This window comes from Brachybacterium sp. ACRRE (genome assembly GCF_022346485.1).
GTDB classification, from domain to species: Bacteria; Actinomycetota; Actinomycetes; order Actinomycetales; family Dermabacteraceae; genus Brachybacterium; species Brachybacterium halotolerans.
Genome location: NZ_JAKRMO010000008.1, coordinates 1 through 93,968, shown reverse-complemented (window position 1 = coordinate 93,968; position 93,968 = coordinate 1). Strand labels below are relative to the sequence as shown.

83 protein-coding genes, 3 tRNA genes, 1 other RNA gene and 1 pseudogene are annotated in these 93,968 nt (G+C 72.3%); 49 read left to right on the top strand and 39 right to left on the bottom strand.

Annotated elements, in window-relative coordinates:
- Positions 1-195: 195 nt before the first annotated feature.
- Positions 196-807: a thymidine kinase gene (locus MHY49_RS04095; protein WP_239202801.1), complete on the bottom strand. Its 612-nt coding sequence runs from the start codon at positions 805-807 to the stop codon at positions 196-198.
- Between the two features lie 79 nt (positions 808-886).
- Positions 887-2,134 (bottom strand): enhanced intracellular survival protein Eis, encoded by a 1,248-nt coding sequence (gene eis, locus MHY49_RS04090; RefSeq protein WP_239202800.1) that lies wholly within the window; start codon positions 2,132-2,134, stop codon positions 887-889.
- Between the two features lie 197 nt (positions 2,135-2,331).
- Here eis and MHY49_RS04085 point away from each other — a divergent pair, with 197 nt between their 5' ends.
- The 8 genes from MHY49_RS04085 to holA all read left to right on the top strand — a co-directional run bounded on the left by MHY49_RS04085 (position 2,332) and on the right by holA (position 13,713).
- Positions 2,332-3,396, top strand: a complete 1,065-nt coding sequence (locus tag MHY49_RS04085) for a sugar phosphate isomerase/epimerase family protein (protein WP_370645972.1) — start codon at positions 2,332-2,334, stop codon at positions 3,394-3,396.
- A 177-nt stretch (positions 3,397-3,573) separates the two neighbouring features.
- Complete coding sequence (locus tag MHY49_RS04080) at positions 3,574-4,602, top strand: 3-oxoacyl-ACP synthase III (protein ID WP_200500821.1); 1,029 nt, start codon at positions 3,574-3,576, stop codon at positions 4,600-4,602.
- Entirely contained in the window at positions 4,599-7,289 is a 2,691-nt protein-coding gene (locus tag MHY49_RS04075; protein WP_239202799.1) for an alpha/beta fold hydrolase, read from the top strand. The genes MHY49_RS04080 and MHY49_RS04075 overlap by 4 nt, the downstream gene beginning before the upstream one ends.
- Positions 7,286-8,284 carry an NAD-dependent epimerase/dehydratase family protein gene (locus MHY49_RS04070; RefSeq protein WP_370645971.1) on the top strand — a complete coding sequence of 333 codons (999 nt, stop codon included), beginning with the start codon at positions 7,286-7,288 and terminating at the stop codon, positions 8,282-8,284. The genes MHY49_RS04075 and MHY49_RS04070 overlap by 4 nt, the downstream gene beginning before the upstream one ends.
- 10 nt (positions 8,285-8,294) lie before the next feature.
- The gene (locus tag MHY49_RS04065) at positions 8,295-8,996 is read left to right on the top strand and encodes a vitamin K epoxide reductase family protein (protein WP_239202798.1); all 702 of its coding nucleotides are present in this window, start codon (positions 8,295-8,297) and stop codon (positions 8,994-8,996) included.
- 180 nt (positions 8,997-9,176) lie between these two features.
- Entirely contained in the window at positions 9,177-10,244 is a 1,068-nt protein-coding gene (locus MHY49_RS04060; protein WP_239202796.1) for a ComEA family DNA-binding protein, read from the top strand.
- Positions 10,245-10,246: 2 nt separating this feature from the next.
- A complete protein-coding gene (locus MHY49_RS04055; RefSeq protein ID WP_239202794.1) occupies positions 10,247-12,619 on the top strand; it encodes a ComEC/Rec2 family competence protein in 2,373 nt (790 codons plus the stop codon).
- A 107-nt stretch (positions 12,620-12,726) separates the two neighbouring features.
- Positions 12,727-13,713 (top strand): DNA polymerase III subunit delta, encoded by a 987-nt coding sequence (gene holA, locus MHY49_RS04050; protein ID WP_239202792.1) that lies wholly within the window; start codon positions 12,727-12,729, stop codon positions 13,711-13,713.
- A 63-nt stretch (positions 13,714-13,776) separates the two neighbouring features.
- Here holA and rpsT read toward each other — a convergent pair whose 3' ends face one another.
- Both rpsT and MHY49_RS04040 read right to left on the bottom strand, forming a co-directional pair.
- Entirely contained in the window at positions 13,777-14,043 is a 267-nt protein-coding gene (rpsT, locus tag MHY49_RS04045) for a 30S ribosomal protein S20 (protein WP_239202790.1), read from the bottom strand.
- Positions 14,044-14,338: 295 nt separating this feature from the next.
- Positions 14,339-14,992: a type II toxin-antitoxin system PemK/MazF family toxin gene (locus tag MHY49_RS04040; RefSeq protein WP_239202788.1), complete on the bottom strand. Its 654-nt coding sequence runs from the start codon at positions 14,990-14,992 to the stop codon at positions 14,339-14,341.
- Between the two features lie 240 nt (positions 14,993-15,232).
- On the opposite strand from MHY49_RS04040, the gene lepA reads away from it, so the two are divergent.
- From lepA to MHY49_RS04020, 4 genes are all read left to right on the top strand, one after another.
- Entirely contained in the window at positions 15,233-17,119 is a 1,887-nt protein-coding gene (gene lepA / locus MHY49_RS04035) for a translation elongation factor 4 (RefSeq protein ID WP_239202786.1), read from the top strand.
- A complete protein-coding gene (locus MHY49_RS04030) occupies positions 17,119-19,146 on the top strand; it encodes a hypothetical protein (RefSeq protein ID WP_239202784.1) in 2,028 nt (675 codons plus the stop codon). The genes lepA and MHY49_RS04030 overlap by 1 nt, the downstream gene beginning before the upstream one ends.
- A complete protein-coding gene (gene hemW, locus MHY49_RS04025) occupies positions 19,143-20,339 on the top strand; it encodes a radical SAM family heme chaperone HemW (RefSeq protein ID WP_239202782.1) in 1,197 nt (398 codons plus the stop codon). Before MHY49_RS04030 ends, hemW begins: the two co-directional genes overlap by 4 nt.
- A gap of 86 nt (positions 20,340-20,425) precedes the next feature.
- Positions 20,426-20,809: an iron chaperone gene (locus MHY49_RS04020; protein ID WP_239202773.1), complete on the top strand. Its 384-nt coding sequence runs from the start codon at positions 20,426-20,428 to the stop codon at positions 20,807-20,809.
- 110 nt (positions 20,810-20,919) lie between these two features.
- Here MHY49_RS04020 and MHY49_RS04015 read toward each other — a convergent pair whose 3' ends face one another.
- Positions 20,920-22,074, bottom strand: a complete 1,155-nt coding sequence (locus tag MHY49_RS04015) for a DUF4870 domain-containing protein (protein WP_239202771.1) — start codon at positions 22,072-22,074, stop codon at positions 20,920-20,922.
- A 149-nt stretch (positions 22,075-22,223) separates the two neighbouring features.
- A complete protein-coding gene (locus tag MHY49_RS04010; RefSeq protein ID WP_239202769.1) occupies positions 22,224-23,114 on the bottom strand; it encodes a DUF3097 domain-containing protein in 891 nt (296 codons plus the stop codon).
- An 82-nt stretch (positions 23,115-23,196) separates the two neighbouring features.
- Here MHY49_RS04010 and hrcA point away from each other — a divergent pair, with 82 nt between their 5' ends.
- The 3 genes from hrcA (at position 23,197) to MHY49_RS03995 (ending at position 26,259) form a co-directional block, all read left to right on the top strand.
- Positions 23,197-24,225: a heat-inducible transcriptional repressor HrcA gene (hrcA, locus tag MHY49_RS04005; RefSeq protein ID WP_239202767.1), complete on the top strand. Its 1,029-nt coding sequence runs from the start codon at positions 23,197-23,199 to the stop codon at positions 24,223-24,225.
- A gap of 76 nt (positions 24,226-24,301) precedes the next feature.
- A complete protein-coding gene (gene dnaJ, locus MHY49_RS04000) occupies positions 24,302-25,432 on the top strand; it encodes a molecular chaperone DnaJ (RefSeq protein WP_239202765.1) in 1,131 nt (376 codons plus the stop codon).
- A gap of 26 nt (positions 25,433-25,458) precedes the next feature.
- A complete protein-coding gene (locus MHY49_RS03995; RefSeq protein ID WP_239202763.1) occupies positions 25,459-26,259 on the top strand; it encodes a 16S rRNA (uracil(1498)-N(3))-methyltransferase in 801 nt (266 codons plus the stop codon).
- 122 nt (positions 26,260-26,381) lie between these two features.
- On the opposite strand, the gene MHY49_RS03990 is transcribed toward MHY49_RS03995, so the two are convergent.
- A complete protein-coding gene (locus tag MHY49_RS03990; protein WP_239202757.1) occupies positions 26,382-26,924 on the bottom strand; it encodes an NADPH-dependent FMN reductase in 543 nt (180 codons plus the stop codon).
- 148 nt (positions 26,925-27,072) lie between these two features.
- On the opposite strand from MHY49_RS03990, the gene MHY49_RS03985 reads away from it, so the two are divergent.
- The 7 genes from MHY49_RS03985 (at position 27,073) to MHY49_RS03955 (ending at position 34,189) form a co-directional block, all read left to right on the top strand.
- Positions 27,073-27,465, top strand: coding sequence for a histidine triad nucleotide-binding protein (locus MHY49_RS03985; protein WP_239202812.1), 393 nt, complete (start codon positions 27,073-27,075; stop codon positions 27,463-27,465).
- Positions 27,462-28,577, top strand: a complete 1,116-nt coding sequence (locus MHY49_RS03980) for a PhoH family protein (RefSeq protein WP_228358366.1) — start codon at positions 27,462-27,464, stop codon at positions 28,575-28,577. Before MHY49_RS03985 ends, MHY49_RS03980 begins: the two co-directional genes overlap by 4 nt.
- The gene (gene ybeY / locus MHY49_RS03975) at positions 28,574-29,041 is read left to right on the top strand and encodes an rRNA maturation RNase YbeY (protein ID WP_228358367.1); all 468 of its coding nucleotides are present in this window, start codon (positions 28,574-28,576) and stop codon (positions 29,039-29,041) included. Before MHY49_RS03980 ends, ybeY begins: the two co-directional genes overlap by 4 nt.
- Positions 29,038-30,411: a hemolysin family protein gene (locus tag MHY49_RS03970; RefSeq protein ID WP_239202755.1), complete on the top strand. Its 1,374-nt coding sequence runs from the start codon at positions 29,038-29,040 to the stop codon at positions 30,409-30,411. Before ybeY ends, MHY49_RS03970 begins: the two co-directional genes overlap by 4 nt.
- On the top strand, positions 30,404-31,423 hold the full coding sequence (gene era, locus MHY49_RS03965; RefSeq protein WP_239202752.1) for a GTPase Era: 1,020 nt from the start codon (positions 30,404-30,406) through the stop codon (positions 31,421-31,423). Before MHY49_RS03970 ends, era begins: the two co-directional genes overlap by 8 nt.
- A gap of 347 nt (positions 31,424-31,770) precedes the next feature.
- The gene (gene leuA / locus MHY49_RS03960) at positions 31,771-33,480 is read left to right on the top strand and encodes a 2-isopropylmalate synthase (RefSeq protein ID WP_239202810.1); all 1,710 of its coding nucleotides are present in this window, start codon (positions 31,771-31,773) and stop codon (positions 33,478-33,480) included.
- A 295-nt stretch (positions 33,481-33,775) separates the two neighbouring features.
- Positions 33,776-34,189 carry a DUF1801 domain-containing protein gene (locus tag MHY49_RS03955; protein WP_239202751.1) on the top strand — a complete coding sequence of 138 codons (414 nt, stop codon included), beginning with the start codon at positions 33,776-33,778 and terminating at the stop codon, positions 34,187-34,189.
- A gap of 27 nt (positions 34,190-34,216) precedes the next feature.
- On the opposite strand, the gene MHY49_RS03950 is transcribed toward MHY49_RS03955, so the two are convergent.
- Positions 34,217-35,350, bottom strand: a complete 1,134-nt coding sequence (locus tag MHY49_RS03950) for a DMT family transporter (RefSeq protein WP_370645967.1) — start codon at positions 35,348-35,350, stop codon at positions 34,217-34,219.
- A gap of 111 nt (positions 35,351-35,461) precedes the next feature.
- Here MHY49_RS03950 and MHY49_RS03945 point away from each other — a divergent pair, with 111 nt between their 5' ends.
- The 4 genes from MHY49_RS03945 to MHY49_RS03930 all read left to right on the top strand — a co-directional run bounded on the left by MHY49_RS03945 (position 35,462) and on the right by MHY49_RS03930 (position 39,113).
- The gene (locus tag MHY49_RS03945) at positions 35,462-36,382 is read left to right on the top strand and encodes a LysR family transcriptional regulator (RefSeq protein ID WP_239202749.1); all 921 of its coding nucleotides are present in this window, start codon (positions 35,462-35,464) and stop codon (positions 36,380-36,382) included.
- 117 nt (positions 36,383-36,499) lie between these two features.
- Complete coding sequence (locus MHY49_RS03940; protein ID WP_239202747.1) at positions 36,500-37,285, top strand: methyltransferase domain-containing protein; 786 nt, start codon at positions 36,500-36,502, stop codon at positions 37,283-37,285.
- Positions 37,286-37,427: 142 nt separating this feature from the next.
- Positions 37,428-38,159, top strand: a complete 732-nt coding sequence (gene recO, locus MHY49_RS03935; protein WP_239202745.1) for a DNA repair protein RecO — start codon at positions 37,428-37,430, stop codon at positions 38,157-38,159.
- Between the two features lie 84 nt (positions 38,160-38,243).
- Entirely contained in the window at positions 38,244-39,113 is an 870-nt protein-coding gene (locus MHY49_RS03930; protein ID WP_239202806.1) for an isoprenyl transferase, read from the top strand.
- A gap of 112 nt (positions 39,114-39,225) precedes the next feature.
- Here MHY49_RS03930 and MHY49_RS03925 read toward each other — a convergent pair.
- The 5 genes and pseudogenes from MHY49_RS03925 to MHY49_RS03905 form a co-directional block, all read right to left on the bottom strand.
- A pseudogene (locus tag MHY49_RS03925) lies at positions 39,226-39,555 on the bottom strand (DedA family protein); the annotation flags it as partial.
- 4 nt (positions 39,556-39,559) lie between these two features.
- Positions 39,560-39,976: a Fur family transcriptional regulator gene (locus MHY49_RS03920; RefSeq protein WP_239202743.1), complete on the bottom strand. Its 417-nt coding sequence runs from the start codon at positions 39,974-39,976 to the stop codon at positions 39,560-39,562.
- 20 nt (positions 39,977-39,996) lie between these two features.
- The gene (locus tag MHY49_RS03915) at positions 39,997-40,908 is read right to left on the bottom strand and encodes a metal ABC transporter permease (protein WP_239202741.1); all 912 of its coding nucleotides are present in this window, start codon (positions 40,906-40,908) and stop codon (positions 39,997-39,999) included.
- Positions 40,905-41,660, bottom strand: a complete 756-nt coding sequence (locus MHY49_RS03910; protein WP_239202739.1) for a metal ABC transporter ATP-binding protein — start codon at positions 41,658-41,660, stop codon at positions 40,905-40,907. Before MHY49_RS03910 ends, MHY49_RS03915 begins: the two co-directional genes overlap by 4 nt.
- Entirely contained in the window at positions 41,657-42,715 is a 1,059-nt protein-coding gene (locus tag MHY49_RS03905; RefSeq protein ID WP_239202737.1) for a metal ABC transporter substrate-binding protein, read from the bottom strand. The genes MHY49_RS03910 and MHY49_RS03905 overlap by 4 nt, the downstream gene beginning before the upstream one ends.
- 309 nt (positions 42,716-43,024) lie before the next feature.
- On the opposite strand from MHY49_RS03905, the gene MHY49_RS03900 reads away from it, so the two are divergent.
- Complete coding sequence (locus MHY49_RS03900; RefSeq protein ID WP_239202735.1) at positions 43,025-44,416, top strand: glycine--tRNA ligase; 1,392 nt, start codon at positions 43,025-43,027, stop codon at positions 44,414-44,416.
- Here MHY49_RS03900 and MHY49_RS03895 read toward each other — a convergent pair.
- A complete protein-coding gene (locus tag MHY49_RS03895) occupies positions 44,370-45,152 on the bottom strand; it encodes a potassium channel family protein (RefSeq protein WP_239202733.1) in 783 nt (260 codons plus the stop codon). The two genes, MHY49_RS03900 and MHY49_RS03895, sit on opposite strands and share 47 nt — an antisense overlap.
- 5 nt (positions 45,153-45,157) lie before the next feature.
- Positions 45,158-46,237 carry an LLM class flavin-dependent oxidoreductase gene (locus tag MHY49_RS03890; RefSeq protein ID WP_239202731.1) on the bottom strand — a complete coding sequence of 360 codons (1,080 nt, stop codon included), beginning with the start codon at positions 46,235-46,237 and terminating at the stop codon, positions 45,158-45,160.
- Positions 46,238-46,433: 196 nt separating this feature from the next.
- On the opposite strand from MHY49_RS03890, the gene dusB reads away from it, so the two are divergent.
- The 3 genes from dusB to dnaG are packed head-to-tail and all read left to right on the top strand — an operon-like array spanning position 46,434 to position 51,079.
- A complete protein-coding gene (gene dusB / locus MHY49_RS03885; RefSeq protein WP_239202730.1) occupies positions 46,434-47,651 on the top strand; it encodes a tRNA dihydrouridine synthase DusB in 1,218 nt (405 codons plus the stop codon).
- 8 nt (positions 47,652-47,659) lie between these two features.
- Complete coding sequence (locus tag MHY49_RS03880; RefSeq protein ID WP_239202729.1) at positions 47,660-49,003, top strand: deoxyguanosinetriphosphate triphosphohydrolase; 1,344 nt, start codon at positions 47,660-47,662, stop codon at positions 49,001-49,003.
- 57 nt (positions 49,004-49,060) lie between these two features.
- A complete protein-coding gene (gene dnaG, locus MHY49_RS03875; RefSeq protein WP_239202728.1) occupies positions 49,061-51,079 on the top strand; it encodes a DNA primase in 2,019 nt (672 codons plus the stop codon).
- Between the two features lie 22 nt (positions 51,080-51,101).
- On the opposite strand, the gene MHY49_RS03870 is transcribed toward dnaG, so the two are convergent.
- Entirely contained in the window at positions 51,102-52,529 is a 1,428-nt protein-coding gene (locus MHY49_RS03870) for a M48 family metallopeptidase (protein ID WP_239202727.1), read from the bottom strand.
- Positions 52,530-52,743: 214 nt separating this feature from the next.
- Positions 52,744-52,817, bottom strand: a tRNA-Ile gene (locus tag MHY49_RS03865).
- Between the two features lie 138 nt (positions 52,818-52,955).
- Here MHY49_RS03865 and MHY49_RS03860 point away from each other — a divergent pair.
- The gene (locus MHY49_RS03860; protein WP_200500772.1) at positions 52,956-54,164 is read left to right on the top strand and encodes a NupC/NupG family nucleoside CNT transporter; all 1,209 of its coding nucleotides are present in this window, start codon (positions 52,956-52,958) and stop codon (positions 54,162-54,164) included.
- 31 nt (positions 54,165-54,195) lie between these two features.
- On the opposite strand, the gene MHY49_RS03855 is transcribed toward MHY49_RS03860, so the two are convergent.
- Positions 54,196-55,425: a M20 family metallopeptidase gene (locus MHY49_RS03855; RefSeq protein ID WP_370645965.1), complete on the bottom strand. Its 1,230-nt coding sequence runs from the start codon at positions 55,423-55,425 to the stop codon at positions 54,196-54,198.
- A 160-nt stretch (positions 55,426-55,585) separates the two neighbouring features.
- Between MHY49_RS03855 and MHY49_RS03850 the strand changes: the two genes are divergently transcribed.
- The 4 genes from MHY49_RS03850 (at position 55,586) to MHY49_RS03835 (ending at position 57,344) form a co-directional block, all read left to right on the top strand.
- Positions 55,586-55,661 (top strand) — tRNA-Asn (locus MHY49_RS03850).
- A 112-nt stretch (positions 55,662-55,773) separates the two neighbouring features.
- Complete coding sequence (locus tag MHY49_RS03845; RefSeq protein WP_239202725.1) at positions 55,774-56,265, top strand: OsmC family protein; 492 nt, start codon at positions 55,774-55,776, stop codon at positions 56,263-56,265.
- On the top strand, positions 56,262-56,765 hold the full coding sequence (gene def, locus MHY49_RS03840; protein WP_239202723.1) for a peptide deformylase: 504 nt from the start codon (positions 56,262-56,264) through the stop codon (positions 56,763-56,765). The genes MHY49_RS03845 and def overlap by 4 nt, the downstream gene beginning before the upstream one ends.
- A gap of 87 nt (positions 56,766-56,852) precedes the next feature.
- A complete protein-coding gene (locus tag MHY49_RS03835) occupies positions 56,853-57,344 on the top strand; it encodes a DUF3145 domain-containing protein (protein WP_200500769.1) in 492 nt (163 codons plus the stop codon).
- 134 nt (positions 57,345-57,478) lie between these two features.
- Here the strand turns inward: MHY49_RS03835 and MHY49_RS03830 are convergent, their stop codons facing one another.
- From MHY49_RS03830 to aceE, 6 genes are all read right to left on the bottom strand, one after another.
- A complete protein-coding gene (locus tag MHY49_RS03830; RefSeq protein WP_239202721.1) occupies positions 57,479-58,720 on the bottom strand; it encodes a beta-ketoacyl synthase in 1,242 nt (413 codons plus the stop codon).
- Between the two features lie 72 nt (positions 58,721-58,792).
- A complete protein-coding gene (locus MHY49_RS03825; RefSeq protein ID WP_152352887.1) occupies positions 58,793-59,041 on the bottom strand; it encodes an acyl carrier protein in 249 nt (82 codons plus the stop codon).
- Positions 59,042-59,171: 130 nt separating this feature from the next.
- A complete protein-coding gene (locus MHY49_RS03820) occupies positions 59,172-60,173 on the bottom strand; it encodes a beta-ketoacyl-ACP synthase III (RefSeq protein WP_239202719.1) in 1,002 nt (333 codons plus the stop codon).
- 1 nt (position 60,174) lies between these two features.
- Entirely contained in the window at positions 60,175-61,167 is a 993-nt protein-coding gene (locus tag MHY49_RS03815) for an ACP S-malonyltransferase (protein ID WP_239202717.1), read from the bottom strand.
- Positions 61,168-61,258: 91 nt separating this feature from the next.
- Entirely contained in the window at positions 61,259-61,738 is a 480-nt protein-coding gene (locus tag MHY49_RS03810) for a GntR family transcriptional regulator (protein WP_200500765.1), read from the bottom strand.
- A gap of 17 nt (positions 61,739-61,755) precedes the next feature.
- Positions 61,756-64,503, bottom strand: a complete 2,748-nt coding sequence (gene aceE, locus MHY49_RS03805; RefSeq protein WP_239202715.1) for a pyruvate dehydrogenase (acetyl-transferring), homodimeric type — start codon at positions 64,501-64,503, stop codon at positions 61,756-61,758.
- 364 nt (positions 64,504-64,867) lie between these two features.
- Between aceE and MHY49_RS03800 the strand changes: the two genes are divergently transcribed.
- Together MHY49_RS03800 and MHY49_RS03795 are read left to right on the top strand one after the other, a co-directional pair.
- Positions 64,868-65,287 (top strand): DUF3052 domain-containing protein, encoded by a 420-nt coding sequence (locus tag MHY49_RS03800; RefSeq protein ID WP_239202713.1) that lies wholly within the window; start codon positions 64,868-64,870, stop codon positions 65,285-65,287.
- A gap of 93 nt (positions 65,288-65,380) precedes the next feature.
- A tRNA-Val gene (locus MHY49_RS03795) sits at positions 65,381-65,454 on the top strand.
- A 75-nt stretch (positions 65,455-65,529) separates the two neighbouring features.
- Here MHY49_RS03795 and MHY49_RS03790 read toward each other — a convergent pair.
- From MHY49_RS03790 to MHY49_RS03780, 3 genes are all read right to left on the bottom strand, one after another.
- On the bottom strand, positions 65,530-65,739 hold the full coding sequence (locus MHY49_RS03790) for a hypothetical protein (RefSeq protein ID WP_228358390.1): 210 nt from the start codon (positions 65,737-65,739) through the stop codon (positions 65,530-65,532).
- Positions 65,740-66,083: 344 nt separating this feature from the next.
- Entirely contained in the window at positions 66,084-66,959 is an 876-nt protein-coding gene (locus tag MHY49_RS03785) for a putative protein N(5)-glutamine methyltransferase (RefSeq protein ID WP_239202705.1), read from the bottom strand.
- 7 nt (positions 66,960-66,966) lie between these two features.
- The gene (locus tag MHY49_RS03780) at positions 66,967-67,197 is read right to left on the bottom strand and encodes a hypothetical protein (protein WP_239202703.1); all 231 of its coding nucleotides are present in this window, start codon (positions 67,195-67,197) and stop codon (positions 66,967-66,969) included.
- A gap of 136 nt (positions 67,198-67,333) precedes the next feature.
- Here MHY49_RS03780 and MHY49_RS03775 point away from each other — a divergent pair, with 136 nt between their 5' ends.
- Genes MHY49_RS03775 through MHY49_RS03760 form a run of 4 tightly spaced genes read left to right on the top strand, consistent with a single transcriptional unit; the run spans position 67,334 to position 70,602 of the window.
- Positions 67,334-68,620 (top strand): aminotransferase class V-fold PLP-dependent enzyme, encoded by a 1,287-nt coding sequence (locus MHY49_RS03775; protein ID WP_239202701.1) that lies wholly within the window; start codon positions 67,334-67,336, stop codon positions 68,618-68,620.
- Positions 68,621-68,631: 11 nt separating this feature from the next.
- Complete coding sequence (gene sufU, locus MHY49_RS03770) at positions 68,632-69,099, top strand: Fe-S cluster assembly sulfur transfer protein SufU (protein ID WP_239202699.1); 468 nt, start codon at positions 68,632-68,634, stop codon at positions 69,097-69,099.
- Complete coding sequence (locus MHY49_RS03765; protein WP_239202698.1) at positions 69,096-70,022, top strand: Nif3-like dinuclear metal center hexameric protein; 927 nt, start codon at positions 69,096-69,098, stop codon at positions 70,020-70,022. Before sufU ends, MHY49_RS03765 begins: the two co-directional genes overlap by 4 nt.
- 4 nt (positions 70,023-70,026) lie before the next feature.
- Positions 70,027-70,602 (top strand): AAA family ATPase, encoded by a 576-nt coding sequence (locus MHY49_RS03760; protein ID WP_239202697.1) that lies wholly within the window; start codon positions 70,027-70,029, stop codon positions 70,600-70,602.
- A gap of 75 nt (positions 70,603-70,677) precedes the next feature.
- On the opposite strand, the gene yaaA is transcribed toward MHY49_RS03760, so the two are convergent.
- Positions 70,678-71,451 (bottom strand): peroxide stress protein YaaA, encoded by a 774-nt coding sequence (gene yaaA / locus MHY49_RS03755; protein ID WP_239202696.1) that lies wholly within the window; start codon positions 71,449-71,451, stop codon positions 70,678-70,680.
- 121 nt (positions 71,452-71,572) lie between these two features.
- Here yaaA and rnpB point away from each other — a divergent pair.
- Positions 71,573-71,950: RNase P RNA component class A (gene rnpB / locus MHY49_RS03750), an RNA gene on the top strand.
- A gap of 56 nt (positions 71,951-72,006) precedes the next feature.
- Here rnpB and ppgK read toward each other — a convergent pair.
- The gene (gene ppgK / locus MHY49_RS03745) at positions 72,007-72,795 is read right to left on the bottom strand and encodes a polyphosphate--glucose phosphotransferase (protein ID WP_239202694.1); all 789 of its coding nucleotides are present in this window, start codon (positions 72,793-72,795) and stop codon (positions 72,007-72,009) included.
- A gap of 173 nt (positions 72,796-72,968) precedes the next feature.
- The gene (gene map, locus MHY49_RS03740; protein ID WP_239202691.1) at positions 72,969-73,856 is read right to left on the bottom strand and encodes a type I methionyl aminopeptidase; all 888 of its coding nucleotides are present in this window, start codon (positions 73,854-73,856) and stop codon (positions 72,969-72,971) included.
- 36 nt (positions 73,857-73,892) lie between these two features.
- Between map and MHY49_RS03735 the strand changes: the two genes are divergently transcribed.
- The gene (locus tag MHY49_RS03735; protein ID WP_200500753.1) at positions 73,893-74,075 is read left to right on the top strand and encodes an SPOR domain-containing protein; all 183 of its coding nucleotides are present in this window, start codon (positions 73,893-73,895) and stop codon (positions 74,073-74,075) included.
- A gap of 33 nt (positions 74,076-74,108) precedes the next feature.
- On the opposite strand, the gene panB is transcribed toward MHY49_RS03735, so the two are convergent.
- Complete coding sequence (gene panB / locus MHY49_RS03730; RefSeq protein WP_239202802.1) at positions 74,109-74,927, bottom strand: 3-methyl-2-oxobutanoate hydroxymethyltransferase; 819 nt, start codon at positions 74,925-74,927, stop codon at positions 74,109-74,111.
- 264 nt (positions 74,928-75,191) lie between these two features.
- On the opposite strand from panB, the gene MHY49_RS03725 reads away from it, so the two are divergent.
- The 4 genes from MHY49_RS03725 to MHY49_RS03710 all read left to right on the top strand — a co-directional run bounded on the left by MHY49_RS03725 (position 75,192) and on the right by MHY49_RS03710 (position 81,536).
- Positions 75,192-75,845, top strand: coding sequence for a hypothetical protein (locus MHY49_RS03725; RefSeq protein ID WP_239202690.1), 654 nt, complete (start codon positions 75,192-75,194; stop codon positions 75,843-75,845).
- A gap of 87 nt (positions 75,846-75,932) precedes the next feature.
- Positions 75,933-77,270 (top strand): glutamine synthetase family protein, encoded by a 1,338-nt coding sequence (locus tag MHY49_RS03720; RefSeq protein ID WP_200500751.1) that lies wholly within the window; start codon positions 75,933-75,935, stop codon positions 77,268-77,270.
- On the top strand, positions 77,267-80,404 hold the full coding sequence (locus MHY49_RS03715; protein WP_239202689.1) for a bifunctional [glutamine synthetase] adenylyltransferase/[glutamine synthetase]-adenylyl-L-tyrosine phosphorylase: 3,138 nt from the start codon (positions 77,267-77,269) through the stop codon (positions 80,402-80,404). Before MHY49_RS03720 ends, MHY49_RS03715 begins: the two co-directional genes overlap by 4 nt.
- A 205-nt stretch (positions 80,405-80,609) precedes the next feature.
- Positions 80,610-81,536 (top strand): PD-(D/E)XK nuclease family protein, encoded by a 927-nt coding sequence (locus MHY49_RS03710; protein ID WP_239202687.1) that lies wholly within the window; start codon positions 80,610-80,612, stop codon positions 81,534-81,536.
- Positions 81,537-81,582: 46 nt separating this feature from the next.
- On the opposite strand, the gene MHY49_RS03705 is transcribed toward MHY49_RS03710, so the two are convergent.
- The 3 genes from MHY49_RS03705 to glnA all read right to left on the bottom strand — a co-directional run bounded on the left by MHY49_RS03705 (position 81,583) and on the right by glnA (position 85,065).
- A complete protein-coding gene (locus tag MHY49_RS03705; protein ID WP_152352905.1) occupies positions 81,583-82,206 on the bottom strand; it encodes a response regulator transcription factor in 624 nt (207 codons plus the stop codon).
- Complete coding sequence (locus MHY49_RS03700; protein ID WP_239202685.1) at positions 82,203-83,474, bottom strand: sensor histidine kinase; 1,272 nt, start codon at positions 83,472-83,474, stop codon at positions 82,203-82,205. Before MHY49_RS03700 ends, MHY49_RS03705 begins: the two co-directional genes overlap by 4 nt.
- A 160-nt stretch (positions 83,475-83,634) precedes the next feature.
- A complete protein-coding gene (glnA, locus tag MHY49_RS03695; RefSeq protein WP_152352907.1) occupies positions 83,635-85,065 on the bottom strand; it encodes a type I glutamate--ammonia ligase in 1,431 nt (476 codons plus the stop codon).
- Positions 85,066-85,393: 328 nt separating this feature from the next.
- On the opposite strand from glnA, the gene MHY49_RS03690 reads away from it, so the two are divergent.
- Positions 85,394-85,828, top strand: a complete 435-nt coding sequence (locus tag MHY49_RS03690) for an RDD family protein (RefSeq protein ID WP_239202683.1) — start codon at positions 85,394-85,396, stop codon at positions 85,826-85,828.
- Positions 85,829-86,239: 411 nt separating this feature from the next.
- On the opposite strand, the gene MHY49_RS03685 is transcribed toward MHY49_RS03690, so the two are convergent.
- The 3 genes from MHY49_RS03685 to lipB all read right to left on the bottom strand — a co-directional run bounded on the left by MHY49_RS03685 (position 86,240) and on the right by lipB (position 88,777).
- Positions 86,240-86,974: a DUF4191 domain-containing protein gene (locus MHY49_RS03685; protein WP_239202681.1), complete on the bottom strand. Its 735-nt coding sequence runs from the start codon at positions 86,972-86,974 to the stop codon at positions 86,240-86,242.
- 20 nt (positions 86,975-86,994) lie between these two features.
- Positions 86,995-88,017, bottom strand: coding sequence for a lipoyl synthase (lipA, locus tag MHY49_RS03680; RefSeq protein WP_200500743.1), 1,023 nt, complete (start codon positions 88,015-88,017; stop codon positions 86,995-86,997).
- Between the two features lie 61 nt (positions 88,018-88,078).
- Positions 88,079-88,777, bottom strand: coding sequence for a lipoyl(octanoyl) transferase LipB (gene lipB / locus MHY49_RS03675; protein ID WP_239202679.1), 699 nt, complete (start codon positions 88,775-88,777; stop codon positions 88,079-88,081).
- Positions 88,778-88,925: 148 nt separating this feature from the next.
- Here lipB and MHY49_RS03670 point away from each other — a divergent pair, with 148 nt between their 5' ends.
- Positions 88,926-90,407 carry a hypothetical protein gene (locus MHY49_RS03670; RefSeq protein WP_239202677.1) on the top strand — a complete coding sequence of 494 codons (1,482 nt, stop codon included), beginning with the start codon at positions 88,926-88,928 and terminating at the stop codon, positions 90,405-90,407.
- A gap of 126 nt (positions 90,408-90,533) precedes the next feature.
- On the opposite strand, the gene sucB is transcribed toward MHY49_RS03670, so the two are convergent.
- A complete protein-coding gene (sucB, locus tag MHY49_RS03665) occupies positions 90,534-92,366 on the bottom strand; it encodes a 2-oxoglutarate dehydrogenase, E2 component, dihydrolipoamide succinyltransferase (protein ID WP_239202675.1) in 1,833 nt (610 codons plus the stop codon).
- 23 nt (positions 92,367-92,389) lie between these two features.
- Positions 92,390-93,793: a dihydrolipoyl dehydrogenase gene (gene lpdA, locus MHY49_RS03660; protein ID WP_200500739.1), complete on the bottom strand. Its 1,404-nt coding sequence runs from the start codon at positions 93,791-93,793 to the stop codon at positions 92,390-92,392.
- Between the last annotated feature and the right edge of the window lie 175 nt (positions 93,794-93,968).

Below are 93,968 nucleotides of genomic sequence, written 5' to 3'. Positions count from 1 at the left end.
CCCCCCCGCCCCGCGCGAACGGCCGGGCGCCCCGGGCCCGGCCCACCGGCCGGGGGCCCCCACGCCCGGCGGGGGGCCACCCCGCCCCCGGGCATCCTGGTTCGCCACGCTCGTTGCATTGCTCCGTGGCCGTGGCCGGGCGCCTAGGGCCCGTCGGTGCGCCGGCGTGCCTCGTCGGCGTCACCGAGGTCGCGGTCAGCCGATGACCCGGACGCCCGCGCGGGCCTGCTCCTCCATGAAGCAGGCGCCGCACAGGGACTCGTAGCGCACCTCGGCGCGGTCCTCGATCTCGACCTGGTCGCCCGCGAAGACGGGACGGCCGTCGACGGTGCGGCAGTTGAACTCCGCCTGCGAGCCGCAGCGGCACATCGTGGGCAGCTTCTCGAAGTTGTCCGCGAGCTCGAAGAGGCGACGGCTGCCGGGGAACTCACGGGTCGTGAAGTCCGTGCGCAGCCCGTAGCAGATGACGGAGATGCCATCGGCCTTCGCGACCAGGAACAGCTGGTCGATCTGCGCCGGGGTGAGGAACTGGCACTCGTCCACGAGCACGCAGTGCAGGGGGCGTAGCCCCTCGGTGTCCGCGGTCTCGGCGATCCGCGCGCGCAGATCGTCCGCGGGGGAGCACAGCACGTCGACCCGTCGCCTGGCTCCGCCGCGGGCGATCACCCAGTCCTCGCCCTTGGTGTCGATCGCGGGCTTCACGGTGAGCGTCGCGAGACCGCGCTCGGCGTAGTTGAAGGCGGTCTTGATGAGGGTGTCGGACTTCCCGGAGTTCATCGCTCCGTACTTGAAGTGCAGCTTGGACATGGGCGGGCGGCTCCGGGACGGTCGGGAAGAGGCGGGACGACGGGAAGGCAGGGACGGTCGGGACGACGGGGCGGATGCGTCAGAACGCGTCGAGGACGCTCGGGCGCGGACCGCGAAGAAGGGTATCGAGGAACGCCTCTCCTGCGGCGTCGGCCTCCGCCTCCAGGCCCGCCCGCCGCGCGTCGACGAGGCTGCGGCCGCCCGTGAGGAGGAGCGCGGCGGCGTGGACGTCGAGGCAGGCCCAGGCCTGCGGGGTCTCGTGGGCGTCGGCCGGAGGCATCGGCTCGTCGCGGGAGATCTGCTCGACGTGCACGACGCCGCCCTCCGCGCGCACGTCCCAGCACCCGTCGGCCCGACAGGCCGTCGCGGACGGCGTCCGGTCCCGGACCTCCAGGCGCACGCTCCCGGTGAGCCCCGCCGGAGCGGGGCGGTCCGCGAGGGCGCGGGCGGTGTCGACGAGGCGCATCATCACCAGTGGCACGATGTCGCCGGTGGTGCGCAGGCCACCGCCGGGCAGCACGTCCAGGATCGGGTCCTCGGCGCGCAGGCGCACGCGCGCCGCCGTGGTCACGGTCGACCAGGAGCCCAGGTGCTGCAGGAGCGCCAGCAGGTCGTCGCGGTCCCGGCCCAGGATCTCGTGGACCTCGAGGCCGGCGCCGTCGGATCCCGGGGCGATCCGGGAGAAGGAGAGATAGCCGCGATCTGCTCCGGTCTCGTCCTCCAGCAGCACGGCGCCCCAGGGCGGGGACGGGAGACCGGCGGGGAACAGCGGGGGCTCGCGGCGCAGCATCGCGTTGTCCTCGGCGGTGAGCTCGGTGTAGAGACGGCGCAGCCGCGGCATGGTCGCCTCGGTGACGGGCACCAGGCGCCGACCCGGCACGCTCCGCAGCCGCTGCAGCTCCCCGAGCGGGACGACGATGCGCTCGGTGCGCGCGACCACCTGGTAGCCGTGGCGGCGGTAGATCGCGGGGTTCGAGGGGTAGAGCATCGAGAAGGCCATGCCCTCGGCGCCGCAGCGGGCGAGGACCCCCGCGAGCAGCTCGCCGAACAGACCGCCGCCGCGGTGCGCCGGGTGCACGGCGAGCCCGCCGATCCCACCGCACGCCGTGGTCCCGCCGCCCAGCGCGATCGTGTCGCGACGGATCCTGGCGCCGGCGGCGAGCACGCCCTCCTGGCCACCGGGCCGAGCGGTCGAGTCGACGCCCAGGGGGATCTCGCCCTCCGGGAAGGGGCCGGGGACCTCCTCGACGGCCCCGCCGCCGAAGGCCTGGGCGGTCAGCCGCCGGTAGGCGGGCCGGTCATCGCTGGTCAGCTCTCGCACGGACATGCACAGGAGTCTAGAGGCGGCGGACACAGCCGACGCACGGCGCAGGGGGCTTACAGTGAGGCGGTTCCCGGCATCGAGGAGCGAGGGCCCGCACGGACCCGGACGGCGGTGGCCCATCGGCGGATCGACCCGCCGCGCCGACCCCGTCGGACCCCGCTCGTCGGCCGGACCCACGACGCCGCAGCACAGAAGGAGACATCGTGCCCCAGCGCTCCCGGCATTCGACACGGCACTCGACCCTGCACCAGCGCGCCCCGCGCAAGCCGATCACGCGCTCCAACCAGGCGCGGGACGGGGCGAGGGACGATCTCACCCGGCGGCTCAGCGCGGGCGCCCCGCTCAGCGAGCAGGAGCCGCAGCGCAGGATCCCCGTCGGCCTCTCGACGTCCTCCGTCTTCCCCCTCGGCGTGGAGGACTGCTTCCGCCTCGCCTCCCACATCGGGTACGACGGCGTCGAGGTCATGGTCTCGGTGGACAGGGCCAGCCGGGACGCGGCGCTGCTGCGCGACTTCGCCCGCGAGTACGACCAGCCGATCCTCTCCCTGCACGCGCCCACGCTGTTCTTCCTCCAGTTCGTCTGGGGGAGGGACCCGTGGGTCAAGCTCGAGCGCACCGTGCAGATGGCGGTGGACGTGGACTGCCCGACGGTCGTCGCCCACCCGCCGTTCCGCTGGCAGGGCTCCTACGCCCGCGAGTTCGTCGAGGGCGTGAAGAACCTCGAGGCCGAGTACGGGATCGCGATCGCCGTGGAGAACATGTACCCCTGGCGGCTCGGCGTGCGCGAGGCCATGGTCTACCTGCCCGACCACGACCCGACCGACGAGGAGTACGACCACGTGACCGTGGACCTCTCCCATGCGGCGACCGCCGGGGACGACGCCCTGGCGATGGTCGACAGGCTCGGCGACCGCCTCGCCCATCTGCACCTGGCCGACGGCACCGGACGCACCACCAAGGACGAGCACCTCCCTCCCGGCGAGGGCAACCAGCCCTGCGCCGAGGTGCTGCGGCGCCTCGCGAACCGCGGCTGGGAGGGATCGGTGCTGCTCGAGATCTCCACCCGCGGCGGCCACGGACGCCCCACCCACCGCGAGGACCTGCTGCGCCAGAGCCTGCTGTTCGCCCGCTACCACCTGGGCCACCACCTCGACGAGAGGCTGCTGCGCAGCGGCCGCGGGCACCTGGACGCCGACGCGGGCGCGGAGGCCGACGGGGCGGGCTCGGAGCCGTCGGCCGACGGGCCCGGCGCGCGACTCCCCTGAACCCCGGCGCCGCACCCAGGGCCGAGGACCGGGTGGCGTCGGACACGGCTCCCGAGCGGCCCCAGGATCAGGGTGGAAGAATGCCGCGGACGCGCCCCGCACGCCCCCTGGGCGCGGAGGCGGCGCAGAGGGCGGCGCAGAGACTGCGACGAGACGACGACTGCGAAGGTGACCGGTGTGAGCGAGAACTCGGGATTCGTCCATAGGAACACGGCGCTGCTGGCCGTCGAGGCGACCGAAGCCCAGGTGCCCGTGTCCTCCGACGAGATCGACGAGATGCTCGCGCCCGCGCGGCGCCGCCTGCGCCTGCCGCGCGGCATCCTGCAGCGCGTCGCCGGCGTCCAGGAGCGCCGCTGGTGGCGCGACACCGAGTCCGGCTGGAAGCAGGGCATCGTGCTCGCCGCCGAGCGCGCCATGTCCCGAGCGGGCATCACCCGCGACCAGGTGGGCGTGATGATCAACGCCTCCGTCTCCCGCCAGCACCTCGAGCCCGCCGTCTCGGCCTCGGTGCACGACGCCCTCGGGATGCCCCGCAGCTGCCTGAACTTCGACATCACCAACGCGTGCCTGGGCTTCGTCAACGCCATGACCGTGGCCTCCGGGATGATCGAGTCCGGCCAGGTGCAGTACGCGCTGATCGTGGGTGCGGAGGACGTCGAGGAGGTCCAGCGCGGCACCATCGGCCGGCTGAACTCCAAGGGCGCCACGCGCAACGACTTCAACAACCAGTTCGCCTCGCTCACGCTGGGCTCCGGCGCCGCCGCGGCCGTGCTCGGGAAGGCCGACGAGCACCCCGAGGGCCACCGCATCAACCTCACGCAGGCCCGCGCGGGCACCGAGCACCACGACCTGTGCATCGGCGACATGGACGACATGCGCACCGACAGCGAGGGCCTGCTGGAGAACGGGATCGAGCTGATCCTGGAGACCTGGAAGGCCGCGAATGCCGCGGGCCACGACTTCTCGAGCATCGAGCACGTGATCCCGCACCAGGTCTCCATGGTCTACACGCGCAACTTCTCGAAGATCACCGGGGTGGGCATGGACCGGATCCCGATCACCTTCCCGGAGTGGGGGAACGTCGCCGCCGAGGCCGTCCCGATGACGCTCGCGATGCATCAGGACAACATCTCCCGCGGCGAGCGGGTGCTGCTGCTGGGTGTCGGCTCCGGACTGAACACCGCGATGATGGAGGTCACCTGGTGAGCATCGAGCGTCCCCGCGGCTCCCGGGCCGTGGCCGCCCCGGAGCTGCCCGGCGTGGATCCCCGCGCCCATCGGCTCGTCGAGGCCCGCGACCACAGCGGCGAGCTGCGCTCCTGGCACCTCCTGGACTCCGCCCCGCTGCTGGCCGAGCGCGGCGTCGCCCCGCGCGGCACCCTGCTCGCCGTCCACGGGAACCCCACGTACTCGTTCCTGTACCGCTCGCTGATCCGCGAGGACATCCCCTGGCGCGTGATCGCGGTCGACCAGCTCGAGATGGGGTACTCCGAGCGCACCGGTCAGGCGCGAGGCCTGCAGGACCGCATCACCGACCTGTCCCTGCTCACCGACGCGCTCGGCGTGCGCGGCCCCGTGGTCACCGTCGGCCACGACTGGGGCGGCATCGTCTCGGTGGGCTGGGCGCTCGACAACCGCCACGACGTCATCGGCATGATCCTCACCAACACGGGGATCCACCAGGAGCTCGGGGAGTCCCTGCCGAAGGCCCTCCAGCTCGCGACCGCCCCCGCGATGCTGCCGCTCAGCACCTCGGTCACCGACGCCTTCCTCCGCACCACGGTCGCGCTCTCCAGGCCCGCCCTGCCCCGGGAGGTGCAGGAGGCCTACCTCGCTCCCTACCGCGGCCGCTCGCGGCGCCTGGGCATCGAGCAGTTCGTCGCGGACATCCCCGCGAGCGCGAACCACCCCAGCCGTGCGACGCTCGAGCGCCTGGCCGGCGGCATCACCGGCATGGACGTGCCCACACTGATGGCCTGGGGCCCGCGCGACGTGACCTTCTCGGACCGCTACCTGCGCGATCTCATCGAGCGCGTCCCCCATGCCGACGTCCACCGCTTCGAGGGCGCCTCCCACCTGGTGTGGGAGGACGCCGACGTCGCCGGCCTCGTCGCCACCTGGCTGCGGGACACCTTCGGCGACGCCGAGCACCCGCGCGATGCGGCCGGTGCGGGCGAGGCGCTGCGCCCCGTCTCCTCCTTCGCCGAGCAGGCCCCCGAGATCCACCTCGGCGAGGCGATCACGCGCCGCGCCCAGGACCCCGCGACAGCCGACCTGCCCGCCGTGGTCGAGCTCGGCGCGCGCCCCGGCGAGAGCCGCCGCATCAGCTGGTCCCTGCTCTCCGAGCGCACCGAGGACCTGGCGGCGGGCATGCGCGCCCACGGGATCATGCCCGGGGACCGCGTGAGCGTGCTGGTCACGCCGGGTGCGGACCTCACCGCCGTGCTGTACGCCTGCCTGCGCCTGGGCGCCGTCGCCGTGATCGCCGACGCGGGCCTGGGCACCGACGGGCTCACCCGCGCCGTGATCGGCTCCCACCCGGACTGGATCATCGGCATCGAGAAGGCCCTCGTCGGCGCCCGCGCGCTCGGCTGGCCCGGCCGCCGCATCAGCGTCCCGCAGCTGCCCACCGTCGACCGCGCAGCCCTCGACGTCGAGACCTCCGTCGCCGAGCTCGCCGAGGAGGGCCGCCAGATGCGGGCCCTCGGCGCCGGCATCGACGCCCCCTGGCCGGACCAGGACGCCGACGCCGCCGTGCTGTTCACCTCCGGCTCGACGGGCCCCGCCAAGGGCGCTGTGCTCACCCACCGCCAGATGGGCGCCATGTTCGCGGCCGTCGGCGACACCCTCGACCTCGAGGCCGATCGCGGCCTGGTCGCGGGTTTCGCGCCCTTCGCGCTGCTGGGCCCCGCGCTCGGCGCGCCCTCGGTCGTCCCGGACATGGATATCACCCGTCCGGGCGACCTCACCGCGCCCGCCCTCGCGGCGGCCGTCGAGGCGCTCGGCGCGCCTGCCGTGTTCACCGCACCCGCCGCGCTGCGCAACATCATCGACACCGCCGACCAGCTCGACGAGACCGGGCGGGCGGCCCTCGCCCGCGTGCCGAGCTTCTTCTCCGCGGGCGCGCCGATCCCCGCCCCGCTGCTGCGCGAGCTGCGCGGCGTGATGCCCGGCGCCCGGGCGCTCACCCCCTACGGGATGACGGAGTGCCTCGCGGTCGCCGCGATCGACCTCGAGGGCATCGAGGCGGCCGGCGACGGCCCCGGCGTGTGCGTCGGCACCGCCGTGCCCCGCACCGAGATCGCGATCGCCGTCATGGACGGCGAGGGCGCGACCACCGGCGAGATCACCACCGATCCCGACCGCACCGGCGAGATCCTCGTGCGCGCCCCGCACGTGCGCGACCGCTACCTCATGCTCTGGGGGACGACCGCCCGCGCCAGCCGCTTCGAGGGCTGGCACGCGACCGGCGACGTCGGCCACCTCGACCCCGCCGGCCGCCTCTGGGTCGAGGGCCGCACCGCCCACGTGCTCGCCACGGCCCAGGGCCTGGTCACCCCCGTGCGCGTCGAGTCCGCCGCCGAGTCGGTGCCCACCGTGCGCCGCGCGGGAGCCGCGGCCGTCGGACCCCGCGGCACCCAGCAGGTCGTCGTGATCCTCGAGACCCAGGACGGCTACCGGCCCGGGAAGGCCCGCACGCCGCACCCTGCGGAGAACGCCCTGCAGGAGGCTGTCCGCCAGGCCGTGGCGCAAGCGACGGGGATCGAGGTCGCGGCCGTGTTCACGACCGCGTCGCTGCCCACCGACATCCGCCACAACTCGAAGATCGACAGGGCAGCGCTCTCGGCGTGGTCCGAGGCGACGCTCCAGGGGCGGAAGGCGCCCGCGCTGTGAGCCGCCGCGTCCTGGTCACCGGCGCCTCGGGCATGCTCGGCGGCGCCGTCGCGGCCGCCCTGCGCGACCGCGGGGACGACGTCCGCGCCTTCCAGCGGCGACCCGCAGGACTGCCCGGCGTGCGGGACGTCCAGGGGTCCCTCGCCGACGCCGACGACGTGCGCCGCGCGGCCGACGGAGTCGACGCGATCGTCCACCTCGCCGCGAAGGTCTCCTTCGCGGGCCCCGAGGAGGAGTTCCGGGCCGTCAACGTGGGCGGCACCCGGCACGTCCTGGACGCGCTGCGCGCGCACGGCGGCGGGCGCCTGGTGAACATCTCCTCGCCCTCGGTCGCCCATCTCGGCACCTCCATCGTCGGCCTCGACGCGACGCCCGCGGACCCCGAGCGCGCCCGCGGCAGCTACGCCCGCACCAAGGCCGCCGCGGAGCTCGAGGCGATGGCGGCCGACGGCACGGACGACCTGCTGGTCACCTCGCTGCGTCCGCACATCGTGTGGGGCCCGGGGGACACGCAGCTCGTGGGAAGGATCGTCGACCGCGGTCGGCGCGGCACCCTGCCGATCCTCGACGACGGCATGGCCCTCATCGACACCACCTACGTGGACAACGCCGCCTCGGCGATCGTCGCGGGCCTCGACGCCATCGAGGACGTGCACGGCGAGAGCTTCGTCATCACCAACGGCGAGCCGCGCACCGTGCGCGACGTGCTCGGCGGCTTCTGCGAGGCCGCCGGGGTGCCCCGACCCACCCGTCGGATCCCCGGCTCGCTCGCACGGCTCGCGGGGCGCGTCGTCGAGAAGGTCTGGGAGATCCGCCCCGGCGAGGACGAGCCGCCGATGACGGAGTTCCTGGCCGAGCAGATGTCCACCGCCCACTGGTTCGACCAGCGCCGCACGCGCGAGCGTCTGCGCTGGACCCCTGCGGTGAGCTTCGACGAGGGCCTCGAGCGCCTCTCGCGATGGTTCGCCGAGCACCCCGTCGTCGGCAGCGCCTGAGGAGGGCCCGATGAACGCACGATCCCGCTCCGAGAACACGCACCGCGGTGCGGCACCGCAGGACGACGAGGCCGCGCTGCGCGCCGAGGTCGAGGCCGAGCTCGCCGCCGAGCGCGCCTCCCGCCGCCGCGCCCCGGACCTGCTGGTGGGGATCGTGCTGCTGATCGGCGGAGCGCTCGGCTGGATCGCCGCACTCGCGCTGTTCATGGACAAGATCTTCCTCAGCGCGAATCCCGACGCGCAGCTCGGCTGCGACATCAACCCCTTCATCTCCTGCGGCACCGTGATGATGACCTGGCAGGCGAGCGCCCTGGGCATCCCGAACATGGCGATCGGCCTGGGCGGATTCGCGATCATGGGCGCGATCGGCTCCCTCCTCGTCTCCCGGGCCGCGGTGCCCCGCTGGTTCCGCTGGGCGACGCTCGGCGGGATGGTCTTCGCCTTCGCGATGGTCCACTTCCTCGCGATCTCCGCGATCTTCGTCATCCACGCCCTGTGCCCGTGGTGCCTGGTGGTCTGGGTCGTCACCGGGCCGATGTTCTTCGCCGTGCTCGCCCACACCGTCGAGACCGGCACGCTGGCGGTGCGCGGGGCCCTGGCCTCGCTGCTGCGCCGCTGGGTCGTCCTCACACTGCTCTGGTACGCCCTGGTCGCCGTGGTCATCGTGATCGCGTTCTGGCCCCAGTGGATGGCGACCTTCGGCCTGAACTGAGACCCCGGGACCGGGAGAGCGGCCGGATCGTCCGTCCGCGCCGCCCGTGCGTTCCCCCGTTCCCCGTGGCTGACCGGTGATCGATCGGAGGACGGCCCGCCGTTCCTCCCCAGGGCCCGGTTGTCCCCATCAGCGCCTCCGACGCTGACCCGCGTCCCCGGCGGACCTAGCCTCAGCGGCATGTCGCACGCATCCCGCTCCGCCCGGACCACCGGCAGGGCACGCTCCCGGACCGACTCCCGGCGTCGCGGAGAGCGCTCGGCCCCTGCACGTCCCCGGGCCGGGAGGCATCGTCGCCGGGAACAGGACCGAGAGCGCGAGGACGGCGGCGCGCAGGACCAGGGCGTCCTGGAGGACGCCCGGTGGGAGCCCGAGGAGGACCTCGTCGAGGTCCGCGAGCACCGCGGCGCCGAGCGCCCGCCCTGGTGGCAGCGGATCCCGCGGCCCTCCCCGGCGGCTCTCGCAGGCGTCGCCGTGCTCGTCCTCATCGCCGGCGCCTCCATCCACCTCACGGGCCGCGGCAGCGCGGTCGCCGGCTCCGAGCAGACGGCCCCGCCCGTGACGACATCCGCGCCCGCAGCGTCCGCGCCCTCTGACGCGACGGCCGCCGCGGGCGGCGAGCCCGCAGAACAGGGAGCGGCCGACGCTGCGGCGTCACCCGCACCATTCGCCTCCGCCTCGCCGTCCGGGGCAGCGGCCGCTGACGGTGCCGACGCCCCCGGGGACGCGGGGGAGGGCACCGTGGTCGTCTACGTCTCGGGCGCCGTGAAGGAGCCCGGGGTGGTGGAGCTCCCGGCCGGCTCCCGCGTCGCCGACGCCCTCGAGAAGGCGGGCGGGACGGTGAAGACCGCGGACCTGACCTCCGTCAACCTCGCGCGCGTCCTCGTCGACGCCGAGCAGATCCACGTCCCCGAGGAAGGGGAGGAGCCTTCCGGGGAGGCGGCTACCGGGGGCACCGGAGGAGTGGGCACCTCCGGGGGAGGGGCCGCGTCCGGGAGCGCGGCCGATGCGGGACAGGGCAGCGGCAGCGCGGCCTCGGCCGACGGCCCAGGTGCAGGCGCCATCGACATCAACACGGCCGACGCCGACCAGCTCGACGAGCTCCCCGGAGTCGGGCCGGCCATCGCCCAGCGCATCATCGACCACCGGGAGCAGAACGGACCCTTCGCGAGCGTCGACGACCTCGCCGAGGTCTCCGGCATCGGCCCGGCGACCCTCGAGAAGATCCGTCCGCAGGCAACGGTCTGAGCGTGCTCACCCGCGCCGACCTGCGCACCGTCCCCGCCGCGGCGGTGCTCTGGACCCTCGCGGTGCTCGGCATCGCCTGCGGCATCAGGGCCGCACTCCTCCTCCTGCTCGCACTCGCCGCGCTCGCCCTGTGCGGCGCCGCCTGCCTGCGGCGCCCCGGGGCGATCACCGCCGTCGGCGCGCACCTCGTGCTCATCGGCCTCGGCGCCGCACTGCTGCTGCCCGGGGTCTATCGCCACGAGACCACGGTCCTCGCCCTCGAGGACGCCTCCGCCACCGGCCGCATCGTCGAGCTCGAGGCGGTGGCCACCGGTGACAGCCAGGAGTCCTCGAGCACGCTCCCCGGGGCCGAGGACCGCCGCCAGGTGATGGTGCGCCTGCGTCCCGGACCCGCGCGGATCGGATCCGAGGAGGCGGCGCTGTCCGCCTCGACCCGCATGCTCGTCACCGGAGGGAAGGAGCTCCTCGACCCCGTGCACGACCACGACGTGATCCGGGTGCGGGCCCGCGTCGCCCAGACCGACGGCATCGTCATCCTCGCCGCCGCACGCGTGGACGTCCTCGAGGCGGCGCACGGACCCGGCCAGCACGTCCGCGAGACCGCCCGCGACCTCACGGCGTCGCTGCCGGACGACGAGGCCGCCCTCTCGCGCGGGATGACCACGGGCGACACCAGCGGCATGTCCACCGAGACCGAGGAGATCATGCGCCGGGCCGGCATCTCGCACCTGGTCGCGGTCTCCGGGGCGAACATCGCGCTGGTCCTCGGCGCCGTGCTCGTCCCGGCCCTGCTGCTCGGCGTCCCGCGGCGCCCCCGTGTGGCGGCCGCGGCGGTCGCCGGCGCCGCATACGTGGCGCTCGTCGGGGACGAGCCGTCGGTGCTGCGCGCGGCGACGATGGCGGCGCCGATCCTGGCCGCCCGGTTCATGGGCGTGCGCGCCTCCCCGGTCGCCGCGCTCGGCGCGGCGATCGCCCTGTGGTCCTGCCTCGACCCCGCGACGGCCGCCTCCGCCGGCTTCCTGCTCTCCGCCCTCGCGACCGCCGCGATCCTCGTGCTCGCCCCCGCCATGGCGAACGCGGCCGTGAGCATCAGCGGGGAGAGGATCCCGCGCACCTGGGCACTGCTCCTCGCCGTGCCCCTCGCCGCGCAGCTCGCATGCACACCCGTGCTCGTGCTCCTCACCCCCGAGGTGTCGGTGTGGGCGGTGCCCGTGAACATGGCGGTCGCCCCGATCGTCGGCCCCGCCACGATCATCGGGATGATCGCGACGCTCATCGGCCCCGCCGCGCCCGCTCTGGCGACCCCGCTGTGGCAGCTCACCGCGGGCGGCGCGCACCTGGTCATCCTCGTGGCGCGCACGGCCGACTCCCTGCCCGGCTCCCGCATCGCGGTGCCCGACGGCGCATGGGGTGCGGTGCTCGCGCTGCTCGCGATCGCTCTCGTCGTCGCCGGGGTGCTGGGCCACCGTTCGCGGATCGTCCGGTTCGTCCTCGCGGCGGTCCTCGTGGGCGTGCTCGCCCCGCCGCTCGCCCAGCGCCTTCCGGTCCCGGGGGTCGGCGCCGACGACTGGCGCGTCGCCGCCTGCGCCGTCGGGCAGGGGGACGCGGTGCTGCTGCGCGAGCGCTCCGAGGACGCGGACGTCGCCCTCGGGAGCCCCGGGGACGGCGAGCCCGCGACCGTGCTCGTGGACACGGGCCCCGACCCCGATGCGCTGCGCTCGTGCCTCGATCGTCTGCACGTCACCCGGATCGATCTGCTCGTCCTCACGCATCCCCATGCCGATCACGTGGGCGGGATCGACGCCCTGACGGGGGAGCGGACGCCGACGGCGCAATGGGTGTGCCCTCTGCCCGAGGCACTGTCCAAGACCGTCCCCGACGTGCCGGTCACCCCCGTCGCCGCCGGCATGACGGAGACGGAGGGATCTCTCGGACTGGACGTCCTCTGGCCGGCATCTGCCGACGACGCCCGCCAGGCGTCCCACCTCGAGACCGGGGGCGAAGGAGACGACTTCAACGACTGCTCGGTCGTCGTGCGCGCCACGTGGCCGGACGGCGTGAGCTACGTGGGGCTCGGGGACCTCGAGCCCGTCGGCCAGGCGCGCCTGCTCGCCGCCCGGCCCGGCCCGGCGACCATCGTGAAGACCGCCCACCACGGCTCCAAGCGACAGACCGCAGGACTCTACGACGCACTGTCACCTCAGGTCATGCTGTTCACCGTCGGCAAGGACAACACCTTCGGGCATCCCTCGCCGCAGACCCTCTCGATCGCGGAGAGGCTCGGGGCGCGCTCCGCGCGCACGGACGTCGACGGCACCGTCCTGCTCCCCGTCGACGACCCGCTGAGTCCGCGGGGCGTCGGCCCGGCCGGATAGGATCGAGCGGGTCCGCCGGACCGCCCCGGAGGGCGGCCTCGCGCGTCCGCCGCGGCGCGCCGCCTCCTCAGACCCCGCCCGACCCGCCGATCACGAAGGAGCTGCCGATGGCCGACGTCGCCTGGCACAGCGTCGACCTCGCGCCCGTGGTGCTCGTCCACGGGACGGAGCCGCTGATCGCCGCGCGCGCCCTCGAGCGGCTGAAGGCCCTCGCGCGCGAGAGGGATCCGGAGGTCGCGATCCACGAGATCGGCGGCGAGACCGCCGTCGCGGGCGCGCTCGCCCAGGTCACGAGCCCGTCCCTGTTCGGGGAGGGGCGCTTCGTGGTCGTGCCCGACCTGCAGTCCGCGCCCGAGTCGCTCGTCAACGAGGTCAGCAGCTACATCAAGACCCCGGAGGACGACGTCTCCCTCGTGCTCGTCCACCGCGGCGGCAACCGCGGGAAGAAGCTCCTGGACGCCCTCAAGAAGGCCGGGGTCCAGCGCGTCGCGGCCGATCCGCTCAAGCGCGCCGGCGACAAGCAGACCTTCGTCACCGCCGAGTTCACCCGCGCCGGGCGCCGGATCCAGCCCGACGCCGCATCCGCCCTCGTCGACGCCTTCGGCACCGACCTCTCCGAGCTCGCGGCCATCAGCCGCCAGCTCATCGAGGACACCACCCCGGAGAACGGGGAGCAGGCAGCGCCCGTCACCCTCGAGCACGTGCGCGGGGTGACGGCAGGACGCGTGGAGACCACCGCCTTCGCCGTCGCCGACGCCACCATCGCCGGACGCGAGGCCGAGGCCCTCGTGCTGCTGCAGCAGGCTCGCCTGGCCGGCGCCGACCCGGTGCCGCTCGTCGCGGCGATGGCCTCGAAGATGCGGGGCCTCGCGAAGGTCTCCACGCCCGGCGCCTCCGCGCGCAGCCTCGGCATGCCCGAGTGGATGGTCAAGAACCTCTCCCGCGACGCGCGCGGATGGAGCGACCGCTCGCTCGCCCGCGCACTGAACGCCGTCGCACAGGCGGATCACGAGGTCAAGGGCGCGGGGCGCGATCCCCAGTGGTCCGTGCAGCGCATGGTCATCGAGATCTCGCGCGCCCGTCGCACCCGCTGACCCCGCATGCACGAGGGCCCCGCACCGAACGGTGCGGGGCCCTCGTGAAAGGCAGGAGCCGTCTCAGGCGGCGACGCCGGCGACGAGCTTCGCGAGACCGGACTTGCGGTTCGCGGCCTGGTTCTTGTGGATGACACCCTTCGAGGCGGCCTTGTCGAGCTTGCGCGAGGCGACCTGCAGGGCCGACTGCGCGGCATCCGCGTCACCGGCGGCGACGGCGGTGCGCACCTTGCGCACGTAGGTCTTCAGCTCGCTCTTGTAGGCGCGATTGCGCAGACGGGCCTTCTCGTTGGTCTTGTTGCGCTTGATCTGCGACTTGATGTTTGCCACGGGACTCTTCTCTTGCTCTGGGATGTGGTGGAACGTCCGCAGCTGCAGAGGAACGGCCACGACGGGGACGGGCGGTGGGGATCGCCTGGAGACGTCGGTGCCGGGTCGCTGCCGCGGTCACGCACCCGAGACGCTCACTCCGGTCGGCCCTGACACGGCGGGCGACCGGGTGTGCGCACACCGGGCGGTATGTCACACATACAGCAGACGAGGTTACCAGCAACGACCCCGGAATCCCGCGACCATGTGACGTGTCGCGCCCAGGTCACGCGCCCGGGTCACGCCGGGGCCCCGGTCACGCCGACCAGCCGTGCACCCGGCGCGCCTCGGCGACGACCGCGTCGAACCGGTCGCGGTCCACGCGCGCGCCCTCCCGGCGCACCGCGGAGGCGGGGATCCTCAGGAGACGGTCCACCCTCACCTCGGAAGGGCGGTGCTGGGAGTCCCACGAACCGGTGCCGATGTCGACCCAGGTCGCGCCGTGCTCGTCGGTGTGGGTGCCCTGCCCGCGATCGCGGGAGGTGAGCATGAGGGCGACGACCGCCTGCCCGGAGCCATCGGCGCCGCCCACCGACGCGTCCTCGAGGGCGAGGACGAGCACCGGGCGGTCCTTGCCCTGCGCGATGTCCTCCTCGAAATGGACCCAGGCCCAGACGATCTCGCCGGGATCGGCGTCCCCATCGGCGCTCGGCACATAGGAGATGGCCGGGGCAGGGGAGGAGGATCGGTCGCGCAGCACCGCGTGCTCGCCGGCGGAGCCGCCCGTCTGCCCGCGGGACGTCCCGTGGGACTGCCCCCGGGATCGATGACCGTCACTGCGGGAGCCGCCGCCGTCGCCGCTGCGCAGCGCGTCCGCGGCGCTGCGCCCGAGATCGCGTGCGGCCCGGCGCACCGTGCGGGAGCGGGCGGCGCGGGTGAGGATCGAGCCGAGTCGGGAGCCGAGGGACATGCGGGGTCCTCCTGTGCGGTCGGTGCGGTCGCTGCGGGGCGGTGCGGATCGCGCCCATCGTAGACAGCAGCCCGACGCGGGGCAGCGGCGCGCACCATGGGAAGGGCGCGGCAGGGCCCGGGTGATGTGCGCCCCCAAGCGGCCCCTCGGCCTCGCGATCCGCGCCCGTCATGAGACCATGGCTGGTGCTGCCAGCGTGCGCCCCGGGAAGTGCCCGTCGGCGCCCCGATGAGAGGACAGATGCCGGTGACCCCGAGGATCCCCGCCGATGCCGCGAGCGACATCCAGCCCGCCTCGACGCCCTCGGAGCGCATCCGGAACTTCTGCATCATCGCGCACATCGACCACGGCAAGTCGACGCTGGCCGACCGCATGCTCCAGCTCACCGGCGTCGTCGACGAGCGGGCGATGCGCGCTCAGTACCTCGACCGGATGGACATCGAGCGCGAGCGCGGCATCACCGTGAAGAGCCAGGCCGTGCGCATGCCCTGGCAGGTCGACGGCACGAACTTCGCGCTGAACATGATCGACACCCCCGGGCACGTGGACTTCACCTACGAGGTCTCCCGCTCCCTCGCCGCCTGCGAGGGAGCGATCCTGCTGGTGGACGCGGCCCAAGGCATCGAGGCGCAGACCCTCGCGAACCTCTACCTGGCGATGGAGAACGACCTCACCATCATCCCGGTGCTCAACAAGATCGACCTCCCCGGCGCCGAGCCCGAGAAGTACGCGGCCGAGATCGGCCAGCTCGTCGGCGTCGACCCCGACGACGTGCTGCGCGTCTCCGGCAAGACCGGCGTGGGCGTGCCCGAGCTGCTCGACCACGTGGTGCGCACCCTGCCCGCCCCGACGGGCGACGCGAACGGCCCCTGCCGCGCGATGATCTTCGACTCCGTGTACGACACGTACCGGGGCGTCGTCACCTACGTGCGCGTCTTCGACGGCCGGCTCTCGGCCCGCGAGCGCATCGAGATGCTCTCCACGCGAGCCGAGCACGACCTGCTCGAGCTCGGCGTGATCTCCCCGGAGCCGATCCCCACCCAGGGCCTGGGCCCCGGCGAGGTCGGCTACCTCATCACCGGCGTGAAGGACGTGCGCCAGTCGAAGGTCGGCGACACCGTCACCTCCGCGCGCCACGGCGCCACCGAGCCCCTCGCCGGTTATTCGGATCCCAAGCCGATGGTGTTCTCGGGCCTGTTCCCGATCGACGGCTCGGACTACCCCAACCTGCGCGACGCGCTGGACAAGCTCAAGCTCAACGACGCGGCCCTGAACTACGAGCCCGAGACCTCGACGGCGCTCGGATTCGGCTTCCGCGTGGGCTTCCTGGGGCTGCTGCACCTCGAGATCATCCGCGAGCGCCTCGAGCGCGAGTTCGACCTCGACCTCATCGCGACCGCCCCGAGTGTGATCTACCACGTGACCATGGAGGACGGCACCGAGGTCGACGTGCTCAACCCCTCGGACTTCCCCGAGGGCAAGGTGCGCGAGATCCGCGAGCCGATCACCCGGGCCACGCTGCTGGCCCCGAGCGAGTTCATCGGCGCGATCATGGACCTGTGCCAGTCCAAGCGCGGCAGCCTGCTGGGCATGGACTATCTCTCGGAGGACCGCGTCGAGCTGCGCTACACGCTGCCGCTCGCCGAGATCGTCTTCGACTTCTTCGACCAGCTGAAGTCCCGGACCAAGGGCTACGCGTCCCTGGACTACGACGTCGAGGGCGAGCAGGCCGCCGACCTCGTGAAGGTCGACATGCTGCTGCAGGGAGAGCCGGTCGACGCCTTCAGCGCCGTCGTGCACCGCGAGCAGGCCTACCACTACGGCGTCGAGATGGCCGGCAAGCTCAAGAACCTCATCCCGCGCCAGCAGTTCGAGGTGCCCATCCAGGCCGCCATCGGCTCCCGCATCATCGCCCGCGAGAACATTCGCGCCATGCGCAAGGACGTGCTGTCCAAGTGCTACGGCGGCGACATCTCGCGCAAGCGCAAGCTGCTGGAGAAGCAGAAGGAGGGCAAGAAGCGCATGAAGAACATCGGCTCCGTCGAAGTGCCGCAGGAGGCCTTCATCGCCGCGCTCTCCTCGGACGGCGGCGGCGACAGCGGCAACAAGGACGCGAAGAAGAAGTGATGGCCGCGGCCCCGCAGTCCCCGGGCCGGTCCACGCCATCGTGCCCGGTCGCGGGGCACTGGACGCTCACGGGCGCGACGGACCCGGTCCTGCTCGGCACCGGCCAGGAAGGGCACAGTCCCGCTCTCGCGAAGCGCTGGGTGCACGAGGTTCCCTCGGCGCCCCCGTCGGGATTCGCCACGGCGGCAGGTGCGAAGCTCGAGATCTCCTCGGACGGCGCCTTCACCGAGACCGTCGACGGCGCGCCGCCGACCGCATGGTGGGAGCTCGACGGCACCCTGCTGGACACACCGGCCTCGAGCGAGGGCCGCGTCATCGCCGAGGGCGATGCGCTCCACCTGGTGCCCCGCGCCGGGATCGGGCGGGTCTCCTACGAGGTCGACGGAGTGCTCCACGGAGCCGACACGACCACGGTCTCCGACCGCCTCGCCCTCGATCACGACGGCACCCTCCTGCGCACGGTCTCGGTCTCCCAGGACGCGGGGGACGTGCTGGGGCGCACCTGGTACAGGTACGAACGGACGACGAGCGGGTCGAACCCGTCGACGACCGCCGCAGCAGCGGGTTGCGACTCCGGACCGGCGTCCGGGCCGCGCGAGGTGCGCGACGTCCCCGGTCTCGAGGACGGCCTGCGGCTCGAGGTCCCGTCCTATCTGGCCGCTGCGATCCTCGCGGACCACGCGCGGGCCGAGCGGCTGGACCGGGAGAACACCGAGGCGCGGGCGCAGGGTGCCTCCGGAGCCGCGGCATGGTCGCCGGCCGACGGGATCGTGGACCTGCGACTGCTCCTCCTGGACGCCCTCGCGCCGCAGTCGGTGGAGCAGATCGGCGGCACCTCGGTGCGCATGAGCGATGGGAAGGTGCTGCGCGGCCCGGCCCCGTCCGCGGACGAGAAGGAAGATCTCAGGCCCGCTCCGGATCGGAGCATGCTGCCGATGCTCAGGGATCGACTGGCCCCGCTGCTGGCCGGATGCCTGCCCCGTCCCGGTTGGCCGCGCACAGAGATCGGATCGCTCCTGGTCGCCGATCCGGCGCGCCAGGAGGTCCGCTGGATGCTCTTCACGGGCAGGGCGGCGGCGTTGTGGAACGAGGCGATCCGGGACGGCTTCCCCTATCGTCGCTGCCTCGACCTCGGCCGAGAGCTGCGCGACATCGATCCGGAGCGGCTGCGCCGGCGCGTCCCGGCGCTGCCCGCCGTGCTGCTCGATGAGACCGTCTCCCGCGCCCACCCGGACGTCATGCTCGAGCTCGCCGCCGCCCTCTCCGCGCCGACGGACGAGAGCCATCTTCAGGACCTGCACGCCACATACGAGCAGGAGCTGTCCGAGGCGGCCGACGCGCCTGCGGTGCCCACGCTGTGGAACGCCGTCCGCCTGGAGCTTCCGGCCGATCGCGCCGCGGTCATCCGCGACCAGCAGCGCGAGGCGCTGCGCGTGGACGCCGAGCACTCGCTGCAGACGCATGTGGAGCGAGGGACCCGGTTCACGTCCCCGGAGAAGCGGGGCATCGCGAACATCCAGACGATCTCCCTCGGGCGCAGGAACGGCGAGGCCCGGATGGGCACGCGCACGGGCCTCGTCCACCGGCTGCGGGACGGCCGGGGCCTGGCCCGGCCCGGGCGTCGCGGGTTCCGACGGCACGTGCCCCGCGGATGGCCCCGGCCGGGGGAGTTCGCCGACTTCGTCCTCGAGTTCGAGGTCGCGCCGGCCCTCGCCGGGATCGCCCTCGGCCCCGCCGATGGCTCGGTCGCCGACGTCGGCTCGTTGCAGGTGCTGGACCTGCGCACGGGCGACGTGCGATGGGTGCTGTTCCTGGGCGAAGCGGCCGAGGGCTGGGAGCGTGCCGTCCGCGCGGCCATGCTCGAGGACACGGCCATCGAGCTCGGCAGGGAGCTGCAGGCCATGAGCGCGGAGGAGTTCGCCCGCCGGATCCCGCCGCTCCCGATCACACTGCACGACGCCCTGACGGATCTGGAGCCCCTGCCCGGCATCGAGATCCCCGGCCGCAGCGAGGAGAATCCCGGATGAGCACCACGACAGCCCTCGCGCCCGAGGCGGACCAGACCGGGAGATCGCGCGACCTCTCGGTCTACATCCACGTGCCGTTCTGCGCGGTGCGCTGCGGATACTGCGACTTCAACACCTACACCGCGACCGAGCTGGGCGGCGGCGGGTCCCAGCGCGAATACCCCGCCAACGCCATGCGCGAGATGGATCTGGCCCTCGCGGACGACGCGGCCCACGGCATCGACTACGACCGGGTCTCCACGGTGTTCTTCGGCGGCGGCACACCCACCCTGCTTCCCGCCGACGATCTCGTCGCGATGCTCTCCTATCTGCGCTCCCTCGTGCCCTTCGCGCCGGACGTCGAGGTCACGACCGAGGCGAATCCGGACTCCGTCACCCCCGAGTCGCTGCGCACCCTGGTCGAGGGCGGGATCACCCGCGTCTCCTTCGGCATGCAGTCCGCGGTGCGCAGCGTGCTCGCGACGCTGGACCGCACGCATGATCCCGAGCGGGTCCCGCAGGCCGTCGCCTGGGCGAAGGACGCCGGGCTCTCGGTGAGCCTCGATCTGATCTACGGGACGCCGGGCGAGACCGTCGCCGACGTGGAGACGTCGGTGCGCGCGGCCCTGGCCTGCGACGTCGACCATCTCTCCGCCTACTCGCTGATCATCGAGGGGAACACGGCGATGGCCCGCCGGCTGCGCCACGGCGAGATCTCCGAGCCCGATCCGGATGACATGGCCGACAAGTACGAGCTCATCGACGACCTCACCAGCGCGCACGGACTGCAGTGGTACGAGGTCTCGAACTTCGCCCGCACCACCGCCGAGCGCTGCCGTCACAACCTCGCCTACTGGCGCGGTGCGGACTGGTGGGGGATCGGCCCCGGTGCGCACAGGCATCGGCGCGGCATGCGGGCCTGGAACGTCAAGCACCCCAGCCGCTACGCCGGCATGCTCTCCCAGGGCGTCCTGCCCGTGCAGGAGTCCGAGCAGCTGACCGAGCAGGATCGCCTCCTCGAGCGGATCATGCTCGAGCTGCGCATCGCCGACGGGCTCCCGGTCGAAGAGGTGCCCGCGCAGACCCGCGGGATGCTCGCCGTCCACCGGGATCGCGGCCACCTCGATCCCCACGCCCTCGCCGAGGGCAGGGCGGTGCTCACGCGGGAGGGCCGCCTGCTGGCCGACGCCGTCATCCGCGACCTCGTGCCCTGACGTCAGGTGCCATCAGCGCCGCGTCCTCCGGGTGCGGATGCACGGGATCCCGTGCACGGGCGCGGGGCCGGTGCCAGACTGTCCGCATGACCGCGCGCACCGAGAAGCCGAAGACCGTCGAGGAGTACTTCGCCGGGCTGGACGGCCCCGCCCTCGAGCTCGCCCAGCAGCTGCGCGAGCTCGCGCGCGAGGTCGTCCCCGAGGCGAGCGAGCAGCTGAAATGGGGCAACCTCGCCTGGGTGCACCCGCAGGGCATGATCCTGTTCGTGGTCAGCACCCACGCGAAGCACGCGAACGCGGCCTTCACGCCCAGCACCCGCGAGGCCTTCGACGCGCGGCTGGAGGACTTCGAGACCGGCAAGGGCACCGTGAAGCTCCCGTACGGGCGGCCGGTCCCGGTCGACCTGCTGCGCGAGATGATGCGCCATCGTCTCCGCGAGTACGAGGTGGACGGCGTCACCTGGAGGTAGTCGACGTGCCGGCATCGGCATCATCCGGACGACGGGAGGGCCCGGGATCAACCAGATGATCCCGGGCCCTCCCGTCGTCCGACGCGGCGACCGCTCGCGCGGCCACCGGCTCACTTCACGAGGCGGATGTTCATGGGGTAGTTCCACCACTGGCGGTCGTTCGCCTTCACGGCGCCCATGATCGCGAAGATGATGTGCAGGACCGCGGGGACGGCGACCACCACGAAGAGGAACGAGAGGATCCCCAGGGAGATCAGGGCGAGGATCCCGCACACGATCGTCAGCACGATCTCCGCGATGATCACGGCGATCGCCGCGTTCAGCGCCTCGGCCGCGTTGAAGCGGATGAAGCGGTTGCGGTCCTTGAAGACCAGGAAGATGATCAGCGGCCCGAGCCAGCCGAGCGTGCCGAAGCTGATGAGGTACCCGATCACCACGGCGAGCTGCGCGAGCATCGACCACAGCTTCACGTCGGACTCGGCGGTCGGCTGCCCGGTGAGCGGCCCCGGGTACACGCCCTTGATGTGCGGAGGGGGAGTGTTCGACCAGTCGCCCGCGGGGGTCGGGCCCGGGATCTGCTGGTAGGCGCCCTGCTGTCCGCCAGCGCCCTGCTGCCCACTCGCGCCCTGCGCGTACCCGGTGTTCTGCGCGTACCCGGAGTTCTGCTGGTATCCGCTCTGCCCATCGGCGGGGTTCGGGTGAGCCGCGCCCTGGGAACCTGCCTGCCCGGAGCTCTGCGCGGGCCCGCCGTGGCCGTAGCCGTAGCCGCTCTGCTGGCCGCCCGGTGCCGCACCCGCGGCGGACGACTGCGACGCCTCGCCCGCGCCGTAGGGAGACGCCTGCCCGTAGGGCGATGCCTGCCCGTACGGAGTGGCCTGCCCGTAGGGGGAGGGGTGCCCATAGGGGGAGGCCTGCTCGTACGCCGCGGACTCGCCGGACGTCGTCGCCGGATCCGGAGCCGGTCCCCACGTCGGGTCCGAGGCCTGCCCGTCGTCCGTCGGACGCGGAGCGGAGAACTCGTTCTCCACGGCGTAGGCCCCGCCCTCATCGACGGACGTCCCGTCCGCGGCGACCGCCGAGGCCGCCCCGTCCGCGGCGGTGCTCTCGGCGGATGCGCTGCCGCCGGACGCGTCCGTCCCCTCGTCACCGGGGACGCCCTCGGGTGCGGCGCCGGCCTGCGCAGGGTCGGCCGCCCACCCGGGCTGGTCCGTGCCGTCGTCCTGCGTCGGCCGATACGGGTCGACGGGTCCGTTGTTCTCGCTCATGGGATCGCTCCTCGTCCGGTTCGATCGCTCCGCAGCGCGGTCGCGCAGGCCGAGCGGGTTCACGTGCGCCACGAGCCTATCGGGCGGATCACGCCAGCGCGCGGGGGAGTTCCGCTGCGCGTCCCGGGGGAAAGCCCCCGTCGCACGGCTCAGGACTCGGTGGTCACCCAGTCGATGAGCTCCTCGATGCGCCCGGAGAGGGTCGGCTCCACGTCGGCGTAGGAGCGGACGGTCGCGAGGATCCGCTGCCAGCCCTCGGCGATGTCGGCCTGCTCGGCGTGCGGCCAGCCGAGCGCCCGCAGCGTCCCGACCTTGATGTCGGTGCCGCGGGGCACGTGGGGCCACGCCTGGAGTCCGACGCGTGCGGGGCGTACGGCCTGCCAGACGTCGACGTACGGGTGGCCCAGGATCAGCACGTTCCCGCGCGCGCCGGGAAGGCGCATGGTCTCCTCGGCAAGCCGCGTCTCCTTCGAGCCCTTGACCAGGTGGTCGACCAGCACGCCCAGGCGTCGGCCCGGGCCAGGGGCGAAGTCGCGCACGCGCTCGGCGAGATTGTCGGCGCCGTCGAGCATCTCGACGACCACGCCCTCGATGCGCAGGTCGTGGCCCCACACCTTCTGCACCAGTTCGGCGTCGTGCTTGCCCTCGACCCAGATCCGCGAGGCACGGGCGGTGCGGGCCTTCGCGCCCTGCACGTAGACGGAGCCGGAGGCGGAGCGCTGCCGGGCCGGAGCGGCGGCAGCGGCGCGCTGCGGCGGCACCAGGCGCACCGGCCTGCCGTCGATCATGAAGCCGGGGCCCATCGGGAAGCCGCGGCGCCGGCCGCGTCCGTCCTCGAGCTCGACGACGAGCTCGCCGGCGATCTTCTCGAGGCGCACGATCGCGCCGGTGAAGCCCGTGGATGCCTCCTCGACGACGAGATCCCGCTGCGCGGGCACGTCGGCGGCCTGCGGGGCGCGGCGGTGGTGGGAGGGCGCGGGCGAGGAGAGGACGTCCTGGCCGTAGCGGTCGGGGAAGGATCGCGGTGACACGGCCGACACCGTACACCGGTGGCGAACACCTCTCGTGGAGCGGCGTCGGCGACGCGTAGGATTGGCACTCGGAAGCGAACAGTGCCAGCGCATGGGAGGTGAGCACGTGGAGGAGCGCAGGCTGCAGATCCTGGGCGCGATCGTCGAGGACTACGTCGCCACTCGCGAGCCCGTGGGCTCGAAGTCCCTGCTGGACCGCCACGATCTGGGGGTCTCGGCGGCGACGGTCCGCAATGACATGTCGCTGCTCGAGGAGGAGGGGCTGATCACCCAGCCCCACACCTCCGCCGGCCGGGTCCCCACCGACAAGGGCTATCGCGCCTTCGTCGACCACGTCGCCGCGATCAAGCCGCTGTCCTCGCCGGAGAAGCGCGCGATCCGCTCCTTCCTCGACGACGCGGGCGACCTGGACGAGCTGCTGACGCGCACGGTCCGTCTGCTCGCCCAGCTCACCCACCAGGTCGCGCTCGTGCAGTACCCGGCGGTGCGGCAGGCCCGGGTGCGCCACGTCGAGCTCGTGAAGGTGGCTGACGCGCTCCTGCTCGTCGTCCTCATCACCGAGTCCGGCCAGGTCGACCAGCGCACCATCCCGCTGCTCGCAGGGCGCTCCGTCGAGTTCGACACGGACTTCTACGCGGACCTGCGCGCACGCATGAACCAGGCCGTCGTCGGCCGCGAGGTCACCGACCTCCACGATCCGCTCGCCGAGCTCGTCACCCGCAGCCCCGCCGGGGCACAGGAGGCGTGCCGCGAGGTCGTCGACGCCCTGCTGGGCCTCGCCGACAGCCGCACCGAGGACCGCATCATCATGGCCGGCGCCGCGAACCTCGCGCGCTCGGCAGGGGACTTCACCACGCAGGTCGAGCCGCTCCTGGACGTGCTCGAGGAGCAGCTCGTGCTGCTGCGCCTGCTGGGCTCGATGCGCGCCGAGCCCGGAGCGGTCGAGGTGCGCATCGGCCAGGAGATCCCCGAGCACGCGCTCGCCCAGGCGTCCCTCGTGGGCGCCGGGTACCGTGACGGCTCGCACCTGGCGATCCTCGGCCCCACCCGGATGGACTACGTGACCGGCATCTCCACCGTCCAGGCCCTCGCGCGCTACGTCTCCCGCTTCCTGGGCTGATGCTCGTCCCCGTGATGAGGCTCCCGACGCTTCCGCCCGCGCCCCACCGAACCACCGCCACAGCAAGGACCCCTTCGTGAACGACGACTACTACGAGCTGCTCGGCGTCAGCCGCGAGGCCTCGACCGACGAGATCAAGAAGGCCTACCGCAAGCTCGCCCGCTCCCTGCACCCGGACGTCAACCCCGACCCCGAGGCGCAGGAGAAGTTCAAGCGGGTCTCCCAGGCCTACGAGACCCTCTCGAACCCCGACCGCCGCCGCCAGTACGACATGGGCGGCGGCCCCGGCATGGGCGGGTTCCCCGGCGGGGCGTCCTTCGACTTCTCGGACATCTTCGACATGTTCGCCGGCGCCTCGGGCATGCGCGGCCGCGGGCAGGGTCCCACCCCGCGCCAGCGCCGCGGAGGCGACGTGCTGCGGCGCACCGAGGTGAGCCTGCGCGACGTCGTCTTCGGCACCGAGCAGGACGTCACCTTCCGCACCGCCGTCGCCTGCGATCGCTGCCAGGGCTCCTGCTGCGAGCCCGGCACGAGCCCCACCCGCTGCACCAACTGCAGCGGCAGCGGCCACGTCCAGCGCGTCGCGCAGTCGCTGCTCGGCCAGATGGTGACGATGGCGCCGTGCCCCGTCTGCGGCGGCCACGGCGACGTCATCGAGTCGCCCTGCACCCAGTGCTCCGGCCACGGCCGCACTCCCAGCGAGCGCACCGTGACCGTGCGGATCCCCGCGGGCGTCGAGGACGGCACCCGCATCCAGCTGCGCGGAGAGGGCGAGGTCGGCGAGGCCGGCGGCCCCGCGGGCGACCTCTTCGTCGAGCTCTCCGTCGCCGAGCACGACGTCTTCGTGCGCGAGGGCACGGACCTCGTGACCCGTCTGCGGGTCCCGATGACCGCCGCCGCGCTCGGCGCGAGCATCCCCCTGGAGACCTTCGACGGCGAGCGCACCGTGGAGATCCAGGCGGGCAGCCAGCCCGAGGACGAGATCGTCCTCAAGGGCCTCGGCGTCACCCCGCTGCGCCGCAGCACCCGCGGCGACATCCGCGTCGAGCTCGACGTGCAGATCCCCACCCGGCTCGACGACGAGCAGCGCGAGCTGCTCGAGAAGCTCGCGAGCGTCCGCGACGAGGAGAAGCCCGCCGCCAGCTCCGGCCGGCGCGGATCGCACGGTATGTTCGGCAAGCTGCGCGATCGCCTCCGCGAGCGCTGAGACCCGATCCGCCGAGGAGCCATCCCGTGCCCGACACCCCCGCCGCCTTCCTCGTGCTCGACGACGCCCTCGCGGCTCTCGACGAGGGGTCGCGCTACGACCTCTCCGGCGAGGAGGGCAGGCACGCGGCGAAGGTCGCGCGCATCCGCACGGGGGAGCGGATCCTGCTGAGCGACGCGGACGGCCGTCAGGCCCGCGCCGAGGTGACCGAGGCGCGCAAGGAGGAGCTGTCCCTGCGTCTGCTCGAGGCGCCCTCGGATCCGGTCACCCGCTCACCGCGCCTCGCCCTCGTGCAGGCGCTGGCCACCGGCGGACGCGACGAGCAGGCGATCGAGTCGGCGACCGAGCTCGGCGTGGACAGGGTGACGCCCTGGATCGCGCAGCGCTCGGTGTCCGTCTGGATGGGCGAGAAGCTGCGCAAAGGCCGCGCGCGCTGGGAGAACACCGTGCGCGCTGCCGTCAAGCAGTGCCGCCGGCGCGGCATCCCCGCGGTCGACGAGGCCCGGACCAGCGCCCAGCTCGTCGAGGATCTGCGTGCGCGCTCCGCGGCGGGCGCCATGCTCCTCGTGCTGCACGAGCAGGAGTCGGTGGGGCTCATGGGGCTCGCCGAGGAGCTGCGCGCCCTGCGGGCCGACGAGGTGCCTGCCGGGGTGCCCGAGATCGTGGTGGTCGTCGGGCCCGAGGGCGGGATCTCCCCGGAGGAGCTCGCGCAGCTGAAAGAGGCCGGTGCGCGCTCCGTGCTGCTGGGCCCCGAGGTGCTGCGCTCCTCGACCGCGGGCCCTGCGGCCCTCTCCGTGATCAGCGCACTGATCGGCCGCTGGGGCTGAGCGCAGTCCTCTGAGCGGGGGACAGCGAACGGAGAAAGCCCGGTACCTCTGGGGTCCCGGGCCCTCCCGGTGTTCGATGGTGCTCCACACCAGCGCGCGCTTCCCAGCGCGCGGCGCGCGCGTCAGGCGGCCGGCTGCAGCGCCTTCTCCTCGAGGGAGGCGAGGTCCGCGGCCAGACGGGCCACCTTCTCCTCGGCGACGAACAGCTCGCCCTCGAGCGAGAGGTCCTCGCGGAAGCCGAGCCCGAGCGTGTCGACGACGTCGGCGCCGACGCGGGTCATGAGGGTCTCCAGGAGCGGCAGCACCTCGTTCGCCGCGTTCCAGCCGTAGCCGATGAGCAGCAGCGGCAGGCCGCTCCACTCGCCGTAGAGGAAGTCGACGGCGTTCTTCAGGGCGCCGGGGTAGGAGCCGTTGTACTGCGGGGTGAGGATCACGGCGGCATCGAGGGCGGCGATGCGCTCGCCCCAGGTCCGGCCGTGGTCGGTGGTCTTGTCGGCCCCGGACTTCGGGGACTGCGGCTCGTCGAAGGCGGGCAGCGCGACCTCGCGCAGGTCGATCAGGTCCACCTCGAAGCGGTCGTCGACCGCATCGGCGACCCAGCGCGCCACATGGTCGGCGACGCGGTTCGGGCGGGCGCTGGAGAGGATGATTCCGAGCTTGGGCATTCCGGGGACCTCACGAAAGTAGTTGACAACTGAACCAGTCGGGGACAGTCAACTCCTTGGGACCGTCGAAAGCCAGGATCATGAACCAGCTGTGGTCGACCCCACGCGCATGCCCGGTCGGCCCGTGGCCCGTAGAATCGGGACCATGATGAGCACCGAGTCCGCCAGCGCCCCGACGCCCGGCTCCGCGGCCGCGATCCGCGTCGACCCCGAGTGCGTCTTCTGCAGGATCGTCGCGGGGGAGATCCCCTCCGAGCGCGTCCACGAGGACGAGTCGGTGATCGCCTTCAAGGACCTCTCGCCGAAGGCCCCCGTCCACGTCCTCGTCGTGCCGCGCACCCACCTGCGCGACGTCCGCGAGCTCGCGACCGAGCCGTCCCTGCTGGCCCACGTGGCCTCCGTGGCCGGCGACCTCGCCGCCGACCTCGCCGACGGAGACTTCCGACTCGTCTTCAACACCGGCGCCCACGCCGGCCAGACCGTCTTCCACGTGCACGCGCACGTGCTCGCGGGCGGAGAGCTCGCAGAAGGAGAGATGTGAGCGACCCCGCCACTCCCGCACCGGGCCCCGAGCCCTCCGTCACCGAGAGGCACCTCTCGATCCCCGACCACCTCAGCCCCCTGCAGGTGCTCGGCGAGTCCGACAGCGCCCTGGACGCCCTCGAGGGGGCGGTCCCGGAGGCCGACATCGTCGTGCGCGGGCACCGCGTCACGCTGCGCGGCACCGCCGACGCGGTGCGCCGCGGCGAGCACATCGTGCGCTCGCTCATCCAGATCGCCCAGCAGGGCCAGACCGTCACCCCCGAGGCCGTCGGCCGCGCGGCCGCTCTCTACGGCGACGAGCGCGCCGCCGGCGAGCGCATCGACACCGTCCTCTCGCAGGCCGTTCTCTCCTCGCGCGGGCGCACGATCCGCCCCAAGACCCTGGGCCAGAAGCAGTACATCGACGCCGTCGAGAACTCGACGGTGACCTTCGGCATCGGCCCCGCCGGCACCGGCAAGACCTACCTCGCCGTCGCCGTCGCGGTGCGCATGCTCCTGAGCAAGCAGGTCGAGCGCATCATCCTCACTCGGCCCGCGGTCGAGGCGGGGGAGCGGCTCGGATTCCTCCCGGGCGGGCTCAACGAGAAGATCGACCCCTACCTGCGCCCGCTCTACGATGCCCTGCACGACATGCTCGACCCCGAGTCGATCCCGCGGCTGATGGGCGCCGGCACCATCGAGGTGGCGCCGCTGGCGTACATGCGAGGGCGCACCCTGAACGACGCCTTCATCATTCTCGACGAGGCCCAGAACACGAGCCCCGAGCAGATGAAGATGTTCCTCACGCGTCTCGGCTTCAACTCGACGATGGTCGTCACCGGCGACGTCACCCAGGTCGACCTCCCCGGCGGCCAGCCCAGCGGCCTCAAGGTCGTCGAGCAGGTCCTGCAGGGGATCGACGACATCTCCTTCTGCCGCCTCACACCGCAGGACGTCGTGCGCCACCGCCTGGTCTCCGAGATCGTCGAGGCCTACGGCCGCTGGGAGATCGGCGGCCGCGACGGGCGCGGCGGTCCCGGTGGCGCGGGCGGACGCACGAGCAGGGGCTCCTCCGGGGGCCGCGGAGGATCCGGCCAGCGCCGGCACGAGAGCAGGAGCACCGGCCGATGAGCATCGAGGTCCGCAACGAGACCACCACCCGCATCGACGAGCGCGAGTTCGTCGACCTCGCGCGCTTCGTGCTCGAGAAGATGCGGATGCACCCGCTCACCGAGCTCTCGATCCTCTTCGTGGACGAGTCGGCCATGGAGCAGCTCCACATCCAGTGGATGGACGAGCCGGGGCCGACGGACGTGCTGAGCTTCCCCATGGACGAGCTCACGCCGGGCACCGAGGACCAGGCCGCCCCCGAGGGTCTCCTCGGAGACATCGCGATCTGCCCGAGCGTCGCCGCCAAGCAGGCCGCCTCCTCCGGGCACAGCGCAGTCGAGGAGATGCTGCTGCTGGCCACCCACGGCATGCTCCATCTCATGGGCTACGACCACGCCGAGGAGGACGAGAAGAAGGTCATGTTCGACCTCCAGCGTCGCCTGCTGCTGACCTTCCTCTCCACGCGCGGCCAGGACGCCGAGTGACGGCGCTGCTCCTCGTCCTCATCCCCCTGGCCGTGCTCGGCATGGTCTGCGGCGGTCTGCTCTCCGCGGCCGACGCCGCGCTGCTGGGCACGTCCCGCGCGGCCCTCGAGCGCCACCTCGAGGAGGCCGAGGCCCCCGAGCGCGTGCGCCGCCGCGTGCTCCACCAGCACGAGGACGCCCCGCACACCCTCGCCGCGATCAGCCTGGGCCGCGTGATCTCCGAGTCGATCATGGCCGTCGCGATCACCGCGATCGTGTTCGAGACCATGGACGGCTGGGTGCTGCCCACCCTGATCTCCGTGGCGATCGCCGTCGTCGGCTCCTTCCTCGTGGTCTCGGTGTCCCCGCGCACGGTGGGACGGCGCCGGCCCGAGCGCTTCTCCACGCTGCTCTCGGGCCTGATCGGCGTGGTGCGCAGCCTCCTCGGCCCGCTCGCGCGCCTCATGATCCATGTGGGCTCGGCCTTCACGCCGGGCGGCAAGATCTCCGGCGGCCCGTACGCGACCGAGGCGGAGCTGCGCCAGTACGTGGACCGGGCCATGGAGAACGAGGAGCTCGAGGACTCCGAGCGCGACATGATCCAGGGCGTCTTCGACCTCGGGGACACGCTCGTGCGCGAGATCATGGTCCCGCGCACGGACATCGTCACGGTCACCGCGGACACCACCGCGGAGAAGGCCATGCGGCTGTTCGTCCGCTCCGGGTACTCCCGGATCCCCGTGGTCGGCGAGACGGTCGACGACCTCCAGGGCGTGCTCTACGTCAAGGACGTCATGCGCACGATCCACTCGCCGTGGGACCCCCGCCCCGAGCGGCCCGTCGCCGAGATCATGCGCGCACCGATGGTGCTGCCCGAGTTCCTCGGGGCCGACGAGGTGCTGCACGCGATGCAGACCCGCCGCGTGCACATCGCGATCCTCGTCGACGAGTACGGCGGCGTCTCCGGGATGGTCACCATCGAGGACGTCCTCGAGGAGATCGTGGGCGAGATCGCGGACGAGCACGACCGCGCCGAGCTGCGCATCGAGGAGCTCGGCGAGGGCGTGTTCCGCGTCCCGGCGCGGGAGAGCATCGGGGCCGCCGGCGAGCTCTTCGGCCTCGACATCGAGGACGAGGACGTCGACACCGTGGGCGGCCTTCTCGCCAAGGCGCTCGGGCGCATCCCGATCCTCGGCGCGGAGGCCGACGCATTGGGCCTGCATCTGGAGGCCGACCGCACCGGCGGGCGCCGCAAGCAGCTCGCGACCGTGCTCGTCAGCCGCACACCCAAGGACGAGCGAGAGGACACCCGCACCGGCGCGGTGCCCGTCGTCGCAGCGCACGAGGACGAGAGCGGCGCCGCCGCCTCCGAGGAGGAGCACCATGCCTGAGAGCGTCATCGGGAGCGGCGAGGCCGACGGGGCCGACAGGACGGACGGGGCCAGCGGGCCCGGCGAGGCGGGCGGCGTCGCGGAGCATCGCGCCGGGTTCGTCGCGCTCGTCGGCCGGCCGAACGTCGGCAAGTCGACGCTCACCAACGCCCTGGTGGGGGAGAAGGTCGCGATCACCTCCTCCAAGCCGCAGACCACGCGCCGTGCGATCCGCGGCATCCTCACCCGCGAGGACGCCCAGATCATCCTCGTGGACACCCCCGGGGTGCACCGCCCGCGCACGCTGCTGGGGGAGCGCCTGAACGACCTCGTGCGCGAGACACTGACGGAGGTCGACGTGGTGGGCTTCTGCCTGCCCGCCGATCAGAAGATCGGCCCCGGCGACCGCTTCATCGCCGAGGACCTCGCCGAGATGCGCCAGGGGCGACGCGGGCCGAAGGTGGTCGCGATCGTCACCAAGTGCGACCTGGTGCGTCCCGAACGGATCGCCGAGCACCTCATGGACGTCGACCAGCTGCTCGACGTCGACGCGATCGTCCCGATCAGCGCCGTCACCGGGCGCCAGATCGACGACCTCGTCGGCGTGATCGCCGGCCTCCTGCCGGAGAGCCCGCAGCTGTACCCCGACGGGCAGCTCACCGAGGAGAGCGACGAGGACCGCATCGCCGAGCTCATCCGCGAGGCGGCCCTCGAGGGCGTGCGCGACGAGCTCCCGCACTCGATCGCCGTGGTGGTCGAGGAGATCGCCGAGACCGATCCCGACGGCGACCCCTTCGCCGAGGTCGCCCCCGGAGAGGGGCGCCTGGTGGTGCGGGCGAGCCTCTTCGTCGAGCGCGACAGCCAGAAGGGCATCATCATCGGCCGCGGCGGCTCCCGGCTGCGGGAGGTCGGCTCCCACGCACGCGCCGGCATCAATCAGCTGCTCGGCCGCTCGGTGCACCTGGACCTGCGCGTCAAGGTCGCCAAGGACTGGCAGCGCGACCCCCGCCAGCTCGGGCGGCTCGGATTCTGAGACGGGGATCGGTCGCGCGGCACCGGGTGTACGGTGACTCACGTGCTGGGAACGATCCTCCTGCTTAGCCGCCGCGTCGAGGCCTGATACGCCGGGACCTCGCCGCGGCTGCTCCTCTGCCCACCCGGCGACCCGCATCAGCAGACGAAGGATCTTCCGTGAACACCACTGCGACCAGCACCTCCCAGCCCTCCGCCTCCGGCGCGAGCGCCCCGTCGGCCCCCGCTGATCCCCGCACCGACGCGCACACCGGGGCGGTTCCCCCGGTACCGGCCCGCGCCGCGACCGCCGACCCGTCGCTCCCCGTCGTCGGCTCCGACGGCGAGACGCCCCAGCAGCCCTCGGGCATGCCGATCCACAAGTACCTGCCCTTCCACGAGCAGATCCGCGCGGAGCTGCCCGATCGCACCTGGCCCGACGTGCGCATCACCCGCGCCCCGCGCTGGTGCGCGGTCGACCTGCGCGACGGCAACCAGGCCCTCATCGACCCCATGAACGCCGAGCGCAAGCTGCGGATGTTCGAGCTGCTCGTGCGCATGGGGTACAAGGAGATCGAGGTCGGGTTCCCCGCCGCGAGCCAGACCGACTTCGACTTCGTGCGCACGCTCATCGAGGAGGACCGGATCCCCGAGGACGTCTCGATCCAGGTGCTCACCCAGTCGCGCGAGCACCTCATCGAGCGCACCTACGAGGCGATCGCCGGGGCGAAGCGGGCCGTCGTCCACCTGTACAACTCGACCTCGATCGTGCAGCGCGACGTGGTCTTCCGCTCCGACGAGGACGGCGTGCTCGACATCGCCGTGCAGGGCGCCCTGCTCTGCAAGAAGTACGAGGAGACCGTCCCGGACACGCAGATCACCTACCAGTACTCGCCGGAGTCCTTCACGGGCACCGAGCTCGAGTACGCGGTGCGCGTGTGCAACGCGGTCGCCGAGATCATCAAGCCCACCCCCGAGCGCAAGATGATCGTGAACCTGCCGGCGACCGTCGAGATGGCGACCCCGAACGTCTACGCCGACTCGATCGAGTGGATGAGCCGCCACCTGGAGCCCCGCGAGGCCATCGTGCTGTCCCTGCACCCCCACAACGACCGCGGCACGGGCGTCGCCGCCGCCGAGCTCGGCTACATGGCCGGCGCCGACCGCATCGAGGGCTGCCTGTTCGGCAACGGCGAGCGCACCGGCAACGTGGACCTGGTGACCCTGGGCCTGAACCTGTTCAGCCAGGGCGTGGACCCGCAGATCGACTTCAGCGACCTCGACGAGGTGCGCCGCACCGTCGAGCACTGCAACCAGATGCGCGTGCCCGAGCGCGTCCCCTACGGCGGCGACCTCGTGTTCACGGCCTTCTCGGGCTCCCACCAGGACGCCATCAAGAAGGGCCTGGACCGCATGGGCTCCGACGCCGAGGCCGCCGGCAAGCAGATCGACGACATGGTCTGGCGGGTGCCCTACCTGCCCGTCGACCCCAAGGACATCGGCCGCTCCTACGAGGCCGTGATCCGCGTGAACTCGCAGTCCGGCAAGGGCGGCATGGCCTACCTGCTGCGCACCGAGCACGGCCTGGACCTGCCGCGGCGTCTGCAGATCGAGTTCTCCGGCATCGTCCAGAACATCACCGACTCCGAGGGCGGCGAGGTCTCCGCGGCCTCTCTGTGGGACTGCTTCACCGACGAGTACCTGCCCGCGCAGGACCCGGCCCGCACCTGGGGGCGCTTCGGCTTCCACGGCGTGCACCAGGAGTCGGCCGGCGAGGGCTCGGACCGCATCACCGTCGAGCTGCGCGTGGACGACCACGAGGAGACCGTCGAGGGGTACGGCAACGGCCCGCTCGACGGCTTCGTCAAGGCCCTGGCGGGCCAGGGCGTGCAGCTGCGCATCCTCGACTACGCCGAGCACGCGCTGACCGAGGGCGACGACTCCCTGGCCGCCTCGTACATCGAGTGCGAGATCGGGGAGCGGATCTTCTGGGGCGTCGGCATCGACGGCTCGATCACCCGCGCCTCGCTGCAGGCCATCGTGTCGGCGCTGAACCGGGCCGAGCGCGCGAAGGGCTGACCGGGCGCTGCATCGTGCCGTGGAAGGGGCCGACGGGGGCATTCCCGTCGGCCCCTTCGCGTCCCCTCGTGAGACGGACTTCTCGGCCCGACGTGTTCTCCACGGCCCGACGACGTGTCCTCCACGGGCCGACGTGTCCTTCACGGGCCACTGGTGGGGAGCCGTGGCATATAAGCCACGGCTCCCCACCCACGGCCCTTCCACGACACCGCACGGCCCATGAACGGAGGCCGACCTCTGGCAGGCCGCCGCTCCGCGTGCCCTCCAGCTCCTGGCGTCTGAGTAGGCTCGCGCCATGGCCCACGAGGTGAAGACGCAGCCGACGCAGGAGGATCCCGTCGCCTACTGCGCACAGCTCCCGACGTCGCGCCGCCGTGAGGAGGGCGCCCGTCTGCTCGACCTGTTCGGCGAGGTGACCGGGGCGACCCCCGTCATGTGGGGCCCGAGCATGATCGGCTACGGCGAGGAGGAGTATCACGGCCGCACCTCGCACGGCACCTGGTTCCGCGTCGGCTTCAGCCCACGGAAGGCCGCGATCTCCCTGTACGGCCTGCAGAGCGATGTCGGGGCGTCGGCGCTGCTCGAGACGCTCGGCAGGCACCGACGCGGCGCGGGCTGCGTGTACGTCAACGGTCTCAAGGACATCGACGAGGACGTGCTGCGCGAGCTCGTCGCACGGGGCTGGAGCAGCGCCGTCGCGGACTGCTGACTCGGAGCGATCCGAGCCCGGCGGGCGTCAGGGACGGGCAGAGTGCCCGTGATCCTCGTCGGCCTCGCCCTCCTGAAGGTCGAGGACCGGGAACTGCCCGGTGACGGCCTCCGGCTCGGCGATCGCCTGCACGGACAGCGCGGCGGGGTACTCGTCGGCCGGGAGCGTCTCGAGCTCGCCGTCGCTGGGCGCGGGGCGGCCTTCCGCCCGGTCCGCATCGTCCGCGCCGCGGGCCTGGGCGCGCCGGGCGGTGATCGTGGTCCCTGCGCTCGCGGCGACCACGAGCACCACGGCGAGCAGCCCGTACACGCTGGGCACCTGTGCGAGCAGGAGCAGGCCGGCGATCGTGGCGATCGCGGGCTCGAGGCTCAGCAGGATCCCGAACACGTGCCGGGGCAGTCGACGCAGCGCCGAGAGCTCGAGGGTGTAGGGGATGACCGAGGCGAGCAGGGCGGTGGCCACGGCGAGCAGCAGGAGTCCGGGGCGGGTGACGGCGGTGAGGACGCCGCCGGCACCGAGCGGGAGCAGGGCGAGCGCTCCGATCGCGAGCGCGACCGCGAGTCCGCCCTGGCCGGGGACGTGCCTGCCCACGTGCGCGCTCGCGAGCACGTAGAACCCCCAGAACACGGCGGCAATCAGCGCGAACAGGACCCCGACGGGATCGAGGGCCCCGGCACCCGCGAGGCTCTCGAGTCCGAACATCCCGATGCCCGCGAGGGCGAGCAGCACGCAGGCCAGGTCGGCGACGCGGCGCGAGAGGATCGCCGAGAGCACGAGCGGTCCCAGGAACTCGATCGCGACCGCGGTGCCCAGCGGGATCCGCTCGATCGCCGCGTAGAAGCTGCCGTTCATGGCGCCGAGGGCGAGGCCGAAGGCGAGCACCGCCCGCCACTGACCGCCGTTCCAGCGGCGCACTGCGGGGCGCACGATGATCAGCAGGATGATCGCCGCGATCCCCAGGCGCAGGCACGTCACGCCCCACGAGCCGAGCGCGGGGAACAGCTGCGCGGCGAGCGCCGCCCCGAACTGCAGGGAGGTGCACGAGCCCAGGATCATGAGCACCGCGGGAGCGACGGGGGACGAGGGGGCGGGCTGCGCGGATGCGGTCGGGGCCACGCCGGGCTGCGCAGCGGCGGTGGAGTGCACGGACGAGGAGGTCACGGATCGATTCTCCGCTCGATCGCTCGCACGTGGAAGATCAGCAGCGCAAGGATCCGTGCGCGATATCGTGAAGCGTTGCTGAATGGTCGGTCGAAGGCTCCAGGAGGTCCGATGCTCCACCTCTCCCGGCTGCGCACGCTGCACGAGCTCGCACGCCTCGGCACCGTCGGTGCGGTCGCGCGCAGCCTCTCGTACTCGCCGTCGGCCGTCTCCCAGCAGCTCGCCCAGCTGGAGAAGGAGACCGGGACGCGCCTCACAGAGCAGGTGGGCAGGCGCCTCGTGCTCACCGACGCGGGACGCGTCCTCGCCGAGCACGCCGCCGTGCTCCTGGAGGGCGTCGAGCGCGCCGAGTCCGATCTCGCCGCGACCCGGCCCGCGCTCTCCGGCGTGCTGCGGGTCGCCTCGTTCCAATCGGTGATGCTCTCGCTCATCCCGCCTGCGCTCACGGTGCTCTCGGCCGAGCATCCCGATCTGCAGATCGAGGTCCACCAGCGGGAGGTCGAGCCCGCCTACGAGGGGCTCCTCGCCCATGAGTTCGATCTGGTGCTGGGGGAGGAGTACCCCGGGCTCGACGAGCCGCACAGACCGGGCGTCCAGCGGGAGCCGCTGCTCGAGGACCCGCTCCTGCTGGCCGTCCCGTCGTCGGGCCCATGGTGCGACCCGGAAGGAATCGAGGACCTCGCCGACGCCAGTTGGACGGCGGACCCGGAGACCGTCATGCCGGGCGTCTGGGTGCGCAACCACCTGCGCGGGCTCGGCGTCGAGCCGCGCGTGCGCTTCGAGACCATCGACCTGCTCCTGCAGGCGCATCTGGTGCGCTCGGGACATGCGGTCGCGATCATCCCCGGACTCGTGGCGCGCGAGCACCTGGGGTCGGCGAGGCTCCTCGAGCTCGACGGTGCGCCCCGTCGGCGGGTCCATACGGCGGTGCGCAGCGGCCGCCGTGATCACCCGGCCACACGGGCGCTGCGCACGGCCCTCGCGGAGGCCGCCGCCTCGCTGGATTCCGCGGTCCCGCCGAAACTCTCTTGATATCAAGATAAAGTGGGTGTGCGCCGTGCCGCACTGCGCAGGGTCGCCCTGCACCGGGCCGCACCGCACGGCACCGCACAGGCCCGCAACAGCCCCGCACTCACGGATGGAGTCCCGATGACGCCCCCAGCTCCCGTCCCGCCGCACACCTGGAGCCCCTCGCAGTACCTCGCCTTCGGCGACGAGCGCGGCCGACCGTTCATCGACCTCACCTCGCGCATCGGCGCGCAGGCGCCGGGCCTCGTCGTCGACCTCGGCGCCGGGCCCGCGACGCTCACCGCCCTGCTCACCCGGCGCTGGCCCGAGGCGGAGGTGGTCGCCGTGGACTCGAGCCCCGCGATGATCGAGCGCGCCGCGACGGTCGACGGCGTGCGCGCCGAGCTCGCGGACCTCAGCACCTGGCGCGCCCCGCGGCCGGTCGACGTCCTGGTGACCAACGCCGCCCTGCAGTGGGTCCCCGGCCACCTCGGCCTGCTCCCGCAGCTGATCGACCAGGTCGCACCCGGCGGCTGGTTCGCCATGCAGGTGCCGGGCAATTTTGACGAGCCCAGCCACACGATCCGCCGCGATCTCGCCTCGCAGCACCCCTTCGCCGAGCACGTCGAGGGCATCGCGAGCCCCGCCTCCCACGACGCCGCGACCTATCTGCGCGCGCTCCAGGGAGCCGGCTGCGAGGTCGACGCCTGGGAGACGACCTACCTGCACGTCCTGCACGGCGAGGACCCGGTCTTCGAGTGGGTCAGCGGCACGGGGGCGCGGCCCACGCTGCAGGCCCTGCCGCCCGCTCTGCGAGAGCGCTTCGTCGCCGCGTTCAAGGAGCGGCTGCGCGAGGCCTACCCCGACGACGGCCACGGGGTCGTGCTCCCGTTCCGCAGGATCTTCGCCGTCGCGCGCCGGGCCTGAACCCGCATCGTCCGACGGGGCACGGGCTGACGAGATGCGGGCCGACGAGATGCGGGCTGACGAGAGGCGGGCCGACGAGGCGCGCGCCGACGGGGCGCGGCGGGCGCCGTCCGTCGGCCCCCGGCGGTAGATTCGACCCATCATGCAGAAGCTCTACCGGGACGACGCGATCGTCCTGCGCACCCACCCGCTCGGCGAGGCCGACCGCATCATCACCCTGCTGACGCGACGCCACGGGAAGGTGCGCGCCGTCGCCAAGGGCGTGCGGCGCACCGGCAGCCGCTTCGGGGCGCGCCTGGAGCCCTTCACCCTCGTGGACCTGCAGCTGCACGCGGGACGGAACCTGCACACCGTCACCCAGGCCGTGACCATCGAGGGCTTCGCAGGCCCCATCGCCGCGGACTACTCGCGCTTCACCGCCGCCACCGCCATGCTCGAGACCACGGACCGCCTCACCGACGACGTCGTGGATCCCTCCCAGCGCGGATTCCTGCTGCTCGTGGGGGCCATGCGGACCGTCGCGGCGGGAGAGATCCCCGCCTCGCTCGTGCTCGACTCGTTCCTGCTGCGCACCCTGGCGCTGGCCGGCTGGTCGCCCGAGCTGCGCGTGTGCGCGACCTGCGGGGCCGACGGGCCCCACCACGCCTTCGATGTCTCGGCGGGCGGCCTCGTGTGCACCGCGTGCCGCCGTCCCGGCGCCGTCGCGGCCCGGCAGGCGGCGATCGAGCACATGATCTTCCTCATGGCGGGCGACTGGGAGAACGTCCTGGACTCCGAGCAGACCACCCGCGAGGAGGCCAGCCGCCTGATCGCCGATACGATCACCTGGCACCTGGAGCGATCGGTCCGCTCCCTGGGGTACGTCGAGCGCTGAGGAGCAGTCGTGGCACGCAGGAGCACGCAGCGGAGGGAACGGCCCGGCGCGGAGCGCGCCGCGGGCGGTGACGCCGGACGCCGGCTGGTCGATGCCCCGCGCCGTCCCGAGGAGCCCTTCGCGCATCCCAGCGGAGCGCTGCCCCCGCAGCTGCCGCCGCAGACCATCCCCGGGCACGTCGCGGTCGTCATGGACGGCAACGGGCGCTGGGCGAACCAGCGCGGACTGCCGCGCACCGCGGGCCACGAGGCGGGGGAGGCTGCACTGCTCGATGTGGTCGCGGGCGCCCTGCAGATCGGCGTCACGCACCTCTCGGCCTACGCCTTCTCCACCGAGAACTGGAAGCGCTCCCCGGAGGAGGTCCGCTTCCTCATGGGCTTCTCCCGCGACGTGCTGCGCCGTCAGCGCGACACCCTGCACTCCTGGGGGGTGCGCATCCGCTGGATCGGCCGCGAGCAGCGGCTGTGGAGCTCCGTCATCAAGGAGCTCAAGGAGGCCGAGCGCCTCACCGCGGGCAACACCCGCATGACCCTGTACATGTGCGTGAACCACGGCGGCCGCGCCGAGATCGTCGACGGCATCCGCGAGGTCGCGGCGCTGGCCAGGGAGGGCCGCCTGAGCCCGCGCGCGATCACGGAGTCCTCGTTCCGCCGGTACCTCGACGATCCCGAGATGCCCGACGTCGACCTCTTCCTGCGCACGAGCGGCGAGCAGCGCACGTCGAACTTCCTGCTCTGGGAGGCCGCCTACGCCGAGCTCGTGTTCGTCCCCGAGCTGTGGCCGGACGTGGATCGCCGTGTGCTGTGGCGCGCGGTCACCGAGTACGCGCGGAGGGATCGTCGCTACGGGGGAGCGGTGGACGCTCCGACTCCCGAGGCTCCGGGGGGAGCGTCTCCCGACGCTCCGGCGCCGGGGTCTCCCGCGCCCGACGCTCGCGCGACCGGCGGCGTCTGAGCACGAGCACGACCGCCAGGGCGATGACGAGCGCGAGCACCAGGATCGCGACCCAGGGGCTCAGCAGGAACAGCTCGATCCAGGTGATCACGACGGCCAGTCCTATCGTCGCGTAGATGACGGCCCAGGCGAGGCCGCCGATGAGCAGTGCCGGGACGTAGCGGACCGCCGGCATGCGGGTGAGGCCGGCCGAGAGGTTCGCGGCGGTCTGGAAGCCGACGGTGAGGAAGCTCAGCGCCACGACGGGCGCGCCCCACCGGTTCACGATCGTGATCGCACGATCCACAGACGGGCTCTCGATCATCCTCGCGAGCCGTCCCCGGTGCGCGAGCCGGTGCGCACCGCGCCCCAGCAGGTACGTGCCGCCCGCGCGGCACAGCACGATCACCCAGAGCAGGCCGACGGCCGGCAGCAGCGGGAGCGAGCCGATCCAGTCGAGCACCCCGTCACGCCCCGGAGGCGGAGGAGGCGTCGGACGCGGCGCCCGAGTGCTCGGGGCACAGGCCGAAGATCTCCATGGTGTGGTCGACGTCGGTGAAGCCGTGCTCGCGGGCCACGCGGCGCGCCCAATCCTCGACCTGCGGCGCCTGGAACTCGACGGTGCGCCCGCACTCGCGGCACACGAGGTGGTGATGATGGCCGCTCTCGGCGCACTGGCGGTAGATGGACTCGCCGTCGTCGGTCACGAGCACGTCGACCTGGCCGCCGTGGGCCATGGTCTGCAGGTTCCGGTACACGGTGGCCAGGCCCACGGTCTCGCCGTCGGCCCGCATCTGCTCGTGGATCTGCTGCGCGCTGCGGAAGTCGTCCTGACGGCCGAGCGCGTCGAGGATCGCGGTGCGCTGCCTCGTGTTTCGCTGCATGCCCACCATCATCCCAGGACTCAGCGGTCCGCGGGCATCGGTTCGCTCACGCCTGAACGGCTCTCGGCCTCGGTCCGTCGTGCGCGCAGGCGCTGGACGATCGGACGCAGGATCAGGCTCACGGCGTAGCAGGCGATCGTGAGCAGCACGATCACGCCGCCGGGCGGCAGGTCCACGTAGGCGGTGAGCACGAGCCCGCCCAGCGCGCACACGACCGCGATGGCCATCGCGGTGCGCATCGTGCGGGTGAAGCCCACGACCACGCTCTGGGCGGCGGCGACCGGGACGATCATGAGAGCGGAGACCATGAGCGCGCCGACGATCCGCATCGCGAGGGTCACGGTGAGCGCCGCGATCACGGCGATGAGGATGTTCATCGCCCGCACGGGCAGGCCCGAGGCGCGCGCGAACTCCTCGTCGCCCGTCACCGTGTACAGCACGCGGCTGAGCCCGATGCCGGTCACCATGACGATCACGGCGAGGACCACCGCGATCACGAGGTCGGTCGCGGTCACCGTCGCGAGCGAGCCGAAGAGGTAGCCGACGAGGCTCTGCGAGCCGCCGCCCGCGAGCTGGATGATGACGACGCCGCCCGCGATGCCGCCGTAGAAGAGGATCGCGAGGGCGACATCGCGGCTGGTGTGCCCGACCTCGCGCACGATCTCGATGACGACGGCACCGATCACGGAGGCGACGAGCGCTCCGGGGATCGCGAGCAGGTCCTGCGGGGAGGCGCTGATCCAGGCGCCGACGAGCCAGCCGACGGCCACTCCCGTGAGCGCCACGTGCCCGAGGCCGTCGCCGAGCAGCGAGAGGTTCTTCTGGACGAGGTACGTGCCCACGATCGGCGCGGTGAGGCCGATGAGCACGGCGATGATCAGCGGGTAGCGCATGATGTCGCTGGTCAGAAGGCCCCAGGGGGCGATGGTCATGGGTGGATCTCCTGTCCCAGGCATTCCTCGTGCAGCGCCTGGTGGTCGTGTCCGGGGTCGAACAGCGGGCGATCCTCGGGCGCTCCGTCGTGGACGACACGGCCGCGGTCCAGGACCACGGCGCGACGCACGTCCTCGCTCAGCGGGCCGAGCTCGTGCAGCACCACCACCACCGTGGTGCCGCGCTGGGAGAGACGGCGGAAGATCGCGGCGATCGCGTCCTGCGTCGCGACGTCGACGCCCGAGAAGGGCTCGTCGAGCACGAGCAGCTGCGGGGAGCGCACCAGGGCGCGCGCGATCATCACGCGCTGTCGCTGTCCGCCGGACATCTGGGTGATGGGCCGGTCGGCCATTCCGGAGAGGCCGACGTCCGAGAGCAGCGAGTCCACGCGCGGGTCGTGGAGCCGGGAGAACCAGCGGCCCGGCCCGAGCAGCCCGGTGGCGACGGTCTCCCGGGCAGTCGCCGGGATCGATCCGCCGCCCGCGGCGAACTGCGGGACGTAGCCGACCTTCGCATGGACCCTCCGGTCCTTCACGGGGCGGCCGAAGAGGCTGACCGTGCCGGCGCTCGCGGCCTGGACGCCGACCATCGCGCGCAGCAGCGTCGACTTGCCGGAGCCGTTCGCCCCGAGCAGGCCCACGAGCTCGCCCGTGGCGACCTCGAGGGAGACGTCGTGCAGCACCGGGGCGCCGCCGAGGTCCACGTCCAGGTGCTCGACGGAGACCGCCGGTGTCGGGGACCCCGGCGTCATGACCAGCTCGCCACGAGCTTCGAGCAGTTCTCACGCATGACGGCAGGGTAGTCCGTGTCCTCGGAGAGCTGGGTCTCGAGGTTGTCGAGCTCCTCGGCCTTCGCCCCCACGTTGTCCGCGAGCGTCTCGGCGACCTTCGGCGACGCGGTCGTCTCGAAGAAGACCGTCGTCACGTGCTGGTCCTTGATGACCTTCTGCAGCTGCAGGAGGCGCTTGGGGGAGGGCTCGACCTCGGGATCGATCCCGGTGATGCCGATCTGCTCGAGGCCGTAGCGGTCGGCGAGGTAGGCGAAGGCGGTGTGGCTGGTGACGAAGGGCTTGTCGCCCTTCACGGCGTCGAACTCCTTCTTCAGCTCGGCGTCGAGGTCCTCGAGGGCGCTGCGGGCGCTCGCGCCGTTCTCACGGAACGTCGAGGCATTGTCCGGATCGGCCTTCGCGAGGTGCTCGCCGATGGCCTCGGCGACCTTCCCGAGGCGCACGGGATCGTTCCAGAAGTGCGGGTCGAGGGCGCCGTGGTCGTGGCCCTCGTGCCCGCCCTCGTCGGAGGCGCCCTCCTCGGATTCCTCGGACTCCTCGTCGCCGTGATCGTGCTCGTCCTCCTCGCCGCTGCCGGAGAGCATGGTGACGACGGTGGACACATCCAGCGTGGCGTCCGAGAGGTCCTTCGAGGAGATCGCGTCGTCGAGGGAGGCCTGGAAGCCGGGGATCTGCACGATCAGCGCCGCCTCCTGGACCTGCGCGACCTGGGCGACGGAGAGCTCGAGATCGTGCGGGTCGACGCCGGGCTGGGCGAGGCTCACCACCTCGGCGAGGTCGCCGGCCACCTGCTGCGCGGCATAGGTGAGGCCGTAGCAGCCCGTGATGATGACGGGCTTCCCCGAGGATCCGGACGTCCCTCCGCACGCGCTCAGCGCGAGACCGGCCGCGCCGATGCCCGCGAGGCCCAGCAGCGATCGTCGCGTGGTCGTCGTCGAGCGCAGGAGCGCGGGCGCTGCGGCGGCGTCGGACGGGTGCGTGCGCGAGGGGCGGCGGGGGGAGCGGGGCGTGGCGAACATGAGAGTGATTATCAGAGTTGACCTCGTCCGAGTGCAAGCTCGCGGCGCTCGAGGAGGTGGCGGATGTGGCGCGCATCGCGCCCCGTCGGCCGACGGGGGAGCGGACCTCCCGGCGGCGCGCCGGGTCGGTCCTGGCGCGCGCCGACGCCGCGCGCGTTCGTCGATATGCTGGACGCTCGTCCCGGCGCTCCGCCCGCCGTCGCGGCCCACGCCGCACCTGGATCCGTCGCACCCCTTCGCACCTTCGCGCAGGGCCGGCCCCAGGGCCTCCGCGGAGCGCCACCACCGCCGCATCGCAGGAGTCACACCGTGGCCAAGGCCCCCGCCAGCACCCTGGACAACGTCATCGCCCTCGCCAAGAAGCGCGGGTTCGTGTTCCCCTCGGGCGACATCTACGGCGGCACCCGCTCCGCCTGGGACTACGGTCCCCTCGGCGTCGAGCTCAAGGAGAACATCCGCAAGCAGTGGTGGCGCACCTTCGTGCAGGGCCGTGAGGACATGGTCGGCCTGGACTCGGCCATCATCCTGCCCACACGCGTGTGGGAGGCCTCCGAGCACGTCAAGACCTTCACCGACCCGCTGGTGGAGTGCCGCAGCTGCCACAGCCGGTTCCGCGAGGACCACCTCCTCGAGGCCTTCGAGGAGAAGAAGGGCCGCGCCCCCGAGGGCGGGCTGGCCGAGGTGCCGTGCCCGAACTGCGGCACCCGCGGCGAGTACACCGAGCCGCAGCAGTTCTCGGGGCTCATGAAGACCTACCTGGGCGCCGTGGACAACGAGTCCGGGCTGCACTACCTGCGGCCCGAGACCGCGCAGGGCATCTTCGTGAACTTCCTGAACGTGGTGACCGCCGCGCGCCAGAAGCCGCCCTTCGGCATCGGCCAGGTCGGCAAGGCGTTCCGCAACGAGATCACCCCCGGCAACTTCATCTTCCGCACCCGCGAGTTCGAGCAGATGGAGATCGAGTTCTTCACCCCGCCCGAGCAGGCCCAGGAATGGTTCGACCGCTGGGTCGAGGACTGCTGGAACTGGTTCGTGGACCTGGGCATCGACCCGGACCACATGCGCCGCTTCGACGTCCCCGAGGCGGACCGCGCCCACTACTCGGACGGCACCATCGACATCGAGTACAGCTTCGGCTTCCAGGGCGGGCAGTGGGGCGAGCTCATGGGCATCGCCAACCGCACGGACTTCGACCTGGGGCGCCACACGGAGGTCTCCGGCACGAAGATGCAGTACTTCGACCAGGCCTCGGGCGAGCGGTACACCCCGTACGTCATCGAGCCCAGCTTCGGGCTCACACGCTCGATGATGGCCTTCCTCGTCGACGCCTATCGCGAGGACGAGGCCCCCAACACCAAGGGCGGCGTCGACACCCGCACCGTGCTGGGCCTCGACCCGCGCCTCGCACCCGTCAAGGTCGCCGTGCTGCCGCTGTCCAAGAGCGAGGACCTGGTCCCGCGCGCCCGCGCCCTGGCCGACGAGCTGCGCCCGCTGTGGAACGTCGAGATGGACGTCTCGCAGGCGATCGGCCGCCGCTACCGCCGTCAGGACGAGATCGGCACGCCCTTCTGCATCACGGTCGACTTCGACACCGCCGAGGACCAGGCCGTGACCATCCGCGAGCGCGACTCGATGGAGCAGACCCGCGTGGCCCTCACCGAGGTGAAGGGCTACCTGGCGCAGCGTCTGATCGGGGCCTGACGGAGGACCGGTCGGCGTCGGCCGGGGGCTGCGGGGCGTCGTTCCCCGTGGCCCCCGTCCCGGTGGGCGCCGGGGTGCGGACCTGGCCGATGAGCCAGCTCGCGAAGGTCGCGGTGATGACGCCGACGAGGGCGATCCCGCAGATCATGAGGCCGACGGCGATCAGCCGACCCGGCAGCGTCACGGGGGTGTAGTCGCCGTAGCCGACGGTCGTGATGGTCGCGATCGCCCACCAGAGCGAGTCGCCGATGGTCTGGATGTTCCCTCCGGGCGCGCCCCGTTCGACGTCGAGCACGCCCACGGCGGCCACCCACGTCACCAGGGACGACGCACCGACCACGTAGGTGACCACGCGCCCGCGCACGAGGGCGCCCGCATGCCGCTGCAGCAGCACCACCAGCGAGATGAATCGCGCCAGGCGCAGCATGGCGAGGCCCGGGAAGATCACGAGCGCGAGGTCGAGCGGATGGCGCACGATCCAGCGCAGGCGGTGCTGCGCGAGGACGAGGCTGACCACGTAGTCGACGGCGAAGGCCGCCCACACCACCCAGGTGATCCCGTTCAGCAGATGGCGCACGAGCCCGTCCGGCTGCGCGATCACCTGCACGGAGTACGACGCGAGGAACAGCAGCGAGACCGAGAGCAGCGGCCAGCGCGTGGTCCGCTCCCAGCCCGCCGCCCGATCCCCGCGAGCCGTGCGCGTGCCGTGCGAGGCGTCCGCGGTCCCGGGACCCATGCGCCTCAGGCCCATGCCTTCCGCAGCGTCGGCGCGACCTGCTCGGCGAAGACCGTGGTGATCCGCCGGACCACGTCGTAGGGATGGCCGAAGGGGAGCGCGAGGATCGCCTCGTCGGCCGCCTGCAGGGCGACGTCGTCGGCGAGGAAGCGCGCCACCTCCTCGGGGGAGTCCGCGACCACGCGTCCGAAGGCCGCCGGCCGCCCTCCGATCAGCGCCGTGCCCTCGCGCATGGCCGCCTGCCGCTCCCGGTCCCGCTCGATGAGGTGCGCGAAATCGTCCAGATCCGACCGGCGCGTGACCGGAAGCACCTGCCGACTCGCGGAGACGTGTCCCTCGACGTGGCCGGATGTCCGGCTCGCGGCGCGGTAGGCCTCGATCAGCTCCCTCTGCAGCTCCTCGAAGGAACGGCCCGTGCCGTCGGCCGGCTGCAGGGTCGAGACCTGCAGACCGATCCCGAGCCGGCCAGCCCTCTCGGCGCTCGCGATCGAGCCGGCGCCGTAGGCGATGCGCGAGCGCAGGCCGGGGGCCTGCGGGCGCACGCGCAGCGGAGTGCCGGCGTCCTCGGTCTCGAAGAACTCGTCCGCGGTCGCGACCACCTCCCCGTCGACGAAGGCGAGCAGGTCCTCGAGCACCTGGTCGACCCGTGCGCGCACGTCGCCGTCGACCGGGCCGAACGCGCGCTCGTTCACGGCGTCCTGCTTCGCGTACCCGGACCCCACGCCCAGGCGCAGGCGGCCGCCGGCGAGCAGATCCGTGGTCGCGGCGTCCTCGGCGAGACGGCCCGCCTGCTCGAAGCGCAGAGGGATCAGCGCGGTGCCGAGCGTCATCGTGCGCGTGCGCTGGGCGGCGGCCGCGAGGAAGGGGAGCGGCGCGGAGAGGAAGTCCTGGAGATGACGGTGCCGGACGTATCCCGCGTCGATCCCCATGCCCTCGGCCCGCTCGAAGAGGTCGAGGCCGTCGTCGAGACCCTGGGAGCGGCCGCCCGCCGTCGGCGCGGGGTCGATGCCCGTGTGGTCGACGAAGGCGAGGAAGCCCAGACTCCGGGGCCGACGGCGATCGGGCGAGTGCGTCTGCGTGGTCATCGGTCCTCCGTGGGGGAGTCGAGTGGGGCCGCGGGAACGCGCTGCTGGACGCTCACCTGGGGCATAGCCGCATCGTAGGCGCGCAGGCCGCCTCCCGGCTGGATGCCCGCACACGGGTCCTCCCCAGGCCCCTCCGATGCACATCACCCTTCCCGGGCCTCCCGGTGCGGCACAGGGGATGGGACAATCGGCGGTGATGACCACCCTCGACGCCCCCACCGCACCGAGCTCCCCGGCGTCCCCGTCCGCGGAGCCGCAGCGGCGCACCCTCACCATCGGCCCGCACACCGTCGACACGCCCGTCGTGCTCGCGCCGATGGCCGGCATCACGAACATGGCCTTCCGCCTGCTGTGCCGCGAGTTCGGCGCGCTGCACTCGGAGGACGACGGCGGGCTGTTCGTCTCCGAGATGGTGACCTCGCGCGCCCTCGTCGAGGACCACGCGGAGTCATGGCGACTGGTGACGATGGGGGAGCGCGAGACTCCGCGCTCGGTCCAGCTCTACGGTGTGGACCCGACCACCGTGCGGCGCGCGGTCGAGATGCTCGTCGAGCGCGACCGCGCCGACCACATCGACCTGAACTTCGGCTGCCCGGTGCCCAAGGTGACGCGCCGCGGAGGGGGCGGCATCCTGCCCTGGAAGACCGAGCTGTTCACGCGCATCGTCCGCGGGGCCGTCGAGGCCGCCGGGGACGTCCCGGTGACCGTGAAGACCCGCATGGGCATCGACGAGGACCATCTGACGTACCGCGACGCCGGCCTGATCGCCCAGGAGGTCGGCGCGTCCGCGATCGCGCTGCACGGGCGCACCGTCGTCCAGCACTACAGCGGCCAGGCGCACTGGGAGGCCATCGCGGACCTCAAGCAGCTGGTCACCGACATCCCCGTCCTCGGCAACGGCGACATATGGTCGGCCGAGGACGCCCTGCGCATGGTCGAGGAGACCGGCGCCGACGGCGTCGTCGTCGGCCGCGGCTGCCAGGGCCGCCCGTGGCTGTTCGCAGACCTCGCCGCCGGCTTCGCGGGCCGTCCCGAGCGCATCCGTCCCACCCTCGGCGACGTCGCCCGCACCATGCGCCGCCACGGCGAGCTCCTCGTGGAGTTCTTCGAGGACGAGGGCCGCGGCATGCGCGACCTGCGCAAGCACGTCGCGTGGTACTTCAAGGGGTATCCCGTCGGCGGCGAGATGCGGCACCGGCTCGCGACCATGGAGTCCCTCGCCGACCTCGACGCGAAGCTCGCCGAGCTGGATCTCGACTCGCCCTACCCCGGGGCCGACGCCGAAGGGCCCCGCGGCCGCGCCGGCACCCCCAAGCGAGCGGTCTGCCCCGAGGGATGGATGGATTCCCGGGAGCTGAGCGACGAGCACCGCGCCCGCCTCCACGAGGCCGAGCTGGACACCTCGGGAGGATGAGCGCCCGCATGGAGCATCTGACGCAGCGGGGCACCTCCGCGGACTCCCCGCTGGTCGCCCTCCCGCCGGGGTACACGGCCTCCGACCAGGAGCGCTGGGGCGAGGAGCCTCCCAAGTCGCACACCCGCACGCCCTTCCAGAGGGACCGCGCGCGCGTCCTGCACTCCTCGGCGCTGCGTCGCCTCGGTGCGAAGACCCAGGTCCTGGGCGCCGGCGCCAACGACTTCGTGCGCACCCGCCTCACCCACTCCCTCGAGGTCGCCCAGGTGGGCCGCGACATCGGCGCGGCCCTCGGCTGCGATCCCGACGTGGTCGACGCCGCCTGCCTCTCGCACGATCTCGGCCACCCGCCGTTCGGCCACAACGGCGAGAAGGTGCTCGACGAGCTCGCATCCGGCATCGGCGGCTTCGAGGGCAACGCGCAGACCCTGCGCCTGCTCACGCGGCTCGAGCCCAAGCTCATCGGGGCCGACCGCCCCTTCGGGCTGAACCTCACCCGCGCCACGGTCGACGCCGCGATCAAGTACCCGTGGCGCCGTGGCGAGGGACCGGACCCCGCTTCCTCGAAGTTCGGCGTCTACCCTGATGACCAGGGCGTCTTCGACTGGGCGCGCGACGGCGCTCCGGGCATCCGCAAGTGCTCCGAGGCGCAGGTCATGGACATCAGCGACGACATCGCCTACTCGGTGCACGACATCGAGGACTCGGTCACCGGCGGCGCCCTCGACCTCGCAGTCCTGGCGGACCCGATGGAGCGTGCCGCCGCGCTGTACGTCGTCCAGGACTGGTACACGCCGACCGACCCGATCGACGTGCTCGACGCGGCCCTCGCCCGTCTCGAGGACCAGCCCTGGTGGGTGCTGCGCTACACCGGCTCGATGCGGGACGCCGCCGCGCTCAAGGACATGGCCAGCCAGCTCATCGGCCGCTTCACCCACGCCGTCGTCGAGGCGACGCGCGAGCGCCACGGAGACGGCCCGATCGCGCGCTTCGCCGGGGAGGTCGTCGTCCCCGAGGAGACGCGGCTGGAGATCTCGGTGCTCAAGGGGCTCGCGGCCGCCTACGTCATGAGCTCCGCGGCCCAGCGGCCCGTCTACGCGCAGCAGGAGCAGATCCTGCGGGATCTCTACGCGCATCTCTGGAACACCGGCAGCGTGCATCTCAGCCCGATCTTCTCCGAGCTCTGGGAGGATGCCCAGGACGATGCCGGAAGGGCCCGCGTCGTCATCGACCAGATCGCCTCGTTCACCGACGTCACCGCGCGCCGCCTGCACGAGACGCTCTACCGCGGCGGCACGACGCACGTGACCGCCGCGGACACGCCGCTCCCGGGACTCGGTTCGGACCTGTAGCGGCGGGGGAGCGCCCGCAGCACCACGAGAAGGACCGAAGGAGGGGACGAGGAGCCGATGAGCCAGGGCAGGATCCGCCGCGAGGACGTCGAGAAGGTCCGGGGTACCGCACGCCTGGACGAGGTCATCGGCGAGCACGTCACCCTGCGCAGCGGGGGCATCGGCTCGATGAAGGGGCTGTGCCCCTTCCACGACGAGAAGACTCCCAGCTTCAACGTCCGTCCGCAGCTGGGCCACTGGCACTGCTTCGGCTGCGGGGAGGGCGGGGACGTCATCTCCTTCGTGCAGAAGATCGACAACCTCAGCTTCGTCGAGGCCGTCGAGATGCTCGCCGGCCGCTACGGGGTCGAGCTGCACTACGAGGACGTCGGCCGCGGAGGCGGCGATCGCCCCGACTTCGGCACCCGGCAGCGCCTGCTGGACGCCCACGCGATCGCCGAGGAGTACTTCCGCGAGCAGCTCGCGACCGCGAGCGCGCAGGTGGGCAGGCGCTTCCTCGCCGAGCGCGGCTTCGACCGCGAGGCCGCCGAACGCTTCGGCGTCGGCTTCGCCCCGGAGGGCTGGGACAGCCTGCTGGGACATCTGCGCGGGCGCGGCTTCACCGAGCCCGAGCTCACCGCGAGCGGCCTCGTCTCCCAGGGCCAGCGCGGGGTCTACGACCGCTTCCGCGGGCGGCTCGTCTGGCCCATCCGCGATGTCACCGGCAAGACCATCGGCTTCGGCGCCCGCCGGCTGCTCGAGAACGATCAGGGCCCCAAGTACCTCAACACGCCCGAGTCCCCGATCTACCACAAGTCCCAGGTGCTCTACGGCCTCGACCTCGCCCGCAAGGAGATCTCCTCCCAGCACCGCGTGGTCGTCGTCGAGGGATACACCGACGTCATGGCCGCGCACCTCGCGGGCGTGACCACGGCCGTCGCGAGCTGCGGCACCGCCTTCGGCGCCGACCACGTGAAGGTGGTGCGCCGCATCATGGGGGACACGAACCCCTCGGCCGGACTGCGCCTGAACGCCGACGGGCGCGGGCTCGGCGGCGAGGTCATCTTCACCTTCGACGGCGACGCCGCCGGCCAGAAAGCGGCGCTGCGCGCCTTCGAGGAGGACCAGCGCTTCGTCGCCCAGACCTTCGTGGCCGTCGAGCCCGGCGGCATGGATCCCTGCGAGCTGAGGATCGCCCAGGGCGATGCGGCGGTGCGCGATCTGGTGGACGCCCGCAAGCCGCTCTTCGAGTTCGCCATCCGCTCCGTCCTCGCCCAGGTCGACCTGGACACCGTCGAAGGACAGGTCTCCGGCCTGCGGATGGCCGCACCGGTGATCGCCCGCATCCGTGACCGCGCCATGCGTCCCGAGTACGCGCGGCGCCTCGCCGGCTGGCTCGGGATGGACGAGCGCACGGTGCTGCGCGCGGTCCACGACGCCGCCCGCACCGCCCCGCAGCAGGGCAGGCACGCCGAGCGCCCCGGGGAAACGGCGCCGCAGAACGGAGGCGGACAGGGCACCGGCTTTCAGGGCTCCTCGGCCGACGGGGGCCGCGCCGGCGCCGACGACGCCGCGGCCGGCATCCCGATCATGCGCCTCGCGGACGTCGTCAACCGCCGGGATCCCGTCGGCCAGGTCGAGCTGCAGTCCCTCGCCGTGATGCTGCAGGTGCCGCGGATGCTCGACGTCGAGCGCGTCGGCTCCCTGCCCGACGACTCCTTCCACGTCCCCGCTCTGCAGGGGGTGTGGGACGTGATCCTGGCGACTGGCACCCTGCTCGACGCGGTCGAGGGCTCTCTCGAGGCGGCCCGATTCATCGATCAGGTGCTCGAGATCGCGGGGGAGACGGTGCGTCCGCTCATCATCGAGATCGCCAACGTCGAGCTCCCCGCCCGCGACGAGCAGGATCTCCAGCGCCTCGCGACCTCGCTGCTGGACAGGCTCACCGAGCTCTCGATCACCCGCGAGTTCTCCGTGCTGCGCCAGCGGCTGCAGCGCACCGATGCCGGTGCGGACCCCGAGGAGTACCAGCGCATCCTCGGCCAGCTCACCGCCGCCCAGGAACGCCGACGGGCCCTGCACTCGCGGGACGAGTGAGGGCCCGAGGGGCGGGAGCCGATCAGATGACGGGCGAGGCCGTCTGCACCTCCCGCACGCTCGGCTGGCGGGCGTAGTCGACGCCGGGGAACCGCCCGAACTGGTCGGTGCGTCCCGAGGCGTGCTGCGCCTCGGCCCGCTCGAGCAGGGACAGGGCCTGATCGGGCGTCGGGTAGCGGTCGCTGAACGAGCTCCCCGCGGGCAGAACCGGCGGGTACCAGGCGCCCGCGCCGGCGCCGAACAGCCCCGGCCGGAACCACAGGTGGCCCGGTCGGGTGCGGTCGCGCAGCGCATGGGCGCGCCAGGTGTTGATCGGGTGGCTCGCCTGCCAGTTGGCGATGTGCAGCCAGAGCCCCTTCTCGGTCGCGGCGCGGTCGGCGAGCTCGTTGACGTTGACGTCGGCATTGAGGTACTTGCCGGCACCCAGCACGGCCATCACGCCCGGGGCGCCCTGCGGGCAGAAGGCGTAGCCGAAGTTGTCCGCCGTGTACTCCTGCGTCCGCGAGTACGCGGCGCCCAGGAGGGGGATCTGCGCCAGGAGATTGCTGAACAGCAGTCGGAAGTAGGACACGTGGCCCGCGGCCAGGTGGCCCACCTCGTGCCCGATCACGAACCGCAGGGCCTCCGGGTCTCGCACGGCGCCGCCGACCTCGAACAGGTCCGAGTAGACGACCACGAAGCGACGGAAGCCGTGGCCGGAGGCGAAGGCGTTGATCAGACCGTTGCCCAGGACCACGTAGGCATCGGGCACGCGCCGCAGACCGTGGTGGGCGGCCGCCTCGGCCACCATGCGGTAGCCCTCGGGGAACTGGGTGGGCGACATCCGGATGCCCGAGGCGCGCTGCTGCGCGTACAGCAGTGCGCGGGAGATCCAAAGGATGAGCGGAAGCAGCATCACGATCGCGAACAGCTGGATCACGAGGGAGCCGAAGGGACCCGTCTGCAGGTCCAGGAGCGTCGGCCCCTCCCCGCGGATCGCGTTGACGATGCTCATCACCACGAGGATCGTCCACAGCAGGTAGGCGCTGAGGGTCACGACGATGCCCACGATCAGCAGCGGGATCTCCCACGGGTGGCGGATGCCCCGCTGGCCGAGGATCCCGTGCGTCGTCGCGCCGTTGACGAGGTTCGGCGCCGACGGCCCGCCGGGCGACGCGCCGCCACCGGGACCGAAGCCCCCGCCCGACGGCGGACCACCGGGGAGGCCAGGGCCGCCGGGCGTCCCCGGTCCGCCCGGGGAGCCTGGGCCACCAGGGGAGCCGACGCCGCCGGGGTACCCGGGGGAGCCGTTGCCGCCGGGATACTCGCTGCCGCCGGGATACCCGCGCGCTCCAGCGGAGGCCGGGCCGGCGGGATACCCGGGCGCGCCGGAACCGCCATTGACGGACGGGTCGCCGGCGGGATCGCCGGCGGACGGCTGCCCCAGCGGGGAGGACGGGGGATACGTCATGGAGGGCTCCTCGGAGGTCGACGGTGCGATCACACGGTAGCGCTCAGCGCGCTTCATGCGACATCGACCTCGGTCGATGACCCGATCAGCCGTGTGGACGACTGGACGAGGTGCCCTCGCAGGGTCGGGGCGGGTCCTCCCCGTCGTCCTCGCGCGGCACTCGAGCACTCCGGACTGCCCGTAGGCGTCCGCGTCAGCATCCTTGCTGGTGAAGTAGGCCAGGCGGGGCTTGAACCCGCGACCGACGGATTATGAGTCCGCTGCTCTGACCGGCTGAGCTACTGGCCCCTGACAACGGGAGCGAGCATATCGTCTCCGCGCCGCGCGCCCGTCCACCGTCCCATCGCCCCGATTCCTGGAATGCCGCTCCGCGCGCGGTGCGAGTAGGGTGCCTGGCGGCCACCGCCTCCCAGGGATCGGACCCTCATGCATGTCCTCGTCGGCATCGCCGGACTCATCGTCTTCCTCGCGCTCGCCTTCCTGCCCTCCCGCGATGTGGGGATGCTGAAGAAGAAGGCCCCGTACATCGGGATCATGCTGGCGCTGCAGTTCGTGCTCGGCCTGCTGATGCTCCGCACCGGCGTGGGGCAGGCGGTCATCTCCGTGATCGCCGCGGTCTTCGAGACACTGCTCGGATATGCGCGCGAGGGCGTGAGCTTCGTGTTCGGCGGGCTCGTCGACGTCGAGGCCGACGGCAGCGGCCCCTTCATCTTCACCTCGCTCATGCCCATCATCGTGATCTCCGCGCTCATCGGCATCCTGCAGTACCTGCGGATCCTGCCCCTGGTGATCCGGGGCGTCGGCCTGGTGCTGTCGAAGGTGACGGGCCTGGGCAAGCTCGAGTCGTTCAACGCTGTGTCCTCGGCGATGATCGGGCAGTCGGAGAACCTCATCGCGATCAAGCGCATCCTGCCCACGCTGCCCGAGCACCGGCTCTACACGATCGCGGCGTCGGCGATGTCCACGGTGTCCATGTCGATCGTCGGCGCGTACATGACGATGATCGAGCCGCGGTACGTGGTCGCCGCGATCGTGCTCAACCTCTTCGGGGCCTTCATCATCGTCTCGCTCCTGAACCCCTACACGCTCACCGAGGAGGAGGACGTGATCGTCGAGCCCGAGCACTCGAAGCAGTCCTTCTTCCAGGTGCTGGGGGAGTACATCACCGACGGCGGCAAGGTCGTGCTGTCGGTCGTCGCGATGCTCGTGGGCTTCGTGGCGCTGATGGCGATCCTCAACGGGATCTTCGACTCCGTCCTGGGCATCAGCTTCCAGCAGCTGCTCGGCTACGTCTTCGCGCCACTGGCCGTGCTCACGGGCGTGCCGGTCTCGGAGTCGGTGGACGTCGGCCGGCTGATGGCCACGAAGCTCATCTCCAACGAGTTCGTGGCCATGCTCTCGTTCACCGACGCGAACCCCGGCGGGAAGCTCGAGCTGTCCGCCCGGGCCACGGCCATCGCCCAGACCTTCCTCGTCTCCTTCGCCAACTTCAGCTCGATCGGCATCATCGCCGGAGCCGCGAAGTCGCTGGCTCCCGAGCAGGGCGAGACGATCGCCCGCTTCGGTCTGCGCCTCCTCTACGGCGCGACCCTGGTGTCCTTCGTGAGCGCCACGGTGGTCGGGATCATCGTCTGATCCCGACCGCCGCGGCGCCCTCGTCTCGGGCTCAGGAGCCGGCGGAAGCCTTCCGCAGCCGTCCGTGGGCGAGCGAGGCGAGCGCCGCCGACTGGTCGGCCAGCACCGAGTCGTCGAAGAGCACCTCCGGGGAGTGGTTGACCGCGAGCTCCCCCTCGGGCAGCTCGTCCGGGGAGCACAGCAGGAACACGAAGCACCCGGGCACCTCCTGCAGCACGTAGGAGAAGTCCTCGGAGCCCATCAGCGGCTGGGGCGACTCGTGCACGCGCGCCGGGCCGAAGGCCTCGCGCAGCTCCGCGACGGCGAACGCCTCCTCCGCATCGTCGTTGACCGTCGCCGGGTAGAGGATCTCCCAGTCGACCTCGGCGCGCGCTCCGTGGGCGCGGGCGATGTTCTCCGCGAACTGCCGCACGAGCTCCCCGAAGCGATCGGCGGACTCCGCCGTCATCGTGCGCACGGTCGCCCCGAGGGCCGCGGAGTCCGGGATGACGTTGATGGCCGTTCCCGCTTCGAGCGTGGTCACCGATGCCACCACGGGATCCGCGGAGGAGAAGCGTCGCGAGATCATCGTCTGCAGGGAGCCCGCGATCTCGACGAGCGGCGCGACCGGGTCGATCGCCCGCATGGGCTGGGATCCGTGCCCTCCGGCGCCGCGCACGCGCACGCGCAGGTTCGCGGCGCCCGCCATGACCGTGCCCGCACGCGTGATGAAGGTGCCACGGGGCCCCGGGCCCACATGGATGCCGTAGGCGGCGATCGGACGCTCGCCCGCGGCCTCGAGCACTCCCTCGCGGATCATCGGCTCGGCCCCGCCGGGCCCTTCCTCGCCGGGCTGGAACATGAACACGATCCGGCCGGGGATCTCCTCGCGATGGGCGGCGAGGAGGCGGGCGGCGCCGACGAGCGCCGAGGTGTGCAGGTCGTGCCCGCAGGCGTGCATCCGACCCGTGGCGGAGGCGAAGGGAAGGCCCGTGCGCTCCTGCAGGGGGAGCGCGTCCATGTCCGCGCGCAGCAGCACCACGGGGCCCGGGCGGCCTCCCTCGAGGACGGCCACGATGCTGCTGAGGGACGCGCCGGTGGTGATGCGCAGCCCCAGATCCTGCAGGGCCACGAGCACGCGCTCCTGGGTGCGGGGGAGGTCCAGGCCCAGCTCGGGGTCCTGGTGCAGGGCGCGCCGCAGGGCGACGAGGTCCGGGAGGTGCTCGAACGCCTCCTGCGCGTAGGAGGGGATCGATGCGGGGGTGTTCTCCGAAGTGGTCACCGGCGCACGCTACGCCCGCGATCCCTGGCCGTGCACACCGTGTCGGCGTGGCCCGCACGGCAGCCTCGGAGCGAACGTGGACTGCGTCATAATCCCCGCGTGGAGGCCCTTTCCGGGGTGCGAGCCGGGGCGTGCTTTGCTAGAGTCGTCCAGGTCGCGATCCCGCGTAGCTCAATCGGCAGAGCATTCGACTGTTAATCGAACGGTTACTGGTTCAAGTCCAGTCGCGGGAGCCAGAAGGAACAGGTCAGCCCCGGTCACGGCCGGGGCTGACCTGTTTCCTGCGCGCGGCGGGGACGGACCTCGGCGCGGAGGCGGTCACCCACCGCCGGCAGACCGGAGGCGATCATGACCAGCGTTCCCGAGGCGACGTTCCCGCTCCCCGACGAGTTCGGCGAGGGCAGCGTGTGGGTGGATCGCGTGGGCCAGCGCTCGCTCGTCGGCCGCAACCGCCGCGGGGTCGAGATCCCCATCGGCAAGGGCGAGGGCCAGGTCGACCCGGGGGAGCTGCTGAAGATCGCACTGATCGGCTGCGCGGGGATGAGCATGGACATCCCCACCTCGCGCCGGCTCGGCGAGGACTTCGCACTGCGGCTCTGGGCCCACGGGACCTCCGACGAGACCTCCAACCGCTACGAGGCGATCCACGAGCAGATCCAGCTGGACCTCGACGGGCTCTCGGCCGACGAGCTCCGCAGGCTCCGCGCGGTCATCGACCGATCCATCGAAGCGTCGTGCACGGTGCAGCGCACCGTGGTCCTGGGCGTCGGGGTCGACCACGAGATCCTCGGCCTGGACTCCTCCCTCGAGGACGACGAGCGCGAGGAGCAGCAGCGATGACGGTCCGGCCCATCCGCGTGATCGGCGACCCCGTGCTGCGGACGGTGTGCGATCCCGTCCGCGAGGTCACCGACGGGGTGCGCACTCTCGTCGCCGACCTCCTGGACACCGTGGACGACGAGGGGCGCGCCGGCGTCGCCGCCAACCAGATCGGCGTCACCCTGCGCGCCTTCTCCTGGCGCCTGGACGACGAGGAGGGCTCGCGCAGCCTCGGCTACGTCCTGAACCCCGAGATCACCGAGCTCTCCGAGGAGCTCCAGGAGGACGGGGAGGAGGGCTGCCTCTCGGTGCCCGGTCTCTGGTACCCCCGCACCCGCGCCGTCTTCGCCCGCTGCGAGGGCACGGACCTCGACGGACGCCCCGTGGTCCTCGAGGGCGAGGACATCGTCGCGCGGCTCATCCAGCACGAGGTCGGTCACCTCGACGGGCAGCTCTTCATCGACGGCCTCGAGCGTCCTGTGAAGAAGCGGGCATTGCGCGACATCCGCGAGAGGCTCTAGGCTCTACCCTGCACGACCAGGGACAGCACACCTTCTGCTGAGCGCCGATTCGTTGGGGAAGACGCATCGGACATCGGAAGGGGCGTCATGACCCAGGGTGTGCTCTTCATACACTCCGCTCCGCGAGCCCTCGCACCGCATATCGAATGGGCCGCGCAGGGGGTGCTCGGCGTGCCCGCACGCCTGCGCTGGGAGGATCAGCCCGCACATCGCGGCCTCGTGCGCGCCGAGCTCGGCTGGCGCGGCCGGGAGGACACCGGCGCGCGCCTCGTGAGCGCTCTGCGCAGCATGGGCGACGTGCGCTTCGAGGTGACCCAGGAGGCGACCACGCAGGCCGACGGGGCCCGCTGGAGCTTCACCCCGGACCTCGGCGCCCATCACGCCGTCACCGACCGTGCGGGCAACACCGTGCTCACCGAGGACCATCTGCGCGGATGCATGGAGCGCGCGGGCATGGACCCGCAGCGCATGCGCCACGAGATCGGGGTCGCCCTCGGCGAGCCCTGGGACGAGGATCTCGAGATCTACCGCTACGGCGGCGAGGGTGTGCCGATGCGCTGGCTCCACCGCGTGAGCTGACCGCGGCGCACAGCGCTGACCGCGGCGCACGGCGACGCTCTCCGATGCAGGAAGGGCCCCGCACCACCTCGACGGTGGTGCGGGGCCCTTCCTCTGCGCTCCGGGGAGCCCGGGCCCGTTGCGGGGCCGTCGGCTCAGGAGTTCGTGAACACCACGGCGACGTCGTGCCCGCCGAAGCCGAAGGCGTTGTTCAGCACGCCGATGTCGCCCTCGGGGAGGGCCACGGGGGCGTTCTGGGCGATCTCCATCGGCGTCTCGGGGTCGAGGTTCTCGATGTTGATCGTCGGCGGGGCGAGACGCTCGCGCAGCGCGAGCACGCTGAACAGCGACTCGAGCGCGCCGGCGCCGCCCAGCAGGTGACCGGTCATCGACTTCGTGGAGCTCACGACGATCTGGTCGGTCTCGTCCTCGAGGGCCTGGCGCACGGCCTGCAGCTCGCCGATGTCGCCGAGCGGGGTCGAGGTGCCGTGGGAGTTCACGTGGCGGATGTCCGCGGCGGCGATCCCCGCGTCCTCCACGGCCTCGCTGATCGCGTGCGCCTGTCCGTCCTGCAGGGGAGCGGAGATGTGGTGCGCGTCCGAGGCCATGCCGCGGCCGGCCACGTACGCGTGGACCTTCGCACCGCGCGCCTTCGCGTGCTCCTCGGACTCGAGGACCAGGATTGCGGCGCCCTCGCCGAGGACGAAGCCGTCGCGGTCCACGTCGTAGGGCCGCGAGGCGTGCTCGGGGTCGTCGGTCCGTGTGGACAGCGCGCGGATGTTCGCGAAGCCGGCGAGGGGCAGCGGGTGCACGCACGCCTCGGTGCCGCCGCAGACGACCACGTCGGCACGGCCGGAGCGGATCATGTCGAAGGCCTGTGCGACGGCCTCGGAGCCCGAGGCGCAGGCGGAGACGGGCGTGTGGGCGCCGGCGCGGGCGCCCAGGTCCATCTCGATGTGCGCGCTCGAGGAGTTCGCCATGAGCATCGGGACGGTGAAGGGGTTCACGCGGCGGGCGCCGCGCTCCTTGACGACGTCCCACTGGTCGAGGATCGTCCAGACCCCCCCGATGCCCGTGCCGACGACCACGCCGAGGCGGTAGGGGTCGACGTCGGGCGTGCCCGCGTCGGCCCATGCCTCGCGGGCCGCGATCATGGCGTACTGCCCGGAGGGGTCGAGCTTCTTGGCCTCGGGGCGCGAGAGGACCGTGAGGGGGTCGATCGCGACCGTGCAGGCGAAGTCGACGGAGAGGCCGTAGCGCTCTTTCCAGTCGTTGTCGAGGGTGTGCGCCGTCGAGGTGCCCGCGAGTGCGGCCTCCCAGGTCGAGGCGACGTCCCCGCCCAGCGGGTTGACGGTGCCCAGACCGGTGATGGCGACGCGGGTGCGATCAGCTGACATGCGGGATGTCCTCCGGGAAGGTGGGGATGACGAGGGACGCCCGGAGCATCCGCTCCGGGCGTCCGAGGTGGGTCAGGCCTGGGCGCCGGCGATGTACTTCACGGCGTCGCCGACGGTGACGAGGTTCTTGACCTCCTCGTCGGGGATGCGCACCTCGAACTTCTCCTCGGCGTTCACCACGATGGTCATCATCGAGATCGAGTCGATGTCGAGGTCGTCCGTGAACGACTTCTCGGGCTGGACGTCCGAGGTCTCGACACCGGTCTCCTCGTTGACGATCTCAGCGAGGCCCGCGAGGATCTCGTCTTCGGTGTGAGCCATGGGGTTCTCCTTCGGTCTGGGTACTGCTGGCAGGGAAAGACTACCCGGGACGGCGTCGGCGCATGCGCACCTGCGTGACGCGACGCGCAGGGCCTTGATCACCTGCGCGCGCGGACCCGGGGAGACGGGGTCAGGGCAGGACGAGCACCTGGCCGGCGAAGGCGAGGCCGGCGCCGAAGCCGAACTGCACGAGGACGTCGCCGCTGCGCGCCGCGCCCTCCTGGATCAGCCGGTGCGTCGCCAGGGGGATGGAGGCGGCCGAGGTGTTGCCGGTCTCGGCGATGTCGCGTCCGACGACGACGCTCTCGGGCAGCTTGAGCTGCTTGGCGAGCTCGTCGATGATCCGCATGTTCGCCTGATGGGGGACGAACACGTCGACGTCGTCGACGGTGAGTCCCGCCTCGGAGAGCATCTGGCGGATCCGCTCGGCGGTGTGCCACACGGCCCAGCGGAAGACGGTCCGGCCGTCCTGCTCCATCGTCGGCCACGGGGTCTTCCCGTCGCGGAAGTCCGTGAGCGAGCCGGTCATCCGGATCGTGCTCCAGTTCTCGCCGTCGCTGCCCCACACGGTGGGGCCGACGAGGGGGACGTCCGAGGCGCCGAGCACGGCCGCGCCGGCCCCGTCGCCGAGCAGGAACGAGATCGAGCGGTCGGCGGGATCCACGAAGTCGGAGAGCTTCTCGGCGCCGATCACGAGCACGTGGCGGGCGCTGCCGGAGCGGATGAGCGCATCCGCCTGACCGATGCCGTAGCAGAAGCCGGCGCAGGCGGCGGAGATGTCGTAGGCGATCGCGTGCGGGGCGCCGAGCTTCGCCCCGAGCAGCGTCGCGAGCGACGGCGTCGCATAGGGGAAGCTGATGGTGGAGACGATGATCGCGTCGATCTGCGAGGCGTCCACGCCGCTGGCCTCGATCGCCTCGCGACCGGCCTGCTCGGCGAGATCGGCGACGCCGACCTCCGCGCTCGCGCGGCGACGGGTGACGATGCCCGTGCGCTGGCGGATCCACTCGTCGGAGGAGTCGATGGGGCCGACGAGCTCCTCGTTGGGCACCGTGCGGTCGCCGCGGGTGGCGCCGTAGGCGAGCACCTTCGAGCCCGCGACGGGGGGATGCGGGCGCAGGGAGATCGTCACGTCAGCGCTCCGCGCCGTCGGACGCGGCGCCCGCGTGCTCGACGACGAACGCGCGCGCGGCCTCGAGGTCCTCGGGGGAGTTGAGGTTCTGCAGGCCCACGCCCTTGAGCTCGCGCTTGGCGAGTCCTGTGAGGGTGCCGGCGGGGTTGACCTCGAGGATGCCGGTGACGCCGCGGGCGGCGAAGGTGGCCATGCAGGCCTGCCAGTCCACGGGGGAGGCGACCTGCTGGACGATGAGCTCGAGGTAGCGGGCGCCGTCGGTGATGCTCTCGCCGCCGGCGTTGCTCACGAGCGGCACTGACGGGGCCGCGGGGGAGAGCTGCGGGGCGAAGGCGGCGAGCTCTTCGCGCGCGCCCGCCATGTACGGGGTGTGGAAGGCGCCTGCGACCTGCAGCGGGATCACCCGCGCGCGGGCCGGCGGGTTCTCGCCGAGGGCGGCCACGCCCGCGGCGCTGCCCGCGGCGACGACCTGGGCCGCCGAGTTGATGTTGGCGGGGGTGAGGCCTGCGGCCTCGATCGCGGCCAGGACCTCCTCGCGCACGCCGCCGACGACGGCCGCCATCGACGTCTCCTCCGCGGCGGCCGCGGTCGCCATGGCGCGAGAGCGCACGGCGACCAGGCGCATGGCGTCGGCCTGGGACAGCACGCCCGCCAGGGCGCTCGCGGTCACCTCGCCGACGCTGTGGCCGGCCAGGAGGTCGGCGGGCGTCGCCGCGGCGAAGGCTCCCGGTGCGACGGCGCCCGCGGCGGACTCGTCGGTGGGCTGCGCCGCGAGGGCGTCCGCGGCGAGGATCCCGGCGGCGACCAGCAGCGGCTGGGCGATCGCGGTGTCCCGGATGGTGTCGGCGTCGGAGACGGTGCCGTGGGTCTCGAGGTCGACCTCGCCGGCCTCGCTGAGGGCGCCGAGCGCCTCGCGGGCGCCGGGCAGCTCGAGCCACGGGCTGAGGAATCCGGGTTTCTGGGCGCCCTGGCCGGGGCAGACGATGGCGAGCACGGGAGGACCTCCGGGGTGCTGATGGGGGACGGTGGATGCGCGGGACGTGCGGGATGCGGCGGGCGGTGCGGGCGGGCAGCGCCCGGTGCGACTACTCGCGGCCGACGGCGGACGCGGTCTCGGCGAAGACGGCGGCGAGGAGCTTCGCGGCGGCCTCGGCGTCGTAGCCGAGCTCGGAGACCGCCGCCGCGTACTCGCGGGCGGCCCGCTCGGCGCGGGAGCCGGCGGTGTCCAGCGGCGCGACGACGGTGCCGGCACGACCTCGGGTGATCACGAGCCCCGCCTCGCCGAGGCGGCGGAAGGCCTTGGCGACCGTGTTGACCGCGACCTCGACATCGGCCGCGAGGGCCCGCACGGTGGGCAGGCGCGTGCCGGGGACGAGCCTGCCGTCCTGGATGGCGCGCGCGATGCACTGGTAGATCTGCTGGGCGGGGGAGTCGAGCGAGGTCCGGTCGACGCGGACGATCCCGGTGAGGACCGTCCGCGTCGACGCGGACCCGGCATCGTCGCCGACCGGGGCGGCATCCTCCGCCCGGGTCGCTGCGACGGCGTCGGACAGGGTGTCGGACACGGTGTCGGCGGCGGAGATCAGGACTCGCCCCCGAACGAGCCGGACTCGCCCGCGTTGGTGTTCAGCAGGTCGTACTTGGCGATGGCCTGGGACACGACCGCCGGGTCGACCTTGCCGTCCTTGGCGAGCAGCTGGAGGGCCTTGACGACCATCGAGTGCGCGTCGATCTTCAGGAAGCGGCGGGCGGCCGGGCGGGTGTCGGAGAAGCCGAAGCCGTCGGCCCCGAGCACGCCGTAGCGGCCCGGGATCCACTCGCGGATCATGTCGGGCACGAGGTAGTCGTAGTCGCTCGTGGCGACGAAGGGGCCCTCCGTGTCCTGCAGGCGCTGCGAGATCCACGGGACCTGGGGCTCCTCCTCGGGGTGGAGGAAGTTGTGGTCCTCCGCCTCGATCGCGTCCTTGCGCATCTCCGTCCACGAGGTCACCGACCAGACCGCGGCGCGCACGCCCCAGTCCTCGGCGAGGATCTCGCGGGCGTGGCGGGCCCACGGCACGCCGACGCCGGAGGCGAGCAGCTGGACCGTCGGGCCGTCGCCCTCGGCCGCCGGCTCGAGCTCGTACATGCCCTTGAGCAGGCCGTCGACGTCGAGCCCCTCGGGCTCCGCCGGCTGCACGATCGGCTCGTTGTAGACGGTGATGTAGTAGAAGACCTCCTGCAGGCGGTCGTCCTCGCCGTACATGCGCTTCAGGCCGTCGCGGATGATGTGCCCGATCTCGTACCCGTAGGCCGGGTCGTAGATGACGGTGCCGGGGTTCGTGTAGGCGAGGATCGGCGAGTGGCCGTCCATGTGCTGCAGGCCCTCACCGGCGAGCGTCGTCTTGCCGGCGGTCGCGCCGATCACGAAGCCCTTGGCCATCTGGTCGCCCGCGGCCCAGAAGAAGTCGCCGGTGCGCTGGAACCCGAACATCGAGTAGAAGATGTAGAACGGGATCATCGGCAGATCGTGCGTGGAGTACGAGGTGCCCGCGGCCGTGAAGGCCGAGGTCGAGCTGATCTCGTTGATGCCCATGTGCTTGATCTGGCCCTGGGCCGACTCCTTGTACGCGAGCAGCAGGTCGCGGTCCACGGAGATGTAGTTCTGGCCGTCGGGGTTGTAGATCTTCGCCGTCGGGAACAGCGAGTCCATGCCGAAGGTGCGGGCCTCGTCGGGGATGATCGGGACCCAGCGCTTGCCGGTCTCCTTGTCCCGCATGAGGTCCTTGAGCAGCCGGACGAGCGCCATCGTGGTGGCGATCTCCTGCTTGCCGGAGCCGCGCTTGACGACCTCGTAGGCCTTGTCTCCCGGGAGGTCCATGGCCTTGTGGACGTTGTTGCGCTCGGGGACGCCGCCGCCCAGGATGTCGCGGCGCTTCTCGAGGTAGCGCATGGCGGGGGAGTCCGCCGGCGGCATGTAGAAGGGGGCGTCGTAGACGCTGCCCGACTCGAGCTGCTCGTCGTCGATCGGGATCTGCAGGGTGTCGCGGAGCGCCTTGAGGTCCTCGAGGGTGAACTTCTTCATCTGGTGGGTCGCGTTGCGGCCCGCGAAGCTCTTGCCCAGGCGGTAGCCCTTGATGGTCTGCGCGAGGATCACGGTGGGCTGGCCCTTGTGCTCCAGCGCCTCCTGGAACGCGGCGAAGATCTTCTCCGGGTCGTGGCCGCCGCGGTTGAGCTTCCACCAGATGTCGTCGTCGCTCATGGACTCCACGAGCGCCTTCGTGCGCGGATCGCGGCCGAAGAAGTTGTCGCGGATGAACCCGCCGTTCTCGGCGCGGTAGGTCTGGAAGTCGCCGTCGGGCGTCGCGTTCATGAGGTCCACGAGCGCGCCGTCGTCGTCGGCGGAGAACAGCGGGTCCCAGCCCGAGCCCCACACGACCTTGATGACGTTCCAGCCGGCGCCGCGGAACTGGGCCTCGAGCTCCTGGATGATCTTGCCGTTGCCGCGCACCGGCCCGTCCAGGCGCTGCAGGTTGCAGTTGACCACGAAGGTGAGGTTGTCCAGGTGCTCCTTGGCGGCGATGTGCAGCGCGCCGCGGGACTCGACCTCGTCCATCTCGCCGTCGCCGAGGAACGCCCAGGTGTGCTGCTGGGAGGTGTCCTTGAGACCGCGGTTCTGGAGGTACCGGTCGAAGGAGGCCTGCTCGATCGCGTTGACCGGGCCGATGCCCATGGACACGGTGGGGAACTCCCAGAAGTCCGGCATCGCGCGCGGGTGCGGGTAGGACGGCATGCCCGTGGAGCTGGACTTCTCCTGGCGGAAGCCGTCGAGCTGCTCCTCGGTCAGGCGGCCCTCGAGGTAGGCGCGGGCGTAGATGCCGGGGGAGGCGTGGCCCTGGAAGAAGACGTGGTCGCCGCCGCCCTCGTGCTTGCGGCCGCGGAAGAAGTGGTTGAAGCCGACCTCGTACATCGAGGCGATCGACGCGTAGGAGGAGAGGTGCCCGCCGACGCCCACGCCCGGACGCTGCGCGCGGTGCACGATCATCGCCGCGTTCCAGCGGATGATGTTGCGGATCTCCTTCTCGAGCGCGAGATCACCGGGGTACTCCGGCTGGTCCTCGACCTCGATCGTGTTGACGTAGTCCGTCATCAGCGAGTCGGGGAGGTGGAGATCGGCCTGGCGCGCGTGCTGGATCACGTGCTGGAGGACGTCGGTCGCCCGGTCGTCGCCGCGATGCTCGATGAGCTCGTCGACCGAGTCGAGCCACTCCCTGGTCTCCTCGGGATCCGGGTCCTCCGCGTGCGCGGGGAGGTTGATGCCGATGGGACGCGGGGTGTCGTTCGTGGTCACGCTGTCCTTCTCTCTTCCGAAGCAGGGCGTGGATCCGGGGGTCGCGCCGATGCGATTCGCGAATCGGGGACCATACCCCGGACCTCGTCTTCCGACAGCGTACCCGCGGGGTGCGGACCGGAAGGCCCCGGCGGGACGGGTGTGGGTGATGACTCGCTCACGTCGTGCACGGGGCAGGGACATGGTCGGGGCGGCGGTCGGGGAGCGGTCCGGATCGTCCGAGATACGCGCAGATCACCTCCGATCGGCCACGATCGGCGCCGACGATGTGACCGGCGCGATGTCCTGGCATAGACTCGGCGCGAGCAGGAGGGGGCCCATGTCCTCCTCCCATCGTTGTCCCCAGCTGAGAAGGAGCATTTCGTTGTCACCGTCGGCAGACGCCACCGCGTCCGGTCCCACCGCAGAGGGCCTCGGGCTGAGCAAGGGCCAGGTGGTCCAGGAGTTCGGCTACGACGACGACGTCGACCTCGAGCTGCGTGATGCGATCGAGGACCTCATCGACGCGGACCTCGAGGACGAGGACAGCCAGGAGATGGTCGACGCGGTCGTGCTGTGGTGGCGCGAGGGCGACGGCGATCTCACCGATGCCCTCGTGGACTGCCTCGGGATGCTGTCCCCGGGCGGACCGATCTGGGTGATCACCCCGAAGGCCGGCCGCGACGGCCACGTGCTGCCCGCGGAGATCGAGGAGGCGGCGAGCACCTCGGGCCTGCGCACCATGGGCAACCAGAACCTCGCCCCTGAGTGGTCGGGCACGCGGCTCGCGAGCCGCCAGGCCTGAACGGCCGACGGGCGTCCGGGGCCGTTCCGACGGCTCCCGCGTCCGCGCCGACGGTTCCCGTGTCCGCACCGACGGGCCCACGGGTCCGTTCCCGGGTCAATAGCTCAGCTGGTCAGAGCGCCACGTTTACACCGTGGATGTCGGGGGTTCGAGTCCCTCTTGACCCACACAGAGAAGGCCCCCGAGCCGCGCTGATGCGCGGGTCGGGGGCCTTCGTGCGTGGACGCTCATTGCGTGATCGCTCAGACCAGCTCGGGCTGGGGCTCCGGGCGGTGCTCGGAGGAGAGGTCCACCTCGATGACGGGGTAGACCTTGCCGTCCTTCCACGTGGTGGAGAGGTCGGTGTGCCGGTCCGAGAGGCTCAGGTAGCGCAGGCCCGCGCTCTGGTCGCGCAGGACGACGGGACGCTGGGCGCTGCGGGGCATTCGGCGCATGGTGGTCGTGGTGTGCATGTGTTCTCCTTCGGCGCCGGCAGGGCCGACGCATGACGGCGTCGGCTGGGCCGACGCGAGGTTCGGTGAGCCGCCGGGGGTGCCCGGCGGCGGGTGGCGGGTGCGCGACGCGATCTGCGCGTCAGCTGCACGTCTGGGCGGTGCGTGTGCTCCGTGGTCTCCTCCACGAGAGGCGGAGCTCGCACATCTGCCCGTTGCCGCAGCGCCTCATGCCGGTCCCGCTCGCGCGCCGCGGACGGCTCGCTGCGTGACGGCCCCGTGGGAACGGTCCATCGGGCGGCGCTGCGCCACCACGATCCCTCATAACGCCCGGAAGTACACGCCTATTCCCTCTGAGGGCGTGTTCACGCAGGTGACGGGGTGACCTCGCACACCGCGGTGCGTCCGTCGGCCCCGGGATGCACCCGCAGGACCGACGCGGTCGGCCTGCCGGTCTCCGCCTTCTCGGTCGTCTCTGTCGTCTCTGTCGTCTCGGTTGACGCGGTCGACTCGGCCTCCGCCTGCTCCTGCACCAGCGTCCGCGCCTGGTCCACGTGCATCTCGAGCAGGATCCGTCCTCCCGGTGCGAGCCAGTCCGGTCCCTGCGCGAGGATCCTGCGGGCCACGTCCAGTCCGTCGGCCCCGCCGCGCAGCGCCCGCCGCGGCTCGTGCTCGCGTGCCTCGCGGGGCAGCAGCGCGAGCGCATCGTCCGGGACATAGGGAGGGACGGCCGCGATCACGTCGATCGAGCCGCGCAGTGCGTCGGGCAGCGCCCCGAAGAGATCCCCGACGTGGAGCTGTGACCCCGGGGGGAGGTTCGCCCGGGCGCACTCGAGCGGGAGCGGGTCGACGTCGGCGGCATGCACCTGGATCCCGGGCACGCGCGCGGCGCTCAGGCTCGCGATCGGCGCGATCCCCGCGCACAGCTCGAGCAGCACGGGGGTGCGACCCGACCGGCGTGCGGACGAGCAGGCCGCGGCCACGGCCAGGCGCGCGAGCAGGCGGGTGCGTCGGCGCGGGACGAAGCATCCCGGGGCCACGCGCAGCCGCAGCCCGCAGAAGTCGACCTCTCCGAGCACGTGCTCGAGCATCTCGCCGGCGATCCGCCGGGACGCGGACTCCTCGAGATGGTCAGCCTCGCGCGCGTGCGCGCGCAGGAGAGCGGCCTCCTCCTCGGCGAAGACGCTCCCGGCCGCGCGCAGCCGCGCCACGAGCTCGTCGCCCTCGGGCAGCTCGTCCATCGACGGGTCAGCTGGGCAGGCGCGTGAGGGCGTAGGCCGCGAGCAGCACGGCGATCAGCACCACGAGGACCACGACCCAGATCACGGCCGTGCGGGCGTCGTGCTGCTTCTCGGCCGGGGTGCGGGGCTGCTGCGGCGTGGCGGCGTCGGACCGCAGGCGCTGGACCATGCGGATGATCGCCGCGACGAGCGCGCCGAGGATGACGACGCCGAAGACCAGGTACATGAACGTGGGCACGGCCACACCCTCTCACGGCTCGCCCCTGCCGCGACGCACCCCTCGTTCCTATACTGAAGGGCCAGGCAGCGGGCCGCGCGCGTGCTCCTTCCGAGGGGTCGTCCCCCGCTGCTCCTTTCGCGTCGGAAGGCTCCGTATGCCCGCGCCCCAGGCGCCCACCGCTGTTGCACCGCTCGACGTCGCCGCGATCCGCGGGGACTTCCCGATCCTCGACCGGATGCTCGACGGGACGACCCCGCTCGTCTACCTCGACTCGGGAGCGACCTCCCAGCGCCCCCGGCAGGTCATCGACGCCGAGGTCGACTTCCTCACCCGCGACAACGCCGCCGTCAAACGCGGCGCGCACCGCCTCGCCGAGGCCGCGACCGACGCCTACGAGGGCGCCCGCGACCGGATCGCCGCGTTCGTCGGCGTGGCCCGTCCCGAGCAGATCGCCTTCACGAAGAACGCGACCGAGGCGCTGAACGTGCTCGCCCTCGCGCTCGGCGACCCCACCGCCCCCGAGAATCTGCGCGTGCGCGAGGGCGACGAGATCCTCGTGACCGAGATGGAGCACCACGCGAACCTCGTCCCCTGGCAGGAGCTCGCCCGCCGCACGGGCGCCACCCTGCGCTGGATCCCCCTGGGCGAGGACTTCCGCCTGGACCTGTCCGGGCTCGAATCGCTGCTCACCGAGCGCACGAAGGTGCTGGCACTGACCCACCAGTCGAACGTGCTGGGGACGCTGAACCCGATCGCCGAGCTCGCGGCGAAGGCCCACGCCGTCGGCGCGCTCGTGGTGCTCGACGCCTGCCAGTCCGTGCCGCACATGCCGATCGACCTCCCCGCACTGGGCGTGGATGCGGCGGCGTTCTCCGGGCACAAGATGCTGGGCCCCACGGGGATCGGCGTGCTCTGGGGCGCCGGCGGCCTGCTCGAGGAGCTGCCCCCGGTCCTCACGGGAGGCTCGATGATCGAGACCGTCACGATGGAGCGCACCACCTTCGCCGAGCCGCCCGCCCGCTTCGAGGCCGGCACCCCGCCGATCAGCCAGGCCGTCGGGCTCGCCGCAGCATGCGACTACCTCGAGGCGCTCGGCATGGAGAACGTCGCCGCGCACGAGCGGGATCTCACCCGCCGCGCGATCGAGGGACTCGCGCAGCTGCCCGGCGTGCGCATCATCGGACCGGCGCTCGACGCCGAGCGCGCCGGAGCCGTCTCCTTCGACCTCGCGGGCCGCCACCCCCACGACGTCGGCCAGGTGCTCGACGCCCGCGGCGTCGAGGTGCGCGTCGGCCACCACTGCGCCTGGCCCCTGCACCGCAGGTACGGGCTCGCCGGGACCACCCGCGCGACCTTCTCCGTGTACACGACGCCCGCGGAGGTCGACGCGCTCGTCGAGGGCATGGGCGCCGTCATCGACTTCTTCGCCCGCTTCGAGTGAGAGGAGCTCCCATGGATCTCACCTCCCTGTACACCGACATCGTCTTCGAGCACGACAAGCGCCCCCTGCACGCGGGCCTGCGCGAGCCGTACGAGGCCGAGGTGCACCACGTGAACCCCACCTGCGGGGACGAGATCACCCTGCGGGTGCACCTCGCGGGCGACCCCGAGGACCCGCGCATCGAGGACGTCTCGTACGACGCGACCGGGTGCGCGATGAGCCGCGCCTCGGCCTCGACGATGAGCGACCTCGTGATCGGCCGGACCCTGCGGGAGATCGAGCCGGTCTCCGCGCACATGGACGCCGTGATGCACGCCCGCGGCCGCGAGGAGGGGGACGAGGACCTGCTGGGCGATGCGGTCGCCCTGGTGGGGGCCTCCAAGTTCCCCAACCGCGTGAAGTGCGTGCTCATGTCCTGGAAGGCGCTGCACGCCGCGGTCATCGAGGCCGGAGGGCCCGTCGAGGGGGCCACCGCATGAACGGCGGCGCCTCCGGCCGCCCGCTCGCCGAGGTGCTCGAGGTCCTCGAGGGCGCGTATCCCCTGCACTGGGCGGAGGACTGGGACCGGCCCGGGCTCGTGATCGGCGACCGCCGGGAATCCGGCCCCTCCGTGGACCGCGTGCACCTGGCCGTCGACCCGACCCTCGCCGTCGTGCGCGAGGCGCGCGCGGCGGGTGCGCAGCTGCTGGTGACCCATCACCCGCTGCTGCTGCGCGGTGCGTCCTTCCTGCCGGCCGACACCGGCAAGGGGGCGGTCGTCACCGAACTCGTCCGCGCCGGGATGTCCCTGTGGTGCGGCCATACGAACGTGGACCGCTCGAGCCTCGGCACCGTCGGCGCCTGGATCCGCGCGCTCGGTCTCGAGGACGTGCGGCCCCTCGCCGCGGGGCCGACGGACGGCGAGACCGCGCAGGCGGCGCACGGCTCGGAGCTCATCGGCCTCGGCGTCGTCGGCTCGCCGGCGGACGAGGTCACCGAGGGGGCGCTCACCGTCGGCTCCCTCGCCGAGCGCATCGCCGCTCTGGTCCCCGCGACCGCACAGGGGGTGCGCTTCACCGGCGACCCGGAGCGCCCCGTGCGGCGCGTGGCCGTCTGCCCTGGCGCCGGCGACTCCCTGCTGGAGGTGGCGGCCGCGAGCGCCGCGGACGTCTTCATCACCTCGGACCTGCGCCATCACCCGGCGCTCGAGCACCTCGAGTCCGCCGCCGACGAGCGGGCGGTGCCCGCTCTCATCGATGTCGCGCATGCGGCGAGCGAGGCACTCTGGCTGCCGCTCGCCCGCGACCTGCTGACCGCCGCACTGCCGGGGATCGCCGTGGGCGTCTCCGATCTGTCCACCGATCCCTGGACAGGCCGCGTCGACCCCGCCGCCCCCGGCGCACCCAGCGGCCGCGCACACTGAGACCATGCCTCCCACCGCGCCCGGTCGCCGGCCCCGCCTCATCCTGCTCAACGGTGCGCCCGGCGTCGGCAAGTCGACGCTCGCGAGGCTGCTCGCCGAGGACCGTCCGCTGACCCTCGCCCTGGACGTCGACCAGCTCAAGCACTCGCTCGGCGGCTGGGAGGAGGACGCTGCGGTCTCCGGGCTGCGCGCCCGGGAGCTCGCGCTCGCCCTCATCGACGTCCAGCTCGAGGCGGGGGAGGACGTGGTCCTCGGCCAGTACCTCGCCCGCACCGCGTTCCCCGAGCAGCTCGACGCGGCGGCCGCCCGCGCGGGCGCCGAGTTCCGGGAGTTCCTCCTGGAGGTCGACGAGCGGACGCTCGCCGCGCGCCTGGCCGCCCGCGTCGCCGAGCCCGAGACGCCCGAGGAGGCGGTCAACGCCCGTCTCGTCGGCCCGGACGATGCCGAGCGTCTGCTCGCGTCCCTCGACGCGATGCGCAGCGCCCGACCGGACATGCAGAGCGTCGACGCGCGCGGCGGCCTCGAGGAGACCGCCGATGCCGTGCGCGCACTCCTCGATGGGGACACCGAGCGGCGCTGACGGGCCCGTCCGATGCATCCCGGCCGGGCCGACCGGATCGCGCGCAGGGCTAGAGCAGCTGCGCCGTCCCCGTCGCTACTCCGAGCGGTCCACGAGCACCAGACGACTGCCTTCGATCTCGATCCCGAGCTGTCCCGCGAAGACCTCCTCGAGGAAGGCGATGAGCGTCGCCTCGTCGGGCAGGGGACGCGGATCCTCGAGCAGGGCACGGGTCAGCAGGCCGCGGAAGCGCTTGGCGTCATGCGAGATCACGGTGCGCTTCCCGCCCACCTCCTTCACGGGCGCGACCTCGAGGACGCGCACCCCCGCGCGGGCCTTCACCGGCATCATCGTGCGATAGGAGCCGGACCGGCAGTCCAGCACGAAGGGCGAGGGCGAGGCCGCGACCTCCTCGAGGATCCCGGGCACGAGCGGCGAGAGATGGACGCGCCACCAGGAGGCCGCCTTCCCGAGCCGGTGCACGCGGGAGCCGGCGGAGAGCCGGTAGGCCGGGATCCGATCGATGCCGGCGTCGACGAGTCCCAGCAGGGCGCTCTGCACGAGCACACGGCGGTCAGGGCCGGGACGGGCATCACCGAGCTGGTCGAAGAGCACCCCGGAGTAGACGGAGAGCGGTGCGGCCGCGGGCTCCTCGTCGATCGAGGCCATGCGCTCGACGAGCTCCGGGGCGCTCGCGGGGACGCCGAGGTCCTCCGCGGCAGTGCGGCCCCGTGCGGTCGCGCGCGCGGCGCGCAGCATGCGCTCGCGGGGGACCTGCAGCGGGGTGTGCGCCAGTTCGTCGAGAGCCAGGGGAGGGGCGGATGCTTCCGGTCGGGTCTTGGTCTCCGACGGCGGCAGCAGGATGAGCACCAGGCGGTCCTTCCGAGGGTTGTTGCGGTGATGGTGATGGCGATGGTGGGAGTGAGGGTGAGGACGAGACGGATCCCGTGGTGCGGGGCAGCCCCCGCGGGGGATTAGGATCGTGGGCGGACCAGTCGGCCGGGCAGTCGCGTCTTCGTGCGCATCCTCCGGGATGCGCCGCGGAGCCGAGGAAAGTCCGGGCTCCTTCCGGCACGGTGGTGGGCAACACCCACCCGGAGCGATCCGCGGGACAGTGCCACAGAGAGCAGACCGCCTGCCCGCAGCCTCGTGCTGCGGGCCGGTAAGGGTGAAAGGGTGGTGCAAGAGACCACCGCGGTCCTGGTGACAGGGCCGGCACGGTAAACCCCACCGGGAGCAAGGCCAGACAGGGGACGCTCGCAGGTCGCCGGACCGAGTCCCCGGGTAGGCCGCTGGAGGTCGTCGGCAACGGCGATCCGAGAGGGATGACTGCCGATCACAGAACCCGGCTTACAGGCCGGCTGGTCCGCCCCGGCGCCCCACCGCACGGATACCCCGTGCGCCTGCTGTCCTCGGTCATGCAGGTCAGCCCTTCTTCTTGTCCTTCTTGTCCTTCTTGAGCTTCTTGCGCTCCTTGCGGGCGAGCACGGCCGCGCCGATGATGCCGGCCTCGTTGCGCAGCCCCGCGGGGACGATCGGGGCCTTCAGGTCCAGGAGCGGCAGGAACTTCTCGTGCTTCTTCGAGACCCCGCCGCCGACGATGATCAGATCGGGCGTGAACAGGAACTCGAGCAGCTCGTAGTAGCCCTGCAGACGCTCGGCCCACTCCGCCCAGCTCAGGTGGCTGCGCTCGCGCGCCGAGTCGGCCATGTACTTCTCGTAGCTCTCGCCCTTGTACAGGATGTGGCCCAGCTCGGTGTTCGGCACGAGCTCGCCGTCGTTGAACAGCGCGCTGCCCACGCCCGTGCCGAGCGTGGTGATCAGCACGACGCCCTTCTGCCCGGCGCCCGCCCCGAACTCCATCTCGGCGATCCCGGCGGCGTCGGCGTCGTTGACCACGAACACGTCGTGGCCGGTGCGCTCGGTCAGCAGCGCGTCCACGTCGGTCCCGATCCAGGAGTCGTCGACGTTCGCCGCGGTCTTGGCGACGCCGTGCTGGATGACCGCGGGGAAGGTGACGCCCACCGGCATGTCCTCGTCGATGTCGAAGGAGCCGATGAGCTGGGCGACGGTGTCGGCGACCGCGTCGGGCACCGAGGGCTGCGGGGTGGGGATGCGCAGCCGGTCGTCGGCGAGCCTGCCCTTCTTGAGGTTCACCGGGGCGCCCTTGATGCCGCTGCCGCCGATGTCGATGCCGAATGCTTCCTTGCTCATGGTCTCTCCTCGCACGGGCCGCGAACCGAGCAGCGCGGGCCCTCCGATGGCGCTCCGTCCGGGCCGGTGCCCGCGAGCTGGTGACAGTGTGACAGAGCGGACGGGATCAACCGGACATCGCCCGCGTGCAGGACATGTCCGCGCGGTCGACGGCGGGCCGCGCCGCGGGATGGTCAGACGACGGTCAGCAGTTCGTAGCCGTCGTCCGTGATCACGAGCGTGTGCTCGAACTGAGCGGTGAAGGAGCGGTCCTTCGTGACCACCGTCCAGCCGTCGTCCCACTGCTCCCAGTCCTGGGAGCCGAGGGTGACCATCGGCTCGACCGTGAAGGTCATGCGCTGCTCGATCACGTCGTCGAACATCGGCGCGGAGTCGTAGTGGGGGATCACCAGGCCGTTGTGGAAGCCCTCGGCGACCCCGTGGCCCGTGAAATCGTGCACGGACTCGTAGCCGAAGCGGCCCACGTACTTCTCGATGACGCGGCCGATCACGTTGACCTGCCTCCCGGCGCGGCCGGCGCGGATCCCGCGCATCATCGCCTCCTCGCTGCGCTCGACGAGCTCGGCGACGCGCGGGTCGACGTCGCCGACGAGGAAGGTGGCGTTGGTGTCGCCGTGCACGCCGTTCTTGAAGGCGGTGACGTCGACGTTGAGGATGTCGCCGGACTGCATGACGGTCGAGTCGGGGATGCCGTGGCAGACGACCTCGTTCAGGCTCGTGCAGCAGGACTTCGGGAAGCCCAGGTAGCCGAGCGTCGACGGGTAGGCGCCGTGGGAGACCATGACGTCATGGACGACGGCGTCGATGTCGTCGGTCGTGGCGCCGGGGACGGCGGCCTCGCCCGCGGCCTGCAGCGCGAGAGCGGCGATCCGGGAGGGCTCGCGCATACGGTCGATGATGTCCTGGCTCTGCACGTGGGGGCCGGAATCGGAGACCGCCTCGTCCTTGCCCACGTACTCCGGTCGCTCGATCGAGGCCGGCACCGCCCGCGAGGAGCCCACCCTCCCGGGGACCAGGGCCTCGCGGCCCTCCGGACGGATCCATCGCTGCTCTACAGTCATGGGGGCAGTCTCTCACCGCACAGTCAGGAGCAGTCGATGAGCCAGAGCGAGTTCTACTACAACATGGACACCGGCGAGGTCGAGGAGGGCAAGCAGTCCTCGGGCAGCGAGCTCATGGGTCCCTACCCGACCCGCGAGAAGGCGGCGTCCGCGCTGAGGACCGCCGCCCAGCGGAACGAGGCCTGGGAGGGCGAGGACGAGGACTGGGACGAGGAGTGAGACCTCCCCGCGGCCGTCACTCGAGCGAGGACATCACTCGAAGGAGTGCTCGGCCGTGGGGTACTCCCGGCTCTCCACGGCGGTGCGGTAGTCGCTCGCCGCGCGCAGCAGCTCGCCCCGCAGATCGGCGAAGCGCCGCACGAAGCGGCCCTCGAAGCCGGACAGACCCGCCATGTCCTGCCACACGAGCACCTGCCCGTCGCAGTCCGGTCCCGCGCCGATCCCGATCGTGGGGATCTCGAGGAACTCGGTGATGCGTCCGGCGACCTCGCTCGGGACGAGCTCGAGGACGATCGCGAAGGCGCCCGCCTCCTGCAGGGCCTGGGCGTCCTCGGCGAGGCTGTCCGCGGCGGCGTGGTCGCGACCCTGCACGCGGTGCCCGGAGAGCGCGTTGACCGACTGGGGCGTGAAGCCCAGGTGGCCCATGACCGGGATCCCGGCGTCGACCAGCGCCCGCACGGTGTCGGCCCGCGCGGCGCCGCCCTCGAGCTTCACGGCCTCGGCGCCCGCGCGCAGGAGCTCGACGCCGTGGCGCACGGCCTCGGCGGCGTCGACCTGGTAGGTGCCGAAGGCGAGGTCCGCGACCACCAGGGGGCGACGCACCGCACGGGAGACGGCGCCGGTGAAGGTCAGCATGTCCTGGTGGGTGGTGTGCACCGTCGAGTCGTAGCCCAGCACGGTGGTGCCCGCGGAGTCGCCCACCAGCAGCACGTCGATCCCCGCTTCCTCGAAGACCTGCGCGCTGAGCGCGTCGTACGAGGTGAGCATCGAGAACGTGCGTCCTGCCTCCTTCGCCTCCTGCAGATGGCGCAGGCGCACCTTCGCGGGGCGGTGGGACCGCTCGGAGGGCATCGGGACGGCAGACGTGTTCACGGGGATCCTCCACGGGGCGGCGACGGATGCGGAGCCTGCCGGCGGCGGCAGGGCCGTCCCAGCCTAGCCGCCGCGGGGCGCCTCGGCGGGCGGCGGTGGCATGGGTGTGCGGCATCGACGCGTGCGCTGTCCCGTCCCATGAGCAGTTCTCCCCATGGCGGGCTCCCAGGGTCCATGCAAGTATTCAGGCACTCGGCGGTCACGACCGTGGCCGGCACTCACCGAATCACGAGGGGTAGAACGATGAAGACCAGGATCCGCGGAATCGCCAAGGGCCTCGCCGTGGGGACCGGCTCGCTCGCGCTGGCGCTCTCGCTCGCCGCGTGCGGCGGCAGCAGCTCCGACGACGCGTCCGGTGACGACGGCGGCAAGGTGAAGGCCGGGGAGTCCACGGACTCCGACAGCAGCAGCGACGACTCGTCGGCCGCCGACGACACCAGCTCGGACGAGGCCGACGACTCCTCGAGCGATGACGCCGCCTCCGACGACTCGTCGGCGGCGGACGACAGCACGTCGGACGACAGCTCCTCGGACGAGAAGTCCGATGACTCGGGCTCGAAGGACGACGTCACGGACGCGGACCTCAAGGCGGCCAAGTCCCGGTACATCGATTTCATGAATGCTCTCGCGGACAAGGACGCGAAGAAGGCCTGCGGCTTCGCCATGGACCCGAGCACGAAGAAGCCGATCGACGGGGCCGCGCTCAAGGTCTGTGCGAAACAGATCGAGGACTCCGGAATGATGGACACCTTCACTCCCGAGCTCGTCGATGCGGTGGACGAGTCCATGCTCGACGCGAAGGCGGAGGACGACGGCACGATCACGCTGAGCATCGAGGGCTCGAACGAGACCCCGATGGAGAAGGCCACCGACGGCAAGTGGTACTTCAAGATGTGAGCACCCGTTCCGAGACGCCGCTCCAGCGCATCGTGCTGGGGCGGCGTCCGCGCGTCTGGGGTCGTCGCCATGCGGCACACTGGTGCCATGGAACGCCACCACGATGCTGTCCTGCGCACGGTCGCCGAGAAGGACGTGCGGTTCATCCGCCTCTGGTTCTGCGACGTGGTGGGGACGCTGAAGTCCATCGCGATCTCGCCGGAGGACCTCGAGACCGCCTTCGACGAGGGCATCGGCATCGACGGCTCCACGATCGAGGGCTTCACCCGGGCGTACGAGTCCGACATGCTGCTGCGCCCGGACCCCGCGACCTTCCAGATGCTGCCCTGGCGCGGCGAGGTCGAGGGCACGGGCAGGATGATGTGCGACGTCCTCACGCCCGACGGCGAGCCGGCGGCGTCCGATCCGCGGCGCGTGCTGCGACAGGTCGCCGACCGTGCCGCGGCGCAGGGCCTCGATCTCTACGCGCACCCTGAGATCGAGTTCTACCTGTTCAAGGAGCCGTGGGCGCCGGGGCGCCCGCTGCAGCCCGTCGACAACGCCGGCTACTTCGACCACGTCCACAAGGGGCAGGGCCAGGACTTCCGCCGCACGGTCATCAAGTACCTCGAGCAGATGAACATCCAGGTCGAGTTCTCCCACCACGAGAACGGGCCCGGGCAGAACGAGATCGACCTGCGCTACGCGGACGCGCTCACCACGGCGGACAACATCCTCAGCTTCCGCACCGTGGTCAAGGAGGTCGCCCTGGGCATGGACCAGGTCGCGACCTTCATGCCGAAGCCGATGATCGAGCATCCCGGCTCGGGCATGCACACGCATCTCTCGATGTTCCAGGGCGGCCGCAACGCCTTCCACGAGCCCGGCGCCGAGTACGGCCTCTCGCGCACCGGGCGCCAGTTCATCGCCGGCCTGCTGCGCCACGCCTCCGAGTACTGCGCCGTCACCAATCAGTTCGTGAACTCCTACAAGCGCCTCTGGGGCGCGCAGGAGGCGCCGAGCTTCATCACCTGGGGGCACAACAACCGTTCGGCGCTGGTCCGCGTGCCGTTCCACAAGCCCACCAAGGGCACCAGCTCGCGCGTCGAGTTCCGCGGCACCGACTCGTCGTGCAATCCCTACCTGGCCTTCGCGGTGCTCTTCGCGGCCGGGCTGAAGGGCGTCGAGGAGGAGTACGAGCTGCCCGAGGGCGCGGAGGACACCGTCTGGGAGCTCACCGACCGCGAGCGCCGCACGATGGGCATCGAGCCGCTGCCCACCGACCTCTACCGTGCGCTCGAGGTGTTCGAGAGCAGCGAGCTGATGGCCGAGACCCTCGGTGAGCAGGTCTTCGAGTTCTTCCTGCGCAACAAGCACGACGAGTGGCGGCGCTACCGCGAACAGGTGACCTCGCGGGAGCTCGAGACCTCCTTCTTCGCAGGATGACCCCGCAGCCCCCGTCCCCCTCGCCGTCGTCCTCGGCCGCGTCCTCGTCGGCCGAGCCGCCGAGCACGACGGGCGCCCTCGCGCGCCTCGGCTTCACCCGCACCGACCGCGTCCAGCGCTTCCTCGCCGAGCCCGCCCTCGCGGGCCTCGGCCCCCGGGCGGCGGAGGCGATCGGGCGCGTCCCCGATCCCGACGAGGCCGTCCTCGGCCTGCTCCGCTTCGCGGAGGCCTCCCTCGAGGCGGGCCGCGAGCGCGAGCTCGGCGAGCTGCTCGGCAGCGTCGGGGAGCCCGGCGGGCCGGGGGAGCGGCTGATCCGGGTGCTGGGCACCTCGGTCGCCCTCGGCGACTTCCTCACCCGCCACCCCGATCGGGCCGTCGCCCTCCACAGCGATGAGGACACCCTGACGCTCGACGCGGCGGACGTGCGTGCGCGCATGCTCGGCGCGGTCGGCGCGGTCGCGGGCGCCGAGATCCCGCTCGCCTCGCTCAGCGGCCGCGAGGGACGCGACGCCCTGCGCATCGCGTACCACGAGCGGCTCCTGCAGATCGCCGCGGCCGACGTCACGGCGCCCGATCCCGTCGCCATCCAGCCCTTCGTCTCCGCCTCCCTCGCGGACCTCGCCGGGGCGTCCCTCGAGGCCGCGCTCGCGATCGCCCGCACCGCCGTCGACGACCAGGAGACCGTGCGCCTCGCGGTCCTCGCGATGGGCAAGACCGGGGCCCGCGAGCTCAACTTCATCTCCGACGTGGACGTCGTCTACGTCGCCGCGCCCGCCGCCGGGGACGTGGACGAGCAGACCATGACGGCCGTCGGCTCCGCCCTCTGCCGCGAGCTCGCCCGGGTGTGCGCGGACCGCACCGGCGAGGGATCGCTCTGGCAGGTCGACGCGAACCTGCGGCCCGAGGGGAAGGACGGCGAGCTCGTGCGCTCGCTGGACTCCTACCGCCGCTACTACCAGCGCTGGGCGGAGTCCTGGGAGTTCCAGGCGCTGCTGAAGGCCCGTTTCGTCGCCGGCGACGCGGAGCTCGGCCACGCCTTCGAGGAGATGGTCGAGCCCTGGATCTGGCAGGCCTCCACCCGCGACGGCTTCGTCGAGGACACCCGCGCCATGCGCCGACGGGTCATCGCCCACATCCCGCACGCGGAGGCCGACCGCAACATCAAGCTCGGCCCCGGGGGCCTGCGCGACGTCGAGTTCACCGTGCAGCTGCTGCAGATGGTCCACGGCCGCACCGACGAGTCCCTGCACGTGCGCGGCACCCTGCCGGCCCTCGAGCGCCTGGGCACCGGCGGCTACATCTCGCGCCGCCACGTCGTCGAGCTCGACGGCGCCTACCGCTTCCTGCGCACCGTCGAGCACCGTCTGCAGCTGCATCGCATGCGCCGCACCCAGGTGCTGCCCACGGCAGAGGCCGACCTCCGCCGCCTCGCGCGCAGCGTCCGCATCGCGCCGCAGGACTTCCGGGGCGTCTACGAGCGCACCCGGCGGCGCGTGCGCCAGCTGCACGAGGAGATCTTCTACCGGCCGCTGCTGCTGACCTCCTCGCAGCTCAGCGACGACGAGGTGCGGCTCTCGGCCGAGTCCGCGCGGGCCCGGCTCGCGGCGATCGGCTACCGGGACCCGCGCCGCGCCGTCGACCACATCCGGGCGCTCACCGAGGGCATCTCCCGACGCGCGGCGATCCAGCGCCAGCTGCTGCCGGCGCTGCTCGAATGGTTCGCCGACGGGATCGACCCCGACCTGGGGCTGCTCGCCTTCCGGCGCCTGTCCGACACCATCGGCTCCGCGCACTGGTACCTCGCTCTGCTGCGCGACAGCGGTGTCGCCGCCCGTCGCCTGACCCGCGTGCTCTCGAGCTCCCGCTTCGTCGGCGAGCAGCTCGAGAAGGTCCCGGAGGCCGTGCGCTGGCTGGGCCGCGACGACACCCTGCGTCCGCTGAGCCGCGAGAAGCTGCACGAGGAGTTCCTCGCCGTCATCCGCCGCGTCGACTCCATCGAATCGGCGCAGGACCTGCTGCGACGCGCCCGCCTGCGCGAGCTGCTGCGGATCTCCATGGCCCACCTGCTGGGCCTGCTCGACGCGCGCGCCGCCGCCCGCGGCCTCACCGACCTCGCCGAGGCCGTCCTCGAGGCGGGCCTCCTGGTCGCCTACCACGCGGTCGCGCGCGAGCGCGGGGCGATCGGCGAGGACGTCGCCCCCGTGCGCGACGACCTCGAGCTCAGCGCCCGCGACCTGCGCGAGAGGCGCTCGGACCCCTCGCGGGCGCTCGGCGTGGAGATGGCCCTCGTGGCCATGGGCAGCTTCGGGGCCCGCGAGATGGGCTACGCCTCCGACGCCGACGTCCAGTTCGTCTTCGCCGACCGCGGCGCGGGGGAGCAGGCCGGCACGATCGCCGTCGCGATCGCGACCCAGGTGCAGCGGATCCTCAACGCGCCCTCGGCCGGTGCGGACATGAAGGTCAACGCCGATCTGCGGCCCGAGGGGCGCAACGGACTGCTCGCCCGCAGCCTCGACGCCTGGCGCGACTACTACCGGCGCGACGCCCTGACCTGGGAGAAGCAGGCCCTCGTGCGCGCACGCGTCGTGGTCGCCTCGCGGGATCTGCAGGAGCAGATCGAGGCCGCCATGGATCTTCACCGCTATCCCCGCGGCGGCCTCGGGGCATCGGCCCGGCGGGAGATCGCGACCATGAAGGCGCGCGTGGAGTCCGAGCGCCTGCCCCGCGGCACGGATCCGGCCCGTCATCTCAAGCTCGGCCGCGGCAGCATGACCGACGTCGAGTGGGTGGCCCAGCTGCTCGTGCTCGAGCACGGGCACGAGGTCCCCGAGCTGCGCAGCCCCACGACCCTGCGGATCCTCGAGGAGGCCCGACGCGCGGAACTGCTCACGCCGCGGCAGCAGGAGGACCTCACGGGGGCCTGGACCCTCGCCTGGCAGATGCGCCGCGCGATCTTCCTGTGGCGCGGCCGGGAGGGCGACGTGCTCCCCGCGGACCGCATCGACCTCTACGCGGTCGCGGTGCTCGTGGACGGCGACGAGGCGAGCGCCTCCGAGCTCGAGGAGAACTATCTGCGCGCCACCCGCCACGCGCGCACCGTCGCCGAGGAGATCATCTTCGGCGACGGCGACTGATCGGGCCCGGTCCGTCGGGCGTGACGAGCGACCGGCGGGCTGTGGGCGGATGCGGACGTGGGCGGACGGAACCCCGAGGGATGAGGACACCGACGGGAGAGCGAGCACACATCCGTCGCCCGCCCGTCCACAGCGTCCCGCCCGTGGGCGGCCGATCGCCGTACCCTGAGCAGGGCCGTCCCGTCCGTCGTCCCTCCGAGGAGCCATGACCACACCCAAGCTGAGCGAGCAGACCGCGCGCGGGCGCATGTACCGCATCGAGCCGGACGGCAAGCCGGTCTATCCCTCGATCACCACGGTCGCCGGGATGCGCGCGAAGGACCACCTGCAGGGCTGGTACGCGACCATGGCCTCCAAGCGCGCGCTGGACATGTACGCGTGGCTGGATCGCAATCCCGATCGCGCCGCCTCGGAGATCACCCGCGTCTCGCGCGATCGCTGGGGGACGCAGAAGCGCATCGCCGCGGCGGCCGAGGAGCACACCCGGATCGCCTCCGAGTTCGGCACCCTCGTGCACGCAGCCTGCGAGGACTGGGGCCGCAGCGGTGAGCGGCCGACGCCCGACCAGGTCTCCGCGATCGCCGAGGACATGCGCCGTGAGGACGGTGCCTTCGCGCGGGAGCCGAGCGCCGAGGACCTCCTGGCGCGCGCCGCGGTGCGCCTGAACGGCTACGGGAGGTTCCTCGAGGAGTTCCAGCCCGAGTTCGTCGAGGTCGAGCAGACCGTCGTGAACCACACCGTGGGCTACGCGGGCACCACGGACTGCATCGTCCGGATCGGCGGCGCGCTGCTGAGCGGCGACATCAAGACCTCGAAGAAGGTGCGCGGCGACTACGCGCTGCAGGGCGTCGCTGTCGTCAACGCCGAGGCGCTGCTCGACGAGGACGGCACCGTGCGCGAGATGCCCGAGCTCACGGGCGCCTTCATCATCCATCTCCCCGAGGCCGGCGGATACTCCGTGGTCCCGCTGAAGACGGGCCCCGAGGAGTTCGAGGCCTTCACCGCGCTGCGCCGCATCTGGGCCTTCGAGGCCGACGACTGCGTGCTCGAGACCTGCAGCCAGCCCCAGCAGCTGCTGGTCTCGCTGCTGAAGTCCAAGGGCGGGCTCGGCGGGATCGACGCGCTCGGCTGATCCGCCCGGTCTCCGGCCGACGGGGCCCTGCACCCCTGCTCAGGGCTCAGGCGTCGGGCCTGAGGATCCCGCGCGCCCGAGCCCGGGCGACAGCGTCGGTGCGGCTGCCGGCGCCGAGCTTGTCGAAGACGTGCACGAGGTGCGTCTTCACCGTGGCCTGGGACAGGAAGAGCTCGGCGGCGATCTGCGCATTCGTGCGACCGGCGGCCACCATCAGCAGCACCTCCCGCTCCCTCTCGCTGAGCGCCTCGGGACCCGTGGGGTCCAGGCGCGAGCGCACGCGCGCGTCGACGACCCGGGATCCGAGCGCGGCACGCCGCACGGCAGCAACCAGCTCCTCGGGAGCGGAGTCCTTGAGCAGATAGCCCGAGGCGCCCGCCTCCATCGCCTCGAGCACGTCCTGGTCGTTGTCGTAGGTGGTGAGGACGACGACGGCCGGTGGGTCCTCCGCTGCGCGCAGGTCGGGGATCACGGCGCTGCCCCGCAGGCTGCTCGTCGTGAACTGGAGGTCCAGGAGCACCACGTCGACGTCTCCGCGCCGGGCACGGTCGCGGGCGGCCTCGGGGGAGTCGGCCTCGGCGACCACCTGCAGGTCCTCCTGGGCGTCGAGCACCCAGACCAGACCGCGGCGCACGATCGCATGGTCGTCGACCACCAGGATCCGGATCATCGCTGCTCTCCCTCCTCGTCCGTCGTCCTCGTCTCCTCCCCGGCGGGCGGAGGCGCGCCGAGCGGCACACGGACCTGCACCGCCGTCCCCTGACCCGGGGAGCTCTCGATCGCCATGCCGCCTCCGAGCGCCCGGGCGCGCGCCCTCACCGTGCGCAGCCCGAAGCCCCCGGCGGCGTCCCCGGGGTTCTCCGTCGCCATCCCCACGCCGTCGTCGACCACGTCGAGGACCAGGTCCCCGTCCTGTGCGGAGAGCGTCGCGACGGCCCGAGCGGCGTCGGCGTGCTGGAGGACGTTGCCCAGCAGCGAGCGCAGGATCCGCTCGAGTCCGCTCGCGGTCCGCGCCGGCACGAGGGCCGACGTGCCGGGGGCGAGCTCGCAGCGGAGGGACACGTCGGGGGCGGCCTCCGCCGCGGGCGCCATCTCCGCGATCACGCCGCGCAGGCGCTCGACGAGGTCCATGCCCTCGCGCTCGTCGGTCGCGTCCTGGTCGACGAAGGAGCGGGTCTGCCGGCTCGTGAGCGCGGCGGTCCTCCGGGCCTCGCCCAGGTGCCCGAGGGCTGTGGGGGAGTCCCCGGCCTCGAGCGAGGTGCGCGAGGCGTCCAGCAGCATCTGGATGGACAGGGCCGACTGCGCGACGGTGTCGTGCAGCTCGCGGGCGATGCGGGTGCGCTCCTCGGCGCGGGCCGCGTCGCGCTGAGTGCGCGCGAGGTCCTCCTGCGCGGCGAGCAGGTCGCGCGCGAGGCGGGTCCGCTCGTCGATCTCCTCCTGGAGTGCGCGCACCGCGAGCACCACCGCGAGCGCCACGAGCGCACCGATCACCGGCCCCACGACACCGGCGACGGGGAGAGCGCCCTGCCAGGCCGCGAAGCCGCCGACGGCGATCCCCGTGACCAGGACCAGGCCCACGATGCCGCCGGTGAGCGGCAGCGCGTAGAGGACGGCGAAGTCGAGACCGAAGGCGATCCACGTCGCGTCCGGGGTGAGTGCGAGGCACGCCGCCCAGGCGAGGACCGCGGGCAGAAGGTGGCCGAGCGCGCGCCACGACCCGCGGTGGTCGGCGCCGCGCCCGGCGGCACGGCGAGCCCCGATCGAGTACACGCTCACGAGCAGGACCAGGAGCGCCAGACGGGCCAGGGCGCTCGCGGAGGGCAGATCGCCCAGGGTGCGCAGGGCGACGACCACCACGAGCAGGTAGAGGAGCACGTGCACGAGCCAGCGCAGGGCGAGCGCGTACGGGGTGCGTGAGGGCAGGGCACGCGCGGGCATGGAGCGATCGTATCCAGTGCGCGCCCCGCTCATCGCGTCCTGCCCAGCGCGCCCGGACGCGGCTCATCGCACCCGGACGTGACGAACCGGCCCCCGACGCGCGTCGCCGCAGGTCGAGGGCCGGCTCGTCAGATCTTCGTCAGATCACCGGGGAGTCGGCTCAGATGTCGTAGTAGAGCTCGAACTCGAAGGGGTGGGGACGGAAGCGGAACGGGTCGATCTCGTTCTCGCGCTTGTAGGAGATCCAGGTCTCGATGAGGTCCTGGGGGAACACGTCGCCCTCGGTGAGGTACTCGTGATCCGCCTCGAGCGCGTCCAGGGCGGCGCCGAGGGACTCGGGCAGCTGCTTGATCTGCGCGTGCTCCTCCGGGGGCAGCTCGTAGAGGTCCTTGTCGATCGGCTCCGGCGGCTCGATGCGGTTGCGGATGCCGTCCAGGCCCGCCATCAGCTGCGCGGCGAAGGAGAGGTACGGGTTCGCCGACGGGTCGGGAGCGCGGAACTCCAGGCGCTTGGCCTTCGGGGACGTGCCGGTCACCGGGATGCGGATCGCCGCGGAGCGGTTGCGCGCCGAGTAGACCATGTTCACGGGCGCCTCGAAGCCGGGCACCAGGCGCTTGAAGGAGTTCACCGTGGGGTTGGTGAACGCCACGAGCGAGGGGGCGTGCTCGATGAGGCCGCCGATGTACCAGCGGGCGAGGTCAGAGAGGCCGCCGTAGCCGCGCTCGTCGTAGAACAGCGGCTCGCCGTCCTTCCAGAGCGACTGGTGGGTGTGCATGCCCGATCCGTTGTCGCCGAACAGGGGCTTGGGCATGAAGGTGGCGGTCTTGCCGTTCTCCCAGGCCGAGTTCTTGATGACGTACTTGAACTTCATGACATCGTCGGCGGCCTTGCGCAGCGTGTCGAAGGTGTAGTTGACCTCCTGCTGGCCGGCGGTGCCCACCTCGTGGTGCGCGCGCTCGACGTTCAGGCCGACCTCGTGCAGGCGCACGACCATCTCGTCGCGCAGGTCGGCCATCTGGTCGTTGGGGGAGACCGGGAAGTACCCGCCCTTGACGCGGGTCTTGTAGCCCTGGTTGCCGCCGAAGTCCGACTCGTCGCGGTCGGAGTTCCACGAGGCCTCGTCCGAGTCGATGTGGTAGCTCGCGCCCTGCATCTCGGTCTTGAAGCGGATGTCGTCGAAGATGTAGAACTCCGCCTCCGCCGCGAAGAACGCGGTGTCGGCGATGCCCGTCGAGCGCATGTACTCCTCGGCCTTGGTGGCGACGGTGCGCGGGTCGCGCGAGTACGGCTCGTCGGTGAACGGATCGACGATCGAGAAGTTGATGACGAGCGTCTTGCGCTCGCGGAAGGGATCCACGTACGCGGTGTCGAGGTCCGGGACGAGCTTCATGTCCGACTCGTGGATCGCCTGGAAGCCGCGGATCGACGAGCCGTCGAAGAGCTGACCGGTCGCGATGGCGTCCTCGTCGAAGGTGCTCGCCGGCACGTTGAAGTGCTGCATCACACCGGGGAGGTCGCAGAAGCGGATGTCGACGAACTCGACGCCCTCCTCCTCGATGAACTTGATGGCCTCACTGGGATTGCTGAACACGTCTCCTCCATCCGCATGCTCCCGCATGCGCTGCTGAACCCCTGGGGGCGGTCACTCGGCGGCGGGGACCCGGGTCCGTCCGCCGCCCGGGGATCGCGGCGCGCCGCGACCCTGCTCCCGGAAGTCTAGGACGCCCGGATGGACGCCTCCGACGACCGACGCCGACGGGCGGCATCCTCCCGCGTCCCCGCCGAAGCCCTGCGGCGTCCCCGCCGGACGCCGACGCGGGCTCGGGAGGAGTCCTCGGATGCGGTCTGGTGGCGGCTCTCACGGCGTCCGGGGCCACCGCGAGCGGGCCGCGCGGGCGCGCCTTCAGTACCCTGGAGCGGTGATCGACCGCAAGGATCTGGGCGCCTGGCTCGAGGGCCCGCCCGTGGACGAGGAGTACGTGCCCGGATCGCGTCTCGGCCTGCCCGCCGAGGGGTCCGGATCCGTGGCCCCGTTCGGGCGCCGCGTGCTCTCCCTGCTCATCGACTGGGGGCTGTGCCTGCTCGTCTCGCAGCTCGCCGCGAAGGGCGACCCGATGGCGACGCTGGCGCTCTTCGCCGCGGAGAACATCGTGCTCATCAGCCTTTTCGGGCTCACGATCGGCCAGTTCGCGATGCGCCTGCGCGTCGCCCCCGTCTCCGGGCGGATGCCCATCCTGGTGCGCGCCGTGCTGCGCACCGCGCTGCTGCTGCTCGTCGCCCCGGGGATCATCTGGAACCGCGACCGCCAGCCCCTCCACGATGTCGCCGCGGCGACCGCCGTGGTCCGCATCTGAGGCCGTCCTCCGTAATTGAGAGCGCCCGCGGGGGAAGCCCTCGGTCGCACGATCCGTGCATGCCCCGCCGCCCGCGCCCCGGACTCGTCCCCATCCGTGACGGGCTCTCCTCGTCCTCCCGAGCGGCGCGTTTCCGAGCCCTTCCTCGAGCCTCATGATGGCCCTCTGACCTGCGGTTCCATGGAGGTCACGTTTGGGTAACGAATATTACGGAATGGTCACAGCTGCGCCCTCGGGCCCTGACGGCATGAGGTCGGAGCCCGGCGGGAGCCGGGGTCGGAATCGGCGGCAGCGGCCCCGGGCGCACATGCGAGCGCCCCCGCCGTCCGGGCCGATCGGGTCGGCAGGACGGCGAGGGCGCCGGATGCATCGTGCGCGGGGGAGGACCGGAGGATCCCTCGAGAAACGGCCTCAGCGGCCTCCGCGCATCATGGCCTTCTTGCTCACGCCGCGGGTGCGCGTGGGATCGATGCCCTTGGGGACCGCGGTGCGCAGCGAGGGCGTGAGCGCCGCGAGGCGCTTGCCCACGGCTGCCGACTCGTCCTTGGTGAGCGTCTTCTTCATGCGCGTCATGTACGAGGGGAGCTTGTGCAGCGGGGTCTGGTCCTCGCCGTCGCCCACGACGATCCGATGGATCGGGATCGGCTCGTTGTTCAGCACGCGCTTGACCCGTCGGGTCTCCTTGTCGAGCATCTTCATCGAGGGGCCGGTGCCGTCCTCGGCCACGATCGCGACGCCCGCGCGGCCCGAGGCGCGGAAGATCATCTTCTGCGAGCGCGGATCCATCTGCACCGGCTCCTCGTCGACGTTCCAGCCGCGGCGGATGGACTGCATGGCCGCGAGCGGGGCGCCGGACTGGCCCTTGATCCTGTTGAACGCGGCGGACTCCGCCTTGCGCGCGAGGATGAACATCGCGGCGAGCAGGCCCACGGCGATGCCCAGGAAGATGCCGTACCAGATCATGCCCAGGATGAGCTTGCTGAGGATCGTCAGCACGAGGATCGAGACGACCAGCGCGCCGATCATCCAGGGCAGGGTCGAGCGGTCGGCCTCCTGGGTGACCTTGAAGACCTCCACCATCTGCTTGATGCGGCCCTGCTTCTTGGGCTTCGCCGCGGTGGCGTCCGTGTCCTTGGTGCGTGCCATGGTTCTTCCTAAATGAGGTGTCAGCCCGCCTGCGCGGCAGACATGCGAGCGACCACGCTCGCCGCCTCCTGCCGGGCGGGGGTGTCCTGGTCGAGGTGCCGGAGGTTCTCGGGGATCTCGCGGCCGAGCTTCTTCATCGCCTGCGCCCACAGTCGGCCCGAGCGGTACGAGGAGCGGACCATCGGTCCCGCCATGACGCCGAGGAAACCCATGTCCTCGGCGATCTCGGACAGCTCGACGAACTCCTGGGGCTTGAGCCAGCGATCGATGGGGTGGTGCAGCTTCGAGGGACGCAGGTACTGCGTGATCGTGATGATGTCGCAGCCGGCGTCGTGCAGGCTCTGCAGGGAGTCGATGACCTCGTCGGGCGTCTCGCCCATGCCGAGGATCAGGTTCGACTTCGTGATCATGCCGGCCGACTTCGCCATCGAGAGCACCGAGAGGCTGCGCTCGTAGCGGAAGGCGGGGCGGATCTGCTTGAAGATCCGCGGCACGGTCTCGAGGTTGTGCGCGAAGACCTCGGGGCGCGCGTCGAAGACCTGCTGCAGCGCCGTGTCCGAGCCCTTGATGTCGTCGATGAGGAGCTCGACCCCGCAGCCGGGGTTCAGCGCGTGCACCTGCTTGCAGGTCTCGGCGAACAGCCCGGCGGCGCCGTCGGGCAGGTCATCGCGGGCCACGCCCGTGATCGTCGAGTAGCGCAGGCCCATCTCCTTGACGGACTCGGCGACCTTGAAGGGCTCCATCGGATCCAGCGGATCGGGCTTGCCGGTCGCGATGTCGCAGAAGTCGCAGCGCCTCGTGCAGCGATCACCTCCGATGAGGAACGAGGCCTCGCGGTCCTCCCAGCACTCGAAGATGTTGGGGCAGCCCGCCTCCTCGCACACGGTGTGCAGGCCGCGGCCGTGCACCCGCTTCTTCATGGCGGTGTACTCCGGGCCCATCACGGCGCGGGTCTTGATCCACTCGGGCTTGCGCTCGATGGGGGTCTCGGCATTGCGAGCCTCGACGCGGAGCATTCGGCGTCCCTCGGGAGCGATCGTCACGCGTTCCTCCTCCGTTCGCGGTGTCGGTTCAGTCTAGTGGCGCACGCGCCGTGCGGCCGCGTCAGCGTGAGCGCGGCGACGTGCGCTCCGCCACGAGATCGGTCATGGCGGCCTCGGCGACGTCGATGACCTCGGCGACCGGCACCCTCCGGCCGAGCTCCGCACTCAGGCTCGTCACGCCGGCGTCGTCGATCCCGCAGGGGATGACGTTCTCGGCCCAGGTGAGGTCGTTCGCGCAGTTCAGGGCGAAGCCGTGCATCGTGGTGCGCTTGGAGACGCGCATGCCGATGGCCGCGAGCTTGCGGTCCTCCTCGCCCTCGCGCACCACCCAGACGCCGCTGCGGCCCTCGACCGGCTCCGTCTCGAGAGAGAAGGCGGACGCCACGCCGATGAGGGCCTGCTCGAGCGCCCTCACGAAGCCGACGACGTCGATCGGCGCGGGGAGCGTGACGATCGGGTATCCGACGAGCTGCTGGGGCCCGTGCCAGGTGATCTTGCCGCCGCGATCGATGTCGACCACGGGGGCGCCGTCGCGGGGGCGCTCGTTCTCGGCGGTGAGCTTGCCTGCGGTGAAGACGCTCTGGTGCTCGAGCAGGATCAGCGAGTTCGGCCGACGGCCGGCGACGACGTCGGCGTGGACCTGCCTCTGCACGTCCCAGGCGGCGTGGTACTCGACGGGGCCCGGCGGGAGCCCGAACTCCTCGTGCCGGTCCCCTCCGGGGAGGTCTTCGCTGAAACCGAGGCGGATGACGTCGAGCACGCCCTCCAGCCTACCGCCGCCGGCCCCGGCAGACCGACGCGTCCAGGGCTCCCTCCGCACGGGCGTCGAGGCGCGCGGTTCCGGCCCGCTGCCTGCGGATTGTGGATGACGAGGAGGGGACCACCGGATGCAGGTGTTCACTGTGCCCATGACTGCGCATGAGGAGCCCGCGACCGGAGGCGAGGAGCCGGCCGAGTCCGTGCTGGCCGTCGTCTCCTCGCACGGCGACCAGGAGGTGCTGCTGGTCGAGCGGGACGGGCGGCGCATGTGCCGGGTGCGCGCCACGACGCGCGAGGAGAGGACGCGTCTGCGGGACGTCGCACGCCTTCTGGCCGCTCTCGGTGGGGACGGGGCACGGGCGGCTCCGCGTCTGCTCGGCGAGGACGCGGCCGGGCTGCTCCTGGAGCCGCACGCTCCGCTGCGGCTCGGCGGAGGACGGCGCCGGGCCCAGCCGGAGGAGGCGACACCGCCCACGCTCGAGCGCCATGCGCTGCACGATGCGCGCGAGGATCTCGAGGCCCTCGTGAGCGCTCTGCACGCGCGCGGCTGGGTCGTCGGCCTCGCGCCCGGCGCAGGACTGGGGGCGAGGCCCGACGGCACGGTGGTGATCTCGGATCTCCGATCCCTCCGATCGGACGGATCGGTGGGCGCCCGGATGCAGGATCAGCACTGGCTCGATTCGGTGCTCGAGGACCAGGGGCGCACGCTGCGCCGGCGGCTCGACACGCTTCCGGGACTCCCGTCGGCGCCGACGCCGGGGGAGGCCGCCTCCGCTGCGCCGGCTCCCTCCTCTCCGCCGGTCCCGCTCGCCGCCCCGCCCCCTGCGTGGTCCGAGGGGTGGCGGGCGCGCCTCGCGCGCGGCACGGACCCGACGGAGGCGCTCGCGTCCGACGAGGGGATCCTCGGCGCCGAGGCCCTCGAGCATGCGCCTCGGAGGCCCTCCGCGAGATCCGCACGAGGACGGCGTCCCGCACGCGGACGGGGCGGACCCACGCGCCATCGGGGCCCGCGCTGGTCGGTCCCGCGACTCCCTCGTCGCGGCATGGTGCTGGCGGCCGCGGCCACTGTGCTCGTGCTCGGTGGCGGCGCGGCTGCAGTCGGAGCCGCACTGGTGCACCGCGAGGATCCGGTGCCGGTCGGGTCCGCTGCGCCGTCGGAGACCCCGGCACCGTCCGACGCGGCGCCCTCGGACACGGCGTCATCCGACACGGCGTCGTCCCCCTCCGCGGACGCACCCGCCGCGGCGTCGGCCGTGATCGAGGACCCCAGGGCCCTCGTGCAGGAGCTCGCGCTCGGCCGCCACCACTACGTGACGGGACGGACGGAGACGACCGTGTGCGCCCAGGGCAGTCCCGCCGCCGCGCAGGACGATGCCCTCCGCGACGCCTACCAGGACGTCGAGGTCGAGGGAGAAGGACCGGTGGTGACGAGCGCGCAGATCGAGCAGCTCGACGAGCAGGGCGGGACCGCCCGCGTCCGCGCCGCGCTCGACCAGGGCGAGCTGCGGCTCACCACGAGCGACGGCGCGGTCGTGGTCCGCCCCGCGGCGGGGGAGCAGGAGGTCCTCCTCGACCTCGTCCGCGAGGACGGCATCTGGCGGGTCCGCGCCGCGAGCGCCGTCGAGGCGTAGCCCCGGAGGACCGCCCCGAGGGAGGGGCAGGGTGCCCCGGACGCACGGGAGCCCGGCACCGATCACGGTGCCGGGCTCCCGCGGTGCGGATCCGCTGCGGCGGGTCAGCCGGAGCGGATCAGACCGTCACAGGCCGAGCTCGGAGCCGAAGGCCCCGCCCTCGAGGCGCTGCTTCATGAAGGTCAGGAAGCGCGCGGCGTCCCCGCCGTCGACCAGGCGGTGGTCGTAGGAGAGGAACAGGTACATCATCGAGCGGACGGCGATCACCTCGTCGCCCTCCTCAGTGGTGATCACCGCGGGGCGCTTGACGATGGTGCCGCAGCCCAGGATGCCGACCTGCGGGTTCGGCACGATCGGGGTGTCGAACAGGGCGCCGCCGGAGCCGGTGTTCGTGATCGTGAAGGTCGCGCCCTGCAGATCGTCCGGGCCGAGCTTGTTGCCCTTGGCCTTCGCGCCGAGCTCGCCGATCTGGCGGGCGAGGCCCGCGAGGTTCAGGTCGCCGGCGTTCTTGATGACCGGGACCACGAGTCCGCGATCGGTGTCCGCGGCCATGCCGATGTTCTCGGAGCCGTGGTACTTGATGACGTCACCGTCGATCTCCGCGTTCAGCTTCGGGTACGTCTTCAGCGCCTCGACGGCCGCCTGCATGATGAAGGGCAGGAAGGTCAGCTTGGCGCCCTCGCGCTGGGCGAAGGAGTCCTTGGCCTGCGTGCGCAGCTTCGCGATGCGGGTCATGTCGACCTCGACCGCCGTGGTCAGCTGCGCCTGCGTCTGCAGGGACTCGACCATCCGCGAGGCGACGATCTTGCGCAGGCGCGACATCTTCTCCTCGGTGCCGCGCAGCGGGGAGACCTCGACCTTGGGAGCCTGACCGGACGGAGCCGCCGACGCCGGAGCAGCGGCGGGCGCCGCGGCCGGGGCGGAGGCCGCCTTCTGCGCATCGATCGCCTTCTGGACGTCCTGCTTGCGGATGCGGCCGCCCAGACCGGAGCCGGTCACGGTCGACAGGTCGACGCCGGCATCGGCCGCCATCTTCCGCACGAGGGGCGTCACGTACCCGGAGGCCTCGGCACCGGAGACGGCATCAGCGGCCTTCGGAGCCGGGCTCGAGGACGCGGCGGGCGCGGCGGCGGGTGCCGGAGCGGGCTCGGAAGCCTTCTCCGCGGGCTTCGACTCCGCCGTCTCCGCGGGCTTCGGCTCGGCCTTCTCCGCCGGCTTCTCCTCGGCCTTCGGAGCCGGCTCCTCCTGGGGAGCGGCTGCCGGGGCGGCCGGGGCGGAGGAGGCGCCGGAGGAGTCGCCGATGACGGCGATCACGGAGCCGACCTCGGCGTCCTCGTCCTCCTGGACGCGGATCTCGAGCAGCGTGCCGCCGACGGGCGAGGGGATCTCGGTGTCGACCTTGTCGGTCGAGACCTCGAGCAGCGGCTCGTCCTCGTCGACGCTGTCGCCGACCGCCTTGAGCCAGCGGGTCACCGTGCCCTCGGTGACAGACTCGCCGAGCGCGGGCATGGAGACCTCGGTGCCGCTCGCGGAGCCGCCGGCCGGGGCCTGATCCGCCGACCCCTCGTCCTGCGAGGACTCGGAGTCACCGGAGGAGGCGGGCTGCTCGGAGGCGGACTGCTCGGTCGAGGGGGCGGCGGTCTCGTCGGAGGCGAGGTCCTCGCCGCCGTCCTGCGACGCGTCCTCGCTCGCACCCGAGTCCCCGGAGTCCCCGGAGCCCGAGCCGTCGCCGATCAGGACGAGATCGGCGCCGACCTCGGCGTCCTCGTCCTCCTCGACCAGGATCTTCTCGATGGTCCCGGCGACGGGGGAGGGGATCTCGGTGTCGACCTTGTCGGTCGAGACCTCGAGCAGGGGCTCGTCGACCTCGACGGTGTCACCGACGGACTTGAGCCACCGGGTGACGGTGCCCTCGGTGACGGACTCGCCGAGTGCCGGCATCTTCACGGTTTCGGACATGTTCTTCTCCTCCTGGGGGCGGCTCAGGCGTGGGCGTGCAGAGGCTTGCCGGCGAGCGCGAGATGCGCCTCGCCCAGGGCCTCGTTCTGCGTCGGGTGGGCGTGGATGAGGGAGGCGACGTCCTCGGGGTAGGCCTCCCAGTTGACGATGAGCTGCGCCTCACCGATCTGCTCGGACATGTTGGTGCCGATCATGTGGACGCCCACGACCGGGCCGTCCTTCTCCCGGACGAGCTTGACGAAGCCCGTGGTGCCCAGGATCTGGGACTTGCCGTTGCCGCCGAGGCCGTACTCGTAGGTCTCGACGCCCTCGTCGCCGAACTGCTCCTTGGCCTGCTTCTCGGTGAGGCCGACGGACCCCAGCTGCGGCTCGCAGTAGGTCACGCGCGGGATGCCGGACTCGATGATCGGGGCGGGGTTCAGGCCGGCGATGCGCTCGGCCACGAAGATGCCCTGCTGGAAGCCGCGGTGGGCGAGCTGGAGGCCGGGCACGATGTCGCCGACGGCGTAGACGCCGGGGACGTTCGTCTCGAGAGTCTCCTTGTTCGCGAGCACGAAGCCGCGGTCCATCTCGATTCCCTGCTCCTCGTAGCCGAGGTCCTTGGTGCTGGGGCCGCGGCCGACGGCCACCAGGAGGTAGTCGCCCTCGTAGACGGTGCCGTCCGCCAGGGACACCTTCACGCCGGTGTCGGTCTGCTCGCACTTCTCGAAGAAGATGCCGAGGGAGAAGGCGATGCCGCGCTTCTTGAAGGCGCGCTCGAGGGCCTTGGAGAGCGACTCGTCCTCGTTCGCCGCGAGGTGGGGGAGGCCCTCCACGATCGTCACGGACTCGGCCCCGAGGGACTTCCACACCGAGGCGAACTCGACGCCGATCACGCCGCCGCCCAGGATGATGGGGTTCTTCGGGATCTCAGGCAGCTGCAGCGCCGCCTCGGAGTCCAGCACGCGGCCGCCGAGCTCGAGGCCGGGCAGCGACTTCGAGTAGGACCCGGAGGCGAGCACGATGTTCTCGCCGGTCAGGGTGCGGGTGCCGTTCTCGGTCTCGACCGTGATGGTCTTCGGGCCGGTGAGACGGCCGAAGCCCTCGACGTACTCGACCTTGCGGCTCTTCACGAGGCCCTGGAGGCCCTTGTACAGGCGGCCGATGACCTTGTCCTTGAAGCCGAGCATCTGCGGGACGTCCACGCCCTTGACGTCGATGTCGAGGCCGAAGGTGCCGCCCTCCTTGGCGTTGTCGGCGACCTCGCCGACGTGCAGGAGGGCCTTGGTGGGCACGCAGCCGCGGTGCAGGCAGGTGCCGCCGAGCTTGTCCTTCTCGACGAGCGCGACGCTCTTGCCGAGCTCCGCGCCGCGCAGCGCGGCCGCGTAGCCGCCGCTGCCGCCTCCGAGGATGACGATGTCGAACTGGTCAGTGGGTGATTCCGTCACCGGTGAGCTCCCTCGGGTCGTCCCCAACCCCCCGGCGCCGGGCGCGTCGGGGGGGCCGCGGGGGCGCCCCGGGGCGGCCGCCCGGCGCCCCCCCCCCCCCCGCCGCGGCCCGGCGGGGGGCGGCGGGCCCCCCCCCCCCCCCCCCCCCCCCCCCCCCCCCCCCCCACGCCTCTTC

Bases quoted from the DNA above. Each gene is read 5' to 3' on its own strand.
- MHY49_RS04095 (WP_239202801.1), bottom strand. From the start codon at position 807: ATGTCCAAGCTGCACTTCAAGTACGGAGCGATGAACTCCGGGAAGTCC.
- eis (WP_239202800.1), bottom strand. From the start codon at position 2,134: ATGTCCGTGCGAGAGCTGACCAGCGATGACCGGCCCGCCTACCGGCGG.
- MHY49_RS04065 (WP_239202798.1), top strand. From the start codon at position 8,295: ATGAACGCACGATCCCGCTCCGAGAACACGCACCGCGGTGCGGCACCG.
- MHY49_RS04060 (WP_239202796.1), top strand. From the start codon at position 9,177: ATGTCGCACGCATCCCGCTCCGCCCGGACCACCGGCAGGGCACGCTCC.
- holA (WP_239202792.1), top strand. From the start codon at position 12,727: ATGGCCGACGTCGCCTGGCACAGCGTCGACCTCGCGCCCGTGGTGCTC.
- MHY49_RS04040 (WP_239202788.1), bottom strand. From the start codon at position 14,992: ATGTCCCTCGGCTCCCGACTCGGCTCGATCCTCACCCGCGCCGCCCGC.
- lepA (WP_239202786.1), top strand. From the start codon at position 15,233: ATGCCGGTGACCCCGAGGATCCCCGCCGATGCCGCGAGCGACATCCAG.
- MHY49_RS04030 (WP_239202784.1), top strand. From the start codon at position 17,119: ATGGCCGCGGCCCCGCAGTCCCCGGGCCGGTCCACGCCATCGTGCCCG.
- hemW (WP_239202782.1), top strand. From the start codon at position 19,143: ATGAGCACCACGACAGCCCTCGCGCCCGAGGCGGACCAGACCGGGAGA.
- MHY49_RS04020 (WP_239202773.1), top strand. From the start codon at position 20,426: ATGACCGCGCGCACCGAGAAGCCGAAGACCGTCGAGGAGTACTTCGCC.
- MHY49_RS04015 (WP_239202771.1), bottom strand. From the start codon at position 22,074: ATGAGCGAGAACAACGGACCCGTCGACCCGTATCGGCCGACGCAGGAC.
- hrcA (WP_239202767.1), top strand. From the start codon at position 23,197: ATGGGAGGTGAGCACGTGGAGGAGCGCAGGCTGCAGATCCTGGGCGCG.
- MHY49_RS03990 (WP_239202757.1), bottom strand. From the start codon at position 26,924: ATGCCCAAGCTCGGAATCATCCTCTCCAGCGCCCGCCCGAACCGCGTC.
- MHY49_RS03985 (WP_239202812.1), top strand. From the start codon at position 27,073: ATGAGCACCGAGTCCGCCAGCGCCCCGACGCCCGGCTCCGCGGCCGCG.
- ybeY (WP_228358367.1), top strand. From the start codon at position 28,574: ATGAGCATCGAGGTCCGCAACGAGACCACCACCCGCATCGACGAGCGC.
- era (WP_239202752.1), top strand. From the start codon at position 30,404: ATGCCTGAGAGCGTCATCGGGAGCGGCGAGGCCGACGGGGCCGACAGG.
- leuA (WP_239202810.1), top strand. From the start codon at position 31,771: ATGCCGATCCACAAGTACCTGCCCTTCCACGAGCAGATCCGCGCGGAG.
- MHY49_RS03955 (WP_239202751.1), top strand. From the start codon at position 33,776: ATGGCCCACGAGGTGAAGACGCAGCCGACGCAGGAGGATCCCGTCGCC.
- MHY49_RS03945 (WP_239202749.1), top strand. From the start codon at position 35,462: ATGCTCCACCTCTCCCGGCTGCGCACGCTGCACGAGCTCGCACGCCTC.
- MHY49_RS03940 (WP_239202747.1), top strand. From the start codon at position 36,500: ATGACGCCCCCAGCTCCCGTCCCGCCGCACACCTGGAGCCCCTCGCAG.
- recO (WP_239202745.1), top strand. From the start codon at position 37,428: ATGCAGAAGCTCTACCGGGACGACGCGATCGTCCTGCGCACCCACCCG.
- MHY49_RS03920 (WP_239202743.1), bottom strand. From the start codon at position 39,976: ATGCAGCGAAACACGAGGCAGCGCACCGCGATCCTCGACGCGCTCGGC.
- MHY49_RS03915 (WP_239202741.1), bottom strand. From the start codon at position 40,908: ATGACCATCGCCCCCTGGGGCCTTCTGACCAGCGACATCATGCGCTAC.
- MHY49_RS03910 (WP_239202739.1), bottom strand. From the start codon at position 41,660: ATGACGCCGGGGTCCCCGACACCGGCGGTCTCCGTCGAGCACCTGGAC.
- MHY49_RS03905 (WP_239202737.1), bottom strand. From the start codon at position 42,715: ATGTTCGCCACGCCCCGCTCCCCCCGCCGCCCCTCGCGCACGCACCCG.
- MHY49_RS03895 (WP_239202733.1), bottom strand. From the start codon at position 45,152: ATGGGTCCCGGGACCGCGGACGCCTCGCACGGCACGCGCACGGCTCGC.
- MHY49_RS03890 (WP_239202731.1), bottom strand. From the start codon at position 46,237: ATGACCACGCAGACGCACTCGCCCGATCGCCGTCGGCCCCGGAGTCTG.
- dusB (WP_239202730.1), top strand. From the start codon at position 46,434: ATGACCACCCTCGACGCCCCCACCGCACCGAGCTCCCCGGCGTCCCCG.
- MHY49_RS03880 (WP_239202729.1), top strand. From the start codon at position 47,660: ATGGAGCATCTGACGCAGCGGGGCACCTCCGCGGACTCCCCGCTGGTC.
- dnaG (WP_239202728.1), top strand. From the start codon at position 49,061: ATGAGCCAGGGCAGGATCCGCCGCGAGGACGTCGAGAAGGTCCGGGGT.
- MHY49_RS03870 (WP_239202727.1), bottom strand. From the start codon at position 52,529: ATGACGTATCCCCCGTCCTCCCCGCTGGGGCAGCCGTCCGCCGGCGAT.
- MHY49_RS03860 (WP_200500772.1), top strand. From the start codon at position 52,956: ATGCATGTCCTCGTCGGCATCGCCGGACTCATCGTCTTCCTCGCGCTC.
- MHY49_RS03845 (WP_239202725.1), top strand. From the start codon at position 55,774: ATGACCAGCGTTCCCGAGGCGACGTTCCCGCTCCCCGACGAGTTCGGC.
- def (WP_239202723.1), top strand. From the start codon at position 56,262: ATGACGGTCCGGCCCATCCGCGTGATCGGCGACCCCGTGCTGCGGACG.
- MHY49_RS03835 (WP_200500769.1), top strand. From the start codon at position 56,853: ATGACCCAGGGTGTGCTCTTCATACACTCCGCTCCGCGAGCCCTCGCA.
- MHY49_RS03830 (WP_239202721.1), bottom strand. From the start codon at position 58,720: ATGTCAGCTGATCGCACCCGCGTCGCCATCACCGGTCTGGGCACCGTC.
- MHY49_RS03825 (WP_152352887.1), bottom strand. From the start codon at position 59,041: ATGGCTCACACCGAAGACGAGATCCTCGCGGGCCTCGCTGAGATCGTC.
- MHY49_RS03790 (WP_228358390.1), bottom strand. From the start codon at position 65,739: ATGCACACCACGACCACCATGCGCCGAATGCCCCGCAGCGCCCAGCGT.
- MHY49_RS03785 (WP_239202705.1), bottom strand. From the start codon at position 66,959: ATGGACGAGCTGCCCGAGGGCGACGAGCTCGTGGCGCGGCTGCGCGCG.
- MHY49_RS03775 (WP_239202701.1), top strand. From the start codon at position 67,334: ATGCCCGCGCCCCAGGCGCCCACCGCTGTTGCACCGCTCGACGTCGCC.
- sufU (WP_239202699.1), top strand. From the start codon at position 68,632: ATGGATCTCACCTCCCTGTACACCGACATCGTCTTCGAGCACGACAAG.
- MHY49_RS03765 (WP_239202698.1), top strand. From the start codon at position 69,096: ATGAACGGCGGCGCCTCCGGCCGCCCGCTCGCCGAGGTGCTCGAGGTC.
- MHY49_RS03760 (WP_239202697.1), top strand. From the start codon at position 70,027: ATGCCTCCCACCGCGCCCGGTCGCCGGCCCCGCCTCATCCTGCTCAAC.
- ppgK (WP_239202694.1), bottom strand. From the start codon at position 72,795: ATGAGCAAGGAAGCATTCGGCATCGACATCGGCGGCAGCGGCATCAAG.
- map (WP_239202691.1), bottom strand. From the start codon at position 73,856: ATGACTGTAGAGCAGCGATGGATCCGTCCGGAGGGCCGCGAGGCCCTG.
- MHY49_RS03735 (WP_200500753.1), top strand. From the start codon at position 73,893: ATGAGCCAGAGCGAGTTCTACTACAACATGGACACCGGCGAGGTCGAG.
- panB (WP_239202802.1), bottom strand. From the start codon at position 74,927: ATGCCCTCCGAGCGGTCCCACCGCCCCGCGAAGGTGCGCCTGCGCCAT.
- MHY49_RS03725 (WP_239202690.1), top strand. From the start codon at position 75,192: ATGAAGACCAGGATCCGCGGAATCGCCAAGGGCCTCGCCGTGGGGACC.
- MHY49_RS03720 (WP_200500751.1), top strand. From the start codon at position 75,933: ATGGAACGCCACCACGATGCTGTCCTGCGCACGGTCGCCGAGAAGGAC.
- MHY49_RS03715 (WP_239202689.1), top strand. From the start codon at position 77,267: ATGACCCCGCAGCCCCCGTCCCCCTCGCCGTCGTCCTCGGCCGCGTCC.
- MHY49_RS03710 (WP_239202687.1), top strand. From the start codon at position 80,610: ATGACCACACCCAAGCTGAGCGAGCAGACCGCGCGCGGGCGCATGTAC.
- MHY49_RS03705 (WP_152352905.1), bottom strand. From the start codon at position 82,206: ATGATCCGGATCCTGGTGGTCGACGACCATGCGATCGTGCGCCGCGGT.
- MHY49_RS03700 (WP_239202685.1), bottom strand. From the start codon at position 83,474: ATGCCCGCGCGTGCCCTGCCCTCACGCACCCCGTACGCGCTCGCCCTG.
- MHY49_RS03685 (WP_239202681.1), bottom strand. From the start codon at position 86,974: ATGGCACGCACCAAGGACACGGACGCCACCGCGGCGAAGCCCAAGAAG.
- MHY49_RS03670 (WP_239202677.1), top strand. From the start codon at position 88,926: ATGACTGCGCATGAGGAGCCCGCGACCGGAGGCGAGGAGCCGGCCGAG.
- sucB (WP_239202675.1), bottom strand. From the start codon at position 92,366: ATGTCCGAAACCGTGAAGATGCCGGCACTCGGCGAGTCCGTCACCGAG.